This is a genomic window from Streptomyces sp. NPDC007901 (assembly GCF_042959465.1).
GTDB lineage: Bacteria > Actinomycetota > Actinomycetes > Streptomycetales > Streptomycetaceae > Streptomyces.
Map to the genome: position 1 here is coordinate 166,149 of NZ_JBIBKW010000001.1, position 112,863 is coordinate 279,011.

Consider the following 112,863-nt stretch of genomic DNA (forward strand, 5'->3'; position numbering starts at 1 on the left):
CGCGATCGCGCGGATCTTCATGGACAACATCGCCCACATCCAGGGCTCCTGGCTGACGACGGGCAAGGAGGTCGGCCAGCTCTCGCTCCACTACGGCGCGGACGACCTCGGCTCGATCATGCTGGAGGAGAACGTCGTCTCCTCGGCCGGCGCCAAGCACCGCTCCAACCGCCTGGAGATCATCGACCTGATCCGCAAGGCGGACCGGGTCCCGGCGCAGCGCGCCACGACCTACGAGCACCTCGTCGTCCACGACGACCCGGCGAACGACCCGGTCGACGAGCGCGTGATGTCCCACATCTCCTCGACGGCGATCGAGGGCGGCACGGCCCACCCGGAGTTGAAGCTCCTCGCCTCCAACTGACCCGACCGTGGAGACGATTCACACGGCGGACCGGGTCCTCGTCACCTGGGCCGCCGAGCCGATCGAGAACGGTGCCGTGGTGGTCGTACGGGACCGGATCGGCGCCGTCGGGACGTACGACGACCTCCGCGCCCGCTTCCCCCAGGCGCGCGTCCGCACCTGGCCGGGCACCCTGGGCTCCGCCCACTTCCACGACGGCCCCCTCCCGCTCGCCCCCAGCCCGCGCGAACGCGTCCACGCCGTACTGAAACTGGGGGCGACGGCGATCCTGGACCAGCACGCCGGCTCGCCCGAGCTACGGGCGGCGGCGGAACGCAACGATGTCGTGGTCCTGCCGGGCGCGCCCCGCCGCCCGGCGATCACCGAGTCCGGCCGCGCCGACCTGGCCGTCTTCGACGATACGGGGCAGTGCATCGCGACGATCTGCGCCGGCCGCCTCGTCCACAGACGTAAGTAGCGAGCGCCCCGTCAGGGGCGAGGGCTGTGACATTTGCGGCTCCGCCGCGTGGGCGCGCTCAACCCCCACCGGCCCGCAGACAGGACTCAGCCCGCGAACGCCTCCCCAAACGCCCCCGAACTCTGACTCACCCCACTGCAGTTGGTCGAGGCGTCGTCATCCTCCGAACCGCTCTCACACTGCACATCCCGGAACGTCGACCACATAGACACCCACGCGACCCCCTTCTCCTCCGCGAACGCCCGTACATCGGCCGCGTCCGACAGCGAGAACGTCTCCCCGTCCACGTCGTTCACCCCGATCATCGAGGTCAGCGCCATCCCGCCCCACGCCCCCGCGTCGGACAGCCCGAACACCTTCTTCAGCTGCTTCTGCGTGGCCTTGGCCGCGGTGACCGCGTAGTCGCCCATGTCCCCGTCGTACGACTCGCCGTAGTTCATGGTCATGATGTTGACCGTCGAGACCTGCACGTCGTACTTGTTCGCGGACTCCAGCAGCGCCAGGCTGTCGGAGTCGAGCCCGGACGGCATCACGGGCAGGGTGAAGGAGACCTCCAGGTCCGGCCGTTCCTTCTGGAGCTGCGCGATCGCCTCCGACCGCAGGGCGACCGAGTCGGAGTCGGTCAGGGTGTCGCCCTCGATGTCGAAGTCGGCCTGGGTGGAGCCCGCGGCGTCCAGCGCGGCCCCGTACGCGGCCGCCAGCTTCGACGCGCCGGAACAGGTCGTCGCCAGCTCCTTCCCGGAGGCCCCGCCGAAGGACACCCGGACCGTCGCGCCGTCCTGCTTCAGCGCGGAGATCCGCGACTTCACGGCCGGACTGCCGATCGCCGTCGTCCCGTTCCACTTCGGCGTGCAGCTGCTGCCGCTGGAGATCACGAAGGCCAGGTTGTACGCCGACGGCGATCCCGCGTCGTCCGTGCCGGCCGCCTCCGTCGCGCTGACGTAGGGCGCGTAGGCGGAGGCCCGCTTCGGCGGCGCGGGCGCCGCGTCCGACGTGCCGTCGGAGTCCGAGGAGCACCCTGTCACTGCCATGGCAAACAGGCAGGTAAGCCCAGCAGCCGGCCTCAGGAAACCCCGCATTAAGATGCACCCGCTCTCGTGATTTGTGTCTCAGGCTCGAAACAAAGCCTGATTCCAAAGGAAAACGTCTCACACGTACGTGGTGTTCAAATATTCGGCGGATACATGGAAAACTCATGGAACGAAGCCATCGAAACAGATGAATCGGTCATCGCAAAAGGGGTGTTGCGGTAGTTTCCCCACCTCTATCGCTCCCGCAGGTGTTCACAGAATCTCTCAGCGAAAAGACAGGTTAAGGGGTTTCTCATGGTCGCCTCACAAGAACTCCGAAGGCGGTCACATAAAGACTCCCTAATATCCGAGGAATGCAATCCGAGCCTGCCATCGAAAGCCGCGCCACCATGCGCGGTCGCCGCCGCAAACAAGGCAACGGGTCTGCCGAGGGGCCCGTCTTCGTCGACTCGTCCGGCCGCCGGTCCAAGGTCCTGCGCCGCGTCGGCCTCCTCCTCGGCGTCGTCTGCCTCGCCTACACGGGAGTGCTCGGCGCCGCCTTCATGGGCTGGGGGACCTCGCTCACCCCGGACTCGCTGATCCCCGACTTCGCACGCGGCGGCAGCGCCCCCGGCGGCGAGCGCCCGCAGGGCGGCATCGGCCGTCAGGCCGGTCTGCCCAGCGGCCTCCCGTCGGCACCGCCCTCGGCCGCCTCCGCCGACTCGGCCACCGCCACCCCGTCCGCCTCCGCATCCGCCTCCGCCGACTGACCGGAAACGCAGGCCTCTCCCCATGACTACACCGACGTCCTCGCGCGGCCGCAGGCGCGCCCCCTCCCGTATCGAACGGGCGGCGGGCCGGGCCGCGGCGCTGCAGAAACCACGTGTCATCCTCGCCCTGCTGCTCCTGCTGGCGCTGACCTGCGTGATGCTGCTCGACGGCTATCTGCGCGCGGAGGTCGGCGGCGACAACCGGGTCCGCAGCGGCGCCAGTTCCAGCAAGGTGCCGGACAAGATCCTCGACGGCGGCCCGATCCTCACCTTCCGGGGCGGCCAGGCGACCACTGTCTCCGTCCCCTCCAAGACCATCGCGCTCACCTTCGACGACGGCCCCAACCCGACCTGGACCCCGCAGGTCCTCAAGATCCTTCAGGAGAACGACATACCGGGCACGTTCTTCCTGGTCGGCTCGATGGTGTCGCGCTACCCGAGCATCGTGAAGTCGATGGTCGAGCAGGGCAACGAGGTGGGCATCCACACCTTCACGCACGTCGACCTGTCGTACCAGAGCGACGCCCGGGTCAACCGCGAGATGCAGCAGACCCAGCTCGCGCTCGCCGGCGCGGCCGGCATCACGACGACCCTCTTCCGCGCGCCGTACTCCTCCGAGACCGACGCCATCGACAACTACAGCTGGCCCGTCTACCAGAAGCTCGGCAAGGAGGGCTACACCAGCGTCTTCGTCGACACCGACAGCGACGACTGGAAGAAGCCGGGCGTCTCGAAGATCATCAAGTGGGCCACGCCGAAGAAGAACAAGGGCGCCGCGGTGCTCTTCCACGACGCCGGTGGCGAGCGCTCGCAGACGATCAAGGCGCTGCCGACGTACATCAAGAAGATGAAGGCGAAGGGCTACACCTTCACCACCGTCAGCGGGGTCATCCAGAAGCGGAACGCCGCGAACCGGGAAGCCGCCGCCGCGGGCAACGGCACGAGCGGCACGAGCGGCACCGGCGGTCAGACCGCCACCGGGGTCACCGAGGCCGGCTCACTCGCCGGAACCGGCACCGCACCGACCGGCGAGGGCGGCACCGCCCCGAACGGCGAGAGCGGGGGCACCGGCACCGCGCCGAACGGCCAGAACGGCCAGAACGGTTCCACCTCCACCACCGCCCGCCTCCAGGCGGCCCACCGCACCGCCACCGGCATGACCCTCTACGAGGGCAAGGCGCTCATCGTGGCGGTCACGATCGCCGAATGGGCCCTGCCGGTCCTCTCCTACCTGCTGCTCGTCGTCGGCATCGCGGTCATGGGCCGCTTCGGGATGATGCTGCTCATCGCCCGCCGCCACTACAGACAGCGCAACAAACGCCGCTTCAGCTGGGGCCCGACGGTGACCGGCCCGGTGAGCGTGATCGTCCCGGCGTACAACGAGAAGGAGTGCATCGCCAACACCCTGGAGTCGCTGGCGCAGAGCACCCACCCGATCGAGATCATCGTCGTCGACGACGGTTCCACGGACGGCACCTCCGAGATCGCCCGCGCCGCCGCCGACAAGCTCGGGATGACCAACGTCCGGGTCGTCCGGCAGAAGAACGCGGGCAAGCCGGCCGCCCTCAACAACGGTGTCCGCAACGCCACGTACGACATCGTCATCATGATGGACGGCGACACCGTCTTCGAGCCGGACGCGGTGCACCAGCTGGTGCAGCCCTTCGCCGACCCCGAGGTCGGGGCGGTCGCCGGCAACGCCAAGGTCGGCAACCGCAACACGATCATCGGCGCCTGGCAGCACATCGAGTACGTGATGGGCTTCAACCTGGACCGCCGGATGTACGACCTGCTGCGCTGCATGCCGACCATCCCCGGCGCGATCGGCGCCTTCCGCCGCGACGCGGTCCTCCAGGTCGGCGGGATGAGCGAGGACACCCTCGCCGAGGACACCGACATCACCATCGCCATGCACCGCGCAGGCTGGCGGGTCGTCTACCAGGAGCACGCCAAGGCCTGGACGGAGGCGCCCGGTTCGCTCAAGCAGCTGTGGTCCCAGCGCTACCGCTGGTCCTACGGCACCATGCAGGCGCTGTGGAAGCACCGCAAGTCCCTGACGGACAAGGGCCCTTCGGGCCGCTTCGGCCGGGTCGGCATGCCCCTGGTGGTCCTCTTCCAGATCGTCACGCCGGTCTTCGCCCCGCTCATCGACGTCTTCACGGTCTACTCCATGATCTTCGTCGACTTCGAGGCGGCGCTGCTGGCCTGGTTCGCGGTCCTCGGCATCCAACTGGCGTGCGCCGCCTACGCGTTCCGCCTCGACAAGGAGCAGTACCGCTACCTGCTGATGATGCCGCTCCAGCAGCTGGCCTACCGCCAGATGATGTACCTGGTCCTCATCCACTCCTGCATCACCGCCCTCACCGGCGGCCGCCTGCGCTGGCAGAAGCTCAAGCGCACCGGCGAGGTCGGCACCCCGGCGGGGGTGAGCGGCTGATGAGCTGGGACCAGCAGCAGAACCCGTACCAGCAGGGCTACGGCTACGACTACCACCCGTACGGCGGCCAGCAGCAGTACGCGCAGCAGCCGTACCCGCAGCAACAGCAGTACGTCGACTACGGCTACACCCCGGCGCCGGACCAGACGGCTCCGCTCCCGCCGGTGGTGGAGCCGGAGCCTGTGCCCGAGCAGGAACCGGCGCCCGTCGTCGAGGAGCCGCAGCCCGAGTCCGCCCCCGACCCGAAGCCCAAGCCCGCCGGGCGCGACCGCTACTTCGACACACTCCGCGCGGTCGCCCTGATCCGGGTCGTCACCTATCACACCTTCGGGTGGGCCTGGTGCGGGATGATCTTCCCCTCCATGGGCATCATGTTCGGCCTGGCCGGCACGCTGATGGCGAAGTCCCTGGAGCGCCCCGCGCTCAAGGTCGTGAAGAGCCGTCTTCGCCGTCTCCTGCCCCCCTTCTGGTTCTGGGGCTTCTTCGTCGTCCTGGCGATGCTGATCCACGACTGGATGCCCGGCTGGCAGATCGTCTACTGGGTCGTGCCGCTCGGCGACCCGCCGGGCAACGCGTGGGGCGAGCAGGCCTGGGAGATCCTCTGGTACCTGCGGACGTACCTGTGGTTCGTCCTGCTCTCCCCGGCCCTGCTGTGGCTCTTCCGCAAGGCCCCGATCCCGGTGCTGCTGGGATCGCTGGCCCCGATCCTCGTCCTGAACTTCGTCTGGTCGGGTCCGGACAACCGCTTCGGCAGCGCCCTGTGGGACCTGTCGACGTACCTCTTCTGCTGGATCCTCGGCTTCGCGCACCGCGACGGCGTGCTCCGGCGGATGAAACCCGCCCTCGTGGCCGTCGCCTCGCTCGGCGCGGTGGCGTACGGCGGCTGGTACGCCTTCGCGCACCAGGCCGACTTCGGGACGTACGACCTGGACGAGAACCCCCTCGCCCAGGCCTTCTGGTCGGCCGGGTTCGTGACGCTGCTGATGTGGGCCAAGGCCTACTTCACGATCGACTTCGCCTGGCTGGCCCGCTTCCGGCGGCTCGACCGGACGGTCACGGTCTTCAACGCCCGCGCGGTGACGATCTACCTCTGGCACGAGATCGCGCTGATCCTGGCGGTCCCGCTGATCGACCAGATGTGGAACGTGCCCGCGTTCGAGAAATGGCTCCCGCTGGACAGCCAGTGGTTCATGTTCGGTGTCGGCTGGATCCTGATCGCGGTGTTCATCGTGCTGTGCGGCTGGGTGGAGGACGTGGCCGCGAAGAAGAAGCCCCGGCTTCTTCCGTGACGGCGTGCTGCAAGAATGGCGAGGTGACCCGCGCCTCCCTGAACAAGCAGCCGCACGAAGTCGCCTCGATGTTCGACGACGTGGCGGAACGGTACGACCTGACCAACGACGTGCTGTCGCTCGGCCAGGACCGGCAGTGGCGCAAGGAGGTCGCCAAGGCCGTCGACGCGCGCCCCGCGCAGAAGATCCTGGACCTGGCGGCCGGCACGGGCACCTCCTCCCAGCCGTTCGCCCGGGCCGGCGCCTATGTCGTGCCCTGCGACTTCTCCCAGGGGATGCTCCAGGTCGGCAAGCGGCGCAATCCCTGGATGCCCTTCACCGCCGGGGACGCCACGAAGCTGCCGTTCAAGGACGACACCTTCGACGCCGTGACGATCTCCTTCGGGTTGCGCAACGTCCAGGACACCGACGCGGCCCTGCGCGAGATGTACCGGGTGACCCGGCCGGGCGGACGGGTGGTGATCTGCGAGTTCTCGCACCCCACCTGGGCGCCCTTCCGGACCGTCTACACCGAGTACCTGATGCGCGCGCTGCCGCCGGTCGCCCGCGCGGTCTCCTCCAACCCGGAGGCCTACGTCTACCTCGCCGAGTCCATCCGTGCCTGGCCCGACCAGCCCGCGCTGGCCGGACGGCTGCGCGAGGCGGGCTGGTCGAAGACGGCCTGGCGCAACCTCAGCGGCGGGATCGTCGCCCTGCACCGGGGCTTCAAGGCGGCCTGAGACCCGACCTGGGACCCGGCCGGGGACTCGACCACCGACTCACAGGCTGCTCACCTCGAAGGCGTCCCCGGGCCGGTCCAGCTCGCGTTGCAGCCCGCCCGACGGGGGCCGTGGGACGCGTGGCTCGCGCACGCCCCCGCCGCCCTCGCCCTCACCGAAGTCGAACCACACGTACACCATCGAGTCCCGCGGCACCTCGGCACCGGGCTGCGGGAACTGGCGCACGACATAGTCGACGACCGTGAGATGGAAGTCCGGCCGGTCCGGCGCGTTGAGGAACAGACCCCGCGCCTGGGCGGTCTCGCGCGCGTCCACGGCCATCAGACCGACCAGCCGTGGCACACGCACTTCGGGTGTTTTGGGTGTTATGTGCACAGATGTCACCCCCAGCGGTACTGGAAGGGTAACCCCCGGCATATGGCGGCCGGAAGCACTAAGTGTCTTTCTGTAGCAGATCGTTACTCTGAGTAATCGGCCAATCGGTCAATTCGGTCTACAGGTCGAGCCGGAAACAGAGCGCCTCCTCCGCGAACCGCGGGTGCGGGAAGGTCTCCGCCAGCTCCATCCCGAGGCGCCGGGCGACCGCGACCGACCGCTCGTTCCCGGGCCGGACCATCGCCACCACCTTCGGCACGCCCGCCGCCCGCAGCCGCTCCAGCGTCATCAGCGCCGCCGCCGTCGCGTACCCCTTGCCCCAGTACTCCCGCGCGAGCCGCCAGCCGATCTCGATCTCGCCCCTGGGTCCCCACTCCCGCGGCCACGGCTGGCCGCCGGTGAAGCCGATGACCCGCCCGGCCTCGTCGGTCATCGTCCACAGGCAGAAGCCGAGCTCCGCGTCGTGCCGGCGCTGGCGGGCGGTGAGCTCCTCGTAGACGGACAGCTCCGCGGACCGGCCGCCGTGGAACTCCATCACATCCGGGTCGTCGAAGACCCGGTGCCAGGCGAACGCGTCCTCGTGCGTGGGCACACGCAGCCGTACCGCGGGGAGAGCTCGGTTCACAGGGGCAGCCCTTCAGCCGGGTGATCAGTACCGCTGAATAGACTGCCCATGTCCAGTGCCGGTCGGCACGCAGATTTCGAGCCTTGGGGAGCCCCCGCCGTGACCGAGCCCCTCTCCGAAAACACCGCCGATGTCATCGTCGTCGGCGCGGGGCCAGCCGGCTCCACGACGGCGTACCACCTCGCCAAGTCCGGCCTCGACGTCCTCCTGCTGGAGAAGACCGAGTTCCCGCGCGAGAAGGTGTGCGGCGACGGACTCACCCCGCGCGCGGTGAAACAGCTGGTCGCCATGGGCATCGACATCTCCGAGGAGGCCGGCTGGCTGCGCAACAAGGGCCTGCGCATCATCGGCGGCGGCACCCGCCTCCAGCTGGACTGGCCGGATCTCGCCTCCTTCCCCGACTACGGCCTCGTCCGCAAGCGCGACGACTTCGACGAACAGCTCGCCCGCCAGGCCCAGAAGGCGGGTGCGCGGTTGTACGAGCGGTGCAACGTCGGCGCCCCGATCATCGACGACCGCACCGGCCGGATCACCGGTGTGCACGCCAAGCTCGGCGAGGAGAAGCGCGAAGTCACCTTCCACGCGCCCCTCGTCGTGGCCGCCGACGGCAACTCCACCCGCCTCTCCCTCGCGATGGGCCTGCACCGCCGCGAGGACCGCCCGATGGGCGTGGCCGTCCGGACCTACTTCACCTCCCCCCGGCACGAGGACGACTACCTGGAGTCCTGGCTGGAACTCTGGGACCGCCGCGGCCCCCAGGACCGCCTCCTTCCCGGCTACGGCTGGATCTTCGGCATGGGCGACGGCACCTCCAACGTGGGCCTCGGCGTCCTGAACACCTCCGACTCCTTCAAGGAACTGGACTGGCGCGAGGTCCTCAAGGCCTGGTGTGCCTCCATGCCCGAGGACTGGGGCTACACCCCCGAGAACATGACCGGCCCGATCCGCGGCGCCGCCCTCCCCATGGCCTTCAACCGCCAGCCCCACTACACGCGCGGCCTGCTCCTCGTCGGCGACGCCGGCGGCCTGGTGAACCCCTTCAACGGCGAGGGCATCGCCTACGCCATGGAGTCCGGCCAGATCGCCGCCGACGTCATCGTCCAGGCCCACGCGCGGGCCACGCCCAGCGGCCGCGAACTGGCCCTGCAGCGCTACCCGCGCGTCCTCAAGGACACCTACGGCGGCTACTACACGCTGGGCCGCGCCTTCGTGAAGCTCATCGGCAACCCGAAGGTCATGCAGATCGCCGCCCAGCGCGGCCTGACCCACCCGCTGCTGATGAAGTTCACCCTCAAGCTCCTGGCGAACCTCACCGACCCGACCGGAGGCGACGCGATGGACCGCATCATCAACGGCCTGAGCAAGGTGGCCCCGAAGGCCTGAGCGCCGTCATGGGCGCCGTCACGAGGTGAGCGCCTCGATGTTGGCGGCCCGGCGGGCGTAGACGTCCTCCCGCCGGTCCGCCACCTGCCGCAGTGCTTCCTTCCGCTCCCGCTTGGAGAGCCGGTCGAGATACACGCGCCCGTTCACATGGTCCGTCTCGTGCGCGAGGCAGCGGGCGAAATACCCCGTTCCCTCAAGGGTGAGCGGATTGCCTTCCTTGTCCTGTCCGTGGACGACCGCCCGGTCCGGTCGCGGTACGTCCATCGTGGCACCCGGCACCGACAGGCACCCCTCGCTGTCGTCCAGCAGCCGTCGCGCGGCCGGGTCCAGTGCCTCCAGTACGGGGTTGACGATGTGTCCGACATGTCGGATACCGTCATCGTCGGGGCAGTCGTACACGAACAGGCGCAGATCGACCCCCACTTGGTTGGCGGCGAGGCCGGCTCCGTCGGCGATGTACATCGTGAGGAACATGTCGTCGATCAGCGCGGCGAGGTCGGGTCCGAACTCGGTGACGTCCCGGCACGGCTTGTGCAGGACCTCCTCGCCGGTCTCGGTGATCCGGCGCACCGAACCGTGCCGGGCCTCGGGGGCGTGCCGGGGGTAGTGGTCCATGGGGTTCCCCTGGACGAAGACGCGTGGCATCGCGGTGTCTCCTTCTCGGTTCTCGGGCCGCCGCTCCGTGCGAGCGGCCTGCGTCGAGGATCCCAGGAGACACCGGGTTCGCGGGGGGCCTGTGGAAAACGTCCGCGGGCAGCCGGAAGGGCCGCTGCCCCCGAGCGGCTGCGGCCCTTCCGTGCTGGTGTGTTGCCCTGGTTGTCGCTGTTGCCCTGATTCTCAGAGCACGCGGACCGCGCCGGTCGGCGGGTCGTACGACAGGGGGTGCTCTCCGACGCCGCTGGACGGGTTCTGCGCGCCGACGAACATGCCGTCGCCCACGTACACCGCCACGTGGTACGCGCTGCCCGCGCTGCCCCAGTAGAGGATGTCGCCGGGCTGGAGGTTGCTCAGCGAGACCTGGGTGCCCTGCGTGGACTGGTCCTGCGAGACGCGCGGCAGGCTGACGCCGACCGACTTGAAGGCGGCCTGCACGAGACCCGAGCAGTCCCACGAGTTGGGGCCCGTGCCACCGGAGACGTAGGCGTCGCCGATCTGCGCCTTCACGAAGGCCACCACCGCGGCCGCCGAACCGGTCGCCGTGGACGTGCTCGTGGAGGTGCTGGAGCTGGACGCGGTGGCGCTGAGGGTGGTGCGCTCGGCGCTGCGCGAGGCGGCCTGCTCCGCGGCGGCCTTGCGGGCCGCCTCGGCCTTCTTCTTGGCCTCGGCCTTCTTCTTCGCCTCAGCGAGGTCCGACTTGGCCTGCTTCGCGGCCTTTGTGGCGGCAGCGTCACGCTCGGCCTGCAGCGAGTAGTTCGCCGCGGCCTGCTGCGTGGCGTCGGCGGACTGGGCCACCTGGGTGGCCACATCGGCCGTCAGGATGGGCAGTTCGAGCGTCTGCGTCACGGGTTCGGCGGCACTCGCCGAGGCCGCGCCCGCCGCTGCCATGCCGAGGACGCCACTGGCAACTCCGGCGCGCACGGCGATGTTTGTCGTCGCGCTGCGGCGGGGCTTCCGGTGGCTGCGTATGTGAGCGGTGTGGGACATGGGAACAACCGGTATCAGGGGCTCCTTCATATCTTCAAGAAACGTGTGCTGCGCCACAGTTGCTCAATGGATCCCGTAAATCCCGTGCGTGTCGTTCTTTATTGACGCCGTAACGGACATTGTGGACGCCCGTGATCACGCCCGTGATCACGCCCTTTCACCATTACGCCCGGATTGCCCCCCGCCTACCATCGGTTGAGATGATTGGCCAAGCCCGGTTCTCAGACGTCTCTCATCGATGTGGCGGAGGTCACGGAACGGTTACCGGGAGGGGCGCGTCTCGCGTGGGACCTCCGTGTGATCCGTGCGTGATCCGAGCGAGATCCACTCGGTGATCGAGTCCGCCCGAGTTCGTGAACGCGTGCACGCGTCCACATCGCGCCCCGCGCCTCCCTCTGATGTGTGAATGCGGCCCACTATCAGCGCGCCCTGTCCATCGCCAATTTGCATGCAGGGGAACTCTCTTGATATAGAGACGCCCGCTCAGGATCCCCTCCCGCCTGCGGCGACGATCGAAAATGTCACTTCTGGTGATCAGCTGGACGCTTCGCGTGCGAAGATCACCACTCATCCGACTTCATGATCGATCGTCAGGTGGTGGAGATCACAAAGCTTGTGTAATACCCCGTGTCGCAGATCACAGAGCGGCGGGCATAAGATGCGAGGCAGTTGGGCTTGTGACCTGCTTCACATGTTCGCGATCTTCGCCCGGGACGCGCGAGGTTCGCGTGGCGGATGAGGCAGGTGGGGAGCCCGATCCGAACCGCCACCAGTCAGTGCCGACTGAGAGGAGCGAGGAGCGGTGAACGCCTATGCGCCCATCCTCGTACTGGGAGCCCTCGGGGCAGGCTTTGCGATCTTCTCCGTGGTCATGGCCACGCTGATCGGTCCGAAGCGGTACAACCGCGCCAAGCTCGAAGCCTACGAGTGCGGTATCGAGCCGACCCCCACGCCGGCCGGCGGCGGGCGTTTCCCGATCAAGTACTACCTGACGGCGATGCTCTTCATCGTCTTCGACATCGAGATCGTCTTCCTCTACCCCTGGGCCGTCACCTTCGACGCCCTGGGTGTTTTCGGGCTCGTGGAGATGCTGCTCTTCGTGCTCACCGTCTTCGTCGCCTACGCGTACGTCTGGCGGCGCGGCGGCCTGGAATGGGACTGAGGGGCCTTTAGACATGGGACTCGAAGAAAAGCTGCCGAGCGGATTCCTGCTGACCACCGTCGAGCAGGCCGCGGGCTGGGTGCGCAAGGCGTCCGTCTTCCCCGCCACCTTCGGCCTCGCCTGCTGTGCCATCGAGATGATGACCACCGGCGCCGGCCGCTACGACCTGGCCCGCTTCGGCATGGAGGTCTTCCGCGGCTCACCCCGCCAGGCCGACCTCATGATCGTCGCCGGCCGGGTCAGCCAGAAGATGGCGCCGGTGCTGAGGCAGGTCTACGACCAGATGCCCAACCCCAAGTGGGTGATCTCCATGGGCGTCTGCGCCTCCTCGGGCGGCATGTTCAACAACTACGCGATCGTCCAGGGCGTCGACCACGTCGTCCCCGTCGACATCTATCTGCCCGGCTGCCCGCCGCGCCCCGAGATGCTGATGGACGCGATCCTCAAGCTCCACCAGAAGATCCAGTCCTCCAAGCTCGGCGTCAACGCCGAGGAGGCCGCCCGTGAGGCGGAGGAGGCGGCGCTCAAGGCCCTGCCCACGATCGAGATGAAGGGGCTGCTGCGGTGAGCGACGCGAACGGCCACAACGGGGTCAACCCCGAGAAGGACCTGGCCGCCGACAACCTCCCGGGCCAGCGCGGCGAGGGCGGTGAGGAGATCCGCGTCCAGCGCGGCATGTTCGGCGCCAACAACGGCGGCGACACCTCCGGCTACGGCGGTCTGGTCCGCTCGGTCCGGCTCCCGGGACCGACCGCCCGCCCCTACGGCGGCTGGTTCGACGAGGTCGCCGACGAGCTGGAGGGCGCCCTGGAGGAACAGGGACTCCTGCCCGCCAACGCGATCGAGAAGACGGTCGTCGACCGCGGCGAGGTCACCTTCCACATCGAACGCGAGCACCTGCCGCGCGTCGCCCGCACCCTGCGCGACGACCCGGCGCTCCGCTTCGAACTGTGCACCGGGGTCAGCGGCGTCCACTACCTCCACGACAAGGGTCGCGAGCTGCACGCCGTCTACCACCTGCGCTCGATCACCCACAACCGGCTGATCCGCTTGGAGGTCAGTGCCCCGGACGCCGACCCGCACATCCCGTCCCTGGTCTCGGTCTATCCGACCAACGACTGGCACGAGCGCGAGACCTACGACTTCTTCGGGATCGTCTTCGACGGTCACCCGGCCCTCACGCGGATCATGATGCCGGACGACTGGCAGGGCCATCCGCAGCGCAAGGACTACCCCCTCGGCGGCATCCCCGTCGAGTACAAGGGCGCCCAGATCCCGGCTCCGGACCAGCGGAGGTCGTACTCATGAGCACGCAGCACGCAACTCCGCGGGAGACCACCGAGGGCACCGTGTACACGGTCACCGGCGGCGACTGGGACGAGATCGTCCAGTCCGCGGCCCGCGCCGACGACGAACGCATCGTCGTCAACATGGGTCCCCAGCATCCGTCCACCCACGGAGTGCTCCGCCTCATCCTGGAGATCGACGGCGAGACCGTCACCGAGGCCCGCTGCGGCATCGGCTACCTCCACACCGGGATCGAGAAGAACCTCGAGTTCCGCACCTGGACGCAGGGCACCACGTTCGTGACGCGCATGGACTACCTGACGTCCTTCTTCAACGAGACCGCCTACTGTCTCGCCGTCGAGAAGCTCCTCGGCATCGAGGACGAGATCACCGAGCGCGCCAAGATCATCCGGGTGCTCCTGATGGAGCTGAACCGACTCTCCTCCCACCTGGTGTGCATCGCCACCGGCGGCATGGAACTCGGCGCCACCACGATCATGATCTACGGCTTCCGTGATCGTGAAATGATTCTCGATCTCTACGAGCTCATCACCGGCCTGCGCATGAACCACGCGTACATCCGCCCCGGCGGACTCGCGCAGGACCTGCCGCCCGGCGCCGTGGACCAGATCCGCGAGTTCGTGAAGAAGATGCGGAAGAACCTCCCGGAGTACGACAAGCTCGCCACCGGGAACCCCATCTTCAAGGCCCGCATGCAGGACGTCGGCTACCTGGACCTGGCCGGCTGCATGGCCCTCGGCGCGACGGGTCCGATCCTGCGCTCCACCGGCCTCCCGCACGACCTGCGCAAGGCCCAGCCGTACTGCGGCTACGAGACCTACGACTTCGAGGTCCCGACCGCCGACACCTGCGACTCCTACGGCCGCTTCCTGATCCGTCTGGAGGAGATGCGCCAGTCGCTCGGGATCGTCGAGCAGTGCCTGGACCGGCTCCAGCCCGGACCGGTCATGGTCGCCGACAAGAAGATCGCCTGGCCCGCCCAGCTCGCCCTCGGGCCGGACGGACTCGGCAACTCCCTCGACCACATCAAGAAGATCATGGGCACCTCCATGGAGGCCCTGATCCACCACTTCAAGCTGGTCACCGAGGGCTTCCGGGTCCCGCCCGGCCAGGCCTACGCGGCCGTCGAGTCACCCAAGGGCGAACTCGGCGTGCACGCCGTGTCCGACGGCGGCACCCGCCCCTTCCGGGTCCACTTCCGCGACCCGTCCTTCACCAACCTGCAGGCCATGGCGGCGATGTGCGAGGGCGGCCAGGTCGCCGACGTCATCGTCGCCGTCGCGTCCATCGACCCCGTGATGGGAGGCGTCGACCGGTGACCACCTCTTCCTCGGAGCGCGGTATCAGCCTGGGCATGCCCGAGCTGCCCGCGCCCGCGTACCCCGACGACGTCCGGGCCCGGCTGGAGGCGGACGCGCGCGAGATCATCGCCCGCTACCCCGACTCCCGGTCCGCCCTGCTGCCGCTGCTGCACCTCGTGCAGTCGGAGGAGGGACACGTCACCCGCACCGGGATGCGGTTCTGCGCGGACGTGCTGGAACTGACCACGGCCGAGGTCACCGCCGTCGCCACCTTCTACACCATGTACCGGCGCCGGCCCTCCGGCGACTACCAGGTGGGCGTCTGCACCAACACGCTGTGCGCGGTGATGGGCGGCGACGCGATCTTCGAGACCCTCCAGGAGCACCTGGGCGTCGGCAACGGCGAGACCACCGCCGACGGCAAGGTCACCCTGGAGCACATCGAGTGCAACGCGGCCTGCGACTACGCCCCGGTCGTGATGGTCAACTGGGAGTTCTTCGACAACCAGACCCCCGCCAGCGCCAAACGCCTGGTCGACGACCTGCGCATGGGCCGGGACGTCGAGCCCACGCGCGGCGCCCGCGTCTGCACCTTCAAGGAGACCGCCCGCATCCTGGCCGGCTTCCCCGACGAACGCCCCGGCGCCGTCGAGGAGAGCGGCAGCGCCGGACCCGCCTCGCTGGTGGGCCTGCGCCTGGCCAAGGGCGTGACCGCACCCGCGCGCGTGGTCCACCCGCGCGCCCAGGAATCCCACGAAGCACCGTCCGCAGAGGAGGGGGAGTGATGACGGTGGCACCCGACCTGAAGGACACCAGCCCCGAGAAGCTGCTCGCACCCGTGCTGTCGGCCTTCTGGGACGAGGACCGGTCCTGGACGCTCGACGTCTACCGCAGGCACGAAGGATACGAGGGGCTCCGCAAGGCGCTCGCGATGTCCCCGGACGACCTGATCGCCTATGTGAAGGAGTCCGGACTGCGCGGCCGCGGCGGCGCGGGATTCCCCACCGGGATGAAGTGGCAGTTCATCCCTCAGGGAGACGGCAAACCCCACTATCTGGTTGTCAACGCCGACGAATCGGAGCCCGGGACCTGCAAGGACATCCCGCTCCTCTTCGCGAACCCGCACAGCCTCATCGAGGGCATCGTGATCGCGTGCTACGCCATCCGGTCGTCGCATGCCTTCATCTATCTGCGGGGTGAAGTCGTCCCCGTCCTGCGGCGGTTGCACGAGGCCGTACGCGAGGCCTACGAGGCCGGCTTCCTCGGCGAGAACATCCTCGGCAGCGGACTCGATCTCCAGCTCACCGTGCACGCCGGCGCCGGCGCGTACATCTGCGGTGAGGAGACCGCCCTGCTCGACTCGCTCGAAGGCCGCCGCGGCCAACCGCGACTGCGTCCTCCCTTCCCGGCTGTCGAAGGGCTCTATGCCTGCCCGACTGTTGTGAACAACGTCGAGTCCATCGCCTCGGTTCCCGCCATCCTGCACAAGGGCAAGGACTGGTTCAGGTCGATGGGGAGCGAGAAGTCCCCGGGCTTCACGCTCTACTCCCTCAGCGGCCATGTCGCCAGCCCCGGCCAGTACGAGGCCCCGCTCGGCATCACCCTGCGCCAGCTCCTCGACATGAGCGGCGGGATGCGCGCCGGCCACCGCCTGAAGTTCTGGACACCGGGCGGCTCCTCGACGCCCATGTTCACCGACGAGCACCTCGACGTCCCCCTGGACTACGAGGGAGTGGGCGCCGCCGGTTCCATGCTCGGCACCAAAGCACTCCAGTGCTTCGACGAGACCACCTGCGTGGTGCGCGCCGTCACCCGCTGGACCGAGTTCTACGCCCACGAGTCCTGCGGCAAGTGCACTCCCTGCCGCGAAGGCACCTACTGGCTCGTGCAGTTGCTGCGCGACATCGAGGCCGGCAAGGGCGTCATGTCCGACCTCGACAAGCTGGGCGACATCGCCGACAACATCAACGGCAAGTCCTTCTGCGCCCTCGGCGACGGCGCAGCGTCCCCGATCTTCTCCTCGCTGAAGTACTTCCGCGAGGAGTACGAGCAGCACATCACGGGCCGGGGCTGCCCCTTCGACCCGGCCAAGTCGACGGCCTGGGCGGACCGCCCGGAGGTGAACGCATGACCGTGACCACGAGTTCCCCCTCCTCGGGGGGAACGGCGGCGGTCCCGCCGGAGGACCTCGTCACGCTGACGATCGACGGCGTCGAGATCAGCGTGCCCAAGGGCACCCTGGTCATCCGCGCCGCCGAACAGCTCGGCATCGAGATCCCGCGCTTCTGCGACCACCCCCTGCTGGACCCGGCCGGCGCCTGCCGCCAGTGCATCGTCGAGGTCGAGGGCCAGCGCAAGCCCATGGCCTCCTGCACGATCACCTGTACGGACGGCATGGTGGTGAAGACTCACCTCACCTCCCCGGTCGCCGAAAAGGCCCAGCACGGCGTGATGGAGCTGCTGCTCATCAACCACCCGCTGGACTGCCCGGTCTGCGACAAGGGCGGCGAGTGCCCGCTGCAGAACCAGGCGATGTCGCACGGCAACGCCGAGTCCCGGTTCGACGGCAAGAAGCGCACCTTCGAGAAGCCCGTCCCGATCTCCACCCAGGTGCTCCTGGACCGCGAACGGTGCGTGCTCTGCGCCCGCTGCACCCGGTTCTCCAACCAGGTCGCCGGCGACCCGATGATCGAACTCCTGGAACGCGGCGCGCTCCAGCAGGTCGGCACCGGCGAGGGCGACCCGTTCGAGTCGTACTTCTCCGGGAACACCATCCAGATCTGCCCGGTGGGCGCGCTGACCTCGGCGGCGTATCGCTTCCGCTCCCGCCCCTTCGACCTGATCTCCTCGCCCTCGGTGTGCGAGCACTGCTCGGGCGGCTGCGCCACCCGCACCGACCACCGGCGCGGCAAGGTCATGAGGCGGCTCGCCGCCAACGACCCCGAGGTCAACGAGGAGTGGATCTGCGACAAGGGACGCTTCGGGTTCCGGTACGCGCAGCAGAAGGACCGCCTGGAGACCCCGCTCGTACGCGGCGCCAACGGCCGGCTGGAGCCCGCCTCCTGGCCCGAGGCCCTGGACGCGGCCGCCCAGGGACTGGCCGCCGCCCGCTCCCGGGCCGGCGTCCTGACCGGCGGCCGGCTCACCGTCGAGGACGCCTACGCGTACAGCAAGTTCGCGCGCGTGGCGCTCGACACCAACGACATCGACTTCCGCGCGCGCGTGCACAGCGGCGAGGAGGCCGACTTCCTGGCCGCCCGGGTCGCCGGCCGAGGCCGTGACCTCGACGGCACGGGCGTCACCTACACCTCCCTGGAGCAGGCGCCCGCCGTCCTGCTGGTCGGGTTCGAGTCGGAGGAGGAGGCCCCCGGCGTCTTCCTGCGGCTGCGCAAGGCCTGGCGCAAGCACAAGCAGCAGGTGTTCTCCGTCGCCACGTACGCCACGCGCGGGCTGGAGAAGGCGGGCGGCACCCTGCTGCCGGCCGCGCCCGGCACCGAGACCGAGTGGCTGGACGCGCTCGCGAGCGGCGTCGGCCTCGAGGAGTCCGGCACCCGGGCCGCCGAGGCGCTGCGCACCGAGGGCGCGGTGATCGTCGTAGGAGAGCGGCTGGCGTCGGTCGCCGGCGGCCTCACCGCCGCCGTACGGGCCGCCACCGCCACCGGCGCCCAGCTGGTGTGGATCCCGCGCCGGGCCGGGGAGCGCGGCGCGATCGAGGCGGGCGCGCTGCCGTCGCTGCTGCCGGGCGGCCGCCCGGCCACCGACCCGCGCGCGCGTGAGGAGGTTGCCGCCGTCTGGGGCCTGTCCGAACTCCCGCTCCGCTACGGCCGTGACACCGGCCAGATCGTCGAGGCCGCCGCCCGCGGCGAACTGTCCGCCCTGGTGGTCGCCGGCGTCGAGGTCGCCGACCTGCCCGACCCGGCACGCGCGCGTGCGGCTCTGGAGGCCGTCGGCTTCCTGGTCTCCCTGGAGCTGCGGCCCAGCGAGGTCACCGAGCACGCCGACGTCGTCCTGCCGGTCGCCGCGGTCGCCGAGAAGGCCGGCACGTTCCTCGACTGGGAAGGCCGGGCCCGCTTCTTCGAGGCCGCCCTCAAGCCCGACCAGTTGACCCGCAGGCTCCCGCCGACCGACGCGCGCGTGCTGCAGATGCTCGCCGACGCCATGGACGTCCATCTCGGCCTGCCCGATCTGCGCACCGCGCGGGCGGAACTGGACCGGCTCGGCGCCTGGGACGGACCGCGAGCCTCCGAACCGATGGAGACCGGGGCCTCGCTGCCCAGGCCCGCGGCCGGGGAGGCCGTGCTCGCCGGACACCGGCTCCTCCTCGACCACGGCGTCCTCCAGGAGGGCGACGAGGCGCTCGCCGGCACCCGGCACGCCGCCCACGCGCGCGTGTCCGCCGCGACCGCCGCCGAGGCCGGCGTCGGCAACGGCGGCCTCATCGCCGTCACCGGAACCTCCGGCACCGTCGAACTCCCGCTCCACATCACCGAGATGCCCGACCGCGTGGTCTGGCTCCCGCTGAACTCGATCGCCGGCGGCGTCGCCTCCGGCACCGGAGCACGGCCCGGCTCCCTCGTCCGCATCGGCCCGGCGGCCACCGCCGGTGAGGCCCCCAAGGAGGTGGAGGCATGAGCCCGTACCTCGCCGCTGAAGACCTCTCCATGTTCGGCCGCGACCCCTGGTGGCTGGTCGTCATCAAGGCGGTGTTCTGCTTCGCCTTCCTGATGGTGACCGTGCTGTTCTCCATCGTCTGGGAACGCAAGGTCGTCGCCTGGATGCAGCTGCGCATCGGCCCCAACCGGCACGGCCCCTGGGGCATGCTCCAGTCGCTCGCCGACGGCATCAAGCTGATGCTCAAGGAAGACGTCATCGTCAAACGCGCGGACAAGGCCGTCTACGTCCTCGCACCGATCGTCGCGGCCATCCCGGCCTTCATGGCGATCGCGGTGATCCCCTTCGGCCCCGCCGACAACGAGATCTCCATCTTCGGCACCCGCACGGCGATGCAGCTCACCGACCTGCCGATCGCGATGCTCTACATCCTCGCGGTCGCCTCCGTCGGCATCTACGGCATCGTGCTCGCCGGCTGGAGCTCCGGGTCGACGTACCCGCTCCTGGGCGGCCTGCGCTCCTGCGCACAGATGATCTCCTACGAGATCGCCATGGGCGCCGCGTTCGCCTCCGTGTTCCTCTACTCGGGCTCCATGTCGACGTCGACGATCGTCGAACAGCAGCAGGGCCGCTGGTACATCCTGCTGCTGCCGGTCTCGTTCATCATCTACGTCGTCACCATGGTCGGCGAGACCAACCGCGCCCCCTTCGACATGCCCGAGTCCGAGGGCGACCTCGTCGGCGGTTTCAACACCGAGTACTCCTCGATCAAGTTCGCGATGTTCATGCTCGCCGAGTACGTCAACATGGTCACCGTCTCCGCCGTGTCGACCACCCTCTTCCTCGGCGGCTGGCGCGCCCCCTGGCCGATCAGCGCCTTCTGGGAGGGCGCAAACCACGGCTGGTGGCCGCTGCTCTGGTTCGTCATCAAGGTCCAGCTGCTGCTGTTCTTCTTCATCTGGCTGCGCGGCACGCTCCCGCGCGTGCGCTACGACCAGCTGATGAAGCTCGGCTGGAAGGTCCTCATCCCGGTCTCGGTCGTCTGGCTGATGCTCGTCGCGACCGTACGGACCCTGCGCAACCAGAACTACGACTTCGCCGACATCGCCCTGTACGTCGGCGGCGGAGTCCTCGCCCTGCTGCTCCTGTCCTTCGTCGCCGACATCTTCCGCGACAAGGGCAAGGAGGCGACCGCGCAGCCCGCCGCCGAGCCGGCCGCGTTCGACCCGATGGCGGGCGGATTCCCCGTACCGCCGCTTCCCGGACAGGAGCTGCCCCCGGTGCCCCGGCGCAGCCCGCGCCGGGAGCGGGAGCTGATTGTCAGTGGCGGGTCGGACACTGTGAGTGACGGATCTACGGATGGAAAGGAGGCGTCCGATGACTGAGGAACCCAAGGAGACCAAACCCGGTTTCCAGAACCCGGTGGCCGGCTTCGGCGTGACTTTCAAGGCCATGTTCAAGAAGCGGCTGACCGAGCAGTACCCGGAGCAGAAGAAGACCACGGCTCCGCGGTTCCACGGACGGCACCAGCTCAACCGCCATCCGGACGGCCTGGAGAAGTGCGTCGGCTGCGAGCTGTGCGCCTGGGCCTGCCCCGCCGACGCCATCTATGTGGAAGGCGCCGACAACACCGACGAGGAGCGCTACTCGCCGGGCGAGCGTTACGGCCGCGTCTACCAGATCAACTACGCCCGCTGCATCCTGTGCGGGCTGTGCATCGAGGCGTGCCCCACGCGCGCGCTCACGATGACCAACGAGTTCGAACTGGCCGACAGCAGCCGCGCCAACCTCATCTACACCAAGGAACAGCTGCTCGCCGGCCTCGACGAGGGCATGGTCGACACCCCGCACGCGATCTTCCCGGGGACCGACGAACAGGACTACTACCGGGGTCTGGTGACCGAGGCCGCGCCGGGGACCGTGCAGCAGGTGGCCGTCTCCAAGGGCGAGAAGCCGCAAGAAGAGGAGGTGGAGGCATGAGCCCGCAGCTCGCCGCCTACGCCACCTCCACCGGCGAGGCCTTCCAGTTCTGGGTCCTCGGCAGCGTCGCCGTGATCGGCGCCCTGTCCACCGTCTTCATGAAGAAGGCCGTGCACAGCGCGCTCTCGCTCGCCGGGACCATGATCATCCTGGCGGTGTTCTACCTCGCCAACGGCGCCTACTTCCTGGGCATCGTGCAGATCGTCGTCTACACCGGCGCGATCATGATGCTGTTCCTCTTCGTGGTGATGCTGGTCGGCGTGACCGCCGCCGACTCCCTGAAGGAGACCATCAAGGGCCAGCGCTGGCTGGCCCTTCTCTGCGGTGTCGGCTTCGGCGTCCTGCTCTTCGCGGGCATCGCCCACGCCTCCCTGAAGCAGTTCAACGGCACCGGTCAGGCCAACGCCAACGGCAACATCGAGGGCCTCGCCGCCCTCATCTTCACCAAGTACGTGTTCGCCTTCGAAATCACCGGCGCCCTGCTCATCACGGCCGCCGTGGGCGCCATGGTGCTCACCCACCGGGAGCGCACCGAGCGCCCCAAGACCCAGCGCGAGCTGTCCGAGCAGCGCGTGCGCGACGGCAAGCACGTACCGCCGCTGCCCGCCCCCGGCGTCTACGCCCGGCACAACGCCGTGGACATCGCCGGTCTGCTGCCCGACGGCACCTCCTCCGAGCTCACGGTCAGCAAGACGCTGCGCGACCGCGGCCAGATCCGTGACGTGTCGGCGGAGGCCCTCAACGACCTGCGAGCGCTGGAACAGCGCGCCGAGGAACGGCTGGAGCGCACCCCGATCGAGCCGACGAACCTCAAGCGGAGCGAGGAGGCGTCGAAGTGAACCCGGTCTACTACCTCTATCTCGCCGCCCTGCTGTTCACGATCGGCGCCACCGGGGTGCTGATCAGACGAAACGCGATCGTCGTCTTCATGTGCATCGAACTGATGCTGAACGCCTGCAACCTCGCGTTCGTCGTCTTCTCCCGGATGCACGGCAATCTCGACGGCCAGATCATCGCCTTCTTCACGATGGTCGTCGCCGCCGCGGAGGTCGTGGTCGGGCTCGCGATCATCGTGTCGCTGTTCCGTACCCGCCACTCGGCCTCGGTCGACGACGCCAGCCTGATGAAGCTGTAAGGGGTCGCTGAATCGTGGAGAACCTGATCGCGCTGCTGATCGCGGCGCCCCTGCTCGGAGCGGCCGTCCTCCTGGTCGGCGGCCGCCGCCTGGACGCGGTGGGCCACTGGGTCGGCACGCTCCTTTCGGCGACGTCCTTCGTGTTCGGCGTGATCCTCTTCGCCGACCTGCTGGGCAAGAACCCCGAACACCGCACCCTGATGCAGCACCTGTACACCTGGGTGCCGGTGGAGGGCTTCCAGGCGGACGTCACCTTCCGCCTCGACCAGCTGTCCATGACGTTCGTCCTGCTGATCACCGGCGTCGGCTCGCTCATCCACGTGTACTCGATCGGGTACATGGAGCACGACGAGCGCCGCCGCCGCTTCTTCGGCTACCTCAACCTGTTCCTCGCGGCGATGCTGCTGCTCGTCCTCGCCGACAACTACCTGCTGCTGTACGTCGGCTGGGAGGGCGTCGGTCTCGCCTCGTACCTGCTGATCGGCTTCTGGCAGCACAAGCCCAGCGCGGCCACGGCGGCCAAGAAGGCCTTCCTGGTCAACCGGGTCGGCGACATGGGCCTGTCGATCGCGATCATGCTGATGTTCACGACGTTCGGCACGTTCGCCTTCGGCCCGGTCCTCGACCACGCCACCGACGCCTCCGAGGGCAAGCTCACCGCGATCGGCCTGATGCTCCTGCTCGCCGCCTGCGGCAAGTCCGCCCAGGTACCGCTGCAGTCCTGGCTCGGGGACGCCATGGAAGGCCCGACCCCGGTCTCGGCCCTCATCCACGCGGCGACCATGGTGACCGCGGGCGTGTACCTCATCGTCCGCTCCGGAGCGATCTTCAACGCGGCCCCGGACGCCCAACTGGTCGTCACCGTCGTCGGCGCGGTCACCCTCCTGTTCGGGGCGATCGTCGGTTGCGCCAAGGACGACATCAAGAAGGCGCTCGCCGGTTCGACCATGTCGCAGATCGGCTACATGGTGCTTGCCGCCGGCCTCGGCCCGATCGGCTACGTCTTCGCGATCATGCACCTGGTGACGCACGGCTTCTTCAAGGCCGGGCTGTTCCTCGGCGCCGGTTCCGTCATGCACGGCATGAACGACGAGGTCGACATGCGCAGGTACGGCGGCCTCCGCACGTACATGCCGGTCACCTTCATCACCTTCGGCCTCGGCTACCTCGCGATCATCGGCTTCCCCGGCCTGTCCGGCTTCTTCTCCAAGGACAAGATCATCGAGGCGGCGTTCGCCAAGGGCGGCACCGAGGGCTGGATCCTCGGCACCTGCGCCCTGGTCGGTGCGGCCATCACCGCCTTCTACATGACGCGCGTGATGCTGATGACGTTCTTCGGCGAGAAGCGCTGGCAGCCCGACGAGCACGGCCACGAGCCGCACCCGCACGAGTCCCCGAAGGTCATGACCATCCCGATGATCGTCCTGGCGGTCGGTTCGGTCCTCGCCGGCGGCTTCTTCAGCATCGGCGACCGCTTCCTGCACTGGCTGGAGCCGATCACCGGCCACAGCGAGGGCGACTCCCCGCTCAGCGCCGCCACCGTCACCGGCGCCACCATGGTCTGCCTGGTCATCGGCGTCGGCATCGCCTACCTCCAGTACGGCCGCCGTCCCGTCCCGGCCGCCGCCCCGCGCGGTTCGCTGCTCACCCGCGCGGCCCGCCGCGACCTCCTCCAGGACGACTTCAACCACGTCGTCCTCGTCCGCGGCGGCGAACACCTCACCCGCTCCCTGGTGTACGTCGACCACACCCTGGTCGACGGCGTCGTCAACGGCACCGCGGCGGGCGTCGGCGGACTCTCCGGCCGGCTGCGCAAGCTCCAGAACGGCTACGCGCGCTCGTACGCGGTCTCGATGTTCGGCGGCGCTGCCCTCCTGGTCGCCGCGACCCTGCTGATGAGGGCGGTCTGATACCGATGTCCTTTCCTCTGCTGACAGCGACAGCGGCGCTCCCGGCCGTCGGCGCGGTCGCCACGGCCGCCGTACCGGCCGCGCGGCGCACCGCCGCCAAATGGCTCGCGCTGCTGGTCTCGCTCGCCACCCTGGTCCTCGCGATCGTCGTCCTGGTCCGCTTCGACCCGGACGGCGCCCGCTACCAGCTCACCGAATCACACGCCTGGATCGCGGACTTCGGCGTCAGGTACGAACTGGGCGTCGACGGCATCGCCGTCGCGCTCCTCGCCCTCACGGCCCTGCTGATCCCGTTCATCATCCTGGCGGGCTGGCACGACGCCGACCCGCTGGAGACCGGCAGCAAGCGGTGGCGGCCGACCCAGGGCTTCTTCGCCCTGATCCTGGCCGTCGAGGCGATGGTGATCATCTCCTTCGAGGCCACCGACGTCTTCCTCTTCTACATCTTCTTCGAAGCCATGCTCATCCCGATGTACTTCCTCATCGGCGGCTTCGGCGACCGCGCCCACGAGCACGGCGAGGAGACGGCGTCCACCCAGCGGTCGTACGCCGCCGTGAAGTTCCTCCTCTACAACCTGGTCGGCGGCCTGATCATGCTGGCCGCGGTGATCGGCCTCTACGTGGTCGCCGGGAACTTCTCCCTCGCGGAGATCGCGCAGGCCCGCGCGAACGGCACACTGCACATGGCCACCAGCACCGAGCGCTGGCTGTTCCTCGGCTTCTTCTTCGCCTTCGCGGTGAAGGCGCCGCTGTGGCCGCTGCACACCTGGCTGCCCAACGCGATGCAGGAGTCCACCGCCCCGGTCGCCGTCCTCATCACCGCGGTCGTCGACAAGGTCGGCACCTTCGCGATGCTCCGCTTCTGCCTCCAGCTCTTCCCGGAGGCCAGCAAGTGGGCGACGCCGGTCATCCTCGTCCTCGCCCTGATCAGCATCATCTACGGCGCGCTGCTCGCCGTCGGCCAGCGCGACATCAAGCGCCTGGTCGCCTACGCGTCGATCTCGCACTTCGGCTTCATCATCCTGGGCATCTTCGCGATGACCAGCCAGGGCCAGTCCGGCGCCACCCTCTACATGGTCAACCACGGCATCTCCACGGCCGCGCTGATGCTCGTCGCCGGCTTCCTGATCTCCCGGCGCGGCTCGCGGCTCATCGCCGACTACGGCGGTGTGCAGAAGGTCGCCCCGGTGCTCGCCGGCACCTTCCTGATCGGCGGCCTGGCCACGCTCTCCCTGCCCGGCCTCGCCCCGTTCGTCAGTGAGTTCCTGGTCCTGGTCGGCACGTTCACGCGCTACCCGGCCATCGGGATCATCGCCACCTTCGGCATCGTCCTCGCCGCGCTCTACACCCTCGTCCTCTACCAGCGGACGATGACGGGCCCGGTGAAACCGGAGGTCTCCGCGATGCCCGACCTGAAGGCACGCGAACTCGTCGTGGTCGCCCCGCTGATCGTTCTGCTGATCTTCCTGGGCGTCTACCCGAAGCCCGTCACGGACATCGTCAACCCGGCGGTCAAACAGACCATGTCGGACGTACACAAGACCGACCCCAAGCCCGAGGTGGAGGCGGCCAAGTGAGCGCAACAGCCGTCCACAGCCTGTGGACAACCGCGGCCGAACCGATCTCGAAGATCCCCACGCCGAAGATCGAATACGGGCAACTGTCGCCCACCCTGATCGTCGTCGGCGCGGCGATCGTCGGAGTGCTGGTCGAGGCGTTCGTCCCGCGCAAGAACCGCTACTACGCACAGGTCTTCGTCTCCGCGGTAGCCCTCTGCGCGGCCTTCGCGGCGGTCGTCGCGCTCGCCGCGGACGGCTACGGCACGACGAAGGCACACATCGCCGCCATGGGCGCCATCGCCGTCGACGGACCCTCCCTGTTCCTCCAGGGAACGATCCTGCTGTCCGGCCTCGTCGCCCTGTTCACCTTCGCCGAACGCCGCCTCGACCCGGCAGCCCACGGCAACCGCGTCGACTCCTTCGCCGCCCAGGCCGCCTCCGTCCCCGGCAGCGACAGCGAGAAGGCCGCGGTGAAGGCGGGCTTCACCACCACCGAGGTCTTCCCGCTCCTGCTCTTCGCCGTCGCGGGCATGCTGGTGTTCCCCTCGGCCAACGACCTGCTGACGCTCTTCGTGGCCCTGGAGGTCTTCTCCCTCCCGCTCTACCTGATGTGCGCGCTCGCCCGCCGCAAGCGCCTCATGTCCCAGGAAGCCGCCGTCAAGTACTTCCTGCTCGGCGCCTTCGCCTCCGCGTTCACCCTGTTCGGCATCGCCCTGCTGTACGGCTACGCCGGCTCCGTGTCGTACTCCACGATCGCCCAGGTCGTCGACGGCACCGTCACCAACATCGACCCGGCCCTCGCCGACACCATGGGCAACGACGCGCTGCTCCTGGTCGGCACCGCGCTCGTCGTCATGGGCCTGCTCTTCAAGGTCGGCGCGGTCCCCTTCCACATGTGGACACCCGACGTCTACCAGGGCGCGCCCACCCCGGTCACCGGCTTCATGGCCGCCGCGACCAAGGTGGCCGCCTTCGGCGCGCTGCTGCGCCTCCTGTACGTCGTCCTGCCCGGCCTGCGCTGGGACTGGCGGCCCGTCATGTGGGGCGTCGCGATCATCACCATGCTGGGCGGCGCGATCGTCGCGATCACCCAGACCGACATCAAGCGACTGCTGGCGTACTCGTCGATCGCGCACGCCGGATTCATCCTCGCGGGTGTCATCGCGACCTCGAAGGACGGCGTGTCCTCCGTCCTCTTCTACCTCGCCGCGTACTCCTTCGTGACCATCGGCGCCTTCGCCGTGGTCACCCTGGTGCGCGACGCGGGCGGCGAGGCGACCCACCTGTCCAAGTGGGCGGGGCTCGGCCGCCGGTCCCCGCTGGTGGCCGCCGTCTTCGCCGTCTTCCTGCTGGCCTTCGCCGGTATCCCGCTCACCTCCGGTTTCGCCGGGAAGTTCGCCGTGTTCAAGGCGGCGGCCGAGGGCGGAGCGGCCCCGCTGGTCGTCATCGGTGTGATCTCGTCGGCGATCGCCGCGTTCTTCTACATCCGTGTGATCGTCCTGATGTTCTTCAGCGAGCCGAGGCCCGAGGGCCCCACGGTCGCCGTGCCGTCACCGCTGACCATGGCGGCGATCGGCCTGGGCGTCGCGGTCACGCTCGTCCTCGGCGTGGCACCGCAGTACTTCCTGGACCTGGCGAGCCAGGCCGGAGTGTTCGTGCGCTGAGTCGTCCGCCCACAGCCGTGGGCCCCGGTTCCCCGCACGGGAACCGGGGCCCACGCGCGCGTGCGGCTCGGGCCTACGGGCACGTCACCGTCGGATTCCACGGCGCGAACAGGCCGCTCGGATTGTCCTTCCAGATCCAGGCCCGCAGCGTGTACACGGCCCCGTCGACACCGGGAACCGTCCCCGGCCCCTGGAACGTCTGCCCGAACAACGTCGGCGCGGTCGATCCGGTCCCGGCCGGCACGATCCACTCCACCGCCACCAACGCCCGGCCACCGTCGGTGTCGGTCTCGTAGAGGAGACCCGCGGGCTCCGCCGGATCGAGACCGCCCACGTTGGCCTTCTTGACGTAGTGGTAGCCCGCCCCGCCCAGGGCGGTCCGGTCGCAGGTGCCGGCGCGGGTGTACCCGTCCGTGATCGCGAACGGCTCGTACTGGTAGTCCGCCGTCGCCGTGTACGTCGGGGTCAGATCCGCCCACACGAACGGATCGGGATCGGGATCGGGGACGGGAGCCGCGCCGGCAGGCACCGCGGCCAGAGCGAACGGCACGGCCAGCGCCAGAACGGCGCCGGCAGTGCGGGACCTGAGAGACATCGTGAAGCTCCTTGGGGCGGACGAGGCACGCGAACGCGACGCCTCCGTACAGCACGGGCCTCCCCGGTCCCGCCCGTGCAGCATGGCCCCCGCCGCTTCCCGGCCGCCACGCGGAGACCGCCAAAGGGCTGAGGGCACCTCTGACGGTGGACACCTTGGTACGGAGGACACCTCCGGACGAGGGACACCGCGCAAGAACCCGCACCCACGCCCCCCTCCCGGACGGGCAGCCTGTGGATAACTCGGGCGCTGTCGGTCCGGACCCCTATCGTGGAGGCAGTGGTCGAGGGACGACGTACGGGGGACACGACGATGGGCGGGACGGGCGGGACCGACGAGATGCCAGGTACGACCGAGACGCCGGGGGCGCCACAGGCGCACGGACCGGCGGACAGCGAGGCACTGGCCACGCTGCACCGGGTCTTCGGATACGACGCCTTCCGAGGCGAGCAGGAAGCGATCATCGAGCATGTGGTGGCGGGCGGCGATGCCGTCGTCCTCATGCCGACCGGCGGCGGAAAATCACTGTGCTACCAGATTCCCGCCCTGGTCAGACCGGGTACGGGCATCGTGATCTCACCGCTCATCGCCCTCATGCAGGACCAGGTGGACGCCCTGCGCGCCCTCGGCGTGAACGCCGGCTTCATCAACTCCACCCAGGACTTCGACGAGCGACGCGTGGTCGAGGCCCAGTTCCTGGCCGGCGAGCTCGACCTGCTCTACCTGGCCCCGGAACGGCTCCGCCTGGACTCCACGCTGGACCTGCTCACCCGCGGCAAGATCGCTGTCTTCGCCATCGACGAGGCACACTGCGTCTCCCAGTGGGGTCACGACTTCCGCCCCGACTACCTCGCCCTCTCCCTGCTCGGCGAGCGCTGGCCGGACGTCCCGCGCATCGCGCTCACGGCCACCGCCACCCGCGCGACCCACCAGGAGATCACCCAGCGACTCCACATGCCGGCCGCCCGGCACTTCGAAGCCAGCTTCGACCGGCCCAACATCCAGTACCGGATCGTCCCCAAGGCCGACCCGAAGAAGCAGCTCCTCGCCTTCCTCCGCCAGGAACACGAGGGCGACGCGGGCATCGTCTACTGCCTCTCCCGCAAGTCCGTCGAGTCGACGGCGGAATTCCTCAGCCGCAACGGCATCGAGGCCGTGCCCTACCACGCCGGCCTCGACGCAGGCACCCGCGCGGCCCACCAGTCCCGCTTCCTGCGCGAGGACGGCCTGGTCGTGGTCGCCACCATCGCCTTCGGCATGGGCATCGACAAACCCGACGTCCGTTTCGTCGCCCACCTGGACCTGCCCAAGTCCGTCGAGGGCTACTACCAGGAGACCGGCCGCGCCGGCCGTGACGGACTGTCCTCCACCGCCTGGATGGCCTACGGCCTCAACGACGTCATACAGCAGCGCAAGCTCATCCAGTCCGGCGAGGGCGACGAGGCCTTCCGGCGCCGCGCCCAGGCTCACCTCGACTCGATGCTCGCTCTGTGCGAGACCGCCCAGTGCCGCCGCGGGCAGCTGCTGAACTACTTCGGCCAGGACCCCGACCCCGCGGGCTGCGGCAACTGCGACACCTGCCTCACCCCGCCCGAGACCTGGGACGGCACCGTCGCCGCCCAGAAGGTCCTCTCCACAGTGGTACGACTCCAGCGCGAACGCGGGCAGAAGTTCGGCGCCGTCCAGATCGTCGACATCCTGCTCGGCAAGCGCACCGGCAAGGTCATCCAGTTCGACCACGACCAGCTGTCCGTCTTCGGCATCGGCACCGACCTCGAAGAAGGCGAATGGCGGGGCGTCGTCCGGCAACTCCTCGCCCAGGGCCTGCTCGCGGTCGAGGGCGAGTACGGCACCCTCGTGCTGACCGAGGCCAGCGGGGCCGTACTGCGGCGCGAACGGGACGTCCCGCTGCGGAAGGAACCCAAGAAGCCGGTGGTCTCCCGGTCCTCCGGGACGTCCGGGTCCTCCGGGTCCGGCAAGGGCAAGGCGAAGGCGGCCGTGGCAGAGCTGCCCGAGGACCTGCTCCCCGCGTTCGAGGCACTGCGCGCCTGGCGGGCCGAGCAGGCCCGCGAGCAGGGCGTACCGGCATACGTGATCTTCCACGACGCCACCCTGCGGGAGATCGTCAGCCGCCGCCCCGAGTCGATCGCCGAACTGGCCACCGTCGGCGGCGTCGGCGAGAAGAAGCTGATGACCTACGGCGAGGGCGTGCTCGGCGTCCTGGCCTCCCTGAACACCCCGCCCGCCCCGGCCCCCGCGCCCACAGCAGCAGCCGGGGACGAGGACCACTGGCCCGAGATGGACGCGGAGCCGGAACCGGAGGACTGGATATAAGGAGCGGGGCGGTCGCCCGGCAGCCGACAGCCGGCTACAGCCCCCTCGCCGCATACGCCCTGACGTCCGCGTCCGAGTCCGCTGTCGCCGTGGCCAGGGCCGCGCGGGCCTCCTCGACACCGGCGTGCCGGGTCAGAGCGAGGACGGCAGCCTTACGGACGTCGGCGTTCGGGTCGGCGAGGACCTTGGCGAGGGCGGGCACCGCCACGGCGGCACCGGCGGCGCCCAACGCCCTCGCGGCACCGACGCGCACCTGCCAGGCGGGGTCCGCCGACGCGGCCACGGCCGCCTCGGCCAGCGGCGGTGGGCAGCCGACGCCCGCGAGAGCCTCGTACGCCGCACCCCGGACCAGCACGTCCACATCGCCGGTGAGCGTGGTGAGGGCATCCACAACGCCGTCCCTCTCCGGGGCGGCCCCGGAGCCGGCGGACCCCACCGTGCCGAGAGCCTTCGCCACCATCACCCGCACCTCCCGTGACGGGTCGGCGACGGCGCGGGCCAGAGCAGCGGCCGCGTCCACCGAGACCAGCGCCCGCACCGCCTCGATCCGGACCGCCGGATCGACGTCGGACAGGGAAGCGGCGAACAAGCCGGGGTCGCCGAGGCGCAGCGCCCGCAGCACGTCGAGCGCGGCCGCCCGGACGACGGGGTCGGCCACCGCGAGCGCGGCGGCCAGGGCATCGCGCAGCGCCGGCTCGGGAGGCAGCGTCTCCACCAGCTCACGCAGCGAGGAGGCGGCGGCCGAACGCACCCCGGCGTCGGCGTCGGCGAGCGCACCCGCCAGCGCCTGGCCGGTACCCGGCGGAGCCGTCTCCGTCAGGACCGACACGGTGGTACGACGCACCGAGGCGTCACGGTCCGCCAAATAGGGCTCAAGGGCGGCGAGTTCGGGCTCCTCCTCGGCGAGGGCGAGGAGCTCCAGCAGACGCGGCGAAGCCGGCTCGGCCCGGTCGGACTCGACGGGCCGCGCGGCAGCGGAGGCCGCCACCGGCCCGGTGGCGACCGGCGGCACGTCACGCGCACCCGCCGTCGCCATATCCAGCGCACGCACCTCGCCGATGTACCGGGACGGACCGCCGACCGGGGTGAACTCCTCGACCGGCACCAGATACGGAGCCACGGGACGAGCCGTGAACTCCATCGCACCAGAGGGGGACTTGTGCAGATCGAGATGGTGGAACCAGGAGGCGTCATCACGCTCGGGGTGATCGAGCCGGTCGTGGTAGAGACCCCAGCGGGACTCCGTACGGGCCAGGGAGGCACGAGCGGCCATCTCCGCGCAGTCACGGATGAAGCCGACCTCGGCGCACCGCATCAGCTCGTGCGGAGTCCGGGCACCCATGGCGGCGATGTCCTCCCGCATCCGCTCGAAGGACTCCAGAGCGAGGGAGAGCCGGGCCCCGGACTTCGGCGGAGCCACGTAGTCGTTCACGAAGCGGCGCAGCTTGTACTCGACCTGGGGCTGCGGCGGGCCGTCCGGGTTGCGCAGCGGACGGTAGATCGACTCGTGCGCCTCACGCACCTGGCCGGCCGGCAACTCCCCTTCGTACGCCGAGTACTGGGCGGCGTCCGCACCGGCCAGATCACCGAAGACGAACGCGCCGATCATGTAGTTGTGCGGGACGCAGGCCAGGTCACCGGCGGCGTACAACCGGGGGACGGTCGTACGGGCGTGGTCGTCGACCCGGACCCCGGAAGCGGAGTGGCCGCCGCACAGACCGATCTCGGAGATGTGCATCTCGACGTCATGGGTCCGGTAGTCGTGCCCCCGCCCGGAGTGGAAAGTGCCACGGGTGGGCCGCTCGGTGGAGTGCAGGATGGACTCCAGAGCGGAGACCGACTCCTCGGGAAGGTGGCTCAGCTTCAGGTAGACCGGGCCCCGGTCGGAGGCGACCTCGGCGGCGAACTCGGCCATCATCTGCCCCGACCAGTAGTCGGAGTCGACGAACCGCTCACCGTGCCGGTTGACCTGGTAACCCCCGAACGGATTGGCGACGTACGCGCACGCCGGCCCGTTGTAGTCCTTGATCAGGGGATTGATCTGGAAGCACTCGATCCCCGTCAGCTCGGCGCCCGCGTGGTAGGCCATGGCGTAACCGTCACCGGCGTTGGTCGGATTCTCGTACGTCCCGTACAGGTACCCGGAGGCGGGCAACCCGAGCCGTCCGGCCGCACCGGTCGCGAGAATCACCGCTCCCGCGCGGACGACGACGAACGCTCCCGTACGGGTGTTGAACCCCGCCGCCCCCACCGCGCGCCCCGCCGCCGTCAGCACCCGCACCGGCATCACCCGGTTCTCGATACGGATCCGCTCCCGCATCTCACGACGCCGCAACTGCCGGTACAGGACCTTCTTGACATCCTTTCCTTCCGGCATCGGCAGTACGTACGAACCGGAGCGATGCACCTGGCGGACCGCGTACGCGCCATGCTCGTCCTTCTCGAACTTGACCCCGTACGACTCCAGGCGCTGGACCATGGCGAAACCACGCGTCGCCGTCTGCCGGACCGTGGACTGGTCGACGATCCCGTCGTTCGCGCGGGTGATCTCGGCGACGTAGTCGTCGGGCTCGGCGCGGCCCGGGACGACCGCGTTGTTGACACCGTCCATGCCCATGGCGAGCGCCCCGGAGTGCCGGACGTGGGCCTTCTCCAGGAGCAGCACGTTCGCACCGCGCTCGGCGGCGGTCAGCGCGGCCATGGTGCCGGCGGTACCGCCCCCGACGACAAGGACGTCACAGGTCAGTTCCTCGGCGTCGGCGACGTCAGGAATGGCCAGGGGAGTGGGCGAGGGGGCGTTCGCGGGGGTGGTCACCGGGATGCCTTTCAGATGCCGAGCGAGGAGAGGACAGCGCGGCGCAGGGCCGCGCGAGCCGGGTCGTCGAGGGCGCCGCGTTCACGCGGACGCGGAACGTCCCGCACGGACGCGACCCGGCCGGAGGCGAGCAGGGCGACCCGGTCGCCGAGGAAAAGCGCCTCGTCCACGTCATGGGTGACGAAGACAACGGTCGCGCCCGTACCGCGCAACACCTCCACCAGCAGGTCCTGCATGCCGGAACGGGTCTGGGCGTCCAGCGCCCCGAACGGCTCGTCCATCAGCACGACCCGAGGCGAACCGGCCAGGGCCCGGGCCAACTGCGCCCGCTGGCGCTGCCCGCCCGACACCCGGTGCGGCAACTGCCCGGCCTGCGCGGCCAGTCCGACCCGGGCCAGCCAGGACTCAGACTGCGACCGGCGCTCGGAACGCGCGACTCCCTTGATGGCGAGCGGCAGTTCGACATTGCCGCGCAGCGAGCGCCAGGGCAGCAGCGCGTCCTCCTGGAAGACCAGCGCCCGGTCGGCCGACGGCCCGGTCACCGCGGCACCGTCCTGGAACACCGCCCCGGCCAGCGGAGCCAGCAACCCGGCGAACGTCCGCAACAACGTCGACTTCCCGCACCCGGACGGACCGACGACCGTGAGGATCTCGCCCGGCCGGACATCCAACGCGACATCGTGCAGCACCGGGGCGTCCGGACGGCCGAGCACCGCCCCGTCGAACGTGAGCCGGGCGCCCCGCGCGGCCTCCGGCGCCGCGACCACCGCCGGTACAGCCACCTCAGACGAAGTGCTCATCGCGCGCCTCCTGATCGGTGTCGCCGCGGCCCTGCTGCTGGGCATCGGCCTGCTTCTGGGAATCACCGTCGGCCTGCACTGCGACCGGGACGGCGGGGACGCCGGACACCGGAGTGCGGGCCCGGCCGCCGGGCACGTACGACGTCCGGGGCAGCCAACGGGTCAGACGCCGGCCGAGAAGCTCGACCGCCGTGGACGTCACCCAGCCGAGCACCCCGATCGTGACCATCCCTACGAACACTCCGGGGTAGTTGACGATCGTGTAGTCCTGCCAGGTGCGGTAACCGACCCCGTACTGACCGGAGATCATCTCGGCGGAGATCACACAGATCCACGACACACCGATACCGACCGACAGACCCCCGAAGATGCCGGGAAGCGCCCCCGGCAGCACCACCGAACCCAGGATCCGCCACCGGCCGCCGCCCATGGTCCGCACCGCCTCCTCCCACACCGGGGTGAGGGCCCGCACCGAGTGCCGGGTGGAGACCATGACCGGGAAGAAGGCGGCGGTGCAGGTGATGAAGACGATGCCCTGCTCATCGGAGGGGAACAGGAGGATCGCGACGGGCACGAGAGCGATCGCCGGGATCGGCCGGATCACCTCCAGGACCGGGCCGAGCAGATCCTCGGCGAGGCGCGAGCGGGCCACGAGAACGCCCGTCGCGACACCCAGGACGGCTGCCAGCACGAAACCGGTGAGGATGCGGGTGAGGCTGTCGCTGAGGTCGGTCCAGTAGTCGCCGCCGGAGACCCGGTCCGCGAAAGCGCGAGCGACGTCGGCGACGGTCGGGAACTGCGAGAAACGTAGCCACAGATCGACGTTCAGACTGGTCAGGAACTGCCACACCCCGAGGGCGGCGGCCAGCGACACCACCCGCAGGACGTACCGGCTCACGACGCCCGCCGCAACGCGTCGGCGTAACCGACGACCTGCGTGCCACCGTGCGCTTCCACGTACGCCTTCGCGGTCGTTTGTGTCACGAAGGGCAACAGTTGCTCGCCGTCGGCCACCCACACCGCCTTGTCCGCGAACCAGAGGGTGCCGGTCGTGGCGTCGGGGACGTAGGCGGCGCGGATGTCCCCGCTGTGCTTGGCGACGTAGGCGAGCAGTTCCTCGGGGGAGCCGAAGCTCGTCGTCTTCTCGCTCCCCTTGGGCCACACCTCGCTCGCGGCCGCCGACGGTGCGGCGGCGAGCCGCTTGGCGTAGTCGGAGCTGCCCAGGGCCTTCTTCACGTACTGGTCGTCGACGAACGCGTCCACATCCACGTCACCCGTCAACTTGGCGGCCTTGAGGACCGACACGTCCTGCTTCAGGGCGGAAACCAGCTCGGGCTTGACGGCGGGATCGAAGGTGGCGATGCCATGGGCGCCGTTGTAGAGGTAGACGACCTCGGCGGGCAGCCCTGTGGCCTTGGCGACCTTCTCCGCGGCGGTCACCGGGTGCGCGTCGAGGTAGTCGGTGGCCTCGGCCTGCGCCTTGAGGAAGGCCTCCAGGACGGCAGGCCGCTGCTTGGCGAAGCCCTCACGGGCGGTGACGCCGTGAAAGGTGGGGAGGTCCAGCTGGGCGCCGTCGTACAGGGCTTTCGCCTTGCCCTGGTACGCGAGCAGGCCCGGCCAGGCCACGAACTGGGACAGCGCGTCCACGCTGCCCGCCGACAGGGCCGAAGCGCCCACCGCGGGCTGCTGGTTGAGTTTGGAGATGCCCTTGTCCGGGTCGATACCGGCACGCTGGAGGGCGCGGACGAGGGTGCCGTCGGCGGCGGAGCCGATGCTCGTCGAGACCTTCTTGCCCTTCAGGTCCGTCAGCGAGGTGAGCTTGGAGTCGGGCGCGGTGACGACGGTGTTGAGGCCGCCGCGCAGGTTGTAGCCGGTGACCGAGACCAGGTGGGTCGGCTGGCCGAGCTGTTTGCCGCGGGCCGCGTTCAGCAGCAGCGGGAAGTCGCCCATCGAGCCGATGTCGATCTTCCCGGCGGTCATCTGCGCGGTGATCGGGGCTCCCGTGGCGTAGTCCTGCCAGTCGACCTTGTACGTGTGGCCGTCGTGCAGGGCGTTGAGCTGCTGCTCGAAATAGCCGAGGGCGCGGAGCAGGGTGCCCGCCGTGACGGTGTTGATGGTCTTGGACTGGTAGCCGACGGTGACGGTGACCGTCTTGCCGTCGCCTGCCGCGGCGCTGCCGCCGCAGGCGGAAAGGGGCAGCAGGAGGAGGGCCGCCGAGGCGGCGATCGCGGTGCGTTTCATGGAAGTTCTGGGCCTCTCACCGGAGCAGATAGGGCATGTTGACCGTCACGGCTCCGGTGGGACAGCGGGCCGCGCACGGGCCGCAGTACCAGCACTCGTCGACGTGCATGTAGGCCTTGCCGTTGCTCTCGTCGATGGCGAGGGAGTCCAGCGGGCACATGTCCACGCAGAGGGTGCAGCCGTCGATGCACTTCGACTCGTCGATGGTCACGGGCACGTCGGCCCGCTGGGGCGCCAAGGGCATGGCTGTCTCCAGGAAACGGGTCAGGCGGAGGGGCGGGAGGGTCAGAGGGAGCGGTGCAGGAGGCCGCTCATGGTGATGCGGTCGCCGCGGAAGCGGATGAACTCCAGGTCGACGGGGCGGCCGTCGGCGAGGTGGGTGAGCCGTTCCAGCATGAGGACGGCCGCGCCGCGCGGAGCTTGGAGTACGGCGGCGGAGTGGGCGTCCGCGTTCACCGCCTCCAGGGTGATCTCGGCATGGCCCAGGGGCCGGCCGGTGATCGACTCGAGGAGCCTGAAGACGTCGTTGTTCTCCAGGTCGGCGCCGAGCAGGGCGGTGCCGATGTCGAGGGGGATGTAGGTGAGGTCGAGGGAGAGGGGGAGGCCGTTCAGGCGGCGCAGGCGTTCGATGTAGAGGACGTCGGCGCCGGGTGGGACGCGGAGGCGTTCGGCGACGGGGGTGGGTGCCGGGGCGGGGCCCATGGTGCGGACCTCGTTGGTGACCTGGCCGTGTTCGCGGAGGGTTTCCGCGAGGCCCATCAGGCGGTCGAGCCCGTGCGGGTATTTCCGGGCGACGACCACGGTGCCCACGCCGGGCAGCCGGTCCACCAGCCCTTCCGCCCGCAGCAGGTCCAGGGCCTGGCGGACGGTGTTGCGGGAGACGCGGTAGTCGGTGGCGAGGGTGGTCTCGTGAGGAAGGGGGCCGTCCGGGAACGCGTCGGTGAGGATCTGGTGGCGCAGGAGGTCGGCGAGCTGCCGGGCCTGGTCCGCACGCAGCCGGCGACGCGTCCGGTGGGCGGCGACCGTGGTGGCGGCGCCCTGACCGGGGTGGTCTCGGATGCGGTCGGTGGCTGGCATGGCTCGAACCATACCTATGTGGTAGGGAACGGGGTGTTGCGGGATTGTTGCGCCACCTGAGGCCCTGTCGGACACGTCATTGAGCTGCGGTTTTCGGCTTGTGCGAGGAAGATCTGCCACCAGGGCGCCGGTTTGCGTCCCGGGTCCTAGCCGAGCGCCGTCAGCCCTGGCGCGAACGTGATCAGCAGCGGCAGCAGGGGCACCAGTGCCGCCACCGTCGTCGTCAGGGCGCGCTGGTGGCGCAGCAGCCGCGGCGGCGGTTCCAGCAGCCGGTCGACCCGCTCGCCGAGCAGCCGGCGGCTCGACGCGCAGGACAGGACGCCGCGGTGCTGGTTCAGTTCGATCAGGGCCAGCGCGGTCGTGAGGTGGCCGCAGCGGCGGGACGCCGTGTCGTCCGCGGCGAGTTCGACGAGCCGGTGGGTCTGGTCGCAGAAGTGGGAGAAGAGCGGCACGCGCGGGAAGCCCGTGGCCAGTGCGCTGGACAGGTGGAGCAGCCAGTCGTGGTGGGCGCGGGCGTGACCTCGCTCGTGGGTGAGTACGGCGTCGAGCTGGTGGTCGGTGAGGCGGTGCAGCGCCCCCGTCGTCACCACCAGTTGCGGTGGATGGCCCGGCATCCACCAGGCGTCCGGGTACTCGTCCTCCAGCACCAGCATCGGCCCGCGCGCCGCGGGCAGCCCCGCCGGCAGTTCCGGTGCCCGCTCGCGCAGGTGGGCGCGGGTCCGGTCGCGTCGCCGCCGGGCCTCGACCCACTCGCGGGCGAGCATCGCCGTGGTCCACGCCGCCCCGCACGCCAGCAGCACGGTGAGAGCGACCGCCCACAGGGGCGCGACGGAGAGGTCGTACGCGGCGGTGACCGCCGGTGGCGCCGGCGCGAACACCCGGTCGCGCACGGTGTGGAAGACGGCCGCCGCGCCCAGGACGAGCGCGGCCAGGCAGCACATCAGCACGGTGGCGACCAGGCACTGCCACACCCACAGCGCGACCACCGGTTCCCGTTCCGGCCACGGAGCCCGCACCAGCGCGCGCGGCACCGGCACCGCGGCCGTCAGAGCGACAGCGCTCAGCAGGAGCAGGCAGACGGTCATGCCGGGGCTCCGTTTTCTGATCGGAGAGACGTGCGGGTGAAGGGGCGGTACGGGGGTGATGCGCCGTTGCGCGACAGAGTGCGTGCGCCGGCGCGTCACGTCCCGTGTACGCCGCCGCTTCGCATGGTGCGCGTGCGGGCGCATCGCATGGTGCGTGTCCCGTCAGTATGACGGTGCGGGGCGCCCCGAGTCAGGTGTCGACGACGATCCGGGCGCCCTCCTCGCCGCACCCCGGGGCTCCCAGGTCACCGCTCCCGCGACACCGGCCGTACCGCCTCCGGGTCCGCCTCGCCCGCGGATGCCTCCCACCCGTCTCCGCCGCAGCGCATCGCGCCGCAGCCGTCTCTCACCCCGCCACGATCCGCCCGCCGACCTCCCCGAGTCCCACCCGGGCGCCGCCCGGCCCCGGTGCCCACGCCGACAGCGTCACCACGTCGCCGTCCTCCAGGTACGTCCGCTTCCCTTCCAGGAGTTCGAGTGGGTCGCGCCCGTTCCAGGTGAGTTCCAGCAGCGACCCGAGCTGCCCGGGTTCCGCACCGCTCACCGTGCCGGAGCCGTAGAGGTCGCCGGTGCGCAGCGAGGCGCCGTTGACGGTCAGATGGGCGAGTTGCTGGGCGGCGGTCCAGTACATGGTGGAGAACGGCGGCTCGGACACCACCTGCCCGTTGATCGCTACCGACATCCGCAGGTCGTAACCGGCGGGCTCCTCCATGGAGTCGTCGAGGTACGGCAGCAGTGGATGCGTGCGTCGCGGCGGGTCGATCCGCGCGTCCTCCAGCGCCTCCAGCGGGGTGATCCACGCCGCGACGGAGGTGGCGAACGACTTGCCGAGGAACGGGCCGAGCGGGACGTACTCCCACGCCTGGAGGTCGCGTGCGGACCAGTCGTTCAGCAGGCACAGGCCGAACACGTGCTCCCGGAAGTCGCCCAGCACCACCGGCTTCCCCTGCTCCGACGGCGTGCCGACGACGAAGCCGACCTCGGCCTCGATGTCCAGCCGCACCGACGGGCCGAACACGGGTGCGGGGTCCGATGGCGCCTTGCGCTGGCCCGACGGCCGTACGACGTCCGTGCCCGACACCACGACCGTGCCCGCGCGGCCGTGGTAACCGATCGGCAGGTGCTTCCAGTTGGGGGTGAGCGGTTCGGGGGCGTCGGGGCGGAAGATGCGGCCGGCGTTGCGGGCGTGGTTCTCGGAGGCGTAGAAGTCCACGTAGTCGGCGACCTCGAAGGGGAGGTGCAGGGTCACCGACGACAGCGGGTGGAAGAGGGGTTCGAGCACCTCGCGGTGGGCGGGCACCGTCACCCAGGCGGTCAGGGCGCGCCGCACGTCCGACCAGGTGGTGCGGCCCGTGGCGAGCAGCGGGTTGAGGGTCGGGCGGGCGAGCAGGGAGGCGTACGGGGAACCGAGGGCGAGGGCCGCGGCGCCGGCGTCGAGGACGTGGTCGCCGAGGCGGACGCCAACCCTCCGTTCGGTGCTCTCGGGGGTCGAGAACACGCCATACGGAAGGTTGTGCGAGCCGAAGGGGTCACCCTCGGGGACCTCGAAGGGGGGCAAGGGGGGCATGGGGTGGCTGCCTCGCTCTCATCCGTGCCGCGCGGGGCCGACCATGTGGCGACGTCACTATGGCGTTGCGCGGCATTCCATGTGGTCGCGCCACACGTTACGGGTGAGTTGGCCGTCTTGGCAGTGTCTAAAGAGTTCGCAATGTCCGGATAAGCCTTGTCGGAGGGGTCAATTCCGGCTTAGCGTCCTTTGGGGGACACGGACGGGGTGGGTCCGGTCCGTAGGGGGGACACGTGGGGGGACCCGTGGCCAGGAATGCCGTCAGCGTGCCGTTCGAGGCGGACCGTGACGTGCCCGGCCTGATCGTCAAATTCGGCGACTATCCGCTGCATCACGGCGGGGTCGGCGCGATCCGCAGCCTGGGCCGCCTGGGCGTTCCCATGTACGCGATAACGGAGGACCCGTACACACCGGCGGCCTCCTCCCGTTATCTCAAACGGGCTTTCGTATGGCCGACAACAGGCGCCGAGGAACCGGAGCACCTCGTCGAGGGACTGCTGCGCATCGGCCGCCGTATCGGCCGTCCGACCGTGCTGATCCCCACCGACGAGGAGGCCGCCGTCCTGATCGCCGAGCACCAGGACGCGCTCGGCGACCGTTTCCTCTTCCCGCGCGTGGATCGCGCACTGCCCCGTCGGCTAGCCAGCAAGCAGGGCCTGCACGAACTCTGCGTGGAACACGGCATCCCCAGTCCGACGGCCGCCTTCCCGCAGTCGTACGAGGAGATCGTCGACTTCGCGGAGAAGGCCCGCTTCCCGATCGTCGCCAAGAACCGTGAGGCGTTCGTCCGGCGGAAACAGCCCGCTGTCAACGGCACGACGCGGATTCCCACCCGCGAGGGACTGCTCACGCTCGCCCGTGACTGGGGCACCCATCCGGGTGTCATCCTCCAGGAGTACCTGCCGAGGGAGGAGGCCGAGGACTGGATCGTGCACGCCTACTTCGACGCCGATTCCACCCCGCGCGCGTTGTTCACCGGCGTCAAGGTCCGCTCCTGGCCGCCGCACGCGGGCATGACCGCGAACGCGTACGTCGTCGACAACCCGGAACTCGCCGACCTCGCCGCGCGTTTCATCAAACAGATCGGCTTCACCGGCGTCATCGACCTCGACCTGCGCTTCGACCGGCGCGACGGGCAGTACAAACTGCTCGACTTCAACCCGCGCATGGGCGCCCAGTTCCGGCTCTTCGAGAGCGAGTCGGGGGTGGACGTGGTCCGCGCGATGCACCTGGACCTGACCGGACGCCGCGTTCCGGAGGGGGAACAGCGCGCCGGCCACCGGTACGTCGTGGAGAACATCGACCTGCCCGCCCTCCTCGCCTACCGCCGCAGCGGCTATACGACGCCGCACGCGCCCGAGAAGCCGAGCGGGACCGAGCTGGCCTGGCTCGCGGGTGACGACCCGCTGCCGTTCGTCACGATGCTCGCCCGCTTCGTCCGCCCGGGCGCGAAGCACCTCTATCAGCTGTGGCGCACCAACCGCCGCGGCTCCAGCACCTCCACGAAGTAGGCACCACGTTCCTGGGGAGGGACTTCGTGATCCAGCCGGTAGCAGTCATAGGTGCCGGGCCCTTCGGCCTGTCCACCGCCGCCCATCTGCGGGCGCGCGGCATCCCCGTCCGGGTCTTCGGCGACCCCATGGTCAGCTGGCGCGACCACATGCCCGAGGGCATGCTCCTGAAGTCGACGCCCGCCGCCTCCAACCTCGACTGCCCGCAGCGCGGCCACACCCTCGCCGACTACTGCGACGCGGCCGGTATCCGCAGGCTGGTGACCGACGAGGACATCATCCCGGTGGAGACCTTCATCGGCTACGGCGAGTGGTTCCAGCAGAAGCTGGTGCCCGAGCTGGAGCGGGTGCGAGTGGTCTCCGTGGACCGACACCGGTCGGACGGCTTCGAACTGAAGCTGGACTCGGGAGAGTTGTTCACGGCCCGGGCGGTCGTCGTCGCCACCGGGCTGTCCGGGCTCGCCCGTGTCCCGGCGGAGCTCGCGAAAGCGGCGGCGGACGGACCGGCGGGACCGGTCTCGCACAGCTCACGGCACCACGACCTGACCCGCTTCTCCGGCAAGGAGCTGATCGTCGTCGGCGCCGGGCAGTCCGCGCTGGAGACGGCCGCCCTGGCGGCCGAGGCGGGCGCCCAGGTCCGGGTGGTCTCCCGCGGGCACGGCAGGGTCGCCTTCGGCGCGCCGCCCTGGGACCAGCCGAAGCTGCGCCCGGAGTCCCCGTTCGGCCGGGCCTGGTCCCTGTGGGCGCTCAGCTACTACCCGCACCCCTACCGCTACCTCCCGGCGCAGGTCCGCCACTACCTGGTCCGCCGGGTCCTCGGCCCGCTCGGCGCCTGGTGGCTGCGCGACCGCTTCGAGGGGAAGGTCCAGGTCCGCGAGGTCGCCGCGGTCACCGGCGCCGACATCTCCGACGGCGCCCCGGTCCTCACCGTCCGCACCCACGACGGCCGTACCGACCGCCTCGCCGCCGACCACGTCATCGCCGCCACCGGCTACCGCGTGGACGTCGCCGCGCTGGACTTCCTCGGCCCCGAACTGCGCACCCGCGTCGCGGTCAGCCGCGGCGCCCCGAGACTCGGCGCCGGATACGTCTCCTCGGTGCGCGGCCTGTACTTCACCGGCCTGCCCGCGGCGGCGTCGTACGGCCCGGTGATGCGGTTCGTGTGCGGCACGGAGTTCGCCTCGCCGCGCCTGGCCAAGCACCTCGCGGCAGCCCACGCCTGACCTGCGGCGGCGCCAACAGACATGTCCCGGCGTCCAGTTCGGCGCCACCGCCGTCCCCGTCGAACCGGAGTCCGAGCCGCCGGGCGTCTTTCACCACACCCGTCCCCGTCCGACCGGTGCGGTCACCTCACCACAAACGTAACGGGCCCCACTGACAACGACCCCATCACGGAGGCGGCGGCCGCCACTTGAGGCCGAAACGCACAGTGAGTCTCAGGGCCGTGCTGTCCGTATTCTCTGATCATGGTCGCACCCCTCCCGTACTCACTGATCGCCACCGACCTGGACGGCACGCTGCTGCGCGCCGACGACACCCTCTCGGACCGGTCGCTCGCCGCGCTCGCGCGGACCGGCCGGGCCGGCGCCCGGCACCTCGTGGTGACCGGCCGCCCCGCGCCGAGAGTGCGCCCGCTCCTCGACGACCTCGGCAGCACGGGACTCGCGGTCTGCGGTCAGGGCGCGCAGGTGTACGACGCCGGTGCGCAGCGTCTGCTGTGGTCGGTCACCCTGGACCGGGAGCTGGCGGAGACCGCGCTCGGCAAGATCGAGGCCGAGGTCGGCCAGGTGTACGCGGCGGTCGACCAGGACGGCGTGGACGGGCTCACGCTCATCGAACCGGGCTATCTGATGCCCCACCCCACGCTGCCGGCGCTGCGCGTGGGCCGGCGCGACGACCTGTGGTGCGCGCCCATCAGCAAGGTGCTGCTGCGCCACCACACCCTGTCCGACGACGAGCTGGCGGCGACCGCCCGCGCGGTGGTCGGGTCGCTCGCCACGGTCACCATGTCGGGGCCGGGAACCGTCGAACTCCAGCCGTGCGGGGTGACCAAGGCGACCGGGCTGGCGCTGGCCGCCGACCATCTGGGGCTGCGCCCCGAACAGGCCATCGCCTTCGGGGACATGCCCAACGACATCCCCATGTTCGACTGGGCGGCCTACGGGGTGGCGATGGCCAACGCCCACCCCGAACTCAAGGCGGTGGCCGACGAGATCACCTTGTCGAACGAGGACGACGGCATCGCCGTCGCCCTCGAAAGACTGTTCCCGTAAGGCCGTTGTGCGCCATTGAGCGACTCGGGCCGTCCCAAACGTCGGTGATCAGTAGGCGCCGTGGACGTTGTCGATCGAGCCGTACCGCGCGGCGGCGTAGTTGCAGGCGGCGGTGATGTTCGCGACCGGGTCGTAGATGTCGAACGACGTGCCGTCCACGTGGTAGGTCTTGAACGTCGGGTCGATCACCTGGAGCAGGCCCTTGGAGGGAATGCCCTTGGCCGCGTTGGAGTCCCAGAGGTTGATGGCCTGCGGGTTGCCGGAGGACTCGCGGATCACGTTGCGGTAGATGCCGTTGTAGGTGCCCGGGATGTGCTTCTCCGCCATGATCGCGAGCGACTCCCGGATCCAGCCGTCGAGGTTGTTCGGGTACCCGGCGAGGGTCGTCGAGGGCGTCGTGGCGGTGGTGGTGGAGGCGACGGCAGCCGAGGCGGTGGTCGCCCCGATGAGCGGGAGGGCGAGTACGGCGGCGCCGGTGCCGACGACGGCGAGCGTGCGGACGATGCGGTTGCGGCGGGGGCGGCGGTTCTGGGCGGCAGCAGACATGGCGAAGTTCCTCTCCGTCGCCTGCGAGGTGAGCTGTCGGGTTCGGGCCCGGGGAGTGCCCGGCCGCACCGCCCTAAGGCGAGGCGACTTCACCCCTAGCCGTTCCGGTACGACGTCCGTCGATCACATCGATCACGTCGGTCGCCCGGTCCGGCGGCTTACCTGGTTCCCCCGCTCCTGCCGTGCGAATGGACTCGTCAATGGGTCACGACGGGCGGCGGCAGGATTCGGCGTCCGCCCGGCGAGCGGGAACGTATGCGAGAGCACATGTCCGGAACAAGTGTCAGATTCACATAAAGAACTGATTGACCTTGATCTGTGACGTATGTGCTGCTTGATCCTTTGCGGTTGCCAAGCCTCAACTCGCCCGCAGGGAACGGGAAGGAAGGGTCGCCTTACGGGGTATGCGGCATTCGGACCCGCGTGACCTACTTCACGAAACCGCAATCGAGTCAAATCGGACATGAGGGATTTCCTGGAATCCGCTCCTCTCTGGGTCGGGCGGAAAGTGCACCCATTGCCATTCGCGCACAATGCCCCTTTAGGGGCGGGGAAAGTGACCCACGTCACGGGTGATTTCGCATGTAGTCCGACTTTTTATATTGCCGATTATTTCGGACTTTAAGTGCGAATGGTGATAGAAGGGTCATCGATCGCGTGCGCCTCCACCGCACGTGCCACTCCGGGCGCATGGCCGAGCGGTTGGCGCCGACGACTCCCACTGCCCCCGATCCGCCCCTGTTGCTCGCGACTGATGGCAGGAGGGGCTGCTGTCGACGGGTGCGTGATCCTGGTCACGTCATCCCGGATGGCGGGCCGGTCCCCTTCGGTGCGTGCGTGTCCGTCGTGAGGCGGAACCCCCGCCGCGTGGCCGGTCGTTGTCATGGTGAATTGTCCGCGGTGCTGGGAGGTGCCGAAGATGGCGTCGGTGTCGTCCGTGCGGGGGTGTCCGCTCGTTGCGGTCGGCGGGTGCCACGCGCGCGTGGGGGCGATGGTCCGCGGGTCCGGGAGGGCGGAGGTCCTCGCGGGTGATCTTGTGGACGCGCGAGGGTGTCCAGGCGGGCATGATGTGCCCCCGTCGGCTTCGGCCGGTGGCGGAAGGGGTACCCCCGGGCAGGTGATGTCGACCGGAGAAGGCGCGGTGGTTCCCCGGCGGGGCTCTGTCGCCGGACCCGGACCCGGCGGTGCCGGCCAGGGACACGGCCTATGCCGCGGTTCGGGACAACTGTCGGCACTTCCTGTTAAGTCAGTGGATGTCAGATCGTATCGGCTGATCAAAAACATACCGGTCGTGATCCGATAGCGCCCGGGGTGTAACGGTGGGCGCCCTCGGTGATCGAAACCTGACCGGATACGCTGACTTGAGTGATGGCAGCGACCTATCGACAAACCGTGTAATCGCCAGTGGACACCAGCAGACAGGAGACCCCTCGTGACCGTCGGGCCGTTCGGGCTGAGCGTGCGGGACCAGGCTCTGGAAGCCGATGTCCAGGCCGGATTGACGGCTGTCGAGGAGGGCTTGCTAGAGGCCACCAAAAGTGAGGTCCCCTTCATCACGGAGGCCGCGCAGCACCTCGTGCGCGCGGGCGGAAAGCGGTTCCGCCCGCTGCTGGTGATGCTCGCCGCGCAGTTCGGCGACCCGTACGCGCCGGGTGTCGTGCCGTCGGCCGTGGTCGTCGAGCTGACCCACCTGGCCACCCTGTACCACGACGACGTCATGGACGAGGCGTCCGTGCGGCGCGGTGTCGACAGCGCCAACACCCGCTGGGGCAACTCGCTCGCCGTTCTCACCGGTGACTTCCTCTTCGCGCGCGCCTCCCAGATCCTCGCCGATCTCGGTCCCGAGGCGGTGCGCGTCCAGGCCCTCGCGTTCGAGCGGCTGGTGACCGGCCAGATCCTCGAGACGGCAGGCCCGACGGACGGCCGCGACCCGGTCGACCACTACCTCGACGTGCTCAGCGGCAAGACCGGCTCGCTGGTCGCGGTCTCCTGCCGCTTCGGCGCGATGCTGTCCGGCGCCGACGAGACGGTCGTGGACGTCCTCACCCAGTACGGCGAACGGCTCGGCGTCGCCTTCCAGCTCGCCGACGACGTCCTGGACATCGCCTCCGACTCCCACGAGTCCGGCAAGACCCCGGGGACCGACCTCCGCGAGGGCGTCCCCACTCTGCCGGTGCTTCGGCTGCGGGAGCGGGCGGCACGCCTGGCGCTCGCCGAGGACGTCGCGCTGTGCGAGCTGCTGGACTCCGACCTCACGGACGACGTGCGGCTCGCGGAGGCCCTGGCGGCGCTGCGGGTGCATCCGGCGCTGGAGCAGGCGCGCCGGGACACGGTCCGGTACGCGGAGGAGGCGCGGGCCGCGCTGGCCCCGCTGCCGGAGTGCGACGCGAAGGCGGCCCTCCTGGAGCTGTGCGACGCGGTGGTGCACCGGGCCGGCTGACACCGCGGGCCGGCCTGGTGCCGGTCCGGCTGGTACCGGTCCACTGCCCGCCCGACCCGTGAGGGCCCGGACTCGGCGGATATGTCTGTGACGCACGTCACATAGCTGGACTGAGTCCAATACCAGATCGGTTCCGTACCCCTCCCCAGAAGCCGACGCAGGGGGCGTCGGCTGACACAGGGGGAGAAAACGGAATCATGGTCATCAACGCAACGCGTCGCAGGACTCTCGCCGCCGCCGCCGTCACCGTGACCGCTTTGGGTGGTGCCGCCGTCCCGGCAGCCGCCACCAGCCACCACACCACCGACTCCGTCGTCCTCGTCGCCAGTCTGCGCGGCGCCAGCGAGGTACCCGTCGCCGGTGGGCCCGCCGTCGGGGACAAGGACGGTGCAGCCTTGGAGTTCATCCAGGTCAAGGGGGACAAGGTGACCGTCGCCGTGACCTGGCGCGGCACCGGCAGGCCGACCGACCTGCACATCCACCAGGGCGCCAAGGGCACCAACGGCGGCGTGAAGATCGACTTCGGGAAGCTGCTGAAGAAGACCAGGGGCCACAGCGTCACCGGAAGCGTCAAGGTCACCGACAAGGCGCTGCTCAAGCAGCTCACCACCGACCCCGGCGCCTTCTACGCCAACCTGCACACCGCCCGGTTCCCCGGCGGGGCCGTCCGTGGCCAGCTGCACGCCGTCAGCACCGTCTCCCACCTCAGGAGCGGCGGCTTCCAGGCCTCCGTCGTCACCGGCAAGCAGATCTACGAGTGCAAGCCGGCCGCCGACGGCAGCTACGCCTTCGCCCAGCGCGACGTCAGCGCCAAGCTCGGCGGCGGCATCCGGCACTCCTTCGTCGCACCCGACTCCGGCACCCCGCAGTGGGTCGCGCCCGACGGCAGCGCGGTCACCGGGGCCGTCGTGACCAAGACACCCAACGGCGACGGCAACGTCCCCGAGCTCGACCTCAAGGCCACCCGGTCCGGCAAGAAGCACGGACTGCTCGCGCACACCGGCGAGATCCTGCGCCTGAACACCGTCGGCGGCGTCGCCCCGGTCGGCACCTGCGCCCCGGGCGCCGTCGTCGGCGTCCCCTACCAGGCGGACTACGTGTTCGTGCAGCACCACTGAGCACACGGCCGAACAGGCCCCTGAACACACCCCGAGCGCACGACTGAGCGCACCGCGCAAGCGGAACCGGAGGCGCCTTCGCCACACGACCCCTACGGGTCGGCGCAGGCGCCTCCACCCTTGTGTCATACCGCAGGAGTACGCGGAGTTGGCTCCCGGGTCTGACGCTTCCCGGCCCCCGATTTGGTGAGATGGAAACCACGGAAATCACCACCACTCACCGATTCGGGTGAGAATGGCGGCTCAGGGTGGGACACGTGCGAGGACGGCCGCCGCCGACGACGGAGGTAAGGCACACATGGCACCGTACGAATCCGACGACAGCACGGGGACCGCGCAGGACGACGACGAGCTGCGCGCCGAGCGCCGGCGCAAGGCCGCACGGTACGTCGTCCCGGTTGCGGTGATGGGCGTGGCCGCGGCCACGATCGGCCTGGTCCCGGCACTCGCCGACTCCGGTGACCCGAATCTGCCGAAGATCACCGCACAGGAACTCATCAACAAGATCGCCAAGTCGGACGTGCAGCAGCTGTCCGGCACCGTGAAGATCAGCACCGACCTCGGCCTGCCCGACCTCGGCGGTCTCGAGAGCAGCCTGCTGTCCGGGGCGACGCAGGGCAGCGGCGACGGCTCGTCCGCCGACCCGACCACCAAGCTCACCGAGCTGGCCTCCGGCACGCACACGCTGCGCGTCGCCGCCGACGGCCCCGAGAAGCAGAAGGTGTCGCTGCTGGAGAGCGGCGCCGAGTACAGCCTCATCCACAACGGCACGGACGTGTGGGGCTACGACAGCAAGTCCAACGAGGTCTACCACTCCACCGCCGCCGACTCCGGCAAGGCCGAGCAGCACGAAACCCCGGCCACGCCCAAGGACTTCGCCGACGAGGTCCTCAAGTCGGTCGACGACACCACGTCGGTCACGGTCGACGGCACCGCCCAGGTGGCCGGCCGCGACGCCTACCGCCTGGTCGTCAAGCCCAAGCAGTCCGGTACGACGGTCGGCGCGATCAGCATCGCGGTGGACGCCAAGACCGGCACCCCGCTCAAGTTCACGCTCACCCCGTCGAGCGGCGGCGCGGCCGTCGTCGACGCCGGCTACACCCAGGTCAGCTTCGCGAAGCCGGCCGCCTCGACGTTCGACTTCACCCCGCCCAAGGGGGCGAAGGTCACCGAGGGCGACGAGACAGGCAAGGGCGGCAAGGCCGACGGACGGGACCAGGGCGGCACGGCCTCCGAGGCGCCCGACCACGGCTCCGCGAAGGGCCTGGAGAAGGAGGGCTTCGACGTCCTCGGCAAGGGCTGGAACTCCATAGCCGTCCTCGACACCGGCAGCAAGGGCGGCCTGCCCACCGGCTCCGCCTCCGGCAGCGGTGACCTGAGCGGCTTCCTCGGCTCGCTCGGCGACCCGGTCTCCGGCAAGTTCGGCAAGGGCACGGTCTTCTCCACCCGCCTGATCAACGCCCTGATCACGGACGACGGCAAGGTCTACGTCGGCGCCGTGGACAAGGCGGCCCTGGTGAAGGCGGCCGACGCGGGGTAGTACAGGCGGCGCGGGTACCGTGCGTACCCGTCGCCGCAGGACGAATCGAGGGAGCCGATGGACCAACCGTCCGCCACGGAGCGGGAGTCGGAGAACTCGGGGAGCCCGGGGGAATCGGATGACCCGGGAGACCCGGGGGACTCGGGAGACGCGGGGGACGGCGTCCCGGCGAGCGAAAGCGTCATCGACACCCGTGGTCTCACCAAGCGCTACGGCGGCGGACAGCTCGCCGTGGACGGTCTCGACCTGACCGTCCCGGCGGGCAGCGTCTTCGGCTTCCTCGGTCCGAACGGCTCCGGCAAGACCACCACCATCCGCATGCTGATGGGCCTGATCGCGCCCACCTCGGGTACGGCCCGCGTCCTGGGCCACCCGATGCCCCGGGCCTCCCGCGCCGTCCTGCCGCACGTCGGCGCCCTCATCGAGGGCCCGGCGCTGTACGGCTTCCTCTCAGGCCGCGACAACCTGCTCCGGTACGACTCCGCCGACCCGACCGCCGACCCGCGCACCCGGCGCGCCCGCGTCGAGGCCGCACTGGACCGGGTGGGCCTGACGGCCGCCGCCGCCAAGAAGGCCAAGGCCTACTCCCTCGGCATGAAGCAGCGCCTCGGTCTGGCCGCCGCGCTGCTGCAGCCCCGCAGACTGCTCGTCCTGGACGAGCCCACCAACGGCCTCGATCCGCAGGGCATGCGGGAGATCCGCTCCCTGGTGCGGGAGCTGGCCGGGGACGGCACGACCGTCTTCCTCTCCTCCCACCTCCTCGACGAGATCGAGCAGGTCTGCACCCACGCGGCCGTCATGGCCCAGGGCCGGCTGATCACCCAGGGCGCGGTCGCCGACCTGGCGGCCGGGGCACGCGGCCGGCTGGCGGTGACCACCCCGGACACCGGGGAGGCGGCCCGGGTGCTCAAGGAACAGGGCGTCGCGGACGTCGTCGTCGCCGAGGACCGGGTGACCGGCGAACCGCCCGAGCGCGATCTCGCCGAGGTGAACGCGGCACTGGTCGCGGCGGGCGTCCGCGTGCGCGGCTTCACCCTCGAACGGGCCTCGCTGGAGGACGCGTTCGTGGCGCTGACCGGGGAGGGCTTCGATGTCGCGGGCTGACGCGGTGGTCGTGGAAGAGGCGGAGGGAACGGTCGTACGGCCCCGCCCGCTGTGGACCCTCGGTCTGCTGCGCAGCGAGCTGGTCACCACCCTCCGGCGCTGGCGCACCCTCGCGCTGCTGGGCGTGCTGGCGGCGGTGCCGGTGCTGGTCGGCATCTCCGTGAAGATCGAGACGAGCGGCGACGGGCAGGTCGGCCGGGGCGGCGGCGAGGGCCCGGCGTTCATCTCGCAGATCACCAACAACGGACTGTTCCTGGTGTTCACGGCCCTGGCCGCGACCCTCCCGTTCTTCCTGCCGATGGCCGTCGGCGTGGTGGCCGGCGACGCGATCGCCGGCGAGGCCAACGCGGGCACCCTGCGTTATCTGCTGGTCGCTCCGGCCGGCCGCACCCGTCTCCTGCTCACCAAGTACGCGACGACGATGGCCTTCTGCCTGCTGGCCACCCTGGTGGTGGCCACCTCGGCCCTCGCCGTCGGCGCGCTCCTCTTCCCGCTCGGCGACCTGACGACCATCTCGGGCACCCAGATCTCCTTCACCGAGGGCCTGGGCCGCGCCCTGCTGATCGCCCTGGTGGTGGCGGCCTCCCTGACCGGCATAGCCGCTCTCGGCCTGTTCGTGTCCACGCTGACCAACAGCGGCATCGCGGCGATGGCGACCACCGTCGGTCTGCTGATCACCGTCCAGATCCTCGACCAGATACCCCAGCTGCACGCGCTCCAGCCGTACTTCTTCTCCCACTACTGGCTGTCCTTCGCCGACCTGATGCGCGACCCCGTCTACTGGGACGACCTGGTCAAGAACCTGGAGCTGCAGGCCCTGTACGCGGCGGTGTTCGGTTCGGCGGCCTGGGCGCGGTTCTCGACGAAGGACATCACCGCGTAGCGGGGCGCAGGGCCTCACCCGACCCCTGGCGTGCTCACACGGACTCGTGGGGGAAGCGGGCCAGGGGTGCCTCCCCGGCGAAGAACTCCTTGGCCCGCGCCAGCGCCTCGGTGTCCTTGAGGACGTCGCCGCGCCCGCTGCCGTTGCCGAGCAGCACCCCGCCGAAGCGCATGCCGAGGTAGGCGGCCGAGTTGTGGAGCAGCCCGGCGTACGGATCGGCGACCGACGGCTCGCGGTCCGCCAGCACGGCCACCCCCCACAGGGTGCGCCCCGCCAGGGTCGCCTTGAAGTCGACACCGGGAGTGCGCAGCCAGCCCGACCAGTAGTCCAGGTAGCGCTTGGTGAGGCCGGACACCGAGTACCAGTAGACCGGCGAGGCGATCACGATGTCCGTCGCCGCGAGGGTGGCGTCGAGCAGCAGACCGGCGTTGGTGTGGAGCGGGGCGCGCACATGGTCGCTGTCGCGCCGCAGGTCCACGAAGTCCGGCAGCGGATGGTCGGCCAGGCTGATCCACTGCTGTTCGACGTCGTCGGGCAGTTGTTCGGCCGCGCGGCGCGCCAGGAGTTCCGTGTTGCCATCGAGGCGCGAGCTGCCCAGCACGAACAGGAAACGGCGAGTCATGAGGTCCCCCGGGAAAGTGGCGTACAGCAAATAGAGGCGTGTGCATCTTATGTGTGCGCATTCAAGTTGGCCAGGGTCTCCGCCTGGGGGCCGAGTGGCCAGGGGCCGGACACCCGGCGACCCCCTTCCTGATGCGAGGCTGTGACGTCGTGGTGACGCGCGAGCGGAGGCGAGCGGCCAGACTTGACCGTACGCACGGGTACGACCGGACGGTGACGCCGGGGGAATGAGGGCCGATGTCCCGACTCAGCCGCGAGACGAACGAGACGAAGCGGGAAGCTCAGCAGACCGGCGAGCCGGCGGAACCGGTCGAGGTCCGTGTGACGGGCGGCGCCGCGACCGTGGACGGCGTACCGCTGTTCCCGGCGCCGGGCGAGGAGCCCCAGCAGGCGGTCCTCAACCACCTCCAGCGCCTTGCCCGAGCCACCGGCCGTCCCGTCCTCGCCACCGTCCACGACACCCGCATCGGATACGTCGTCCGCCTCCAGGTGAACCTGGACGGCGCCAGCAGCTTCGCCGGCGAGCCGGTACGCATGGCCCCGTCCGCGGAACCGCACATGGCTCCGCCCGCGGAACCGCGCACGGCCCCGCCCGTGGCGCCGCCGGAGCAGCCCCGCCGTGACAGGCCGACCCATCTCCTGCGACCCGTCGACGAGCCGGCGGCCGCGCAGGCGACACCGGCGCCGGCCTTCCCGCCCCAGGCGGTGCCGCAACCGCCGGCGCCGGGCACGGTCCTGCCACCGACCGGGGTGTTCGGCCCACCGCCCGCCATGGGCGGGACTCCCGCCCAGCCGGCCGTCGTACCCGCACAAGCCGTCCCCGGACCCCCCACGGCACCCTGGACCGCCCCCCGGAACGCCCCGGCCCCGCGCACGGAAGCACGTACCGAACAGCGCACGGAAGCACGCATCGAACCGCGCACCGCATCACGCACGGAACCACTCACCGACCCGCACACAGCTCCGGAATCCTTCCGCGTCCTCGACCCCGACCCCGGGCCGACCCCCGCCCGCGGGTTCGACGCCGTCGCCGAGGAGGTGCTCGGGGACGAGCCCGTGACCGTGACGGTGGAGGGGGCCGCGCTGCTCACCGAGCCGATGGCGCGGATCAACGAGGCGGTCCGGGCGGGCCGTATCGAAGTGGCGGCCGAACTGGCGGAGCGCACCGTCGCCGAGGCCTCCGCGGCCCTCGGCGGCAGCCACACCGAGGTGCTGCACCTGGGCGAACTGACCGCGTACATCGCCTACCTGGCGGGCGACCCGCTGCGCGCCTTCCACCTCTCCCTCGACCTGGCCCGGCAGCGCCGGCAGGCGCGGGACGGGGAGGGGGCGTACGGGAACGTGCGGAGCGCGGCCACCGCCTGGCGCGCGGTGCGCGACCCGGAGCACGGGCTGCGCCTCGGCCACGACCTGATCGCCCTGTGGACACAGCTCACCACCGAGGACGGCCCGGCCGCCGGCGACCTGGACGAACTCGAATCGGCCCGGGCCCGGATGACCCGCCTCACGGATCGCGCCCGCCGCGCGGCCGAGAACGCCTGAGCGGCGTCACCGCACGCCACACACCCCCGTCGCCGCAGGACCTCACTGCACGCAGAACTCGTTGCCCTCCGGGTCGGCCATCACCGTCCACGCGCCGGCCGGCTCGGACACATGCCGCAGCACCGTCGCGCCCAGCGCCTCCAGTCGCGCCACCTCTTCCGCCCGCTTCCCTTCCCCGGCGTGCAGGTCGACGTGGAGCCGGTTCTTGCCGGACTTCGTCTCCGGCACCCGCTGGAACAGCAGCCGCCGTCCCAGCCCGGTCCCGCGCTCCTCGTCGTAGGGATCGTCCGGGTGCCGTACGGCGATCAGGTCACGGAAGGCGGCACGGCCGTGGTACTCCACGGTGGCCGCGCCGGGCAGGGCGCCCAGCTCCAGCAGGTGTTCGACGAACGCGCTGTTGTCCTCGGCCTCGTAGTGCAGCGCGGCGGCCCAGAAGTCGGCCTGGGCGTGCGGGTCGCGGGCGTCGATGACGAGCTTCCAGTGCAGGGGTGCGGGCGTCTGCGTCATGTCGCCCACTTATAGCCGACGCCCGCAGGCCTCACACCGGAGTTGCGGGAGTCTCGGCGGCCGGCGCCGCGGGTCGTGGTACGGGGGCCGCGGCGAGCGCCCGCGCGGCCCGGTGGGCGGTGCGCAGCGCGTCCCAGGTGAGCAGGGCGAGGGCGAGCCAGACGAGGGCGAAGCCGGCCCAGCGCTCGGCGGGCATGGCCTCGTGGAAATAGACGATGCCGAGCAGGAACTGGAAGACCGGCGCGAGGTACTGCAGCAGGCCGAGCGTGGAGAGCGGGACGCGGATCGCGGCGGCGCCGAAGCAGACCAGGGGGACGGCGGTGACGATGCCGGTGGAGGCGAGCAGGGCCGCGTGCCCGGCGCCGTCGTCGACGAAGCTGGACTCGCCGTGGGCGACCAGCCACAGCAGATAGCCGAGCGCGGGCAGGAACTGGATCGCGGTCTCCGCCGCGAGTGACTCGACGCCGCCGAGGTTGACCTTCTTCTTGACGAGTCCGTAGGTGGCGAAGGAGAAGGCGAGGACGAGGGAGATCCACGGCGGCCGCCCGTAGCCGACGGTCAGCACGACCACGGCGGTGAAGCCGACGCCCACCGCCGCCCACTGCGCGGGGCGCAGCCGCTCCTTCAGCAGCAGCACGCCCATGGCGATGGTCACCAGGGGGTTGATGAAGTAGCCGAGCGAGGCCTCGACCACGTGACCGGCGTTCACGGCCCAGATGTAGACGCCCCAGTTGACGGTGATCACGGCGGCGGCGACCGTCACCAGTGCCAGCCGGCGCGGCTGCCGCAGCAGCTCACCGGCCCAGGCCCAGCGTCGTACGAAGGCCAGCGCGACGGCGACGAAGGCCAGGGACCACACCATCCGGTGGGCCAGGATCTCCACCGACCCGGCGGGCTTCAGCAGCGGCCAGAACAGGGGGACCAGACCCCACATCCCGTAGGCGGCGATGCCGTTCAGCAGCCCTGCCCGCTGCTCGCCCTTCGATATCTCGGCCACCGGCCCTCCTCGTCCCCGGAATCAGTACATCTGGACGAAGGTAGCGTCGGAAACCCCGGTCTGTCATGGCCGTATCGGTATACGGTCATGACAGGCCGGGGTGAGGGCGTGCGTGGGGGCGTCCGCCCAGGTCAGCCCTTGAGCGCGAGGGCGATGGCCTCCGAGATCGGGGAGGTCGGGCGGCCGGCCAGGCGGGAGAGGTCGCCGGAGTCGACGACCAGTTCGCCCTTGGCGATCGACACGTCGACGCCGACCAGGATCCCGGCGAACGGCTCCTGCATGCCGGAGCCGGTCAGGATGCCCTTGAGCGTCTCGGCGGGCACGGAGTTGTAGGCGATGTCCTTGCCGGTCTGCTTCGCGATCTCGGCCGCGTACTCGGCGAAGCTCCAGGCGGTGTCGCCGCCCAGCTCGTACGTCTGGTTCTCGTGGCCCTCACCGGTCAGCACGGCGACCGCGGCGGCCGCGTAGTCGGCACGGGAGGCCGAGGAGACCCGGCCCTCGCCGGCGGCCGCGACGACGGCGTTGTGCTCCAGGACCGGCGCGAGGTTCTCGGTGTAGTTCTCGTGGTACCAGCCGTTGCGCAGCAGGGTGTACGGCAGGCCGGAGGCGAGCAGCACCTTCTCGGTGGCGCGGTGGTCGTCCACCAGCGAGGCCGTCAGGCTGCCCGGGGCGCTGGTGTACGCCAGCAGGGCCACGCCGGCCGCCTTGGCGGCGTCGATGACGACCTGGTGCTGGGCGGGGCGGCCCTTGTCGAACTCGTTGCCGGAGATCAGCAGCACCTTGTCGCCGGCGGCGAAGACGCCGTCGAAGGTCTCGGGGGCGTTGTAGTTCGCGACGGCGATCTTCACGCCCTTGGCGGCGAAGTCGGCGGCCTTGGCCTCGTCGCGCACGACGGCGGTGATCTGCTCGGCGGGGACCTTCTCCAGCAGCTGTGTCACGACGTGACGGCCGAGGTGTCCGGTGGCTCCGGTGACAACGATGCTCATGGTCTGCGATCTCCTTGTGGGGTTCCGTTGCCACTAACCCTAGGAGGTGCGCTAACCAGAAGAAAGTACCCACTTTGAAGTAAGGTACTTGCATGCCAGTAAGTACCCATGAGGTCGAGGAGTACCCCGACACGCCCGCGATCTCGGCCGAGCAGCGCGCCAAGTACGACAAGTACGTCGTCGGCGAGGCGATGTGCCCGTACCGCCTGGTCCTGGAGCACGTCACCAGCCGCTGGGGCGTCCTGGTCCTGATCCAGCTGCTCGACCGCCCCTACCGCTTCAGCGAACTGCGCCGCGCGATCGGCCGGGTCAGCGAGAAGATGCTGACCCAGACCCTCCAGACCCTCGAACGCGACGGACTCGTCCACCGCGACGCCCAGCCGGTCATCCCGCCCCGCGTCGACTACTCCCTCACCGACCTGGGCCGAGAGGCCGCCCGGCAGGTACGGGAGTTGGCGCTGTGGACCGAGCGGCGGATGCCGGACGTGGAACGGGCCCGGGAGGCGTACGACGAGGCGAAGCGCGCCTGAAGGCGAGAAGGGCCCCAGGAACGTGAAGCGGGGCCCGGACGTGGTGTCCGGGCCCCGCTCGCCGCTGCCGGGCCGGGGTCAGCCCACGACCGACCAGGTGTCCCCGCCGGCCAGTAGTGCCGCGAGGTCGCCCTTGCCGTGCTGTTCGACGGCCGTGTCCAGCTGTTCGGACATCTGGGTGTCGTAGACCGGCCGTTCCACCGCGCGGAAGACGCCGATGGGCGTGTTGTGCAGGGTGTCGGGGTCGGCCAGCCGGGACAGGGCGAACGCCGTGGTCGGGGAGGGGGAGTGGGCGTCGTGGACGAGAAGCTCGGACTCGTTGTCCGCGGTCACGTCGACCACCGTCAGATCACCGGTCGCCCGGTCGCGTACGACGCCGCGCGCGCCGTCCGTGCCGAAGCGGACGGGCTGCCCGTGCTCCAGGCGGATCACCGCCTCCTGGGCCGACTGCCGGTCCTTGAGGGTGTCGAAGGCGCCGTCGTTGAAGATGTTGCAGTTCTGGTAGATCTCGATCAGGGCCGTGCCCGGGTGGGCGGCGGCCGCGCGCAGCACCTCGGTCAGGTGCTTGCGGTCGGAGTCGATGGTGCGGGCGACGAAGGACGCCTCGGCGCCGATCGCCAGGGACACCGGGTTGAACGGGGCGTCCAGCGAACCCATCGGTGTCGACTTGGTGATTTTCCCGACTTCGGAGGTCGGTGAGTACTGGCCTTTCGTCAACCCGTAGATGCGGTTGTTGAAGAGGAGGATCTTCAGGTTGACGTTGCGGCGCAGGGCGTGGATCAGATGGTTGCCGCCGATGGACAGCGCGTCGCCGTCACCGGTGACGACCCACACCGACAGGTCGCGCCGGCTGGTGGCCAGCCCGGTGGCGATGGCGGGGGCGCGGCCGTGGATGGAGTGCATCCCGTAGGTGTTCATGTAGTACGGGAAACGGGACGAGCAGCCGATCCCGGAGACGAAGACGATGTTCTCCTTCGCCAGCCCGAGTTCCGGCATGAACCCCTGTACGGCGGCCAGGATCGCGTAGTCGCCGCAGCCGGGGCACCAGCGGACTTCCTGGTCGGTCTTGAAGTCCTTCATGGACTGTTTGGCCTCGGCCTTGGGCACGAGCTGGAGCAGTCCGTCGGCGGTGTCAGTCATGGATGGCCTCCTTGAGCGCCGTGGCGAGCTGCTCGGCCTTGAACGGCATTCCGTTGACCTGGTTGTACGAATGCGCGTCCACCAGGTACTTCGCCCGGATGAGGGTGGCGAGCTGACCGAGGTTCATCTCGGGGATCACGACCTTGTCGTACCCGGCCAGGACGGTGCCGAGGTTCCTCGGGAAGGGGTTGAGGTGGCGCAGATGCGCCTGCGCGATCGCCTCGCCGTCCCGGCGCAGCCGCCGTACCGCCGCAGTGATCGGCCCGTACGTAGACCCCCAGCCCAGCACCAGGGTGTGCGCGCCGTCCGGGTCGTCGACCTCGATGTCGGGGACGTCGATGCCGTCGATCTTGGCCTGCCGGGTGCGGACCATGAAGTCGTGGTTGGCGGGGTCGTAGGAGATGTTGCCCGAGCCGTCCTGCTTCTCGATGCCGCCGATGCGGTGCTCGAGGCCGGGCGTGCCGGGGATGGCCCACGGCCGGGCGAGGGTCTGCGGGTCGCGTTTGTACGGCCAGAAGACCTCGCTGCCGTCCGGAAGGGTGTGGTTCGGCCCCTGGGCGAACTGCACCCGCAGGTCGGGCAGCTCCTCCAGCTCCGGGATCCGCCAGGGTTCGCTGCCGTTGGCCAGGTAGCCGTCCGACAGCAGCATCACGGGGGTCCGGTACGTCAGGGCGATCCGGGCCGCCTCCAGGGCGGCGTCGAAGCAGTCGGCCGGGGTACGCGGGGCGATCACCGGGACGGGGGCCTCGCCGTTGCGGCCGTACATCGCCTGCAGCAGGTCCGCCTGCTCGGTCTTGGTCGGCAGACCCGTGGACGGCCCGCCCCGCTGGATGTCGACGACCAGCAGCGGCAGCTCCAGCGAGACGGCCAGCCCGACCGTCTCACTCTTGAGGGCGACACCCGGACCCGACGTCGTCGTCACCGCGAGCGAACCGCCGAAGGCCGCGCCCAGTGCCGCGCCGATGCCCGCGATCTCGTCCTCGGCCTGGAAGGTCCGCACGCCGAAGTTCTTGTGCTTGGACAGTTCGTGCAGGATGTCGGAGGCCGGGGTGATCGGGTACGAGCCCAGGAACAGCGGCAGATCGGCCTGCCGGGACGCGGTGACCAGGCCGTAGGCCAGGGCCAGGTTCCCGGAGATGTTGCGGTAGGTGCCCACCGGGAACGCGGTGGTCGCCGGCGCGATCTCGTAGGAGACCGCGAAGTCCTCGGTCGTCTCGCCGAAATTCCAGCCCGCGCGGAAGGCCGCCAGGTTGGCGTTCATGACCTCGGGCTTCCGGGCGAACTTCTGCTTCAGGAAGCGTTCCGTGCCCTCCGTCGGCCGGTGGTACATCCACGACAAGAGGCCGAGCGCGAACATGTTCTTGCTGCGCTCGGCCTCCTTGCGGGTGAGGTCGAATTCCTTCAGGGCCTCCACGGTCAGGGTGGTCAGCGGCACCGGGTGCAGGCTGTACCCGTCGAGCGACCCGTCCTCCAGGGGCGAGGTGTCGTAGCCGACCTTCTGCATCGCCCGTTTGGTGAACTCGTCCGTGTTGACGATGATCTCCGCGCCGCGCGGGAGATCCCCGATGTTGGCTTTGAACGCCGCCGGGTTCATCGCGACCAGGACGTTCGGCGCGTCGCCCGGGGTGAGGATGTCGTGGTCGGCGAAATGCAGCTGAAAAGACGAAACCCCCGGCAGAGTGCCTGCGGGGGCCCGGATCTCGGCCGGGAAATTCGGAAGAGTCGAAAGATCGTTGCCGAAGGATGCGGTCTCCGACGTGAACCGGTCGCCGGTGAGCTGCATACCGTCACCCGAGTCCCCCGCGAACCGGATGATCACCCGATTCAGGCGCCGGACGTCTTTCACCCCGCCCGGCTTGCGCTGCTCTCCCACGACGGTTCCATCGGCCTGTTCCGTTGTCCTGCTGACCTGGCTGGTCACTGAACTGGACCTCCTTCGAGGCGGCTGTCCGGGCCTGGTCGTCCCACGGACCATCCCACGTTCAACCCTACGTCGGTTAGGGTCGCCTTCCCGCGCCTGCTCGCATGTTGGACGGCGTTTTGAGACGACCTGTCGCCCTGACTTGTCACGATTTTCCCTCCCCCTGGCCGCCTTCCGGTGCCGACACGGTGCCGTCGGCCCGTCAGGAGTTCAGATAGGTCAGAACGGCCAGAACGCGCCGGTGATCCCCGTCGCTCTGGGACAGCCCGAGTTTGAGGAAGATGTTGCTGACGTGCTTCTCGACGGCTCCGTCGCTCACGACCAGCTGCCGCGCGATCGCCGAGTTCGTCCGCCCCTCGGCCATCAGCCCCAGCACCTCCCGCTCCCGCGGGGTCAGCCCGGCCAGCACGTCCTGCTTGCGGCTGCGCCCGAGCAGCTGTGCGACCACCTCGGGATCGAGCGCCGTACCGCCCTCGGCGACCCGCACGACGGCGTCCACGAACTCCCGCACCTCGGCGACCCGGTCCTTCAGCAGATAGCCCACACCACGGCTGGAACCGGCCAGCAGTTCGGTGGCGTAGCGCTCCTCCACGTACTGCGACAGGACCAGCACCCCGAGCTGCGGATGCGCCTTCCGCAGCCGTACGGCCGCCCGCACGCCCTCGTCGGTGTGCGTCGGCGGCATCCGTACGTCCGCCACCACCACGTCCGGCATCGCGCCCTGCGCGTCCAGATCGGCGATGGTCTTGACCAGCGCGTCCGCGTCGCCGACGCCCGCGACGACGTCAAGTCCCCGGTCGGTCAGCAGCCGGGTCAGCCCCTCTCGGAGCAGCACGGAATCCTCGGCGATGACCACCCGCACCCTGTCCTCCACGATCTTGCGGCCCCCCACACCCCGTCCGGCGTACATGCCTGCCCTGTCCGGAAGTCCAGCATTCCAGCATTCGGATCGGCGTGCGTCGGAGTAAGGCGAGCCGGCGAGTCAAAACAGGCCGTCCGGCGTCCGAGAACGAGGCGTCCGGGCCCGAAGGGGGGCCAGAGGCGGCAGCCCCCCGAACAGGGGAGGACAGCCTCCGGATGACGGGACGCAGGACGGGACCGAGCACGACGGGAAGACCGAGTACGACGGGAAGGAGGAGCGGGACAGAGGCTCGGACGGATGGCGGCCCGCCCCTCCCGGCCTCAGCGCCGCCAGGGCAGCTCCGCCGTCACCCGCGTCGGCCCGCCCACCGGCGAGTCCACCACGAGGATCCCGTCGACCGCGTCCAGCCGCTCGGCCAGTCCCGCGAGCCCCGACCCCTTGGTCGTGTCCGCACCGCCCACGCCGTCGTCCGTGACCTGCAACATCAGCCGGTCCTCGCTGCGCCACACGTCCACCGCCGCGGCACTCGCCCGCGCGTGCTTGCTGATGTTCTGCAGCAGCTCGGACACCGTGAAGTACGCGATTCCCTCGATCGCCGCCGCCGGCCGCTCCACCAGGTCGACATCCACCTGCACCGGCACCGTGCAGCGCGAGGCCACCGAGGACAGCGCCGCGTCCAGCCCCCGGTCGGTCAGCACGGCGGGATGGATACCGCGGGCCAGGTCCCGCAGCTCCTGCAGCGCGGTCTTCACCTCGCCGTGCGCCTCGTCCACCATCCGCGCCGCGGCCCGCGGATCCTCCTGCAGCTTCTCCTTCGCCAGACCGAGCCCCATCGCCAGGTTGACGAGACGGGCCTGCGCGCCGTCGTGCAGATCCCGCTCGATCCGGCGCAGATCGGCGGCCGCCGTGTCGACGACGACCCCCCGGTCCGACTCCAGCTCCACCACCCGCGACGCCAGCTTCGACGGCCCGAGCAGCCCCTGCACCATCACCCGGTCCACCAGCGTCAGCGCCCGTACGATCCACGGCGTGGCCAGCGTGAACAGCAGCCCCACCAGCGCGGTCACGGTGATCTCGAAGGGGTTGTCGAGGTAGACGCTGTGGTGGGCGTCGCCGTACAGCTGGATCCCGCCCTGGCCGGCCCACATCGGGAAGACCCAGAACCACAGCGGGTACGTCAGCAGGGCCCAGCCGTACGCCCAGAAGTTCAGCGCGACCACGAAGGAGAACGTCGACCAGGGGAACTGCAGGACCGCGTAGAGCAGATGCCGCCAGGACGTGCCGCTTTTCAGCACCGCGCCCATCCAGGCGAAGAAACCCGGCTTGCGCATCCGCAGCGGCTCCGGGTCGGCCACCTCCAGCTTCAGCAGCCCACGCGCGCGTGCCCGCTCCAGCGCCCCGAAGCCCCGGCACCCGGCCAGGGCCACCGCCAGCAGCGGGATCCCGATGAAGGTCACCAACAGACCGACACCGAGGGACAGCATCGTCACCGTCCACACGAACAGCGTGACGCCGATCGGAAAGCCCAGCAGCACATAGCCGAACTCACGCCAGCTGCGCGCCTCGAACGGCGCCCGCAGCGCGGCGGGCACCCGGTGCCGACGCCCGCCGTACGGCTCGTACAGCCCGTGGTCGTACCCGTGGTCCTGCCCGTACCCGTGTCCGTACTCCGTGGCCATCGGCGTCGTCCCGTCCTGTCCTGTCCCGGCTCGCCCCATCGGCGGCGCTGTCCTGCCGTACCTCCACCCTGCTGTGCCGCAGGTCCACGGACCATGGAGGCCGTCGGCGTCTTGGAAGGGGGGTTTTCCCCACCCCTCCCCTGCCCTCCGTCCTGCGAGTCCGCGCTGCGAGTCCGTTCTAAGAGCGGTCGCGCCAGGGCAGCTCGGCGGTGACCGTCGTAGGACCGCCGGCCGGCGAGTCGACGACGAACAGGCCGTCCACCGCGCCCAGCCGGTCCGCGAGTCCGCGCATCCCGCTGCCGCCGTCCAGGTTCGCGCCGCCCTGCCCGTCGTCCCGTACCTGGATCAGCAGCCGGTCCTCGGTCCGCCAGACCTCGACCGAGGCGCTGCGCGCCCCGCTGTGCTTGCTGATGTTCTGCAGCAGCTCGGAGACGGTGAAGTAGGCGATGCCCTCGATCGCGGGCGCCGGTCTGGATGGCAGGTCGGCGGTCACCTGCACCGGCACCGTGCAGCGCGAGGCCACCGAGGACAGCGCCGCGTCCAGCCCCCGGTCGGTCAGCACCGCCGGATGGATGCCCCGGGCGAGGTCCCTGAGCTCCTGGAGGGCGAGCTTCACCTCGCCGTGCGCCTCCTCGACCATCGCGGCGGCCGAGTCGGGATCCTCCAGCAGCTTCTCCTTCGCCAGACCGAGCCCCATCGCCAGGTTGACGAGACGGGCCTGCGCGCCGTCGTGCAGATCCCGCTCGATCCGGCGCAGATCGGCGGCCGCCGTGTCGACGACGACCCCCCGGTCCGACTCCAGCTCCGCGATCCGGCGCTCCAGCTCGTCGGAGGGCGACAGCAGCCCGCGGACCATGGCCCGGTCCGCGTTCGACAGCCCGCGCGCGATGAACGGCAGCACCGGCCACAGCACGAACAACGAGGTCAACGTGATGCAGAAGGTGAGGATGCCCCACGGCAGCCGGATGAAGTCGTACAGCAGCGTCCGCCAGGCCACCGGATCCTTCAGCGTCATCCACAGCCGCTGCGTGCCCGCGCCGCGCTTGGCCAACGGCAGCGGAGTCGGCTCCTCCACCCGCACCCCGAGCAGCGCACGCGCGCGTGCCCGCTCCAGCTTCCCCAGCTGCCGGGCCCCCAGCAGGGTCGCGGCGAGCAGGGGTATACCGATCACCGTCAGCGTCAGTACACCACTCACCCACAGCGTCGTGCTGACGTAGACGAAGCCGAACAGCGCCATCGGCAGGTTCAGCAGAAGGTGCGCGACCTCCTTCCAGGTGTGGCCGTCGAGGGCGAAGCGCACGGGCGGCAGCCGCTCGCGGTCTTCTCTGCCGTCGACGGAGGCGGGGGATCGGGGTGCTGGTGCGGTCATATGCGCCAGCGTGCCGTGTGCCGTGGCGCCGCGCCATGGAGTTCGCCGCCCGGGTCGGACTGGGGAAAACCCCACCACCGGCTCCGGTGTCGCGTCCCACCGTGTGACGGCCTGCTTACCGTGTCTTTATCAGGGCCTAGACTCCCGTGCGTACAGATCGTCGAATCAAGAGTTGACTGAGGTCACGACAGCGGACCGGGTCAGGTCTGTTGTCTGTCGAGGGAGCGAGGGACGGGCAATGCGGGAGACGGTGGGTGGTGAGCCGACCGTGGTCGTCGCGGCGGGCTACTTCGCGTCCTACTCGGTCGTGGGACTGCTGGCACTCGTCGGCGTGCTCTTCGTCGCCGTCGCCTTCGGGGCCGGCCGGCTGCTGCGCCCGGTGGTCCCCACGCCCGAGAAACTCCTCACCTACGAGTGCGGAGTCGACCCCGTCGGCGAGGGCTGGGCCCACACCCAGGTCCGCTACTACGTCTACGCCTTCCTCTACGTCATCTTCGCCGTCGACTCGATCTTCCTGTTCCCCTGGGCGACCGTCTTCGCCGCCCCCGGCTACGGCGCCACCACGCTCGTGGAGATGTTCGTCTTCCTCGGCTTCCTCGCCGTCGGCCTGCTGTACGCATACAAGAAGGGCGTCCTGACATGGACGTGACGCCGGAGCCAGTTCCGCTGCCGGAGCCGAAGAGGCTGGGCACGCTCGCCCGCCTCGCCCCCGAGCCGATGAAGGTCGTCCTCAACTGGGGCCGCCGCTACTCGCTCTGGGTCTTCAACTTCGGCCTCGCCTGCTGCGCGATCGAGTTCATCGCCGCGTCGATGGCCCGCCATGACTTCATCCGCCTCGGCGTGATCCCCTTCGCGCCGGGCCCTCGCCAGGCCGACCTGATGGTGGTCTCGGGCACGGTCACCGACAAGATGGCCCCGGCGGTCAAGCGCCTGTACGAGCAGATGCCCGAGCCGAAGTACGTCATCTCCTTCGGCGCCTGCTCGAACTGCGGCGGCCCCTACTGGGACTCCTACTCGGTCACCAAGGGCGTCGACCAGATCATCCCCGTCGACGTCTACGTCCCCGGCTGCCCGCCCCGCCCCGAGGCCCTCCTCCAGGGCATCCTCAAACTCCAGGAGAAGATCGCCGCCGAATCCCTGGGCGAGCGCTACGGCACCTCCCGCCCCTCCACCGCGGCCCTCCAGAGCGGCCTGGTCCTGCCGCCCGCCCCCGCCGGGGAAGCACCGCAGGGGGACACCCGATGACGGCCCCGACCGGCTGGCTGCCGGCCCCCGTCGAGGAACTCTTCGGCACGGACGCCACGGCCGACGAGTCCTACGACGTCCTGACCGTCGACGTCCCTCCCGCCTCCTGGCTCACTGCCCTGGACACCGCCCGTACGACCCTCGCCTGCACCTACTTCGACTGGCTGAGCGCCGTCGACGAACCCGGCACCGGCTTCCGTGTCTCCGTCCATGTCGTCGCCCTCGCCCCGGTCCGCCGACTGCTCCTGCGTACCACGGTGCCGCACGCCGCCCCTGAACTCCCTTCCGCCGTCGGCGTCTACGCGGGCGCCCGTTGGCATGAACGCGAGACCCACGAGATGTTCGGCGTCCGCTTCACCGGCCACCCCGGCCTCGACCACCTCCTTCTCCCGGAAACCTTCGAAGGCCACCCCCTCCGCAAGGACTTCGTCCTCGCCGCCCGCGTCGCCAAGGCCTGGCCCGGCGCCAAGGAACCGGGCGAGTCCGACCACGGCGGCCCCAGGCGCCGCCAGATGCTCCCCCCGGGCGTCCCCGACCCCAACGAATGGGGACCCCTGAAGGGCCAACTCCCCCCTGCCCCCGCCCGCCCGGCACGAGCCGCGGCAGGACGTGCTGTCGGCGAACGCCCGGCCCGCGCGGCCGGTGACCGTCCGGTACGGCGTACGCGCACGGCCGCGGAAGGCTCGGTCGGCCAGGCGCCCGCCACGGAGGTAGCGGCTGCCGACGCACCGCCGACGGCGGCACCGGCGGGCCGGGCCCGCAGCGCGAGCGAGGGATCCGCGACACAACGGACCGCTCCTGGGGACCAGCCACCGTCGGCTCCGCGCCGGGCGCGCAGTGCCGGTGAGGGGTCCGCTTCGCAGCGGGAGGCATCCCCGGCCGAGGAGACCGCCACGCAGGAGGAGCCGCCTACCGCCCCCCGGGGTCCGCGCCGGGCACGCACCGCCTCGGGCGGCTCCGCTTCCCAGCGCGCGCAGGAGACGGCGCAGACGGCACCACCGACGGAACCGGCCGCCCCCCAGGGCACCCCGGCCGGCTCGGTCGGCCCCTCGGCCTCGCGCAGTTCGGACGCGCCGTGGCACCACGCCCGCCCTGCCTTCGACGAACCGGAGGCGGCAGAGCGGCCGGCGGATGCCACCCCCGAGCCGACGGAGACGCCCGAGGTCGGGCCCACCTCCGAGGAACCGCGGCCGGCATCGGGTGAACCGACGCCCGAGGCAGCCGTACCGGAGCCGGGCGATGCGAAGCCTGCCGAGCCAGAGGTGCCTGAGGCTTCCGAGGCGTCTGAGACTGTCGAGGCGCCTGAGGTGCCTGAGACTGCCGAGGTTCCCGAGGCGGCCGCCGCGCCCGAGGGCAACGGGCCGGACAGTTCGACCCCCGAGACCCCTGCCCCCGATGCCCCGGATGCCTCCGCTCCCGAGGCTCCGGTCTCCGAGGCGCCCACCTCCGACGCTCCCCACAGTCCTGAAGCCCCGGCTCCCAACAACGCCGACGCTGACGCCGACCCCGGACGACCTTCCGGTCCCCGCGACGACCACCGCCCAGGAGGCCCGCAGTGAACGACGCCCTGGACGTCGCCCTGCGACTTCTCGTCGTGTTCGTCGTCTTCCTCACCTTCCCCCTGATCGTCGGTCAGACCGAGCACAAGGTGATGGCCCACATGCAGGGCCGCCTCGGCCCGATGTACGCCGGTGGCTTCCACGGCTGGGCCCAGCTCATCGCCGACGGCGTGAAGTTCGCGCAGAAGGAGGACGTGGTCCCGGCGGGTGCGGACCGGCGCATCTTCCAGCTGGCCCCCGCCGTGGCGCTCCTCCCGTATCTGCTCGTGCTGCTCGCCATTCCGATCGGCCCGGGCGAGGGCGCCGTCGGTCAGGTCCTGGACGCCGGTGTCTTCTTCGTACTGGCCGTGATGGGCGTCGGCGTCCTCGGCTCGCTCATGGCCGGCTGGGCCAGTGCCAACAAGTTCTCCCTCCTCGGCGGTCTGCGTACCGCCGCCCAGCTCCTCGCCTACGAACTCCCGATGCTGCTCGCCGCCGCCTCCGTGGCGATGGCGGCCGGCACGGTCTCCCTGCCCGGCATCGTCGCCGCCTTCCACTGGTGGTGGCTGCCCTGGCAGATCACCGGCGGACTGGTCTTCTTCATCGCCGGCCTCGCGGAGCTCCAGCGGCCCCCGTTCGACATGCCCGTCGCCGACTCGGAGATCATCTTCGGCGCGTACACCGAGTACACCGGCCTCCGCTTCGCGCTGTTCCTGCTCGCCGAGTACGCCGGGATCGTCGTCCTGTGCGGACTGACCACCGTCCTCTTCCTGGGCGGCTGGCACGGCCCGTGGGGCGCCGACGGCCTCGGCTGGCTGTGGACCCTGCTGAAGACGGCGATCCTCGCCTTCGTCGTGATCTGGCTCCGCGTGACCTACCCCCGGCTGCGCGAGGACCAGTTGCAGAAGTTCTCCTGGACGCTCCTCGTCCCCCTTTCTCTCGCCCAGATCGCCCTCACCGGCATCGTCAAGGTGGTGATCTCCTAACCATGGCTCCCCTTCCCGGCAGCGGCCTCGCCAAGGGCCTGGCCGTCACCCTGCGCACGATGACCCGGAAGTCGGTCACCGAGCAGTACCCGGACGTCCTCCCCGACCTCCCGCCCCGCTCCCGGGGCGTCATCGGCCTGTTCGAGGAGAACTGCACGGTCTGCATGCTCTGCGCCCGTGAGTGCCCCGACTGGTGCATCTACATCGACTCCCACAAGGAGACCGTCCCGGCGGCGACCCCGGGCGGCCGTGAACGCAGCCGCAACGTCCTGGACCGCTTCGCCATCGACTTCTCCCTGTGCATGTACTGCGGTATCTGCATCGAGGTCTGTCCTTTCGACGCGCTGTTCTGGTCGCCAGAGTTCGAGTACGCCGAGACCGACATCCACGAACTCACCCACGAGCGGGACAAGCTCCGCGAGTGGATGTGGACGGTCCCGGCCCCGCCCGCCCTCGACCCCGGCGCGGAGGAACCGAAGGAGATCGCCGCCGCCCGCAAGACCGCCGAGAAGCTCGCGACCGCGCAGGCCGAACAGAGTGCGCAGGCCGAGCGGGGCGCCCAGGCCGAACAAGCCGCGCAGGCCGCACCGGCCGATTCGGCCGCCGACCGTGCCGAGCCGGGGGAGGGGGAGTCGTGAGCCTCCTCGCCCAAGCGCCGCACGGCTTCCTGTCGCCGACCGGTGTGGAGGTCGCCTTCCTTCTCGTCGGGCTGGTCACCTTCGGCGCCGCGCTGATCACGGTCACCACCCGCCAGCTGGTGCACGCCGCCCTGTGGCTGGTGGTCGCCCTCGGCGGACTCGCCGTCGAGTACCTGCTGCTCACCGCCGAGTTCATCGCCTGGGTGCAGGTCCTCATCTACGTGGGTTCCGTCGTCGTCCTCCTTCTCTTCGGTCTGATGCTCACCAGGGCCCCGATCGGCCGCTCCCCGGACGCCGACTCCGAGAACCGCTGGGTCGCCCTCGCCGTGGCCGTGTCCGCCGCGGCCGCCCTGGTCTGGGTGGTCGTGGACGCCTTCCGCGCCACCTGGATCGACCTGGGCGGTGCCGCCGCCGGCTCGACGAAGGTCACCGGCGCGAGCCTCTTCCAGAACTGGGTCCTGCCCTTCGAGGCCCTCTCCGTCCTCCTCCTCGCGGCCCTGGTCGGCGCGATCGTCCTGTCCCGGAAGGCGAAGGCGGAGTCGGCCCCGCCCCCTGTGAACGACCGGTCCGTCACGCAGAGTTCCCCCTCCGTCACGGATTCCGGGATTCACCCGATCGAGCAGGAAGGCGCCCGCTGATGCACCTCGCCTATCCCGCCGTCCTCTCCGCTCTCCTCTTCTGCACCGGCCTGTACGGCGTCCTCGCCCGCCGCAACGCGATCCTGGTCCTGATGTCGGTCGAGCTGATGCTCAACGCCGTCAACCTCAACCTGGTCGCCTTCGACGTGTGGCTGAGCAAGGCGGCCCGGGACACCCTGCACTCCGGCCAGGCGCTGACCCTCTTCACCATCGCCATCGCCGCCGCCGAGATCGGCATCGGCCTGGCGATCGTCCTCGCCGTCTACCGCAACCGCGGCACCTCCGACATCGACCGGCTCCGCGACACCGCCGAGGGCCACGAGCACGGCTCGCCCACGGACGGGACGGCCGACGAGAAGGCTGAGGCCACCGCGTGACCACGACCACCCTCGCCGTCCTCGTCCCCCTCCTTCCCTTCCTGGCCGCCGTCGCCGGCCTGCTCCTGGGCCGGACGGCTCCCGGGTTCGTCCGCCCGCTCGCGGTCCTGCCGACGCTCGCCGCGCTCGCACTGGCCGTCGCGGTCGCCGTCGACCAGGGCGGCGGCCGGGCCGTCCAGGGCCACACCGAACTCACCCCGACCGGCTCGGTGCCGATCGAACTCGCCCTGTACATCGACGGCTTCGCCGCCCTGGTCGCCGTCCTGGTCGCCTTCGTCGCCACCTGTGTGCAGATCTACTCGACCGGCTATCTCCGCGACGACCCGCGCTACCCCTCGTACGCCGCCCTCATCTCCCTCTTCACCTCCGCGATGCTGCTGGTCGTCTACTCCGGCGACCTGATCGTGCTGCTGGTCGGCTGGGAAGTCATGGGCATCTGCTCCTACTTCCTCGTCGGCCACTACTGGGAGACCCCCGAGGCGCGCGCCGCCTCCCTCAAGGCCTTCCTGGTCACCAAGCTCGGCGACGTGCCGTTCCTGATCGGCCTGTTCGCGCTGGCCACCGACGCCGGGTCGTTCCGCATCACCACGGTCCTCGCGACCGTCGCGAACGGCGGACTGCACCACCCGGCTCTGGTCGGCCTGCTGCTCCTGTGCGGTGTGGCGGGCAAGTCGGCGCAGTTCCCGCTGCACACCTGGCTCCCCGACGCGATGGCCGGCCCGACCCCTGTCTCCGCGCTGATCCACGCGGCGACGATGGTCGCCGCCGGTGTCTACTTCGTCGCCCGGCTCCTCCCGGTCTTCGAGGCCTGCGCGGCCGTGATGGTCGTCCTCGCCGCCATGGGCGCCGTCACGATGGTCGGTTCGGGCCTCGCCGCGCTCGCCCAGGACGACATCAAACGCGTCCTCGCCTACTCGACGATCGGCCAGCTCGGCTACATGACCGGCGCCCTCGCCGTCGGCGACCGCGGTGCCGCCGTCTTCCACCTCCTGTCGCACGGCGCCTTCAAGGCGCTGCTGTTCCTCGCGGCCGGCGTCGTCATCCACGCAGCCGGCACCAACTCGCTGGCCGTCATGTCCCGCACCTCCGGCCTGCGCGACCGCGTCCCGGACGCCTACTGGACGATGACTGTGGCGCTGCTCGCACTCGCCGCGATCCCTCCCTTCAGCGGCTTCTTCTCCAAGGAGTCCGTCCTCGGCGCCGCCGAACACGCCGCCACCGGCCACACCGAGCACGCCCCCGGCGCCGCCGGCTGGATCGTCCTCGTCGCGGGCCTGGCAACCGCCCTGCTCACCGCCGCGTACGCGACCCGGCTGTGGCTTCTGGCCTTCCGGGGCCGGGGAGCCGAAGCCCCGGACCACGGCCGGCAGCCGCTGTCGATGACCGTGGTGCTGTGGGTCCTGGCCGTCCCCTCCCTGGCCTTCGGCGGGCTGGCCTACCGCTCGCTGCCCGGCTGGTTCGACGGCCGTGCCCTCGCCCCGACCCTCACCACCTCGATCCTCGGCACCGGCCTCGCGCTGGTCGGCGGACTCGCCACCTACGGCGCCTGGCAGCGCACCAGCGCCCTGGCCGCCCGCACCCCGCTGGGTGCCGTGGCCGCCCACTCGGAGGGCGACGCCGGACTCGTCGAGGCCGAGGCCATCGCCGCCCACAAACCGGCGTTCGGTGACGTGGCCTACGCACCCGACCCGGCGGACCCCGGGCGGCTGCTGCTCGGCCCGCTGCACCGGCACGCCGCCGAGGGCTTCCACCTGGACGCCGTCTACGACGCGCTGTTCGTCCGCCCGCTCCTGGCCGCGGCGAGCCTCGTCCAGTTCCTCGACCGCGAGGTCGTCGACACCTATGTGCGCGGGGCGGGCGCCCTGCCCCGCCTGCTGGGCGCCGCCGTACGGCGTGCCCAGACCGGCAACGTCCAGACCTATGTGAGCGCGCTGCTCGCCGGCACCGTCGTCCTGGCGGTCGCCGTCCTCCTCGTCGCCACGGGAGCGTGAGCAGGCGTGATCGATATCAGCGAGTCCGTGATGCAAGTCCTTCTGGCATTGATCGTCGTCGGCCCGCTCCTCGGCGCCGTCGCCGCCCTACTCCCCGCCCCGCCCGGGCTGAAGGGGAAGTCACCCGAGCAGGCCGTGCTCCGCCACGGCGTGACCGTGACCGGCGCGATCCTCATCGCCGCGATCGTCCTCGCGCTCGGCTTCGACCACGACCATCCGTCGAGGATGCAGGCCACGACCGACATCAGCTGGATCCCCGCACTCGACGTGCGCATCCACCTCGGCATCGACGGCATCTCCCTCCCCCTGGTGGTCCTGACCGCGCTGCTGAGCTTCCTCTGCGCGCTCTACTCGTACTTCAACATGCCCGCGGGCCCGTCCCCGAAGGCCTTCGTCGCCCTGCTGCTCGTCCTGGAGTCCGGTACCCTCGCGAGCTTCGCCGTCCTCGACCTGCTGCTGTTCTTCCTCGCGTTCGAGACGGTGCTCATCCCGATGTACTTCCTCATCGCCCGCTGGGGCGGCGAGGGCCGGACCCGGGCCGCCTGGAAATTCATCCTCTTCACGCTGCTCGGGTCCGTCGTGATGCTGCTGGGCCTGCTCCTGATCGGAATCAAGGCGGGCACCTTCGACATGGTGGCACTCGCCACTGACAACGGCCGGTCGCTGACCACATCCGTGCAGGTCGTCGCCGTTCTGGCGATCGGGATCGGGCTCGCGGTCAAGACCCCGATGTGGCCCCTGCACAGCTGGCTGCCGGACGCCCACACCGCCGCGCCGACCGTCGGCTCGGTGCTGCTGGCGGGCGTCCTGCTGAAGATGGGCACGTACGGGTTCGTCCGGATCCTGCTGCCGGTCGCACCGGACGGATTCCGTACCTTCGCGCCGTACCTCGCCGCGTTCGCCGTCGTCGGGATCATCTACGGATCCCTGGCCTGCCTGAACCTGGCGAAGCGCGGCGTGCGGGGCGACCTCAAACGCCTGATCGCCTACTCCTCCGTCGGTCACATGGGCTTCGTCCTGCTCGGCATCGCCACCATGACCCCGACCGGCGTCAACGGCGCCCTGTTCGCCAACATCGCCCACGGCCTCATCACCGGCCTGCTGTTCTTCCTGGTCGGCGGCCTGAAGGACCGCACCGGCACCACCGACCTCGACACCCTCGCCGAGGAGACCGGCGCCGCGCTCTACGGCAGGGCGCCGCACCTCGGCGGCCTGCTCGCGTTCGCCGCCGTCGCCTCGCTCGGGCTGCCCGGCCTCGCCGGGTTCTGGGGCGAGATGCTGGCCCTGTTCGGCGCGTTCGAGCCGGCCGCCGCCCTGAGCCGCCCGGCCTTCCTGACCTTCATGGCGATCGCGGCCTTCGGAACCCTGCTGACGGCGGCCTACATGCTGGCCGTGGTCCGCCGCGTCTGCATGGGCGCCGCATCGCAGGAGGTACCGAAGCTCGCCGACGTCCGTACGTACGAGTTCGCGGCCTGGACCCCGCTCGTCGTCCTCACCGTCGTCGCCGGACTGTGGCCCAGGGCCCTGCTCGGCCTGACCGACCCGGCCGTGCAGCAGCTCCTCTCAGGAGGCACCCGATGAGCGCCCTGGCCCAGCCGCTGGCCGCCAACCTCGTCCAGTCCGTCGACTGGCTCGCCGTCGCGCCGCCCACCCTCACCGCGGTCGTCGCACTCGCCGTCCTGGTCGCCGACCTCTTCGTGCCCGAGGCCAGAAAGCCGCTGCTCGGCTGGGTCTCGGTCGCCGGACTCACCGCCTCCGCCCTCCTGTTGCTGCCGCTCCTCGACCACGACCGCAGCACCTTCTGCCTGCCGGGCGCCACGCGCGCGTGCAGCTACACGGCCGACCGGTTCACCCTGGTCGTGCAGCTCCTCGTGCTCGGCGGTGCCCTGCTCACGGCCCTGCTGTCCGTCACCACCCTCAAGGACGGCAACCGCCGCTACCCCCAGGGCGAGTTCTGGTTCCTGCTGCTCTCCTCGGCCGCCGGCGCCGCCCTGCTGCCCGCCTCCCGCGACCTCGCCACCCTGATCGTCGCCCTGGAGGTCGCCTCCCTGCCCGCCTTCGCCCTCGTCGGCATCCGGCACGGCGACGCGAAGTCCTCCGAAGCGGCCCTGAAGTTCTTCCTGTCCTCGGTGACCGCGACCGCCGTCAGCCTCCTGGGCGTCAGCTTCGTGTACGCCACCACCGGCAGCCTTTACCTCACCCAGATCGCCGACCGCATCCAGCACGTCGACGGACAACTGCACACCCTCGCCCAGACCGGCGTCGTCCTCACCCTCGTGGGTTTCGCGTTCAAGACGGCCGCCGTCCCCTTCCACTTCTGGGTGCCCGACACCTACGTCGGCGCCCCGCTCCCCATCGCCGCCTACCTGTCGGTCGTCGGCAAGGCCGTCGGCTTCTCCGGCCTGATCCTGGTCACCGTCGTCGCCTTCCCGTCCTACGCCGACGTCTGGGGCCCCGCACTCGCCGCCCTGGCCGCCCTCACCATGACCATCGGCAACGTCGCCGCCCTGCGCCAGCAGGCCACGCGCGCGTACAGCTCGGTACGGCTGCTCGCCTGGTCGTCGGTCGGGCAGGCCGGCTATCTGCTGGTACCGATCGCCGCCGCCGCGTACACCAAGGACGCTGAGCAGGCCATCGGCTCCACCGTCGCCTACGCCCTCATGTACGCGGCCGTGAACCTCGGCGCCTTCGCGGTGGCCGCCCTGGTGGGCCGTACGAGGGAACTCAACCGGATCACCGACTACCGCGGCCTGTACGCCAGGAACCCGCTCACCGCGCTGCTCCTGGCCTTCTTCCTGCTCTGCCTGGCCGGACTCCCACCCGGCATCATCGGCGTGTTCGCGAAGGTCACCGTCTTCTCGGCCGCCGTCGACGCGGGCCTCGGCTGGCTCGCCGTCGTCATGGCCGTCAACGTCGTGATCGCCCTCTTCTACTACCTCCAGTGGGCAGCCCTGCTGTTCCGCACCCCCGAGGGCGAGCCCGCGCGGCACCACCTCCCGGCGCCGCTCACGGCCGCGCTCGCCCTCACCGGCGCCCTGGGCGTCGCCCTCTCCGGGGCACCGCAGCTGGTACTCCGCTTTGCCGCCACCGGCCTGTTCTGACCCCCGTCCACGCGCATGTGAAGCCCTTCACGCGCGCGTGCGACCAACCCGCACCCGCCCTCACCCGGACGGCTCACGCGGCGCACAGCGGACACAAGGGAACTAGCGGCCGCCGCCTGGCGTTGACCAGTGCGGGAGGGTCCACTGGACGTGACACCACGGCACACCGGTGGCATCACCGATCGGAAGGCAGCAGCGCAGGCAAAGGGTTCCCCTGCCGCACGACTTGGAGGGCGTACCGTGCACCGCCGGCACAACGGGCTCAGGACCGCAGTTCTCCTCGGGGGACTGTCGGCACTCATCATCGTCATCGGCAGCTTCTTCGGCCGGACGGGTCTGATCGTCGCGGTCCTCGTCGCCCTCGGCACGAACGCGTACGCGTACTGGAACAGCGACAAACTCGCGCTACGCGCGATGCGCGCGCGCCCGGTGAGCGAGTTTGAGGCCCCGGCCCTGTACCGGATGGTCCGCGAGCTCTCCACCCAGGCCCGCCAGCCCATGCCCCGCCTCTACATCTCCCCGACGGAGGCGCCGAACGCCTTCGCGACGGGCCGCAACCCGCGCAACGCCGCCGTGTGCTGCACGGAGGGCATCCTGCGGATCCTGGACGAGCGGGAACTGCGCGGCGTCATCGGCCACGAGCTCAGCCACGTCTACAACCGCGACATCCTCATCTCGTCGGTCGCCGGCGCCCTCGCCTCGGTGATCATGTTCCTGGTCAACTTCGCCTGGCTGATCCCGGTCGGCCGTTCGGACGACGACGACGGCCCCGGTTTCCTCGGCCTGCTGCTGATCATGATCCTGGGCCCGCTCGCCGCCACCGTCATCCAGCTGGCCATCAGCCGTTCCCGGGAGTACGAGGCGGACGCCTCCGGCGCCCAGCTCACCGGCGATCCGCTCGCCCTCGCCGGCGCCCTGCGCAAGCTGGACGCCGGCACCAAGCAGCTCCCGCTGCCCCCCGAGCCCCGGATCGAGACCGCGAGCCACATGATGATCGCGAACCCCTTCCGCCCGGGCCAGGGACTGTCCAAGATGTTCTCGACGCATCCGCCCATGGCGGAACGGATCGCCCGGCTAGAGAAGATGGCAGGTCGCCCGCAGTGAAGACCATCCTGAACATCATTTGGCTCGTCCTGAGCGGCTTCTGGCTGTTCCTCGGCTACCTGCTGGCGGGCGTGATCCTCTGCATCACGATCATCGGCATTCCCTTCGGCATAGCAGCCTTTCGTATCGGCGTGTACGCCCTGTGGCCCTTCGGGTACACGACTGTCGAGCGGCGCGACGCGGGCGCACCCTCCTGCATCGGGAACGTCCTGTGGCTGGTCCTCGCCGGCTGGTGGCTGGCGCTCGCCCACATCGTCACCAGCGTCGCCATGTGCCTCACGATCATCGGAATCCCGTTCGGCATCGCCAACTTCAAGCTGATCCCGGTTTCCCTGCTCCCGCTGGGACGCGAGATCGTGCCCACGGACCAGCCGTTCGCCACCCGCTGACCGCACCTCATCCGGCGCTCCTGGCACCCGAGTTGTCCACAGCCCGAGAGCGCCGGCGAAGGTTGTCCACAGGCCGCCCCGATTGTCGGTGGTGGCCTGCATCATGAAGCCATGACCGAGATCGAGCAGTTGCTGGCACGGGTGACCGCACAGGCCCACGACTCACGTCCGTGGGGCTGGCCCACGCTTCCCGCGCCCGTCGACGCGGCCACGCTCGACCGTGCCCGGGAGGCCCTGGGCTTCCCTCTGCCGCCCCTGCTCGCGGCGCTCTACGCGCGGGTGGGCGACGGCGGCTTCGGCCCGTCGTACGGCCTGCTGCCCCTGCTCGACGCCGCTCCCTCCGGTGAACCGGCCGCCGTCGTCCAGTACCTCACCAACCGCGAGTACGGCCGCAAGAACCCGGAGTGGCCCTGGCCCGAGGGTGTCCTGCCGATATCCCACTGGGGCTGCGGCATGTACGCGTGCGTGGACTGCAGCACCCCGGAGGCCACGGTCCTGCTCTACGAGCCGAACGCCGACGAGGCGGACGGCGCCTGGTTCGTGGACGCGCCCGCTCTCACCGACTGGCTGCGCGTCTGGCTGGACGGCACGGGCTGGTACGAGGAGACCGACGAGGGCACGGATCTGGCCCCCTGGGCCGACTTCCGGGTACGCACCGCCGCGGAACAGGCCTCCTGAGAGACCGGGTCTCCACAGGACGCGGCTCCTCCGAGGCCGAGAACACCGTCTACCGAGCCGCGGCCCACCGCCGTACGGCATACGCCGCCGCGCCCACCACCAGGACGGCCGCCCCGGCGGCCACCGACGTCAGCGGCAGCGCGAACGCGAGAACCGCGCAGCCCAGCAGCCCCACCAGCGGAACCACGCGCGCACGCGGCGCCGGATCGAGCGTCCACGCCGAGGCGTTGGCCACCGCGTAGTACGCCAGCACACCGAAAGAGGAGAAACCGATGGCACCGCGGAGGTCCGCGGTAGCCGCCGCCACGGCGACCACCGCGCCCACGGCCAGCTCCGCGCGGTGCGGGACCTGGAAACGCGGGTGCACGGCGGCCAGCGTGGGAGGCAGATGGCCGTCGCGGGCCATGGCGAGCGTGGTCCGCGACACCCCGAGGATCAGCGCCAGCAAAGAGCCGAGCGCGGCGACCGCGGCCCCCACCCGCACCACGGGAACCAGCCCCGGCACCCCGGCCGCCCGCACCGCGTCGGCCAGCGGCGCGGCTGCCCGCCCGAGCCCGTCCGCGCCCAGCACCGAGAGCACGGCCACCGCCACGCACGCGTACACCACCAGGGTGATACCGAGGGCCAGCGGAATCGCGCGCGGGATGGTGCGCGCCGGATCCCGCACCTCCTCGCCGAGGGTCGCGATCCGCGCGTAGCCGGCGAACGCGAAGAACAGCAGGCCGGCCGCCTGAAGCAGCCCGCCGATCCCCGCCGACAGCCCGACGTCCAGCCGCCCGGCGTCCGCCCGCCCGGACGTCAGGCAGACGACCACCACGGCAGCGAGGACCGCCAGCACCACGGCCACGATCAGCCGGGTCAGCCACGCCGACTTCTGGATGCCGCCGTAGTTCACGGCGGTCAGCGCCACCACGGCCGCGACCGCCACCGCGTGCGCCTGCCCCGGCCAGACGTAGGCGCCCACGGTCAGGGCCATCGCAGCGCAGGACGCCGTCTTCCCGACGACGAACGCCCAGCCCGCGAGGTACCCCCAGAAGGCGCCGAGCCGCTCCCGCCCGTACACATAGGTGCCGCCCGACTGCGGATAGCGGGCGGCGAGGCGGGCCGAGGACATGGCGTTGCAGTAGGCGACCAGGGCGGCGACGGCCAGCCCGGGCAGCAGCGCCGACCCGGCCGCGCGGGCCGCCGGGCCCAGGGCGGAGAACACGCCGGCACCGACCATCGAGCCGAGGCCGACGAGCACGGCGTCCCGCACCCCGAGCGTGCGTCGCAGAACGGGTGGGGAGGCAGTCATGCGGCGAACCCTACTGATCCACGCAACCGTGCGGCATCGCCCGGTCGTCCTCCTCATCGACACGAGACGAACAGACGCGCGACGCCCCTGTGCGGACGGCTAGGGCTGCCTGTCCGGCACAGCCGGACCAGACCGAAATCACAGGGCCGGAACAGTGCGAACACAGCGCGGAAGGGCAGGTTCAGGACATGGGCATCATCAGCTGGATCATCCTGGGACTGTTGGCCGGCGCCATCGCCAAATTCCTGCTGCCGGGACGTGACCCCGGCGGCTTCATCGGCACGACCCTCATCGGCATCGTGGGTGCGTTCCTCGGCGGCTGGATATCGGCCCGCTGGCTGGACCACCCGATCACCAAGAACTTCTACGACGGCGCGACCTGGGTGGCGGCGATCGGCGGCTCGCTGGTCCTGCTGATCGCCTACCGCCTGCTGTTCGGCAACTCGCGCGACTGAGCGCGCCACGACCACCGGCCGGCGATGACTACCGGTAGTTCACGAACTGGAGGGCGAAGTCGAAGTCCTGGCCCTTCAGGAGGGTGATCACGGCCTGGAGGTCGTCGCGGCTCTTGGAACTGACCCGCAGTTCGTCGCCCTGGACCTGGGCCTTCACGCCCTTGGGGCCCTCGTCACGGATGATCTTCGCGACCTTCTTCGCGTTCTCCTGGGAGATGCCCTCCTCGATCGACGCGAAGAGCTTGTACTCCTTGCCGGAGAGCTGCGGCTCACCGGCGTCCAGCGCCTTCAGCGAGATGCCGCGCTTGATCAGCTTCGACTGGAAGACGTCGAGGATCGCCTTGACCCGCTCCTCGGAGTTCGCCTGCATCAGGATCTTCTCGCCGGACCAGGCGATCGAGGCGCCCACGCCCTTGAAGTCGTAGCGCTGCGAGACCTCCTTCGCGGCCTGGTTGAGGGCGTTGTCGACCTCCTGCCGCTCGACCTTCGAGACGATGTCGAAACTGGAGTCGGCCATGTCCTGTGGCTCCTTGTATCGGGGGGCGTAACGGGATGCGTTCCGGCACGGGGCGGCGGCCGCCGCGCCCGGTGTGGGGACCGGGCCGCATCCGCACCAGCCTAGCCACCCCGCGTCCCTCGGGCGGCGATCAATCGGGTGGCGAAGCACCCCATGGGATCGGGTATTGTTTACGTCGTTGCCAGGGAGCACCGCCGAAAAGCGGTTCGACTTGGTGGCAAACCCCCGGCGGTGTGCCCGAGCGGCCAAAGGGAGCAGACTGTAAATCTGCCGGCTTCGCCTTCCCAGGTTCGAATCCTGGCGCCGCCACTTTGGGGAAGACCCCCTCCGGACTGTGGAAACACAGACCGGAGGGGGTCTCTTCGTTGTGCCGTGGGTTGTGCCCAGTGGCTGCGTGAGGTGCCCCACACCGCAGACGCCAGGACCGACCGCACGGCCCTGGACCCCCACGGTCCCAGGTACGTGCGCCCCGCCCCGGGGCACACTGAACGCATGCCCTCCCGACGCAGAACCTGTCCGGTGTGCCACCGCGAAATCGCCGTCGTGGCGGGCCGCTTCGCGCGGCACGACCCGCCCGGGGCGCGGGAGACCGCCGACCTGGTCTCCTGCGCCGGCTCGCGACGGCAGGCCCAACTCGGGGCGGTCCAGCCGTCGTTGGACGGCTACGCGGTGCCGGACTTCCCCGGGCAGCTGCCGCTGTTCTGAGCACGCCCACTGGCGGCTGCCGGCCACTGTCACTGTCAGCTGCTGTCACAAGACCCAACGGCCGGGCGTCGGGTTCAGTTCCCGGCCACCGACTTCACGGCCACCGTGACCGGCGTCGAACCCCCGATCAGCTCCAGGGTCAGACCGGCCGTCGCCGGGGTGTCCACCAACTCCGCCAGCACGGCGGCCACGTCGTCACGGGTGACCGGCCCCCGGCCCGTGTGCGCCTCCAGCCGCACCAGGCCGGTGCCCGGCTCGTCCGTCAGCGAACCGGGGCGCAGGATCGTCCAGTCGAGGGTGCCCTGCCGGGTGACATAGGTGTCGGCCTCGCCCTTGGCCCGCAGATACACGTCGAAGACGTCGTCGCCCTGGTGCGCCGGATCCGCGCCCATCGAGGAGACGACCACGAAACGGCGTACGCCCGCGCGTACGGCCGCGTCCGCGAACAACACCGCCGCGCCCTTGTCCACCGTCTCCTTGCGGGCCGTACCGCTGCCCGGGCCCGCGCCCGCCGCGAACACCGCCGCGTCCGCTCCCCGCAGCTGCTCCGCGACCTCCTCGACCGAGGCCGACTCCAGGTCGAGCAGCACCGGTTCGGCACCTGCCGACCGCAGGTCGTCGCCCTGCTCGGCCCTCCGGATGATCCCCGCGACCTCGTCCCCACGCGCGGAGAGCAGCCGCTCCAACCGCAACGCGATCTGACCATGACCACCAGCGATGACAATGCGCATGTTTACGACCGTACGCCCGAAGCCCCGCGTACGCCGTACGACTTCATGCGCCCCACCCACCCGTGTGGTCCCGCCGAGGCGTCCCGCCGGGCTCGGCCCTTCCGCGGGCCCGCACCCTGCGCGACGTGCGCTCCCCATGCCCTCGCCCGCACATCGGCGCCCACGTGCTTGTCACACGCCCCGGCGCACCGCCAGGCTCAGGACAACTCTCCCCGCCCCTGGCGCGGCAGCCCCAGTTCCGCCGCCACCGCCGAGTTGCAGTACTCGCGGACCGCGCTGGTGCGTGCCACCACGCGCCCCCGGTGCACCACGATCCGGCTGTAGGCGAGGGAGAGGGCGCCGGCCAGATGGTCGCCGCGTACCGCGAGGAGTTCGGCGGGGAAACCGGCCTCCACACGGACCTCGGGGAGGCCGAGGGCGGCGCGGGAGGACGCGCTCACGGTGTCGTAGGCGTCCTCGGCGCGCAGACCGTGGCGGGAGGCCAGGAGATAGGCCGCCTCCAGGGGGTCGCCGCGGCCGACGGGGTTCGACAGGTCGCGCAGGGCACCGCTGCCGGCGGCGACCCGCACCCCGGCCGCGCGCAGCAGCCGTACCGGAGCCGTGCCGCGGCGGTCGACGGAGCCGCAGCCGCCCTGGGGCAGGCACACCACCGTGACGCCGGCCGCGGCGAGCTGGTCCGCGACCCGGGCGGCCGCCTCGGCAGGCAGGCGCGAGAGCCCGGCGCACGGGCCGAGCGTCACGCCGGGGCGCAAGCCGCCCGCCATCGCGGCGAGCCTGGCCAGCCGGGCCGGATCGACGGCGTCCGTGTGCAGATCGACCGGGCAGCCGTGCTCGGAGGCCACCTCCAGGACCGCCTCCGCGTACCCCGTGGGATCGGGATCCAGGTCGGGGCAGCCGCCCACCACGGACGCGCCCATCTTCGCGGCGTCCCGCAGCATGGCGAGCCCGTCGGCGCCCGCGATCCCGGTCAGCACGCGCGGCATCGCGACCGCCGTCAGCTCCGCGAGCCCGCGCAGCGAGCGGCGCGCCTGGAGGACGGCGGCGAGGGCGCCCAGCCCCTGGACGTCGCCCACGCGCACGTGCGCGCGGACGGCCGTCGAGCCGTGCCCGAGCTGCAGCAGGGCCGCCTCGGTGGCGCGGCGCTGGACGTCCTTCGGGTCGTACGGTACGGGGCCGCCGCGATCGGCGGAGAGCGCGGTGTCGCCGTGGGCGTGCGGTTCGGCCGGGGCCGGCAGGAGCAGGTAGCCGTTCAGGTCCACGCGCGCGCCGCCCGCGCGGGCCGGGCCCGGCGCCAGGCTGCCGGCCGTACCGACCGCCTCGATGCGCCCGCCGCCCAGCCGTACGTCCACGGTCCTGCCGTCGGTGAGCCGTGCCCCGCACAGCAGGAGCACGGAGTGGTCGGACTGGCCCGAGGAACCCGAGGAGCCCGAGGAGTTGGACGACGACGAGGGCGGCTGCGGCTGGCTGTCGGGCATCGCGCTCCAGGTAGGTCGGTCCAGGCAATGGACTCAAGATCACGCAGAGTGAGTCGAGCCTAAAGTGGCGAGCCGCGCGGGGCGGGGAGGAGCGCAATAGTCGTACCGGAGCCGTCGGACCTGCGGGGAACGGGTTCGAGGCGTGCGCGTGGGGAGCGTCGGAAGGGGTCCGAGAGGCTGCCGTGAGCCGTGCGGAAGGGGCCGGGAAGGGCGGCGGGAAACGGATTTGGGTGAACGGCGGCCGAGCGTGTAATGTCTTCATCGCTCGCCCCAATAGCTCAGTCGGCAGAGCGTCTCCATGGTAAGGAGAAGGTCTACGGTTCGATTCCGTATTGGGGCTCTGGTGTGAGAGGTCCCGTCGCGAGGCGGGACTGATCTCATCAAAGCGGTGTAGCTCAGTCGGTAGAGCAAGCGGCTCATAATCGCTGTGTCACCGGTTCAAGTCCGGTCACCGCTACTGACAGTAGCCGATTGCGGGGTCGGTCCTTCGATCGGCTACTCTTTTGTGCGTTGAATCAGTCCATCCGTTCGTCTTAGGAGCACTCACGTGGCTGCCACCGACGTCCGCCCGAAGATCACGCTGGCCTGCGTGGAGTGCAAGGAGCGGAACTACATCACCAAGAAGAACCGGCGTAACAACCCGGACCGTCTTGAGATGAAGAAGCACTGCCCGCGTTGCAACGCGCACACCGCGCACCGCGAAACGCGATAACAAACAGGCTCGTCCGTGAGGCCGTCCCCGCTCGGGGGCGGCCTCACGGCGTTTCGGCAGACGGCTTTCCCGCTACCTTGTGGGGCATCACAGCAGACATCAGGAGGTACCGGGCCAATGGCGCTCGACCAGTCCTTCGTGGGACGGACCTACCCACCCACCGAGCCCTACGAGGTGGGCCGGGAGAAGATCCGTGAGTTCGCCGAGGCGGTGGGCGACGCCAACCCGGTGTACACGGACCCGGAGGCCGCCAAGGCGCTCGGCTATTCCGATGTGATCGCCCCGCCGACTTTTGTCTTCTCGATCACTTTCCGCGCGGCCGGACAGGTCGTCGAGGACCCGCAGCTCGGCCTGGACTACAGCAGGGTGGTGCACGGCGACCAGAAGTTCGCCTACAAGCGCCCGGTCCGTGCCGGTGACCGGCTGAGCGTCACCTCGACCATCGAGGCCATCAAGTCCCTCGCGGGCAACGACGTCATCGACATCCGCGGCGACGTCCGCGACGAGGCGGGCGAACTCGTGGTGAGCGCGCTGACCAAGCTGGTGGCCCGCGCGGCGGACGCGGAAGAGGGGGCGTGAGGATCCGATGACGTCGAAGATCGCGTACACGGACGTCGAGGTCGGCACCGAACTGCCGGCGCAGACCTTCCCCGTGACCCGCGCCACGCTCGTGCAGTACGCGGGCGCCTCCGGGGACTTCAACCCCATCCACTGGAACGAGAAGTTCGCCAAGGAGGTGGGCCTGCCGGACGTTATCGCGCACGGCATGTTCACCATGGCCGAGGCGGTCCGGGTGGTCACCGACTGGATCGGCGACCCGGGCGCGGTCGTCGAGTACGGCGTCCGCTTCACCAAGCCCGTCGTCGTCCCGAACGACGACCAGGGCGCCCTGATCGAGGTCAGCGGCAAGGTCGCCGCCAAGCTCGACGACAACACCGTGCGCGTCGACCTGACGGCGATGAGCGCCGGGCAGAAGGTACTGGGCATGTCGCGGGCGGTCGTACGACTGGGCTGAGCGACAGCCGAAGGACCGCGCGGGCCTGCCGGTGGGGCGGGTTCGCGCGTGCTCGCGGTAAGGGGCGTTCTCCCTGTGGGACGCCCCTTACTCGTTGTGGCTCCTGGAAGAGTCCGCAGGATGCCCCTTGACTTAGTTAGTGATTGAGTACTAACTTCGTTGCATGGTCAGGATGAGTGCTGAGGAGCGGCGCGAGAGCGTCATCCGCGCGGCGGTCGCCGAGTTCTCGCAGAGGGGCTACTACGGCACCTCCACCGAGGCGATCGCCAAGCGGGTCGGGGTCTCGCAGCCGTATCTCTTCCGGCTCTTCCCGGGCAAGAAGGCGATGTTCGCCGCCGCCTCGCAGCGCTGCATCGACGAGATGCGCGAGGTCTTCGAGGAGGCGGCCCAGGGGTTGCGGGGTGCGGAAGCCCTGCGGGCCATAGGGGAGGCGTATGTGCGGCTGATCCAGGAGCGGCCGGAGCGGCTCCAGATGCAGATGCAGACGTACATCACCGTCGCCGCCGCGGAGGCGGAGGGCGAGCACGAGTTCGGCGAGCTGGTGCGGGCCGGCTGGCTGCGGCTGTGGGACGCCGTGCACCTGCTCTCGGGTGCAGACGTCGAGGCCACCACGGCGTTCCTGGCCAAAGGGATGCTCATCAACACCTATGCGGCCATGGGGTTCCCGCCCGAGAGCCGGGTCTGGCGAGGGGTGTACGCCGACGCCGAGGCCGCCGGGCGGCTGGAGAAGTAGCGCGACGGCTTCATGTGTGTGAGGGAGGGGCGGTTTGCCGTCCTCGGCCCTGACTTTGTCATGGGGTCGAAAGTTAGTGACTCATAACTAATCAACTGGCGAAACCACGCTCAGGGGGAGCGATGTCAGAACAGACCGCACAAGCGACCGCAGAACCGAACGCACAGCAGTCCGCACGTCGCGGGAGCGTCGCATGGGCGCTCGTCATCACCGGTGCCGCCGGATTCATGGCGTCTCTCGACAACCTCGTCGTCACCACCGCCCTGCCCTCCATCCGCAGGGACCTCGGCGGTGCGCTGGACGACCTCGAATGGACCGTGAGCGCCTACACGCTCACCTTCGCCGTGCTGCTGATGTTCGGCGCCGCCCTCGGCGACCGCTTCGGCCGCCGCCGGCTCTTCCTGGCCGGACTCGCCGTCTTCACCGGCGCCTCCGCCGCCGCGGCCATGGCACCCGGCATCGACTCCCTGATCGCCGCCCGCGCGGTCCAGGGCGTCGGCGCGGCCATCATGATGCCGCTCACCCTCACCCTGCTGACGGCCGCGGTGCCGGAGGCCAAGCGGGGGATGGCGTACGGCATCTGGGGTGCCGTCAACGGGCTCGCGGTCGCCTCCGGGCCGCTCATCGGCGGCAGCCTCACCGAACACGTGTCCTGGCATTGGATCTTCTGGCTGAACGTGCCGCTCGGCATAGCCCTGCTGCCGCTCGCCCGGCTCCGTCTCGCCGAGTCGCACGGTACCGGCGCCCCGCTCGACGTCCCCGGCACCCTGCTCGCCAGCGGCGGCCTCTTCGGGATCGTCTACGGCCTGGTGCGCGGCCCTGCCGACGGCTGGACCAGCCCCCTCGTGCTCACCGGGCTGTTCGCGGGCGCCGCCCTGCTCGCCGGGTTCGTCGTGCACGGCAGCCGCGCCAAGAACCCCATGCTGCCGATGCGGCTCTTCCGCTCCCGCGCCTTCTCGGGGATCAACGCCGCGAGCCTGCTGATGTTCCTCGGGATGTTCGGCTCGATCTTCCTGCTCAGCCAGTACATGCAGGGCGTCCTCGGCTACTCGCCCACCGAGGCCGGCCTCAGGATGCTGCCCTGGACGGGCATGCCGATGCTCGTCGCGCCGATCGCCGGAATCCTCTCCGACCGGATCGGCGGCCGTCCCGTCGTCGCCGCCGGACTCTTCCTGCAGGCCGCCGGGCTCGCCTACCTGGCCTCGGTCGTCACCGCGGACGCCTCCTACGGCGCACAGCTGCCCGGGCTGATCGTCAGCGGCATCGGCATGGCCCTGTACTTCGCCCCGGCCGCCAACCTGGTGATGTCCGCCGTACGTCCGCAGGAACAGGGCATCGCCTCCGGCGCCAACAACGCGCTGCGCGAGGTCGGCGGCGCGCTCGGCGTCGCCGTCATGTCGTCGATCTTCTCCGCGCAGGGCGGCTACGAGAGCGCCCAGAACTTCGTGGACGGCCTGCGGCCCGCCCTGGTCACCGGGGCCGCCGTGGTCGCCCTGGCCGGTATCGCCGCGCTGCTGATCCCCGGCCGGCGCCGCGCCGCGCGGATCGTCGCCGAAGGGGAGCTCACCCCTGAGCCGGCCACCGTCGGCGGCTGAAGGCGACTGAAGGTGGCCAAAGGCGGCTGACCGCGATTGACGGCACGCGCGCGTGGGGCCCCGTTCCGACCGGACGGGGCCCCACGCGCGCGTGCCGCTCGTGGCGGCGGGAGCGGCGGTGGCGTCTCGTAGTCTTGGGCGCGTGCAGGAACTCCACGACGCCCCCCTCGCCCCCCTCACCACCTTCCGGCTCGGCGGCCCCGCCGCCCGGCTGGTCACCGCGACCACCGACGCCGAGGTGATCGCCGCCGTCCGGGAGGCCGACGACAGCCGGACCCCGCTGCTGGTCATCGGCGGCGGCTCCAACCTGGTCATCGGCGACAAGGGCTTCGACGGCACCGCCCTGCGCATCGCCACCACCGGCTGTGAACTGCGCGGCACGACGCTGGAGCTCGCGGCAGGCGAGGTGTGGACCGACGCCGTCGCCCGCACCGTCGAGGCGGGCCTCGCGGGCGTCGAGTGCCTCGCCGGCATCCCGGGGTCCGCGGGGGCCACGCCCATCCAGAACGTGGGGGCGTACGGGCAGGAGGTCTCCGCCACCATCACCGAGGTCATCGCCTACGACCGGCGGGCCGGTGAGACGGTGACGCTGACCAACGAGGAGTGTGCGTTCTCGTACCGGCACAGCCGCTTCAAGGCCGACCCCGAGCGGTATGTCGTCCTGCGCGTGCGCTTCGAGCTGGAGGACGCGGACGGGCTGTCGGCGCCGGTGCGGTACGCCGAGGCCGCGCGGGCGCTCGGGGTCGAGCCGGGGGAGCGGGTGCCGCTGGCCGCCGCCCGCGAGACCGTGCTCAAACTGCGCGCCGGGAAGGGGATGGTGCTCGACCCGGAGGACCACGACACCTGGTCGGCGGGGTCCTTCTTCACCAACCCGATCCTCACGGACGAGCAGTTCGCCGCCTTCCACGCGCGCGTGCGGGAGCGGCTGGGCGACGTGGCCGAGCCGCCCGCCTACCCGGCGGGGGAGGGCCGTACCAAGACCTCGGCGGCCTGGCTGATCGACAAGGCCGGGTTCGGCAAGGGGTACGGCAGCGGGCCGGCCCGGATCTCCACGAAGCACACGCTGGCGCTGACCAACCGGGGCGGGGCGACGACCGAGGATCTGCTGGAGCTGGCGCGGGAGGTCGTCGCCGGGGTGCGGGAGGCCTTCGGCGTGACCCTGGTCAACGAGCCGGTGACCGTCGGCGTGAGCCTCTAGAGGCTTCTGGAAGCCCTCCCGCGACCCCGCAACCCGCGGGATCTCGGGGGTGTTCAGTACGCCACCCCCACCCCCTGCTTCACCGTCCCCTCGTCCGTGACCATCGCCAGCATCGCGTGGGCCACGTCCGCGCGTCCGATGAAGCGGCCCTTCGGCGGGAAGCCGCCGATCACCGTCCGGTAGGTGCCGGTCAGGGGCTTGTTCTGGAGGCGGGGCGGGCGGACCGACGTCCAGTCCGTGCCGCTGCGCGACAGCTCCGCCTCCATTTCGCCCAGATCGATGTAGATGTCCTTGAGGATCGCGCTGACCACGCCGAGCGCCGCGCGGTCCAGCAGGCCTGCCTGCGACTGCGGGCCCACCGGCGCGGCGCTGACCACCAGCAGCCGGCGCACCTGCTCGGCCTCCATCGCGGCCAGGACGGTACGGGTCAGGCGGGTCGCCACCCCGGCGTCCTTGCGGACGCGCGCGCCGAGGCCGGACAGGACCGCGTCGCGGCCGGCCACCGCCGGGCGGATCGTCTCGGGGTCGGTGAGGTCGGCGCGGACGACCTGAAGGCCGGAGCCGGTCACGGTCAGGCCGGCCGGGTCCCGTACGACCGCGGTGACCTGGTGCCCCGACGCCAGCGCCTGGCGGACGATCTCCCGGCCGATTCCGCCGGTCGCGCCGAACACGGTGAGATGCATGACTTCTCCTGTGGGTTTCCGAATTCCGTTGTCGGTTGCCGCAACGAGAGGTGGGTGAGTGTTCACTCACCACCTTCTGCGTCCTAGAGTGGGTAAGTACTCACCCACCCGTCAAGGCTCCACGGGAAGTCCGTCGGAATCGCTGGAACAGGAGGCATGTGATCCTTGGGTGCCATGCAGCAGAAACCGGCCCGCGTCCGCATCCTCGACGCCGCTCACGAACTGATGGGCACCGTGGGGCTCGCCCGTGTCACGACCAAGGAGATCGCCAGGGCGGCCGGTTGTTCCGAGGCGGCGCTCTACAAGTACTTCCCCAGCAAGGAAGAGCTGTTCGTGCACGTCCTCACGGAACGGCTGCCGCGGCTCCTCCCGCTGCTGGGCCAGCTCACCGTCGAACCCGGCCGGGGCACCCTGGAGGAGAACCTGACCCGGATCGCCCGCCAGGCCGCCCTCTTCTTCGAGGAGAGCTTCCCGATCGCCGCCTCCCTCTACGCCGAGAAGCAGCTCAAGCAGAAGCTCGACGACCGGCTCCGCACCATCGGCGCGGGACCGCATCTGCCGATGAGAGCCCTCGACGGCTATCTGCGCGCCGAGCAGGCGATCGGCCGGATCAGCCCCGACGCCGACACCTCCGCGGCCGCCGCCCTGCTGCTCGGCGCCTGTGTCCAGCGCGTCTTCGCCTACGAGGCGACCGCGACCGGCGAGCGCCCGCCGGTGGACGCGTTCGCCGCCCGTATCGCCCGCACCCTGCTGGGCGGAATCTCCGTTGCCGAGGACCCGGCCCGGCCGTCAGCCTGATGCCATGAGGCATCCCGCATGCGGCTGAGACTGCGCGAGTTCCGGCCCCGCACCGGTCCGTACGAACACCGGGTCGTCCAGCCCCGGCAGCCGCTGCGCCACACCTCCCTGCGCCCGCCCGCGCCCGTCGGCACGCTCATGGGCGATCACGACGGGCTCAGCCGGCTCGCCGGGCTGTTCTCGTTCGCCGCGTACTCGCGGCACACGATCGTCCATGTGCCGCTGCGCGAGGGCGTGCCGACGGACGAGGGGCAGGGCCCCCTCGTCGACCTGGTCCTGGTCCATCACTCGCTCGGGCTGCGCGCCGCGCGGTGGCCCGAGCTGCGCCGCCGGCTGCGGCAGGGCACCTCGCTCACCGCCGGCACCGACGAGGCGCGCACCGCGCGGGACGCGACCGCCTGGCGCGCCCGCACCGAGCACGGTGACCGCCGGGAGTACTTCCGGCACAGCACCCACGCGAGCACGCTGTTCCTCTTCGGCAGCCGGTACGTCTTCGCCGAGGCCGCCATGTCCCTGGCCTACGCGGCCGGATGGGGGCCGCGGCAGAAGGGCGTGACCAGGGGACACGCGGCACTCGTGTCGGGACTGTGGGGGCTGAAGCAGCCGCCGGGCGGCGGCCACCCCGTCGAGGTGCTGGTCTGCTTCAAGGCGTACCCGCCGTACGCCCACTTCCGAAGGCCCTGATGGAGCCCCTTGGACGAACCCGGTCAGGACACCGGCGCGACCAGCCAGTCGTCGATGCCCGCCAGGAGCTTCGCCTTCATGTCCTCCGGCGCCGCCGAACCCCGTACCGACTGCCGGGCCAGCTCCGCCAGTTCGGCGTCCGTGAAGGCGTGGTGGCGGCGCGCGATGTCGTACTGGGCGGCCAGCCGGGAGCCGAACAGCAGCGGGTCGTCGGCGCCCAGGGCCATCGGGACGCCCGCCTCGAAGAGGGTGCGCAGCGGGACGTCCTCAGGCTTCTCGTAGACGCCCAGGGCCACGTTGGAGGCCGGGCACACCTCGCAGGTGATCTCCCGGTCCGCCAGGCGCTTGAGCAGCCGCGGGTCCTCCGCCGCCCGCACGCCGTGGCCGATCCGGGAGGCGTGCAGGTCGTCCAGGCAGTCCCGGACCGACGCCGGACCGGTCAGCTCGCCGCCGTGCGGGGCCGCCAGCAGGCCGCCCTCGCGCGCGATGTGGAACGCCCGGTCGAAGTCCCGGGCCATGCCCCGCCGCTCGTCGTTCGACAGTCCGAAGCCGACCACGCCCCGGTCCGCGTACCGGACGGCGAGCCGGGCCAGCGTGCGCGCGTCCAGGGGGTGCTTCATCCGGTTCGCGGCCACCAGGACGCGCATGCCGAGGCCGGTCTCCCGGGAGGTCGTCTGCACCGCGTCCAGGATGATCTCAAGCGCCGGGATCAGACCGCCCAGCCTCGGGGCGTACGACGTCGGGTCCACCTGGATCTCCAGCCAGCCCGAGCCGTCCCTGACGTCCTCCTCCGCGGCCTCCCGGACCAGCCGCTGGATGTCCTCGGGCTCTCTGAGGCAGGAGCGCGCAGCGTCGTACAGCCGCTGGAAACGGAACCAGCCCCGTTCGTCGGTGGCCCGTAGTCTCGGTGGTTCCCCGCTGGTCAGGGCGTCGGTCAGCGCCTCGGGGAGGCGTACGCCGTACTTGTCGGCCAGTTCCAGGACGGTTGCCGGCCGCATCGAACCGGTGAAATGCAGATGCAGATGAGCTTTCGGCAGCTCAGAGACATCACGTACGTGCTCCATTCCAGGATCCTGCCGTACGTGGCTGTCGTACCGGTAGCGGATTCCCCTTTAGTGGCCTTGCTCGCACACGAGAACGGGCCGCCTCCCCGAAGGGAGACGGCCCGCCACGCGCGCGTGCGGCGCGGATCGCCTGAAGGACGACGTCAGTCCTCGGCCTCCGCCAGCAGCTTCTGGATCCGGCTCACGCCCTCGACCAGGTCCTCGTCGCCGAGCGCGTACGACAGGCGCAGGTAGCCGGGCGTACCGAAGGCCTCACCGGGGACGACCGCGACCTCGGCCTCCTCCAGGATCAGCTCGGCCAGCTCCACCGAGGAGGCCGGGCGCTTGCCGCGGATCTCCTTGCCGAGCAGCGCCTTGACCGACGGGTACGCGTAGAAGGCGCCCTCGGGCTCCGGGCAGAGCACGCCGTCGATCTCGTTGAGCATGCGGACGATGGTCTTGCGGCGGCGGTCGAAGGCCTCGCGCATCTTCGCCACGGCCTCCAGGTCGCCGGAGACGGCGGCCAGGGCGGCGACCTGCGCCACGTTGGAGACGTTCGACGTGGCGTGCGACTGGAGGTTGGTGGCCGCCTTGACGACGTCCTTGGGGCCGATGACCCAGCCCACCCGCCAGCCGGTCATGGCGTACGTCTTGGCGACACCGTTGACGACGATGCACTTGTCGCGCAGCTCGGGCAGGACCGCAGGCAGCGAGGTGAACTTCGCGTCGCCGTAGACGAGGTGCTCGTAGATCTCGTCGGTGAGGACCCACAGGCCGTGCTCGACGGCCCAGCGGCCGATCGCCTCGGTGTCGGCCTCGCTGTAGACCGCGCCGGTCGGGTTGGACGGGGAGACGAAGAGCACGACCTTCGTCTTCTCGGTGCGCGCCGCCTCCAGCTGCTCGACGGAGACCCGGTAGCCGGTGGTCTCGTCGGCGACGACCTCCACCGGGACACCGCCGGCCAGGCGGATGGACTCCGGGTACGTCGTCCAGTACGGGGCGGGCACGATGACCTCGTCGCCCGGGTCGAGGATCGCGGCGAAGGCCTCGTAGATGGCCTGCTTGCCGCCGTTGGTGACGAGGACCTGGGAGGCGTCGACCTCGTAGCCGGAGTCGCGCAGCGTCTTGGCGGCGATCGCGTTCTTCAGCTCGGGCAGACCGCCGGCCGGGGTGTAGCGGTGGTACTTCGGGTTCTTGCAGGCCTCGATGGCGGCCTCGACGATGTAGTCCGGCGTCGGGAAGTCGGGCTCACCGGCGCCGAAGCCGATCACCGGGCGCCCGGCGGCCTTGAGGGCCTTGGCCTTGGCGTCCACGGCGAGGGTGGCGGACTCGGAGATCGCGCCGACTCGGGCGGAGACCCGGCGCTCGGTGGGAGGGGTTGCAGCGCTCATGGGGCCCATCGTTTCAGACCGGAAACCTGCCCGGCACGCCGGTTTCACAGACTGAACAGCTACGGACCGAACCGTGAACAAGCGTGCGGATCCGGCCCCCGGCCAGGACGATCTTCCGTACGGTCCCCCCGGACTGCCGCTTTCTGTTCGACGCGGCGCCGCGGACCACGTACACTCTCACCTCGTTGGCCTTCGGCAGCCGTGCCTGAGCCGGTGCACACCGAGCACCCGGGCGGATGCGGTACGTTGGGGGACACACAAAGGGTCGTAGCTCAATTGGTAGAGCACCGGTCTCCAAAACCGGCGGTTGGGGGTTCAAGTCCCTCCGGCCCTGCTACACACACCGCCAGGATGTGTGCGCATGTACGTACATATAAGCATTGCACCGCCGTGCGGCTCTGGAACCGGGCGCGGCACGGCCACGACCCGGGATCAGGTGAGGATGAATGACGGACGCCGTGGGCTCCATCGACACGCCTGATGCCGATGAGGTGCAGGAGTCCAAGAAGAAGGGCCGCAAGGGCGGCAAGCGTGCCAAGAAGGGCCCGCTGAAGCGCCTTGCCACCTTCTACCGCCAGATCATCGCGGAGCTCCGCAAGGTAGTCTGGCCGACTCGTAACCAGCTGACGTCGTACACCACCGTGGTGATCTTCTTCGTCGCCGTCATGATCGCTCTGGTGACCGTGATTGACTATGGAATCAACCACGCGGCCAAGTACGTCTTCGGCTGAGCACAGAGCGAAGGGCGCCGTGGTACCGGCGCCCGTTTTCGCATGTTCCACCCCTATGTATCCAGGAAGAAGCAGCCATCGTGTCTGACCCGAACCTGAACGACGCCGTCGAGCCCGAAGAGGCCGTCGCAGACGAGCTGGACATCGTCGAGGGCACGGACGAGCAGGACGAGTTCGAGGCTGCCGAGGCCGCACTGGGGGAGTCGGCCGAGGAGACCGCGGTCCACGTCGAGGACGCGACCGACGAGGACGAGACCGACGAGGACGCGACCGACGAGGTCGAGGAGTCCGCCGAGGAAGAGCCCGCCGAGCCGGTCGACCCCGTCCAGGCCCTGCGCGAGGAGCTGCGTGTGCTCCCCGGCGAGTGGTACGTCATCCACACCTACGCCGGCTACGAGAACCGCGTGAAGACCAACCTGGAGCAGCGCGCCGTCTCGCTGAACGTCGAGGACTACATCTTCCAGGCCGAGGTGCCGCAGGAAGAGGTCGTCCAGATCAAGAACGGCGACCGCAAGACGATCAAGCAGAACAAGCTGCCCGGTTACGTGCTCGTCCGTATGGACCTGACCAACGAGTCCTGGGGTGTCGTCCGCAACACTCCCGGTGTCACCGGTTTCGTCGGCAACGCCTACGACCCGTACCCGCTGACCCTGGACGAGATCGTCAAGATGCTCGCCCCGGAGGCCGAGGAGAAGGCGGCCCGCGAGGCCGCCGAGGCCGAGGGCAAGCCGGCGCCACAGCGCAAGGTCGAGGTGCAGGTGCTGGACTTCGAGGTGGGCGACTCGGTCACCGTCACCGACGGCCCGTTCGCCACGCTGCAGGCCACGATCAACGAGATCAACCCCGACTCCAAGAAGGTCAAGGGTCTGGTGGAGATCTTCGGTCGTGAGACGCCGGTGGAGCTGTCGTTCGACCAGATCCAGAAGAACTAGCTCTTCTGGACGTACCGCTTCCGAGCAGGTCAGGCGAGCGCCTGACCTGCTCGGTTTTTGGCCGCGCATCCATACCCGTTATCGTTGTGCGGTATGCCTGCGTCCAGGAGATCAACCTGGACACGGGTAGGACCCGAAGGAAAGGACCCGGAGAGTAATGCCTCCCAAGAAGAAGAAGGTCACGGGGCTCATCAAGCTCCAGATCAACGCCGGTGCGGCGAACCCGGCCCCGCCGGTCGGCCCCGCGCTCGGTCAGCACGGCGTCAACATCATGGAGTTCTGCAAGGCCTACAACGCCGCGACCGAGTCGCAGCGTGGCTGGGTGATCCCGGTGGAGATCACGGTCTACGAGGACCGCTCCTTCACCTTCGTCACCAAGACTCCGCCGGCCGCGAAGATGATCCTCAAGGCCGCTGGTGTCGAGAAGGGCTCCGGCGAGCCGCACAAGACCAAGGTCGCCAAGATCACCGAGGCGCAGGTCCGTGAGATCGCCACGACCAAGCTTCCCGACCTGAACGCCAACGACCTGGACGCCGCGGCGAAGATCATCGCCGGTACCGCCCGTTCCATGGGCATCACGGTCGAGGGCTGAACACCCCTTTCGCAGAACCACCGTGGTAGGGCCTGCTCGGCCCGTACACCACGACTCCTCACCAAGAACACACAGGAGCAGTTGTGAGCAAGCGCAGCAAGGCTCTCCGCGCTGCGGACGAGAAGATCGACCGGGAGAAGCTGTACGCCCCGCTCGAGGCCGTCCGTCTCGCCAAGGAGACCTCCACGACCAAGTTCGACGGCACCGTCGAGGTCGCCTTCCGCCTGGGTGTCGACCCGCGCAAGGCCGACCAGATGGTCCGTGGCACCGTGAACCTCCCGCACGGCACCGGCAAGACCGCCCGGGTCCTGGTCTTCGCGACCGGTGACCGTGCCGAGGCCGCGCGTGCCGCGGGCGCCGACATCGTCGGCGCCGACGAACTGATCGACGAGGTGTCGAAGGGGCGTCTGGACTTCGACGCCGTCGTCGCCACCCCGGACCTCATGGGCAAGGTCGGCCGCCTCGGCCGCGTCCTCGGCCCGCGTGGTCTGATGCCGAACCCGAAGACCGGCACCGTGACCCCGGACACCGCCAAGGCTGTGACCGAGATCAAGGGCGGCAAGATCGAGTTCCGCGTCGACAAGCACTCGAACCTGCACTTCATCATCGGCAAGACGTCCTTCGAGGACGACAAGCTGGTGGAGAACTACGGCGCCGCGCTGGAGGAGATCCTCCGTCTGAAGCCGTCCGCCGCCAAGGGCCGCTACATCAAGAAGGCCGCGGTCAGCACCACCATGGGCCCCGGCATCCCGGTCGACCCGAACCGCACCCGCAACCTCCTCGTCGAGGAGGACCCGGCCGCCGTCTGAGCCCCGCGCTCGGTCCGGTAGCCGCGTCAGGGACGCGTCAGCAACAGGACGGGCCCCGCAACCCTCTCGGGTTGCGGGGCCCGTCGCGTTGTCCGGCCGGCCGCCGGCCCGCCCGCCACCGCCGACTGCCCGCACGATGCCGGTGGCCTGGGTTAGCGTCGGGGTGCGGGACTCGTATGGGGGGTGGGTCTGGATGACGAGGTCGAGTGTGCGCCGGGTGGCCCTGGCACTCGCGGCGGTGACCGCGCTGGCCGGGGCGGCCGCGTGCACCTCCTCGGGAGGAGGGCCGGAGGACCCGGACGGGAAGGGCACCACGGTCCACCGGAACCGCTCCCTGGCCGCCCTGCGCTCCGCCGAGCACGCCACCCACCGGGCCCGGTCGGCCCGGATCCGCTCCAGCACCACCCTGGGCTCCGTGATGTCCACGACGTCCGAGGGCGCCCTCGGCTGGAAGGACGGCCTCACCGGCACGCTCGCCATCACCTACACCGGCGGCAGCACCGCCGAGATGATGCGCACGCTCGACTCGACCTCCCTGGAGACCCGCTACCTCCAGGACGCCTACTACGCCAAGGTCGGCGAGAGATTCGCCCTGCAACTGGGCGGCAGACACTGGATCAAGTACACCTACGACTACCTCGCCACCCTCGGCGGCGGCTCGGGCGCGATGATGACGGACCTCATGCGCAACACCACGCCCAACCAGTCGGTACGGCTGCTGCTCGCCTCCGAGGACGTCAGGAAGGTCGGTGAGGAGAAGGTCACCGGCGCACCCGCCACCCACTACTCGGGCACGGTCGACGTCGCCGACCTGGCCGCCGGCAGCGCCCTGCGCAAGCAGCTCACCCAGGCCGGCGTCACCACCGAGACCGTCGACATCTGGGTCGACGCCAAGGACCTGCTGGTCAAGAAGGCGGAGAAGGCCGACACGGCGAACGGCGCGCTGACCCAGACCGCCTACTACAGCGACTACGGCGTCAAGGTCAGCGCACACCGGCCCCCGGCCGCCGACACCGAGGACTTCAGGACCCTGCTGAAGAAGCAGGGCGGCGGCGGACCGACCTCGTGAGAGCGGCCGTACCGGACCGATTTGCTTGACAGTGCACCGGTCCCGTACCCTCCTGATGAAGCCAAAGACCGCTGGTCGTTGCCACACACTCGTAAGAGTGTGCGGTGGCCGAAGGATCCGCTGAACCGCGGACGACCCGCGCAGGTGACTGTGGAAGTGCTCCCGGAACACATGCTCAGCGTGTGTGTGCCGGTCGAGCTACGCCCCGTGCGCCTGCGCCGGGGCGTTTCGTTTTCCCCAGCCCCTTCCGAGCGGTCCTCATCACCCGGAAGGAGGCCGACGCTCTATGGCAAGGCCCGACAAGGCTGCCGCGGTAGCCGAGCTGACGGAGCAGTTCCGCAGCTCGAACGCCGCCGTGCTGACCGAGTACCGGGGTCTCACCGTGGCGCAGCTCAAGACGCTGCGTCGTTCGCTCGGTGACGACGCCCAGTACGCCGTGGTGAAGAACACGCTGACCAAGATCGCGGCCAACGAGGCCGGGATCTCGACGCTCGACGACCTGTTCAACGGTCCGACGGCGGTTGCCTTCATCACCGGTGACCCGGTGACGTCGGCGAAGGGTCTTCGTGACTTCGCCAAGGACAACCCGAACCTCGTCATCAAGGGCGGTGTCCTTGACGGCAAGGCGCTGTCCGCCGACGAGATCAAGAAGCTTGCGGACCTCGAGTCCCGCGAGGTTCTGCTCTCCAAGCTGGCGGGTGCCTTCAAGGGCAAGCAGTCCCAGGCTGCTCAGCTCTTCCAGGCGCTTCCCTCGAAGCTCGTCCGCACCGTGGACGCCCTTCGCGCCAAGCAAGAAGAGCAGGGCGGTGCCGAGTAACTCGGCTCGCGAAATGACCGCCGCCTGAGGCCTCGCGCCCCGAGGAAGCGGTCGTAGCGGGCCGAACGTACGCCCGCCAGACATGTACATCCGGCACCAGCCGAATTAGTGGAAGGAAAGCCATCGTGGCTCTCACCCAGGACGAACTGCTCGCCGAGTTCGAGACGATGACCCTGATCCAGCTCTCCGAGTTCGTGAAGGCGTTCGAGGAGAAGTTCGACGTCACCGCCGCCGCGGCCGTCGCCGTCGCGGGCCCCGCCGTCCCCGGCGCCCCGGTCGAGGCCGCTGAGGAGAAGGACGAGTTCGACGTCATCCTCACCGGCGCCGGCGACAAGAAGATCCAGGTCATCAAGGTCGTGCGTGAGCTCACCTCGCTCGGTCTGAAGGAGGCCAAGGACCTCGTGGACGGCGCCCCGAAGCCCGTCCTCGAGAAGGTCGCCAAGGACGCCGCCGAGAAGGCCGCCGAGTCCCTCAAGGGCGCCGGCGCCTCCGTCGAGGTCAAGTAACACCTCCGAGGTCGTCCAGACCTCTGTGCGCTGAAACACGTCCCTCGGGGCTGTAACGCGCAGACCGCGAAGAGCGATCATCCATCCGGGTGGTCGCTCTTCGGCGTTCCCGGGAGGCCGACCACGGTTGCCTTGCACCCGTGACGGCGGGGGGTATGGTGATCTTCGTCGTGTCCCTGGCGCACCGGGTTTGCGCAGGGGGGCCTTGACGAACCGCACGCAGCGCGCAATTCTCAGGACGCGTCGCCAGAACGGTCCGAATCCGAGGCATGGATCGGCGACGAAGAGGGCAGTATCAACGTGCGTTGAGGGCAGGCATGAGCAGGCGTTGACGATGAAGAGGGTCTCAGAAAATGGAGACTGGACATCAGTGTGCCAAGTGGCTACACTGACCCTTTGCGCTGCCTGTTAGCCTTCCCCTGCCCGTCACCAGGGGTCTGCCCTCACCCGAACGCCGACGATCGAACCTCCTCTGAACTGGGGTTTCTGTCTCTGTGTCCGGGAAGGGACCGGGGAGCGCGTAGTGAGTCCGAGCCCTCGGAAGGACCCCCTCTTGGCCGCCTCGCGCACTGCCTCGAACGCGAATATGAACAACGGCGCCAGCACCGCCCCGCTGCGCATCTCCTTTGCAAAGATCAAGGAGCCTCTCGAGGTTCCCAACCTGCTCGCGCTGCAGACCGAGAGCTTTGACTGGCTGCTCGGCAACACCGCCTGGCAGAGTCGGGTCGAGGAGGCTCTGGAGTCCGGTCAGGACGTCCCCACCAAGTCCGGTCTGGAGGAGATCTTCGAGGAGATCTCCCCGATCGAGGACTTCTCCGGGTCGATGTCGCTGACCTTCCGCGACCACCGCTTCGAGCCGCCGAAGAACAGCATCGACGAGTGCAAGGAGCGCGACTTCACGTACGCCGCCCCGCTCTTCGTCACGGCCGAGTTCACCAACAACGAGACCGGCGAGATCAAGTCCCAGACGGTCTTCATGGGCGACTTCCCGCTCATGACGCACAAGGGCACCTTCGTCATCAACGGCACCGAGCGTGTCGTGGTGTCGCAGCTCGTCCGTTCGCCCGGTGTCTACTTCGACTCCTCGATCGACAAGACATCCGACAAGGACATCTTCTCGGCCAAGATCATCCCGTCCCGGGGTGCCTGGCTGGAGATGGAGATCGACAAGCGCGACATGGTCGGTGTCCGTATCGACCGCAAGCGCAAGCAGTCCGTGACCGTCCTCCTGAAGGCGCTCGGCTGGACCACCGAGCAGATCCTCGAGGAGTTCGGCGAGTACGAGTCCATGCGCGCCACCCTGGAGAAGGACCACACCCAGGGCCAGGACGACGCGCTGCTCGACATCTACCGCAAGCTGCGTCCGGGCGAGCCCCCCACGCGTGAGGCCGCGCAGACACTGCTCGAGAACCTGTACTTCAACCCGAAGCGCTACGACCTCGCCAAGGTCGGCCGCTACAAGGTCAACAAGAAGCTGGGTGCGGAGGCTCCGCTGGACGCGGGCGTCCTGACCGTCGAGGACGTCATCTCGACGATCAAGTACCTGGTGAAGCTGCACGCCGGCGAGACCGAGACGGTCGGTGACAGCGGTGTGAGCATCGTCGTCGAGACCGACGACATCGACCACTTCGGCAACCGTCGTCTGCGCAGCGTCGGCGAGCTCATCCAGAACCAGGTCCGTACCGGTCTGGCCCGTATGGAGCGCGTCGTCCGCGAGCGGATGACCACCCAGGACGTCGAGGCGATCACGCCGCAGACCCTGATCAACATCCGGCCGGTCGTCGCCTCCATCAAGGAGTTCTTCGGCACCAGCCAGCTGTCGCAGTTCATGGACCAGAACAACCCGCTGTCGGGTCTCACCCACAAGCGCCGCCTGTCGGCCCTTGGCCCGGGTGGTCTCTCCCGTGAGCGGGCCGGCTTCGAGGTCCGTGACGTGCACCCGTCGCACTACGGCCGTATGTGCCCGATCGAGACGCCCGAAGGCCCGAACATCGGTCTGATCGGCTCGCTCGCCTCCTACGGTCGCGTCAACGCGTTCGGTTTCGTCGAGACCCCGTACCGCAAGGTCGTCGACGGCCAGGTCACCGACGAGGTCGACTACCTGACCGCCGACGAGGAGGACCGCTTCGTCATCGCGCAGGCCAACGCCGGCCTCAACGACGACATGCGCTTCTCCGAGGCCCGCGTCCTGGTCCGCCGCCGTGGCGGCGAGGTCGACTACGTCGCCGGTGACGACGTGGACTACATGGACGTCTCGCCGCGCCAGATGGTGTCGGTCGCGACCGCCATGATCCCGTTCCTCGAGCACGACGACGCCAACCGTGCCCTCATGGGCGCGAACATGATGCGTCAGGCCGTGCCGCTGATCAAGAGCGAGGCCCCGCTCGTCGGCACCGGCATGGAGTACCGCTCCGCCGTCGACGCCGGTGACGTGGTCAAGGCCGAGAAGGCGGGTGTGGTCCAGGAGGTCTCCGCGGACTACGTCACCACCGCCAACGACGACGGCACGTACATCACGTACCGCCTGGCCAAGTTCTCCCGGTCCAACCAGGGCACCTCGGTCAACCAGAAGGTCATCGTCGACGAGGGCGACCGGATCATCGAGGGCCAGGTCCTCGCCGACGGTCCGGCCACCGAGAACGGCGAGATGGCCCTCGGCAAGAACCTGCTCGTGGCGTTCATGCCGTGGGAGGGTCACAACTACGAGGACGCGATCATCCTGTCGCAGCGCCTCGTGCAGGACGACGTCCTCTCCTCGATCCACATCGAGGAGCACGAGGTCGACGCCCGTGACACCAAGCTCGGCCCCGAGGAGATCACCCGGGACATCCCGAACGTCTCCGAGGAGGTCCTCGCGGACCTCGACGAGCGCGGCATCATCCGGATCGGTGCCGAGGTCGTCGCCGGCGACATCCTCGTCGGCAAGGTCACGCCCAAGGGTGAGACCGAGCTGACCCCCGAGGAGCGGCTGCTGCGCGCGATCTTCGGTGAGAAGGCCCGTGAGGTCCGTGACACCTCGCTGAAGGTGCCGCACGGCGAGATCGGCAAGATCATCGGTGTGCGCGTCTTCGACCGCGAGGAGGGTGACGAGCTTCCCCCCGGTGTGAACCAGCTGGTGCGCGTCTACGTCGCGCAGAAGCGCAAGATCACCGACGGTGACAAGCTCGCCGGCCGGCACGGCAACAAGGGTGTCATCTCCAAGATCCTTCCCATCGAGGACATGCCGTTCCTCGAGGACGGAACCCCGGTCGACATCATCCTCAACCCGCTCGGTGTCCCGTCCCGAATGAACCCGGGACAGGTCCTGGAGATCCATCTCGGCTGGCTCGCCAGCCGCGGCTGGGACGTCTCCGGTCTCGCCGACGACTGGGCCCAGCGGCTCCAGGTCATCGGCGCCGACCAGGTCGCCCCGCGCACCAACGTCGCCACCCCGGTCTTCGACGGTGCCCGCGAGGACGAGCTGGCGGGTCTGCTGCAGCACACCATCCCGAACCGCGACGGCGACCGCCTGGTGCAGCCGACCGGCAAGGCGCGGCTGTTCGACGGCCGCTCGGGTGAGCCGTTCCCGGACCCGATCTCCATCGGCTACATGTACATCCTCAAGCTGCACCACCTGGTCGACGACAAGCTGCACGCCCGGTCGACCGGCCCGTACTCGATGATCACCCAGCAGCCGCTGGGTGGTAAGGCGCAGTTCGGTGGCCAGCGCTTCGGCGAGATGGAGGTGTGGGCCCTCGAGGCCTACGGCGCCGCCTACGCGCTCCAGGAGCTGCTCACCATCAAGTCCGACGACGTCACCGGCCGCGTGAAGGTCTACGAGGCCATCGTCAAGGGCGAGAACATCCCCGAGCCCGGCATCCCCGAGTCCTTCAAGGTGCTCATCAAGGAGATGCAGTCGCTCTGCCTGAACGTGGAGGTGCTGTCCAGCGACGGTATGTCCATCGAGATGCGTGACACCGACGAGGACGTCTTCCGCGCTGCGGAGGAGCTCGGCATCGACCTGTCCCGGCGCGAGCCGAGCAGCGTCGAAGAGGTCTGACGGGAGTCCGGCGGGCCCTGAGCGATCAGGGCCCCGCCGACCCCCAGGCCCCCGTATCAGACCAAAGACTTACAACCCTGAGAGGGATTGACGCATAGTGCTCGACGTCAACTTCTTCGACGAGCTCCGGATCGGCCTGGCCACGGCGGACGATATCCGTCAGTGGAGCCACGGCGAGGTCAAGAAGCCCGAGACCATCAACTACCGCACCCTCAAGCCGGAAAAGGACGGGCTCTTCTGCGAGAAGATCTTCGGCCCCACCCGGGACTGGGAGTGCTACTGCGGCAAGTACAAGCGCGTCCGCTTCAAGGGCATCATCTGTGAGCGCTGCGGCGTCGAGGTGACCCGCGCCAAGGTGCGCCGTGAGCGGATGGGCCACATCGAGCTGGCCGCGCCCGTCACTCACATCTGGTACTTCAAGGGTGTTCCCTCGCGCCTCGGCTACCTGCTGGACCTGGCGCCGAAGGACCTCGAGAAGGTCATCTACTTCGCGGCGTACATGATCACGTTCGTCGACGAGGAGCGCCGTACCCGCGACCTGCCCTCCCTGGAGGCGCATGTCTCCGTGGAGCGCCAGCAGGTCGAGAACCGCCGGGACGCCGACCTGGAGGCCCGCGCCAAGAAGCTCGAGACCGACCTGGCCGAGCTGGAGGCCGAGGGCGCCAAGGCCGACGTGCGCCGCAAGGTGCGCGAGGGCGCCGAGCGTGAGATGAAGCAGCTGCGCGACCGTTCGCAGCGCGAGATCGACCGCCTCGACGAGGTGTGGACCCGCTTCAAGAACCTCAAGGTCCAGGACCTGGAGGGCGACGAGCTCCTCTACCGCGAGCTGCGTGACCGCTTCGGTACGTACTTCGACGGTTCGATGGGTGCCGCGGCGCTGCAGAAGCGCCTGGAGTCCTTCGACCTCGACGAGGAGGCCGAGAAGCTCCGCGAGATCATCCGTACCGGCAAGGGCCAGAAGAAGACCCGTGCGCTCAAGCGCCTGAAGGTCGTCTCCGCGTTCCTGCAGACCAGCAACAGCCCCAAGGGCATGGTGCTCGACTGCGTGCCGGTCATCCCGCCGGACCTCCGCCCGATGGTGCAGCTGGACGGTGGCCGCTTCGCGACCTCCGACCTGAACGACCTGTACCGCCGTGTGATCAACCGGAACAACCGACTGAAGCGCCTTCTCGACCTCGGTGCGCCCGAGATCATCGTGAACAACGAGAAGCGCATGCTCCAGGAGGCCGTGGACGCCCTCTTCGACAACGGCCGTCGTGGTCGCCCGGTCACCGGTCCCGGTAACCGCCCGCTGAAGTCCCTCAGCGACATGCTGAAGGGCAAGCAGGGTCGTTTCCGTCAGAACCTGCTCGGCAAGCGTGTGGACTACTCCGCGCGTTCCGTGATCGTCGTCGGTCCGCAGCTGAAGCTGCACCAGTGCGGTCTGCCGAAGGCCATGGCGCTGGAGCTCTTCAAGCCGTTCGTCATGAAGCGGCTCGTGGACCTCAACCACGCGCAGAACATCAAGAGCGCCAAGCGCATGGTGGAGCGCGGCCGCACCGTCGTGTACGACGTCCTCGAAGAGGTCATCGCCGAGCACCCGGTGCTGCTGAACCGTGCGCCCACCCTGCACCGCCTCGGCATCCAGGCCTTCGAGCCGCAGCTGGTCGAGGGCAAGGCCATCCAGATCCACCCGCTCGTCTGCACCGCGTTCAACGCGGACTTCGACGGTGACCAGATGGCCGTGCACCTGCCGCTGTCCGCGGAGGCGCAGGCCGAGGCCCGCATCCTGATGCTGTCCTCGAACAACATCCTCAAGCCCGCCGACGGCCGTCCGGTGACGATGCCGACCCAGGACATGGTCCTCGGTCTGTTCTTCCTCACCACCGACGGCGAACTGCGTGACACCAAGGGCGAGGGCCGGTCCTTCGGCTCCACGGCCGAGGCGATCATGGCGTTCGACGCCGGCGAGCTGGCGCTGCAGTCGGCGATCGACATCCGCTTCCCGGTGGGCACCATCCCGCCGCGCGGCTGGACCCCGCCGGCCGTCGAGGAGGGCGAGCCGGAGTACCAGACCGGTGACACCTTCCGGCTGCGCACCACCCTGGGCCGCGCGCTCTTCAACGAGCTGCTGCCCGAGGACTACCCGTTCGTCGACTACTCGGTGGGCAAGAAGCAGCTCTCCGAGATCGTCAACGACCTGGCCGAGCGCTACCCCAAGGTCATCGTGGCGGCGACGCTCGACAACCTGAAGGCGGCCGGCTTCTACTGGGCGACCCGTTCCGGTGTCACCGTGGCCATCTCCGACGTCGTCGTTCCCGAGGCGAAGAAGGAGATCGTCCGCGGCTACGAGGCGCAGGACGAGAAGGTCCAGAAGCAGTACGAGCGCGGTCTGATCACCAAGGAAGAGCGCACGCAGGAGCTCATCGCGATCTGGACCAAGGCGACCAACGAGGTCGCCGAGGCGATGAACGCGAACTTCCCCAAGACCAACCCCATCTTCATGATGGTTGACTCGGGTGCCCGAGGAAACATGATGCAGATGCGGCAGATCGCCGGTATGCGTGGTCTGGTGTCGAACGCGAAGAACGAGACCATCCCGCGTCCGATCAAGGCCTCGTTCCGCGAGGGCCTGTCCGTGCTCGAGTACTTCATCTCCACGCACGGTGCCCGTAAGGGTCTCGCCGACACCGCCCTGCGTACCGCCGACTCGGGTTACCTGACCCGTCGTCTGGTGGACGTCTCGCAGGACGTCATCATCCGCGAGGAGGACTGCGGCACCGAGCGCGGCCTCAAGCTGCACATCGCGGAGGTCGGCGCGGACGGCGTGCTGCGCAAGGCCGACAACGTCGAGACCAGCGTGTACGCCCGTGCGCTGGCCGAGGACATCGTCGTCGACGGCGTGGTGCTGGCCCCGGCCAACACCGACCTCGGTGACGTCCTCATCGACGAGCTGGTCGCCCGTGGCGTCTCCGAGGTCAAGACCCGCTCGGTCCTGACCTGTGAGTCCGCCGTCGGCACCTGCGCCATGTGCTACGGCCGCTCGCTGGCCACCGGCAAGCTGGTCGACATCGGTGAGGCGGTCGGCATCATCGCCGCCCAGTCCATCGGTGAGCCCGGTACCCAGCTGACGATGCGTACCTTCCACACCGGTGGTGTGGCCGGTGACGACATCACCCAGGGTCTGCCGCGTGTCGTCGAGCTCTTCGAGGCCCGTACCCCGAAGGGTGTCGCCCCGATCTCCGAGGCCCAGGGCCGCGTGCGGATCGAGGAGACCGAGAAGACCAAGAAGATCGTCATCACGCCGGACGACGGCAGCGACGAGACGGCGTTCCCGATCTCGAAGCGTGCCCGACTCCTGGTCAGCGAGGGCGAGCACGTCGAGGTGGGCCAGAAGCTCACCGTGGGTGCCACCAACCCGCACGACGTGCTGCGCATCCTGGGCCAGCGTGCCGTCCAGGTCCACCTGGTCGGCGAGGTCCAGAAGGTCTACAACTCGCAGGGTGTGTCGATCCACGACAAGCACATCGAGATCATCATCCGGCAGATGCTGCGCCGTGTGACGATCATCGAGTCCGGCGACGCCGAGCTGCTGCCCGGCGAGCTGGTCGAGCGCTCGAAGTTCGAGCACGAGAACCGTCGTGTGGTGCAGGAGGGCGGTCACCCGGCCTCCGGTCGTCCGCAGCTCATGGGTATCACCAAGGCCTCGCTGGCCACGGAGTCCTGGCTGTCGGCGGCGTCCTTCCAGGAGACGACGCGAGTCCTCACCGACGCGGCGATCAACGCCAAGTCCGACTCGCTCATCGGCCTCAAGGAGAACGTCATCATCGGTAAGCTCATCCCGGCCGGTACGGGTCTGTCCCGCTACCGCAACATCCGGGTCGAGCCGACCGAGGAGGCGAAGGCCGCGATGTACTCGGCCGTCGGCTACGACGACATCGACTACTCGCCGTTCGGCACGGGCTCCGGCCAGGCCGTTCCGCTGGAGGACTACGACTACGGTCCGTACAACCAGTAGTAGTGGGTTCTGAAGGGCGGTCACCCCGTTGGGTACGGGGTGACCGCCCTTCGGCGTTTCACCGTGCGGCCAGCTCCAGCGCCGTGACGACGACGGCTGCCACGGCGGCCAGCGCGCCGATGCTCGCCAGCGGCCAGCGCGTCCGTTCCAGGGCGTCGAGCCGGTGCTCGTGGTCGGCGAGCTGCTTGTCGGTCTGGTCGCTGCGCTGGACCAGCAGCGCCAGCGAGCCGTCGACCCGGGCGAACCCGGCCTCCAGCGTGCCGCGCAGCCGCTCCAGTTCCAGGGCGACGGTGATCGGGTCGTTCGGATCAGGGTCGATCATCGGCGCCCCCTGTGCGGAGCCACGCGGGCAGCAGCGCCTGTACGGCGGGCACGGCCATCACCCTCGTGACGGCGGCGGCGACGGCCAGCGCGCCGGCGGCCCAGGGCAGGGTGTCCGGGATGCCGGCGGCGTCGACGACCGCCGGCAGCAGGACGCACAGGCCGACGGCTGTCTGCACGACGGTGCGCAGCGTGCGCCTGGTCGGTTCCGTCACGGGTCAGACCTCCTTGACGAAGGGGACCTTCAGGGCCGCCCAGGACTTCGCCCCCGGCCAGCCGTCGGCGGAGGAACCGGTGTAGCCGAGCCTGCGCTGCCACTTGGCGTACGACGCCCGGTCGGTCTGCGTCCACTGCGGGCCGGGCCCGGCGGAGTACGCCGAACAGCCGTTGGCCACCAGCCGCTTGCCCATCGCGGTGACGATCGCCGACTTCGGGTTCTTCCGGAACCACGCGGCGCCTGGGAAGGGCTGGTAGGCGGGGGTGGTGGGTGAGGAGGGGGAAGAGGGGGAAGACACCTTCGTTCCGAGGCGGGCCGTGACCCGGCCGCGGAAGTCCGCCATCGTGAAACCCCGCGGGTCGATCTTCGTGTTCGTCCACTCCTTGTGGCCGATGACCGACCGCGCGCTCCAGCCGTGCGCCCGGCACAGAGCGGCCGACGCCCGGACCATGGCGTCCAGCTGGACGTCGGGCCACGGGTCCTTGCCGTCGCCGAGGTTGACGCACTCGAAGCCGTAGAAGTGGACGTTGCCGTCGGTGTTGTTCTGGTTCGGCGCCGGGAGCGTGGCGCTCTCGGCGGCGACGGCGGCCAGGACGTCGCCGTCGCCGCTGCCGGCGTGGTTGGCGCGGCCGTTGCCGACGAGGTGGACCGTGCCGTCCTTGGCGATGACGCCGTGGCAGAGGGGGCCGGGGAGGTCGGAGCGGCCGTTGAAGCACATGCTGACGGAGGTGGTGGTGCCGGAGGTGACGGTGTGGTGGATGATCACGCCGTTCACCGGGCCCCAGGCGCCGTGGCCGGCGCGGTTGTGGGTGCGCCATCCGTCGTGTTCGACGACGGTGACGCCTTCGGCTCTGAGGGCGGACAGGAGGGCGTCCGCGGAGAGGGGTGTGGCCATGGGCGGGTCCTTCTGAGGGGAGGTACGGGCATGAAAAAACCCGGGCCGGGGGAGGGCGGCTCGGGTGGTGTGCGGGGTGCGGGTCGTGGGGGTTGATCGCGCAGTTCCCCGCGCCCCTACGGGGTGCTGATCGGGATACCTGAGTCGTCCGTACCGGAATCCCCCGAACCGTCGTCCGTGGACGTCCACTTCGTGCACAGGGCCGTGTAAGCGGCCGTGTTGTCGGCGAAGTTGGTGAGGGCCGCGGCCACCGCGCGCTGGATCGCGGTCTGGTCGGGGACCACCGGGTCCGTGCCGACGGGCAGGACGGTGACCCGGCCGTAGCCGCGCAGCACGGTGTTGTTGGTGCCGGGCTCGGTGAACTGGGCGGTGATGCTGACGGGCGAGTACGTACCGGTGATCGAGTCCGGGCCGATGATGTCGCTCAGGCTGGTGTCGGTCACGTTGACGTGGATGGTGTGACCGGCCTCGGTGAGGGTGGCCCGGCCGGCGAAGTCGACGGCGAGGCCCCAGGGCTGGGTGGTGTCGATGTCCATGTGTTCCTCGTGTTCCTCTCTCAGGTCTGGCGGCCGTGCATCAGCACGGGGTTGGCGTAGACGGTGCCGCCACTGGCGCTGACGGCGGCCTGGACCTCGACCTTGAACCGGGTGCCGAAGATCGCGTCGAAGTCGGAGGCGATCACGTCCGTGTAGTCGAAGCCGACGGAGGCGTCGACGGTGCTGCCCCACTGGACGCCGTTGACGAGCACCTGGACGGAGCCGGTGTAGCCGGAGGTGACGCGGGTGTTCATCATGAGCCGCATCTTCGGCTGCCAGGCGATGTTGTAGGACATCGCGATCGTCGTCATGCTGGTCGCCGAGGTGTGCGGCCAGTTGGTGTACGTCGAGTCCTGCGGCGGCAGCATGGCCAGCCAGGGCCGGGCGAGGCCGCCGTTGCCGACGTCGTCCGAGACGATCTCGTTGGCCTGGGCGTCGTAGAGGCGCAGCGGCTGCAGCCCGGTCGCGGTGCTGTCGCCGTTGAACAGGCTCAGGGCCAGCTGGCCGGTCTGGCGGCGCATCGCCAGGCCGTACTCCTCGCCGGTCCACTTGCCGACCGCGAAGATGGCGGGACCGCCGGACGGCGGCCGGACGGCCAGCGAGCCGCCGCCGGTGATCTCCACGCTGCCGCCCGTGACGGTGTTCTGGGCGGGCCGGGTGTTGACGGCCGTGGACAGCTGCTGGATCCGGCGTTCCATCTGGGTGAGCCGGTCGATGATGTCTTCGGGGAGCTGGGGCATCAGGCGGCCTCCTCCAGGTAGAGCTCGGCGGTGTCGGGGCGGCCGCGCTGGGCCGGGCTGACCTTGACGCCGATGATCCGGTAGCGGGCGTCCAGGCCCTCGGTGAACCACTCGTCGGTGATCCGGATGCGCGTGGTCCGGCCGAGCAGCGCGGTCGGCACCAGGTCGTCGAGGCGGATGCTGATCTCGGGGATCACCACCGCGCCGGTCGCCGCGCCCAGTTCGGTCTTGGCGAGGGCGTCCAGGATCTTCTTGTCGGTGATGTCGTTGTGGTCGGAGGTCAGGTCGATGCGCGGATGGCCGGCGTGCCCCTCCCCGGTGCCGATCAGCTGGTCGGCAGCCGCCACGTCGGAGGCCAGCGGCCGGGACTCGGTGGCCTGGTCGGTGTTGGTGGAGGCGCCGCGGGCCCGGGCGGTGGTGCCGCCGCGGGTGGCGTCGCGCGGGAAGGAGTACGACAGGATCGTGCCGGGCCGGTCCAGCACCAGGTCGGTGGAGCCGGTCTCGATCCTCGGATGGCCCAGCACCAGCCGGCGCACCCGGCTCCCGGAGTTCGGGTCGGTGTAGACGGTGATGTGGTACTCGAAGCCGTCCGTCAGGGCCGCCAGCGAGTCCAGCGCGTCCTGGTAGGTGGTCTCGTCGCCGTCCCGGTAGGTGACCGTGCGGTACACCCCGGAGGTCTCGGTGCCGGGGACGACCAGGATGTTCCCGCCGTCCAGCCCGGTCTGCAGGTCGTTCCACAGGTTCCGGGCGATCTGCAGCTGGTCCAGGTCGGCCCAGGAGAGCGTGTAGTCAGGGTCGTACGCGGACTGCGGCGCCCGGATCACGCGCCGGCCCGCGTACGACTCGAAGGTCGCCGCCTGGATGCCGAGGGTGAGGATGCCCTGGTCGTCGCTCTGCAGGGTGCTGGTCCAGATGATCCCGCCCCACCACAGGTCGTTGCCGCGCTGGAGGTAGACCGAGGTGCGGCCCTCCTCGATGCGGCGGACCCGGGCGGCCACCTCCGCGTTCGGGACCGGGACGGTGCCGGAGAGCGAGCCTGCCTTGCCGATGTAGTCGTCGACGGTGACATCGCGCAGCGGCAGGATGTCGATGGGGTTGTCGGTGAGCAGGTCGCAGAAGATCGCCCGGTAGGGCGTGTTGACGGTGGTGCTCATGAGGCCGCCTCGTAGGTCGCGCCGCCCTTGATGACGTTTCCGCCGGCCCAGGTCCAGGGCGTGAGGGCGTCCACGGCACCCGAGTTGGTGACGGCCGTCGCGTTGGGCTGACCCGAGATGACGAGCAGTTCGAAGGTGCCGGTGGTGCCGCAGTACAGGCGGGCGGTGGCCCGGACGCTGTTGGAGACGCCCAACTCGGCGTAGCCGATGTGCGGTTGCACGGACGCGGCGGTGACCGGCAGCGAGAACCGCCAGTTGTCGCTGGTGGTGGCGCCGGTGCCGTAGGTGGTGGTGGTGCCGAACGCGATCGAGAACGTCATGTGCACGGTGGTGCCGAACTTGACGTACCGGCCGCTGACCGTGGCGTTGCCGAAGGCGGGCAGGGCGCTGCCGCTGCTCGTCGTCCAGGCCGGCGTCCAGTCCTGCCAGGTGGGCAGGACCGGGTAGTTGGTCCAGGCGGTGCCGCTCCAGCGCTGCAGCTGGCCGTCGGAGTCCCGGTACTGGCCCGGGTAGGAGCCGATGCTGGAGTCGGTGCTGACCGGAAGGATGCCGCCCACCCCGACGGTGGCGGTACGCCGGCCGGTCAGGGCGGTGGACCAGGCGATGGCGTTGGTGCCCGCGCTCGCGTTGGCCTGGACGGCGACCTCGTACAACGGCAGGGTCAGATCCGGGGCGATGGGCGCGGCCGGGGTGGCGGCCGGGGTGCCCTTGATGATCTCGACGACGGCCTCCGTGCGGCCGGAGCCGTCGTAGGCGTCGTCGTAGACCCGGAGCACGACCAGGTCGATCCGGCCGTACTGGGCGTCGCCGGCGTCGAAGGCGATCGTCACGGACTCGGTGAGCGCGATCGGGTAGGCGCCCCGGGAGCTGACCACGCCCTGGGCGTCGGGCGCCTGGATGACGGCCCGGCCCGGGCTGACCGTGGCCGTCATGGTGTTGGTGATGCCGGTCAGGGTGAAGGCGGCCAGGCGGTACAGGCCGGTGTACGAGCCCGGCAGGATGCCGGAGCGGGTGCCCACGGGCGAGGTCGGGGTGAGGGCGCCGAGCGAGACGAGCCGGGTGTCCTCGCGGGACTGGCCGTCCGGGGACAGCCAGCCGGAGCGTACGGGCATGATGGAATCCTTTGTGTGAAAGTCAGTTGGCCGGGTCGGCGCGAAGGAAGAAGTTGTCGAACCAGCAGGTGACCGCCGCGTCGCTGGAGCGGTGCATGGCCGTCACCGTGTAGGTCGTGCCGGCGGTCGTCGTTCGCGGTCAGGAAGACCGTGCTGCCCTGGGTGATCTGCACACCCATGTAGGCGGTCGCGCTGCTGCTGCTCAGCGTCACCATGCGCGCGCCGAAGTGCAGCAGGACGGCGCCGGTGGTCGGGGCGACGAAGTTCAGGGCAGCGCAGTGACGGCGGTGTCCGTCAGCGCGGCCGTGTACGTCGTCGACGTGGTGTAGCCGGCGTCCAGCGACGAGGTGAACGCCGGCGGCGCGACGGCCGGCAGCCACACCGAGCCGTTCCACCGCTGGAGCACGCCCGTCGACGAGTCCCGGTACTGTCCGCCGTAGCTCGCCGTGGTGACCGCCCCGGCCGGGGCGATGCCGCCGATGCCTGGGGATACGGCACCCAGGCGGTGCCGTCCCAGCGCTGCAGTGTGCTGTTGATGTCCCGGTAGTGGCCGGGGTAGCCGCCGGCCGCCGTGTCGTCGGTGGCCCAGGTCAGGCCGCTCGCGTTCGCCGGGACGGCCACGGTGAACAGCACGAGCGAGACGTCGGGGGCGGTGGGCGCGGCCGGGGTGGCGGCCGGGGTGCCCTGGACGATCTCGACGGCGGCCTCGGTGCGGCCGGAGCCGTCGTAGGTGTCGTCGTAGACCCGGAGGACGACCAGGTCGATCCGGCCGTACCGGGCGTCGCCGTCGGCGAAGGTGAGGTCGACCTGCTCGGTGACGGCCACCGGGTAGGCGCCCCGGTCGAGGGTCGACTGGATGACGGCCCGGCCCGCGGTGACATGGGCGTTCATGGTGCCGTCGGTGCCGGCCGGCGACAACCCGGTCACCCGGTAGAGGCCGCCCGCGGAGCCCGGCAGGACTCCGGAGCGGCCCTTGCTGTCGGTGACCGGGGTGAGCGCGCCGACCTGGTTGGTCCGGGTGTCCTCCCGGCTCTGTCCGTCGGGGGACAGCCATGCGGAACGTACGGTCATGGAAGCGGACCCCCGACGTCAGGAAGCGGATTCGTAGGTGCCGTAGATGGACAGCACGTCACCGGTGGCCCAGGTGAAGGGCGCCGACTTGTCCCAGAGGGCGGTGGTGGAGGCGAAGCCGTCGCGCAGCGAGCGGACGACGCCGCCGTTGGCCGTCGCCAGCAGGCCGGTGCCCTGGTAGAACAGCGTGGCCGACAGGTCGTAGGCGCTCGTGGTCAGCACCCGCCCGTCCAGCTTCCACGCGACGGAGGTCGGTGCGACCGGCAGCGAGAACGTCCAGTTGGCGTTGGCGTCCTGCGCGGAGAGATTGGTCGTCGACCCGATCAGCAGATAGATCCGGACGTGCACGACGGTGCCCGTCTTCACGTACGAGCCGGCCAGCGTCCCGTTGCCGATCGTCGGCGCGGTACCGGTCTCCGCGCGCCAGACCGGCGTGTAGTCGGTCCAGGCCGGAAGCGGCTGGTACGTCACCCACGCCGTGCCGTTCCAGCGCTGCAGCCCCGCCGAGGAGTCCCGGTACTGCCCGGTGTAACTGGCGGTGGTCACCGAGCCGTTCGGGGCGACACCGCCCAGTGCGCTCGGGTACGACACCCACGCCGAACCGTCCCAGCGCTGCAGCGCGCCCCCGGAGTCCCGGTACTGGCCCGGGTAGGCGCCGTTGCCCGTCTCCCCGTACACCGGCAGGATGCCGCCGACCGCCACGGTGGGGGTGCGCAGGTCGGTGAGGACGGTGGTCCAGTCCAGGCCGCCCTTGCCGGCGCCGGCCCCGGCGGGGACCTTGACCTGGTAGATCGGCAGCGCGGCGGCCGGGGTGGCGGGCGCGACCGGGGTGGCCGCCGGGGTGCCCTGGACGATCTCCAGGGCGGGCTTGGTCTGCCCGGAGTTGTCGTACAGCGAGTCGTAGATCCGCAGCACGACCAGGTCTATGCGCGGGTTGGTGGCGTCGCCGTCGGCGAAGGTCACGGCTGCGGGCTCCGGCAGGGTGACCGGGTAGGCGCCCCGGGAGGCGCCGGCCGCGATGACGGCCCGGCCCTCGTGCACGGTGGCCCTCATGCTGCCGCCGGTGCCCTCCATCCAGAAGCCGGACATCCGGTACAGGCCGTCGTAGGACCCCGGCAGGATGCCGGAACGTACTTCGAGCGGGTTGGCCGGGGTGGTCGCGCCCAGCTGGGTCAGTCGGGTGTCCTCGCGGGTCTGGCCGGTCTCGGCCACCCATGAGCTGCGCAGGTTCATCTGCGGGTCTCCTGTCTGCTTGCGGGAGGGGGTCAGGAACGGAGCCATTCGGCCGTGAGGTTGGTGGCGTAGCCGGAGCCGCCGAGGGTGGTGACGGTGGAGCCCGAGTTCTGGAACCCGTACAGCGCGAGCTTGTCGCCGGCGGCGCACTTGACCAGCGCGCCGCCGCCGACGGTGGTCGCGCCCGGACCGGCGCCGACCAGCCAGGTGGCACGCGGGACACCGGAGCCGTTCTGGTAGATCCGGGCGCCGCGCGATCCGGTGGTGGAGTCGCCGGCCCAGGTGACGGCGCCGTCGACCCGCCACCACCCGGCCCGGGGCACGGTGTACGTGTTCGACCCGGACCAGCCGGTCACGTCGTCCACGTCGGTGGTGGACATGGTGATCTGGGTCCAGGTGCCGGTGGGCACGGACTGGGAGGTGCCCTGCTCGACACCGAGCAGGATCTTCGAACGCCCCTCGGCGTACTGCCACGCGCCGCCGTCCCAGCGCTGCAGCAGCCCGCTCGCGTTCTCCTGGTACTGGCCGGCATAGCTGCCGGTGCTCAGCGCGCCGATCGGGGCGATCCCGCCGACCGCCTTCGGGTACGACA

Annotated in this window: 106 protein-coding genes, 4 tRNA genes and 1 riboswitch (2 of these 111 running past the window's edge); of the genes, 69 read left to right on the forward strand and 41 right to left on the reverse strand. The window is 70.1% G+C overall.

Annotated features, from left to right (window positions below; translation table 11 throughout):
* Positions 1-364, forward strand: partial view of a cyclic dehypoxanthinyl futalosine synthase gene (mqnC, locus tag ACFZDK_RS00880; RefSeq protein WP_359210281.1) — the final stretch only. 836 nt of this gene lie to the left of the window's left edge; 364 of the gene's 1,200 nt are visible here — the last part of the coding sequence; its start codon lies beyond the left edge, outside the window; the stop codon is at positions 362-364.
* 7 nt (positions 365-371) lie between these two features.
* The gene (locus ACFZDK_RS00885; RefSeq protein WP_390968494.1) at positions 372-821 is read left to right on the forward strand and encodes a hypothetical protein; all 450 of its coding nucleotides are present in this window, start codon (positions 372-374) and stop codon (positions 819-821) included.
* Positions 822-907: 86 nt separating this feature from the next.
* Here ACFZDK_RS00885 and ACFZDK_RS00890 read toward each other — a convergent pair whose 3' ends face one another.
* Positions 908-1,900: a chitinase gene (locus ACFZDK_RS00890; protein ID WP_390968496.1), complete on the reverse strand. Its 993-nt coding sequence runs from the start codon at positions 1,898-1,900 to the stop codon at positions 908-910.
* A 305-nt stretch (positions 1,901-2,205) separates the two neighbouring features.
* Between ACFZDK_RS00890 and ACFZDK_RS00895 the strand changes: the two genes are divergently transcribed.
* The 4 genes from ACFZDK_RS00895 to ACFZDK_RS00910 are packed head-to-tail and all read left to right on the forward strand — an operon-like array spanning position 2,206 to position 7,046.
* Complete coding sequence (locus ACFZDK_RS00895; RefSeq protein WP_390968498.1) at positions 2,206-2,601, forward strand: hypothetical protein; 396 nt, start codon at positions 2,206-2,208, stop codon at positions 2,599-2,601.
* Between the two features lie 22 nt (positions 2,602-2,623).
* Entirely contained in the window at positions 2,624-5,038 is a 2,415-nt protein-coding gene (locus tag ACFZDK_RS00900; RefSeq protein ID WP_390968500.1) for a glycosyltransferase, read from the forward strand.
* Positions 5,038-6,327 carry an acyltransferase family protein gene (locus tag ACFZDK_RS00905; RefSeq protein ID WP_390968502.1) on the forward strand — a complete coding sequence of 430 codons (1,290 nt, stop codon included), beginning with the start codon at positions 5,038-5,040 and terminating at the stop codon, positions 6,325-6,327. Before ACFZDK_RS00900 ends, ACFZDK_RS00905 begins: the two co-directional genes overlap by 1 nt.
* Before the next feature lie 23 nt (positions 6,328-6,350).
* The gene (locus tag ACFZDK_RS00910; RefSeq protein WP_359210295.1) at positions 6,351-7,046 is read left to right on the forward strand and encodes a demethylmenaquinone methyltransferase; all 696 of its coding nucleotides are present in this window, start codon (positions 6,351-6,353) and stop codon (positions 7,044-7,046) included.
* Between the two features lie 39 nt (positions 7,047-7,085).
* Here the strand turns inward: ACFZDK_RS00910 and ACFZDK_RS00915 are convergent, their stop codons facing one another.
* Entirely contained in the window at positions 7,086-7,394 is a 309-nt protein-coding gene (locus ACFZDK_RS00915) for a PASTA domain-containing protein (protein ID WP_355709634.1), read from the reverse strand.
* A 145-nt stretch (positions 7,395-7,539) separates the two neighbouring features.
* Positions 7,540-8,046, reverse strand: coding sequence for a GNAT family N-acetyltransferase (locus ACFZDK_RS00920; protein ID WP_390968504.1), 507 nt, complete (start codon positions 8,044-8,046; stop codon positions 7,540-7,542).
* A 48-nt stretch (positions 8,047-8,094) separates the two neighbouring features.
* Here ACFZDK_RS00920 and ACFZDK_RS00925 point away from each other — a divergent pair, with 48 nt between their 5' ends.
* The gene (locus ACFZDK_RS00925) at positions 8,095-9,429 is read left to right on the forward strand and encodes a geranylgeranyl reductase family protein (protein WP_390968506.1); all 1,335 of its coding nucleotides are present in this window, start codon (positions 8,095-8,097) and stop codon (positions 9,427-9,429) included.
* A gap of 18 nt (positions 9,430-9,447) precedes the next feature.
* Here ACFZDK_RS00925 and def read toward each other — a convergent pair whose 3' ends face one another.
* On the reverse strand, positions 9,448-10,074 hold the full coding sequence (gene def / locus ACFZDK_RS00930; RefSeq protein ID WP_390968508.1) for a peptide deformylase: 627 nt from the start codon (positions 10,072-10,074) through the stop codon (positions 9,448-9,450).
* 192 nt (positions 10,075-10,266) lie between these two features.
* Positions 10,267-11,073 (reverse strand): NlpC/P60 family protein, encoded by an 807-nt coding sequence (locus ACFZDK_RS00935; RefSeq protein ID WP_390968510.1) that lies wholly within the window; start codon positions 11,071-11,073, stop codon positions 10,267-10,269.
* An 802-nt stretch (positions 11,074-11,875) separates the two neighbouring features.
* Between ACFZDK_RS00935 and ACFZDK_RS00940 the strand changes: the two genes are divergently transcribed.
* The 14 genes from ACFZDK_RS00940 to nuoN are packed head-to-tail and all read left to right on the forward strand — an operon-like array spanning position 11,876 to position 27,703.
* Entirely contained in the window at positions 11,876-12,235 is a 360-nt protein-coding gene (locus ACFZDK_RS00940) for an NADH-quinone oxidoreductase subunit A (RefSeq protein ID WP_007383963.1), read from the forward strand.
* A 13-nt stretch (positions 12,236-12,248) separates the two neighbouring features.
* Positions 12,249-12,803: an NADH-quinone oxidoreductase subunit B family protein gene (locus ACFZDK_RS00945; RefSeq protein WP_030174336.1), complete on the forward strand. Its 555-nt coding sequence runs from the start codon at positions 12,249-12,251 to the stop codon at positions 12,801-12,803.
* Positions 12,800-13,543: an NADH-quinone oxidoreductase subunit C gene (locus ACFZDK_RS00950; protein WP_390968512.1), complete on the forward strand. Its 744-nt coding sequence runs from the start codon at positions 12,800-12,802 to the stop codon at positions 13,541-13,543. Before ACFZDK_RS00945 ends, ACFZDK_RS00950 begins: the two co-directional genes overlap by 4 nt.
* Positions 13,540-14,862, forward strand: a complete 1,323-nt coding sequence (locus ACFZDK_RS00955) for an NADH-quinone oxidoreductase subunit D (protein WP_359210311.1) — start codon at positions 13,540-13,542, stop codon at positions 14,860-14,862. The genes ACFZDK_RS00950 and ACFZDK_RS00955 overlap by 4 nt, the downstream gene beginning before the upstream one ends.
* On the forward strand, positions 14,859-15,629 hold the full coding sequence (nuoE, locus tag ACFZDK_RS00960) for an NADH-quinone oxidoreductase subunit NuoE (RefSeq protein ID WP_390968515.1): 771 nt from the start codon (positions 14,859-14,861) through the stop codon (positions 15,627-15,629). Before ACFZDK_RS00955 ends, nuoE begins: the two co-directional genes overlap by 4 nt.
* Complete coding sequence (nuoF, locus tag ACFZDK_RS00965; RefSeq protein WP_390968517.1) at positions 15,629-16,975, forward strand: NADH-quinone oxidoreductase subunit NuoF; 1,347 nt, start codon at positions 15,629-15,631, stop codon at positions 16,973-16,975. The genes nuoE and nuoF overlap by 1 nt, the downstream gene beginning before the upstream one ends.
* Entirely contained in the window at positions 16,972-19,476 is a 2,505-nt protein-coding gene (locus ACFZDK_RS00970) for an NADH-quinone oxidoreductase subunit G (RefSeq protein WP_390968519.1), read from the forward strand. The genes nuoF and ACFZDK_RS00970 overlap by 4 nt, the downstream gene beginning before the upstream one ends.
* The gene (gene nuoH / locus ACFZDK_RS00975; RefSeq protein ID WP_390968521.1) at positions 19,473-20,840 is read left to right on the forward strand and encodes an NADH-quinone oxidoreductase subunit NuoH; all 1,368 of its coding nucleotides are present in this window, start codon (positions 19,473-19,475) and stop codon (positions 20,838-20,840) included. Before ACFZDK_RS00970 ends, nuoH begins: the two co-directional genes overlap by 4 nt.
* Positions 20,833-21,435 carry an NADH-quinone oxidoreductase subunit NuoI gene (nuoI, locus tag ACFZDK_RS00980; RefSeq protein WP_390968523.1) on the forward strand — a complete coding sequence of 201 codons (603 nt, stop codon included), beginning with the start codon at positions 20,833-20,835 and terminating at the stop codon, positions 21,433-21,435. The genes nuoH and nuoI overlap by 8 nt, the downstream gene beginning before the upstream one ends.
* Positions 21,432-22,274, forward strand: a complete 843-nt coding sequence (locus ACFZDK_RS00985; RefSeq protein ID WP_390968524.1) for an NADH-quinone oxidoreductase subunit J — start codon at positions 21,432-21,434, stop codon at positions 22,272-22,274. The genes nuoI and ACFZDK_RS00985 overlap by 4 nt, the downstream gene beginning before the upstream one ends.
* On the forward strand, positions 22,271-22,570 hold the full coding sequence (gene nuoK / locus ACFZDK_RS00990; RefSeq protein WP_046726439.1) for an NADH-quinone oxidoreductase subunit NuoK: 300 nt from the start codon (positions 22,271-22,273) through the stop codon (positions 22,568-22,570). The genes ACFZDK_RS00985 and nuoK (ACFZDK_RS00990) overlap by 4 nt, the downstream gene beginning before the upstream one ends.
* Positions 22,571-22,584: 14 nt before the next feature.
* Positions 22,585-24,480, forward strand: a complete 1,896-nt coding sequence (gene nuoL / locus ACFZDK_RS00995; protein ID WP_390968526.1) for an NADH-quinone oxidoreductase subunit L — start codon at positions 22,585-22,587, stop codon at positions 24,478-24,480.
* 5 nt (positions 24,481-24,485) lie between these two features.
* On the forward strand, positions 24,486-26,057 hold the full coding sequence (locus ACFZDK_RS01000; RefSeq protein WP_359210333.1) for an NADH-quinone oxidoreductase subunit M: 1,572 nt from the start codon (positions 24,486-24,488) through the stop codon (positions 26,055-26,057).
* Positions 26,054-27,703, forward strand: coding sequence for an NADH-quinone oxidoreductase subunit NuoN (nuoN, locus tag ACFZDK_RS01005; RefSeq protein WP_390968529.1), 1,650 nt, complete (start codon positions 26,054-26,056; stop codon positions 27,701-27,703). The genes ACFZDK_RS01000 and nuoN overlap by 4 nt, the downstream gene beginning before the upstream one ends.
* Before the next feature lie 73 nt (positions 27,704-27,776).
* Here the strand turns inward: nuoN and ACFZDK_RS01010 are convergent, their stop codons facing one another.
* A complete protein-coding gene (locus ACFZDK_RS01010) occupies positions 27,777-28,298 on the reverse strand; it encodes a hypothetical protein (RefSeq protein ID WP_390968531.1) in 522 nt (173 codons plus the stop codon).
* 312 nt (positions 28,299-28,610) lie between these two features.
* Between ACFZDK_RS01010 and recQ the strand changes: the two genes are divergently transcribed.
* Positions 28,611-30,632 (forward strand): DNA helicase RecQ, encoded by a 2,022-nt coding sequence (recQ, locus tag ACFZDK_RS01015; protein ID WP_390970030.1) that lies wholly within the window; start codon positions 28,611-28,613, stop codon positions 30,630-30,632.
* 34 nt (positions 30,633-30,666) lie between these two features.
* Here the strand turns inward: recQ and ACFZDK_RS01020 are convergent, their stop codons facing one another.
* The 8 genes from ACFZDK_RS01020 to fahA all read right to left on the reverse strand — a co-directional run bounded on the left by ACFZDK_RS01020 (position 30,667) and on the right by fahA (position 40,208).
* Positions 30,667-33,447, reverse strand: coding sequence for a fumarate reductase/succinate dehydrogenase flavoprotein subunit (locus ACFZDK_RS01020; RefSeq protein WP_390968533.1), 2,781 nt, complete (start codon positions 33,445-33,447; stop codon positions 30,667-30,669).
* 11 nt (positions 33,448-33,458) lie between these two features.
* Positions 33,459-34,247 (reverse strand): ATP-binding cassette domain-containing protein, encoded by a 789-nt coding sequence (locus ACFZDK_RS01025; protein ID WP_390968535.1) that lies wholly within the window; start codon positions 34,245-34,247, stop codon positions 33,459-33,461.
* Positions 34,231-35,145 (reverse strand): ABC transporter permease subunit, encoded by a 915-nt coding sequence (locus ACFZDK_RS01030; protein ID WP_390968537.1) that lies wholly within the window; start codon positions 35,143-35,145, stop codon positions 34,231-34,233. Before ACFZDK_RS01030 ends, ACFZDK_RS01025 begins: the two co-directional genes overlap by 17 nt.
* Entirely contained in the window at positions 35,142-36,488 is a 1,347-nt protein-coding gene (locus tag ACFZDK_RS01035; RefSeq protein WP_390968539.1) for an ABC transporter substrate-binding protein, read from the reverse strand. The genes ACFZDK_RS01030 and ACFZDK_RS01035 overlap by 4 nt, the downstream gene beginning before the upstream one ends.
* A 16-nt stretch (positions 36,489-36,504) precedes the next feature.
* Positions 36,505-36,732 (reverse strand): ferredoxin family protein, encoded by a 228-nt coding sequence (locus tag ACFZDK_RS01040; RefSeq protein ID WP_010986276.1) that lies wholly within the window; start codon positions 36,730-36,732, stop codon positions 36,505-36,507.
* A 41-nt stretch (positions 36,733-36,773) separates the two neighbouring features.
* Positions 36,774-37,565 (reverse strand): UTRA domain-containing protein, encoded by a 792-nt coding sequence (locus tag ACFZDK_RS01045; RefSeq protein WP_390968541.1) that lies wholly within the window; start codon positions 37,563-37,565, stop codon positions 36,774-36,776.
* 146 nt (positions 37,566-37,711) lie between these two features.
* The gene (locus ACFZDK_RS01050; RefSeq protein WP_390968543.1) at positions 37,712-38,650 is read right to left on the reverse strand and encodes a M48 family metalloprotease; all 939 of its coding nucleotides are present in this window, start codon (positions 38,648-38,650) and stop codon (positions 37,712-37,714) included.
* A 346-nt stretch (positions 38,651-38,996) separates the two neighbouring features.
* On the reverse strand, positions 38,997-40,208 hold the full coding sequence (gene fahA, locus ACFZDK_RS01055) for a fumarylacetoacetase (RefSeq protein ID WP_390970032.1): 1,212 nt from the start codon (positions 40,206-40,208) through the stop codon (positions 38,997-38,999).
* Between the two features lie 275 nt (positions 40,209-40,483).
* Between fahA and ACFZDK_RS01060 the strand changes: the two genes are divergently transcribed.
* From ACFZDK_RS01060 to ACFZDK_RS01070, 3 genes are all read left to right on the forward strand, one after another.
* Positions 40,484-41,728: an ATP-grasp domain-containing protein gene (locus ACFZDK_RS01060; RefSeq protein ID WP_390970033.1), complete on the forward strand. Its 1,245-nt coding sequence runs from the start codon at positions 40,484-40,486 to the stop codon at positions 41,726-41,728.
* A 26-nt stretch (positions 41,729-41,754) separates the two neighbouring features.
* Complete coding sequence (locus ACFZDK_RS01065) at positions 41,755-42,951, forward strand: FAD-dependent oxidoreductase (RefSeq protein ID WP_390968545.1); 1,197 nt, start codon at positions 41,755-41,757, stop codon at positions 42,949-42,951.
* 243 nt (positions 42,952-43,194) lie between these two features.
* Positions 43,195-44,001, forward strand: coding sequence for a Cof-type HAD-IIB family hydrolase (locus ACFZDK_RS01070; protein WP_390968547.1), 807 nt, complete (start codon positions 43,195-43,197; stop codon positions 43,999-44,001).
* A 48-nt stretch (positions 44,002-44,049) separates the two neighbouring features.
* Here ACFZDK_RS01070 and ACFZDK_RS01075 read toward each other — a convergent pair whose 3' ends face one another.
* On the reverse strand, positions 44,050-44,547 hold the full coding sequence (locus ACFZDK_RS01075; RefSeq protein WP_390968549.1) for a transglycosylase SLT domain-containing protein: 498 nt from the start codon (positions 44,545-44,547) through the stop codon (positions 44,050-44,052).
* Positions 44,548-44,552: 5 nt separating this feature from the next.
* A riboswitch (cyclic di-AMP (ydaO/yuaA leader) is annotated at positions 44,553-44,757 on the reverse strand.
* A gap of 1,222 nt (positions 44,758-45,979) precedes the next feature.
* On the opposite strand from ACFZDK_RS01075, the gene ACFZDK_RS01080 reads away from it, so the two are divergent.
* The 5 genes from ACFZDK_RS01080 (at position 45,980) to ACFZDK_RS01100 (ending at position 51,632) form a co-directional block, all read left to right on the forward strand.
* A complete protein-coding gene (locus tag ACFZDK_RS01080; protein ID WP_390968551.1) occupies positions 45,980-46,987 on the forward strand; it encodes a polyprenyl synthetase family protein in 1,008 nt (335 codons plus the stop codon).
* A 197-nt stretch (positions 46,988-47,184) separates the two neighbouring features.
* Entirely contained in the window at positions 47,185-48,105 is a 921-nt protein-coding gene (locus ACFZDK_RS01085) for a CHRD domain-containing protein (RefSeq protein WP_390968553.1), read from the forward strand.
* A gap of 298 nt (positions 48,106-48,403) precedes the next feature.
* Complete coding sequence (locus tag ACFZDK_RS01090; protein ID WP_390968555.1) at positions 48,404-49,645, forward strand: outer membrane lipoprotein carrier protein LolA; 1,242 nt, start codon at positions 48,404-48,406, stop codon at positions 49,643-49,645.
* A gap of 57 nt (positions 49,646-49,702) precedes the next feature.
* Complete coding sequence (locus tag ACFZDK_RS01095) at positions 49,703-50,749, forward strand: ATP-binding cassette domain-containing protein (RefSeq protein ID WP_390968556.1); 1,047 nt, start codon at positions 49,703-49,705, stop codon at positions 50,747-50,749.
* Positions 50,736-51,632 (forward strand): ABC transporter permease subunit, encoded by an 897-nt coding sequence (locus ACFZDK_RS01100; RefSeq protein ID WP_390968558.1) that lies wholly within the window; start codon positions 50,736-50,738, stop codon positions 51,630-51,632. The genes ACFZDK_RS01095 and ACFZDK_RS01100 overlap by 14 nt, the downstream gene beginning before the upstream one ends.
* 34 nt (positions 51,633-51,666) lie before the next feature.
* Here ACFZDK_RS01100 and ACFZDK_RS01105 read toward each other — a convergent pair whose 3' ends face one another.
* Positions 51,667-52,254: an NAD(P)H-dependent oxidoreductase gene (locus tag ACFZDK_RS01105; protein ID WP_390968560.1), complete on the reverse strand. Its 588-nt coding sequence runs from the start codon at positions 52,252-52,254 to the stop codon at positions 51,667-51,669.
* Between the two features lie 236 nt (positions 52,255-52,490).
* Here ACFZDK_RS01105 and ACFZDK_RS01110 point away from each other — a divergent pair, with 236 nt between their 5' ends.
* A complete protein-coding gene (locus ACFZDK_RS01110) occupies positions 52,491-53,795 on the forward strand; it encodes a tetratricopeptide repeat protein (RefSeq protein WP_390968562.1) in 1,305 nt (434 codons plus the stop codon).
* Between the two features lie 42 nt (positions 53,796-53,837).
* Here ACFZDK_RS01110 and ACFZDK_RS01115 read toward each other — a convergent pair whose 3' ends face one another.
* The 3 genes from ACFZDK_RS01115 to ACFZDK_RS01125 all read right to left on the reverse strand — a co-directional run bounded on the left by ACFZDK_RS01115 (position 53,838) and on the right by ACFZDK_RS01125 (position 56,285).
* A complete protein-coding gene (locus ACFZDK_RS01115) occupies positions 53,838-54,302 on the reverse strand; it encodes a VOC family protein (protein WP_390968564.1) in 465 nt (154 codons plus the stop codon).
* Between the two features lie 31 nt (positions 54,303-54,333).
* Positions 54,334-55,299 (reverse strand): EamA family transporter RarD, encoded by a 966-nt coding sequence (gene rarD, locus ACFZDK_RS01120; RefSeq protein WP_390968566.1) that lies wholly within the window; start codon positions 55,297-55,299, stop codon positions 54,334-54,336.
* A 131-nt stretch (positions 55,300-55,430) separates the two neighbouring features.
* Positions 55,431-56,285 carry an NAD(P)H-binding protein gene (locus tag ACFZDK_RS01125; protein ID WP_390968568.1) on the reverse strand — a complete coding sequence of 285 codons (855 nt, stop codon included), beginning with the start codon at positions 56,283-56,285 and terminating at the stop codon, positions 55,431-55,433.
* 191 nt (positions 56,286-56,476) lie between these two features.
* On the opposite strand from ACFZDK_RS01125, the gene ACFZDK_RS01130 reads away from it, so the two are divergent.
* A complete protein-coding gene (locus ACFZDK_RS01130) occupies positions 56,477-56,815 on the forward strand; it encodes a winged helix-turn-helix transcriptional regulator (protein WP_390970035.1) in 339 nt (112 codons plus the stop codon).
* Positions 56,816-56,893: 78 nt separating this feature from the next.
* Here ACFZDK_RS01130 and ACFZDK_RS01135 read toward each other — a convergent pair whose 3' ends face one another.
* The 5 genes from ACFZDK_RS01135 to ACFZDK_RS01155 all read right to left on the reverse strand — a co-directional run bounded on the left by ACFZDK_RS01135 (position 56,894) and on the right by ACFZDK_RS01155 (position 63,786).
* The gene (locus ACFZDK_RS01135) at positions 56,894-57,955 is read right to left on the reverse strand and encodes a thiamine pyrophosphate-dependent enzyme (protein WP_390968570.1); all 1,062 of its coding nucleotides are present in this window, start codon (positions 57,953-57,955) and stop codon (positions 56,894-56,896) included.
* Entirely contained in the window at positions 57,948-59,876 is a 1,929-nt protein-coding gene (locus ACFZDK_RS01140; protein WP_390968572.1) for a 2-oxoacid:acceptor oxidoreductase subunit alpha, read from the reverse strand. The genes ACFZDK_RS01135 and ACFZDK_RS01140 overlap by 8 nt, the downstream gene beginning before the upstream one ends.
* Positions 59,877-60,078: 202 nt before the next feature.
* Positions 60,079-60,786 carry a LuxR C-terminal-related transcriptional regulator gene (locus ACFZDK_RS01145; protein WP_390968574.1) on the reverse strand — a complete coding sequence of 236 codons (708 nt, stop codon included), beginning with the start codon at positions 60,784-60,786 and terminating at the stop codon, positions 60,079-60,081.
* Positions 60,787-61,058: 272 nt separating this feature from the next.
* Positions 61,059-62,417, reverse strand: coding sequence for a sensor domain-containing protein (locus ACFZDK_RS01150; protein ID WP_390968576.1), 1,359 nt, complete (start codon positions 62,415-62,417; stop codon positions 61,059-61,061).
* 178 nt (positions 62,418-62,595) lie between these two features.
* Complete coding sequence (locus tag ACFZDK_RS01155; RefSeq protein ID WP_390968578.1) at positions 62,596-63,786, reverse strand: sensor domain-containing protein; 1,191 nt, start codon at positions 63,784-63,786, stop codon at positions 62,596-62,598.
* Positions 63,787-64,024: 238 nt separating this feature from the next.
* Between ACFZDK_RS01155 and ACFZDK_RS01160 the strand changes: the two genes are divergently transcribed.
* The 13 genes from ACFZDK_RS01160 (at position 64,025) to ACFZDK_RS01220 (ending at position 76,471) form a co-directional block, all read left to right on the forward strand.
* Positions 64,025-64,435: an NADH-quinone oxidoreductase subunit A gene (locus ACFZDK_RS01160; RefSeq protein WP_355709555.1), complete on the forward strand. Its 411-nt coding sequence runs from the start codon at positions 64,025-64,027 to the stop codon at positions 64,433-64,435.
* Positions 64,426-65,031, forward strand: a complete 606-nt coding sequence (locus tag ACFZDK_RS01165) for an NADH-quinone oxidoreductase subunit NuoB (protein WP_390968580.1) — start codon at positions 64,426-64,428, stop codon at positions 65,029-65,031. The genes ACFZDK_RS01160 and ACFZDK_RS01165 overlap by 10 nt, the downstream gene beginning before the upstream one ends.
* Positions 65,028-66,590, forward strand: coding sequence for an NADH-quinone oxidoreductase subunit C (locus tag ACFZDK_RS01170; RefSeq protein ID WP_390968582.1), 1,563 nt, complete (start codon positions 65,028-65,030; stop codon positions 66,588-66,590). The genes ACFZDK_RS01165 and ACFZDK_RS01170 overlap by 4 nt, the downstream gene beginning before the upstream one ends.
* The gene (locus tag ACFZDK_RS01175) at positions 66,587-67,555 is read left to right on the forward strand and encodes a complex I subunit 1 family protein (protein ID WP_355709549.1); all 969 of its coding nucleotides are present in this window, start codon (positions 66,587-66,589) and stop codon (positions 67,553-67,555) included. Before ACFZDK_RS01170 ends, ACFZDK_RS01175 begins: the two co-directional genes overlap by 4 nt.
* Positions 67,556-67,557: 2 nt before the next feature.
* Positions 67,558-68,193 (forward strand): 4Fe-4S binding protein, encoded by a 636-nt coding sequence (locus ACFZDK_RS01180; RefSeq protein ID WP_390968584.1) that lies wholly within the window; start codon positions 67,558-67,560, stop codon positions 68,191-68,193.
* The gene (locus ACFZDK_RS01185) at positions 68,190-68,831 is read left to right on the forward strand and encodes an NADH-quinone oxidoreductase subunit J (RefSeq protein ID WP_390968586.1); all 642 of its coding nucleotides are present in this window, start codon (positions 68,190-68,192) and stop codon (positions 68,829-68,831) included. The genes ACFZDK_RS01180 and ACFZDK_RS01185 overlap by 4 nt, the downstream gene beginning before the upstream one ends.
* On the forward strand, positions 68,831-69,208 hold the full coding sequence (gene nuoK / locus ACFZDK_RS01190; protein ID WP_359210432.1) for an NADH-quinone oxidoreductase subunit NuoK: 378 nt from the start codon (positions 68,831-68,833) through the stop codon (positions 69,206-69,208). Before ACFZDK_RS01185 ends, nuoK (ACFZDK_RS01190) begins: the two co-directional genes overlap by 1 nt.
* On the forward strand, positions 69,205-71,199 hold the full coding sequence (locus ACFZDK_RS01195; protein ID WP_390968588.1) for an NADH-quinone oxidoreductase subunit L: 1,995 nt from the start codon (positions 69,205-69,207) through the stop codon (positions 71,197-71,199). The genes nuoK (ACFZDK_RS01190) and ACFZDK_RS01195 overlap by 4 nt, the downstream gene beginning before the upstream one ends.
* Before the next feature lie 6 nt (positions 71,200-71,205).
* Entirely contained in the window at positions 71,206-72,780 is a 1,575-nt protein-coding gene (locus ACFZDK_RS01200; RefSeq protein ID WP_390968590.1) for an NADH-quinone oxidoreductase subunit M, read from the forward strand.
* Positions 72,777-74,300 carry a proton-conducting transporter membrane subunit gene (locus ACFZDK_RS01205; RefSeq protein WP_390968592.1) on the forward strand — a complete coding sequence of 508 codons (1,524 nt, stop codon included), beginning with the start codon at positions 72,777-72,779 and terminating at the stop codon, positions 74,298-74,300. The genes ACFZDK_RS01200 and ACFZDK_RS01205 overlap by 4 nt, the downstream gene beginning before the upstream one ends.
* 240 nt (positions 74,301-74,540) lie before the next feature.
* Positions 74,541-75,404 (forward strand): zinc metalloprotease HtpX, encoded by an 864-nt coding sequence (gene htpX / locus ACFZDK_RS01210; protein WP_355709537.1) that lies wholly within the window; start codon positions 74,541-74,543, stop codon positions 75,402-75,404.
* Entirely contained in the window at positions 75,401-75,793 is a 393-nt protein-coding gene (locus tag ACFZDK_RS01215; protein ID WP_390968594.1) for a YccF domain-containing protein, read from the forward strand. Before htpX ends, ACFZDK_RS01215 begins: the two co-directional genes overlap by 4 nt.
* 111 nt (positions 75,794-75,904) lie before the next feature.
* Positions 75,905-76,471, forward strand: a complete 567-nt coding sequence (locus tag ACFZDK_RS01220) for an SMI1/KNR4 family protein (protein WP_390968596.1) — start codon at positions 75,905-75,907, stop codon at positions 76,469-76,471.
* Between the two features lie 49 nt (positions 76,472-76,520).
* Here the strand turns inward: ACFZDK_RS01220 and ACFZDK_RS01225 are convergent, their stop codons facing one another.
* Complete coding sequence (locus ACFZDK_RS01225; protein ID WP_390968598.1) at positions 76,521-77,765, reverse strand: amino acid permease; 1,245 nt, start codon at positions 77,763-77,765, stop codon at positions 76,521-76,523.
* A gap of 188 nt (positions 77,766-77,953) precedes the next feature.
* Between ACFZDK_RS01225 and ACFZDK_RS01230 the strand changes: the two genes are divergently transcribed.
* Positions 77,954-78,220, forward strand: coding sequence for a GlsB/YeaQ/YmgE family stress response membrane protein (locus tag ACFZDK_RS01230; RefSeq protein ID WP_355709529.1), 267 nt, complete (start codon positions 77,954-77,956; stop codon positions 78,218-78,220).
* A gap of 28 nt (positions 78,221-78,248) precedes the next feature.
* On the opposite strand, the gene ACFZDK_RS01235 is transcribed toward ACFZDK_RS01230, so the two are convergent.
* Entirely contained in the window at positions 78,249-78,737 is a 489-nt protein-coding gene (locus ACFZDK_RS01235) for a YajQ family cyclic di-GMP-binding protein (RefSeq protein WP_390968601.1), read from the reverse strand.
* 227 nt (positions 78,738-78,964) lie between these two features.
* Between ACFZDK_RS01235 and ACFZDK_RS01240 the strand changes: the two genes are divergently transcribed.
* Together ACFZDK_RS01240 and ACFZDK_RS01245 are read left to right on the forward strand one after the other, a co-directional pair.
* Positions 78,965-79,046, forward strand: a tRNA-Tyr gene (locus tag ACFZDK_RS01240).
* A 183-nt stretch (positions 79,047-79,229) separates the two neighbouring features.
* Positions 79,230-79,442: a hypothetical protein gene (locus tag ACFZDK_RS01245; RefSeq protein WP_390968603.1), complete on the forward strand. Its 213-nt coding sequence runs from the start codon at positions 79,230-79,232 to the stop codon at positions 79,440-79,442.
* 74 nt (positions 79,443-79,516) lie between these two features.
* Here ACFZDK_RS01245 and ACFZDK_RS01250 read toward each other — a convergent pair whose 3' ends face one another.
* Positions 79,517-80,173, reverse strand: a complete 657-nt coding sequence (locus ACFZDK_RS01250) for an NAD(P)H-binding protein (RefSeq protein ID WP_390968605.1) — start codon at positions 80,171-80,173, stop codon at positions 79,517-79,519.
* Between the two features lie 197 nt (positions 80,174-80,370).
* Positions 80,371-81,648: an amidohydrolase family protein gene (locus ACFZDK_RS01255; protein WP_390968607.1), complete on the reverse strand. Its 1,278-nt coding sequence runs from the start codon at positions 81,646-81,648 to the stop codon at positions 80,371-80,373.
* 267 nt (positions 81,649-81,915) lie between these two features.
* Between ACFZDK_RS01255 and ACFZDK_RS01260 the strand changes: the two genes are divergently transcribed.
* The 8 genes from ACFZDK_RS01260 (at position 81,916) to ACFZDK_RS01295 (ending at position 86,901) form a co-directional block, all read left to right on the forward strand.
* Positions 81,916-81,988, forward strand: a tRNA-Thr gene (locus ACFZDK_RS01260).
* A gap of 44 nt (positions 81,989-82,032) precedes the next feature.
* Positions 82,033-82,105: transfer RNA gene (locus ACFZDK_RS01265), tRNA-Met, on the forward strand.
* Positions 82,106-82,195: 90 nt separating this feature from the next.
* Entirely contained in the window at positions 82,196-82,360 is a 165-nt protein-coding gene (gene rpmG, locus ACFZDK_RS01270; RefSeq protein ID WP_003948671.1) for a 50S ribosomal protein L33, read from the forward strand.
* A 117-nt stretch (positions 82,361-82,477) separates the two neighbouring features.
* A complete protein-coding gene (locus tag ACFZDK_RS01275) occupies positions 82,478-82,939 on the forward strand; it encodes a MaoC family dehydratase N-terminal domain-containing protein (protein ID WP_390968609.1) in 462 nt (153 codons plus the stop codon).
* A 7-nt stretch (positions 82,940-82,946) separates the two neighbouring features.
* Positions 82,947-83,375: a MaoC family dehydratase gene (locus tag ACFZDK_RS01280; protein WP_359210485.1), complete on the forward strand. Its 429-nt coding sequence runs from the start codon at positions 82,947-82,949 to the stop codon at positions 83,373-83,375.
* A 163-nt stretch (positions 83,376-83,538) separates the two neighbouring features.
* On the forward strand, positions 83,539-84,108 hold the full coding sequence (locus ACFZDK_RS01285) for a TetR family transcriptional regulator (RefSeq protein WP_390968611.1): 570 nt from the start codon (positions 83,539-83,541) through the stop codon (positions 84,106-84,108).
* A 122-nt stretch (positions 84,109-84,230) separates the two neighbouring features.
* Positions 84,231-85,703 (forward strand): DHA2 family efflux MFS transporter permease subunit, encoded by a 1,473-nt coding sequence (locus ACFZDK_RS01290; RefSeq protein ID WP_390968612.1) that lies wholly within the window; start codon positions 84,231-84,233, stop codon positions 85,701-85,703.
* A 142-nt stretch (positions 85,704-85,845) separates the two neighbouring features.
* Positions 85,846-86,901 carry a UDP-N-acetylmuramate dehydrogenase gene (locus tag ACFZDK_RS01295; protein WP_390968614.1) on the forward strand — a complete coding sequence of 352 codons (1,056 nt, stop codon included), beginning with the start codon at positions 85,846-85,848 and terminating at the stop codon, positions 86,899-86,901.
* Between the two features lie 53 nt (positions 86,902-86,954).
* On the opposite strand, the gene ACFZDK_RS01300 is transcribed toward ACFZDK_RS01295, so the two are convergent.
* Positions 86,955-87,584 (reverse strand): NAD(P)H-binding protein, encoded by a 630-nt coding sequence (locus ACFZDK_RS01300; protein WP_390968616.1) that lies wholly within the window; start codon positions 87,582-87,584, stop codon positions 86,955-86,957.
* A 174-nt stretch (positions 87,585-87,758) separates the two neighbouring features.
* Here ACFZDK_RS01300 and ACFZDK_RS01305 point away from each other — a divergent pair, with 174 nt between their 5' ends.
* Complete coding sequence (locus tag ACFZDK_RS01305; protein WP_390968618.1) at positions 87,759-88,382, forward strand: TetR family transcriptional regulator; 624 nt, start codon at positions 87,759-87,761, stop codon at positions 88,380-88,382.
* 18 nt (positions 88,383-88,400) lie between these two features.
* Complete coding sequence (locus ACFZDK_RS01310) at positions 88,401-89,066, forward strand: hypothetical protein (RefSeq protein WP_390968619.1); 666 nt, start codon at positions 88,401-88,403, stop codon at positions 89,064-89,066.
* 23 nt (positions 89,067-89,089) lie between these two features.
* On the opposite strand, the gene ACFZDK_RS01315 is transcribed toward ACFZDK_RS01310, so the two are convergent.
* Both ACFZDK_RS01315 and ACFZDK_RS01320 read right to left on the reverse strand, forming a co-directional pair.
* Positions 89,090-90,130, reverse strand: a complete 1,041-nt coding sequence (locus ACFZDK_RS01315; protein ID WP_390968621.1) for an adenosine deaminase — start codon at positions 90,128-90,130, stop codon at positions 89,090-89,092.
* A 143-nt stretch (positions 90,131-90,273) separates the two neighbouring features.
* Positions 90,274-91,500: an aminotransferase class I/II-fold pyridoxal phosphate-dependent enzyme gene (locus ACFZDK_RS01320; protein ID WP_390968623.1), complete on the reverse strand. Its 1,227-nt coding sequence runs from the start codon at positions 91,498-91,500 to the stop codon at positions 90,274-90,276.
* A gap of 261 nt (positions 91,501-91,761) precedes the next feature.
* Here ACFZDK_RS01320 and ACFZDK_RS01325 point away from each other — a divergent pair.
* From ACFZDK_RS01325 to ACFZDK_RS01370, 10 genes are all read left to right on the forward strand, one after another.
* A tRNA-Trp gene (locus tag ACFZDK_RS01325) sits at positions 91,762-91,834 on the forward strand.
* A 112-nt stretch (positions 91,835-91,946) separates the two neighbouring features.
* The gene (gene secE, locus ACFZDK_RS01330) at positions 91,947-92,231 is read left to right on the forward strand and encodes a preprotein translocase subunit SecE (RefSeq protein ID WP_390968625.1); all 285 of its coding nucleotides are present in this window, start codon (positions 91,947-91,949) and stop codon (positions 92,229-92,231) included.
* An 80-nt stretch (positions 92,232-92,311) separates the two neighbouring features.
* Entirely contained in the window at positions 92,312-93,163 is an 852-nt protein-coding gene (nusG, locus tag ACFZDK_RS01335; protein ID WP_390968627.1) for a transcription termination/antitermination protein NusG, read from the forward strand.
* Between the two features lie 157 nt (positions 93,164-93,320).
* On the forward strand, positions 93,321-93,755 hold the full coding sequence (gene rplK, locus ACFZDK_RS01340; protein WP_055631380.1) for a 50S ribosomal protein L11: 435 nt from the start codon (positions 93,321-93,323) through the stop codon (positions 93,753-93,755).
* 83 nt (positions 93,756-93,838) lie between these two features.
* Entirely contained in the window at positions 93,839-94,564 is a 726-nt protein-coding gene (rplA, locus tag ACFZDK_RS01345) for a 50S ribosomal protein L1 (protein ID WP_390968629.1), read from the forward strand.
* Positions 94,565-94,757: 193 nt separating this feature from the next.
* Complete coding sequence (locus ACFZDK_RS01350; RefSeq protein WP_390968631.1) at positions 94,758-95,633, forward strand: hypothetical protein; 876 nt, start codon at positions 94,758-94,760, stop codon at positions 95,631-95,633.
* A gap of 286 nt (positions 95,634-95,919) precedes the next feature.
* On the forward strand, positions 95,920-96,450 hold the full coding sequence (gene rplJ / locus ACFZDK_RS01355) for a 50S ribosomal protein L10 (protein ID WP_355719932.1): 531 nt from the start codon (positions 95,920-95,922) through the stop codon (positions 96,448-96,450).
* Between the two features lie 122 nt (positions 96,451-96,572).
* Positions 96,573-96,956 (forward strand): 50S ribosomal protein L7/L12, encoded by a 384-nt coding sequence (rplL, locus tag ACFZDK_RS01360; protein WP_390970038.1) that lies wholly within the window; start codon positions 96,573-96,575, stop codon positions 96,954-96,956.
* A gap of 553 nt (positions 96,957-97,509) precedes the next feature.
* Positions 97,510-100,995 (forward strand): DNA-directed RNA polymerase subunit beta, encoded by a 3,486-nt coding sequence (gene rpoB, locus ACFZDK_RS01365; RefSeq protein ID WP_365695560.1) that lies wholly within the window; start codon positions 97,510-97,512, stop codon positions 100,993-100,995.
* A gap of 97 nt (positions 100,996-101,092) precedes the next feature.
* Positions 101,093-104,992: a DNA-directed RNA polymerase subunit beta' gene (locus ACFZDK_RS01370; protein ID WP_359210514.1), complete on the forward strand. Its 3,900-nt coding sequence runs from the start codon at positions 101,093-101,095 to the stop codon at positions 104,990-104,992.
* A gap of 58 nt (positions 104,993-105,050) precedes the next feature.
* Here the strand turns inward: ACFZDK_RS01370 and ACFZDK_RS01375 are convergent, their stop codons facing one another.
* The 7 genes from ACFZDK_RS01375 to ACFZDK_RS01405 form a co-directional block, all read right to left on the reverse strand.
* On the reverse strand, positions 105,051-105,314 hold the full coding sequence (locus tag ACFZDK_RS01375; RefSeq protein ID WP_390968634.1) for a hypothetical protein: 264 nt from the start codon (positions 105,312-105,314) through the stop codon (positions 105,051-105,053).
* Positions 105,301-105,528 (reverse strand): hypothetical protein, encoded by a 228-nt coding sequence (locus ACFZDK_RS01380; protein WP_390968636.1) that lies wholly within the window; start codon positions 105,526-105,528, stop codon positions 105,301-105,303. The genes ACFZDK_RS01375 and ACFZDK_RS01380 overlap by 14 nt, the downstream gene beginning before the upstream one ends.
* A gap of 3 nt (positions 105,529-105,531) precedes the next feature.
* Positions 105,532-106,425, reverse strand: a complete 894-nt coding sequence (locus ACFZDK_RS01385; protein WP_390968638.1) for a peptidoglycan-binding protein — start codon at positions 106,423-106,425, stop codon at positions 105,532-105,534.
* A gap of 116 nt (positions 106,426-106,541) precedes the next feature.
* Positions 106,542-106,961 carry an ATP-binding protein gene (locus ACFZDK_RS01390; protein WP_390968640.1) on the reverse strand — a complete coding sequence of 140 codons (420 nt, stop codon included), beginning with the start codon at positions 106,959-106,961 and terminating at the stop codon, positions 106,542-106,544.
* A gap of 20 nt (positions 106,962-106,981) precedes the next feature.
* Positions 106,982-107,701 (reverse strand): hypothetical protein, encoded by a 720-nt coding sequence (locus ACFZDK_RS01395; RefSeq protein WP_390968642.1) that lies wholly within the window; start codon positions 107,699-107,701, stop codon positions 106,982-106,984.
* On the reverse strand, positions 107,701-108,855 hold the full coding sequence (locus ACFZDK_RS01400; protein ID WP_390968644.1) for a hypothetical protein: 1,155 nt from the start codon (positions 108,853-108,855) through the stop codon (positions 107,701-107,703). The genes ACFZDK_RS01395 and ACFZDK_RS01400 overlap by 1 nt, the downstream gene beginning before the upstream one ends.
* Positions 108,852-109,967: a hypothetical protein gene (locus tag ACFZDK_RS01405; protein WP_390968646.1), complete on the reverse strand. Its 1,116-nt coding sequence runs from the start codon at positions 109,965-109,967 to the stop codon at positions 108,852-108,854. The genes ACFZDK_RS01400 and ACFZDK_RS01405 overlap by 4 nt, the downstream gene beginning before the upstream one ends.
* Before the next feature lie 116 nt (positions 109,968-110,083).
* On the opposite strand from ACFZDK_RS01405, the gene ACFZDK_RS01410 reads away from it, so the two are divergent.
* Entirely contained in the window at positions 110,084-110,296 is a 213-nt protein-coding gene (locus ACFZDK_RS01410) for a hypothetical protein (protein ID WP_390968648.1), read from the forward strand.
* On the opposite strand, the gene ACFZDK_RS01415 is transcribed toward ACFZDK_RS01410, so the two are convergent.
* The 3 genes in view from ACFZDK_RS01415 to ACFZDK_RS01425 are tightly spaced (at most 32 nt apart) and all read right to left on the reverse strand, a layout consistent with a single transcriptional unit that may run on beyond the window.
* The gene (locus ACFZDK_RS01415) at positions 110,262-111,038 is read right to left on the reverse strand and encodes a hypothetical protein (RefSeq protein WP_390968650.1); all 777 of its coding nucleotides are present in this window, start codon (positions 111,036-111,038) and stop codon (positions 110,262-110,264) included. The genes ACFZDK_RS01410 and ACFZDK_RS01415 overlap by 35 nt on opposite strands.
* 18 nt (positions 111,039-111,056) lie before the next feature.
* The gene (locus tag ACFZDK_RS01420; protein WP_390968652.1) at positions 111,057-112,271 is read right to left on the reverse strand and encodes a hypothetical protein; all 1,215 of its coding nucleotides are present in this window, start codon (positions 112,269-112,271) and stop codon (positions 111,057-111,059) included.
* 32 nt (positions 112,272-112,303) lie between these two features.
* Positions 112,304-112,863, reverse strand: the end of a protein-coding gene (locus ACFZDK_RS01425; protein WP_390968654.1) for a hypothetical protein. The gene runs 634 nt beyond the window's last position; only the last 560 of its 1,194 coding nucleotides appear in the window; its start codon lies beyond the right edge, outside the window; it ends in the stop codon at positions 112,304-112,306.

Excerpts from the sequence above, each read along its gene's own strand:
- ACFZDK_RS01350 (WP_390968631.1), top strand. The coding sequence starts at position 94,758 with ATGACGAGGTCGAGTGTGCGCCGGGTGGCCCTGGCACTCGCGGCGGTG.
- ACFZDK_RS00955 (WP_359210311.1), top strand. The coding sequence starts at position 13,540 with ATGAGCACGCAGCACGCAACTCCGCGGGAGACCACCGAGGGCACCGTG.
- ACFZDK_RS01085 (WP_390968553.1), top strand. The coding sequence starts at position 47,185 with ATGGTCATCAACGCAACGCGTCGCAGGACTCTCGCCGCCGCCGCCGTC.
- ACFZDK_RS01285 (WP_390968611.1), top strand. The coding sequence starts at position 83,539 with ATGGTCAGGATGAGTGCTGAGGAGCGGCGCGAGAGCGTCATCCGCGCG.
- ACFZDK_RS01075 (WP_390968549.1), bottom strand. The coding sequence starts at position 44,547 with ATGTCTGCTGCCGCCCAGAACCGCCGCCCCCGCCGCAACCGCATCGTC.
- ACFZDK_RS01115 (WP_390968564.1), bottom strand. The coding sequence starts at position 54,302 with ATGACGCAGACGCCCGCACCCCTGCACTGGAAGCTCGTCATCGACGCC.
- ACFZDK_RS01290 (WP_390968612.1), top strand. The coding sequence starts at position 84,231 with ATGTCAGAACAGACCGCACAAGCGACCGCAGAACCGAACGCACAGCAG.
- ACFZDK_RS01090 (WP_390968555.1), top strand. The coding sequence starts at position 48,404 with ATGGCACCGTACGAATCCGACGACAGCACGGGGACCGCGCAGGACGAC.
- ACFZDK_RS01375 (WP_390968634.1), bottom strand. The coding sequence starts at position 105,314 with ATGATCGACCCTGATCCGAACGACCCGATCACCGTCGCCCTGGAACTG.
- ACFZDK_RS00925 (WP_390968506.1), top strand. The coding sequence starts at position 8,095 with ATGTCCAGTGCCGGTCGGCACGCAGATTTCGAGCCTTGGGGAGCCCCC.
- ACFZDK_RS01040 (WP_010986276.1), bottom strand. The coding sequence starts at position 36,732 with ATGCCCTTGGCGCCCCAGCGGGCCGACGTGCCCGTGACCATCGACGAG.
- secE (WP_390968625.1), top strand. The coding sequence starts at position 91,947 with ATGACGGACGCCGTGGGCTCCATCGACACGCCTGATGCCGATGAGGTG.
- ACFZDK_RS00985 (WP_390968524.1), top strand. The coding sequence starts at position 21,432 with ATGAGCCCGCAGCTCGCCGCCTACGCCACCTCCACCGGCGAGGCCTTC.
- nuoI (WP_390968523.1), top strand. The coding sequence starts at position 20,833 with ATGACTGAGGAACCCAAGGAGACCAAACCCGGTTTCCAGAACCCGGTG.
- ACFZDK_RS01000 (WP_359210333.1), top strand. The coding sequence starts at position 24,486 with ATGTCCTTTCCTCTGCTGACAGCGACAGCGGCGCTCCCGGCCGTCGGC.
- ACFZDK_RS01230 (WP_355709529.1), top strand. The coding sequence starts at position 77,954 with ATGGGCATCATCAGCTGGATCATCCTGGGACTGTTGGCCGGCGCCATC.
- ACFZDK_RS01405 (WP_390968646.1), bottom strand. The coding sequence starts at position 109,967 with ATGCCCGTACGCTCCGGCTGGCTGTCCCCGGACGGCCAGTCCCGCGAG.
- ACFZDK_RS01250 (WP_390968605.1), bottom strand. The coding sequence starts at position 80,173 with ATGCGCATTGTCATCGCTGGTGGTCATGGTCAGATCGCGTTGCGGTTG.
- ACFZDK_RS01155 (WP_390968578.1), bottom strand. The coding sequence starts at position 63,786 with ATGACCGCACCAGCACCCCGATCCCCCGCCTCCGTCGACGGCAGAGAA.
- ACFZDK_RS01135 (WP_390968570.1), bottom strand. The coding sequence starts at position 57,955 with ATGACTGACACCGCCGACGGACTGCTCCAGCTCGTGCCCAAGGCCGAG.
- ACFZDK_RS01145 (WP_390968574.1), bottom strand. The coding sequence starts at position 60,786 with ATGTACGCCGGACGGGGTGTGGGGGGCCGCAAGATCGTGGAGGACAGG.
- ACFZDK_RS01150 (WP_390968576.1), bottom strand. The coding sequence starts at position 62,417 with ATGGCCACGGAGTACGGACACGGGTACGGGCAGGACCACGGGTACGAC.
- ACFZDK_RS01415 (WP_390968650.1), bottom strand. The coding sequence starts at position 111,038 with ATGACCGTACGTTCCGCATGGCTGTCCCCCGACGGACAGAGCCGGGAG.
- ACFZDK_RS00895 (WP_390968498.1), top strand. The coding sequence starts at position 2,206 with ATGCAATCCGAGCCTGCCATCGAAAGCCGCGCCACCATGCGCGGTCGC.
- ACFZDK_RS01220 (WP_390968596.1), top strand. The coding sequence starts at position 75,905 with ATGACCGAGATCGAGCAGTTGCTGGCACGGGTGACCGCACAGGCCCAC.
- ACFZDK_RS01130 (WP_390970035.1), top strand. The coding sequence starts at position 56,477 with ATGTGCCCGTACCGCCTGGTCCTGGAGCACGTCACCAGCCGCTGGGGC.
- ACFZDK_RS01010 (WP_390968531.1), bottom strand. The coding sequence starts at position 28,298 with ATGTCTCTCAGGTCCCGCACTGCCGGCGCCGTTCTGGCGCTGGCCGTG.
- ACFZDK_RS01105 (WP_390968560.1), bottom strand. The coding sequence starts at position 52,254 with ATGACTCGCCGTTTCCTGTTCGTGCTGGGCAGCTCGCGCCTCGATGGC.
- ACFZDK_RS01275 (WP_390968609.1), top strand. The coding sequence starts at position 82,478 with ATGGCGCTCGACCAGTCCTTCGTGGGACGGACCTACCCACCCACCGAG.
- rplK (WP_055631380.1), top strand. The coding sequence starts at position 93,321 with ATGCCTCCCAAGAAGAAGAAGGTCACGGGGCTCATCAAGCTCCAGATC.
- ACFZDK_RS01255 (WP_390968607.1), bottom strand. The coding sequence starts at position 81,648 with ATGCCCGACAGCCAGCCGCAGCCGCCCTCGTCGTCGTCCAACTCCTCG.
- ACFZDK_RS01050 (WP_390968543.1), bottom strand. The coding sequence starts at position 38,650 with ATGACCGTCTGCCTGCTCCTGCTGAGCGCTGTCGCTCTGACGGCCGCG.
- nuoF (WP_390968517.1), top strand. The coding sequence starts at position 15,629 with ATGACGGTGGCACCCGACCTGAAGGACACCAGCCCCGAGAAGCTGCTC.
- nuoH (WP_390968521.1), top strand. The coding sequence starts at position 19,473 with ATGAGCCCGTACCTCGCCGCTGAAGACCTCTCCATGTTCGGCCGCGAC.
- ACFZDK_RS01180 (WP_390968584.1), top strand. The coding sequence starts at position 67,558 with ATGGCTCCCCTTCCCGGCAGCGGCCTCGCCAAGGGCCTGGCCGTCACC.
- ACFZDK_RS01045 (WP_390968541.1), bottom strand. The coding sequence starts at position 37,565 with ATGCCAGCCACCGACCGCATCCGAGACCACCCCGGTCAGGGCGCCGCC.
- ACFZDK_RS01170 (WP_390968582.1), top strand. The coding sequence starts at position 65,028 with ATGACGGCCCCGACCGGCTGGCTGCCGGCCCCCGTCGAGGAACTCTTC.
- ACFZDK_RS01070 (WP_390968547.1), top strand. The coding sequence starts at position 43,195 with ATGGTCGCACCCCTCCCGTACTCACTGATCGCCACCGACCTGGACGGC.
- ACFZDK_RS00945 (WP_030174336.1), top strand. The coding sequence starts at position 12,249 with ATGGGACTCGAAGAAAAGCTGCCGAGCGGATTCCTGCTGACCACCGTC.
- ACFZDK_RS01420 (WP_390968652.1), bottom strand. The coding sequence starts at position 112,271 with ATGAACCTGCGCAGCTCATGGGTGGCCGAGACCGGCCAGACCCGCGAG.
- ACFZDK_RS01305 (WP_390968618.1), top strand. The coding sequence starts at position 87,759 with ATGCAGCAGAAACCGGCCCGCGTCCGCATCCTCGACGCCGCTCACGAA.
- ACFZDK_RS01165 (WP_390968580.1), top strand. The coding sequence starts at position 64,426 with ATGGACGTGACGCCGGAGCCAGTTCCGCTGCCGGAGCCGAAGAGGCTG.
- ACFZDK_RS01245 (WP_390968603.1), top strand. The coding sequence starts at position 79,230 with ATGCCCTCCCGACGCAGAACCTGTCCGGTGTGCCACCGCGAAATCGCC.
- ACFZDK_RS01025 (WP_390968535.1), bottom strand. The coding sequence starts at position 34,247 with ATGAGCACTTCGTCTGAGGTGGCTGTACCGGCGGTGGTCGCGGCGCCG.
- ACFZDK_RS01125 (WP_390968568.1), bottom strand. The coding sequence starts at position 56,285 with ATGAGCATCGTTGTCACCGGAGCCACCGGACACCTCGGCCGTCACGTC.
- ACFZDK_RS00900 (WP_390968500.1), top strand. The coding sequence starts at position 2,624 with ATGACTACACCGACGTCCTCGCGCGGCCGCAGGCGCGCCCCCTCCCGT.
- ACFZDK_RS00890 (WP_390968496.1), bottom strand. The coding sequence starts at position 1,900 with ATGCGGGGTTTCCTGAGGCCGGCTGCTGGGCTTACCTGCCTGTTTGCC.
- ACFZDK_RS01110 (WP_390968562.1), top strand. The coding sequence starts at position 52,491 with ATGTCCCGACTCAGCCGCGAGACGAACGAGACGAAGCGGGAAGCTCAG.
- ACFZDK_RS00935 (WP_390968510.1), bottom strand. The coding sequence starts at position 11,073 with ATGTCCCACACCGCTCACATACGCAGCCACCGGAAGCCCCGCCGCAGC.
- ACFZDK_RS01385 (WP_390968638.1), bottom strand. The coding sequence starts at position 106,425 with ATGGCCACACCCCTCTCCGCGGACGCCCTCCTGTCCGCCCTCAGAGCC.
- ACFZDK_RS01095 (WP_390968556.1), top strand. The coding sequence starts at position 49,703 with ATGGACCAACCGTCCGCCACGGAGCGGGAGTCGGAGAACTCGGGGAGC.
- ACFZDK_RS01225 (WP_390968598.1), bottom strand. The coding sequence starts at position 77,765 with ATGACTGCCTCCCCACCCGTTCTGCGACGCACGCTCGGGGTGCGGGAC.
- recQ (WP_390970030.1), top strand. The coding sequence starts at position 28,611 with ATGGGCGGGACGGGCGGGACCGACGAGATGCCAGGTACGACCGAGACG.
- ACFZDK_RS01300 (WP_390968616.1), bottom strand. The coding sequence starts at position 87,584 with ATGCATCTCACCGTGTTCGGCGCGACCGGCGGAATCGGCCGGGAGATC.
- ACFZDK_RS01310 (WP_390968619.1), top strand. The coding sequence starts at position 88,401 with ATGCGGCTGAGACTGCGCGAGTTCCGGCCCCGCACCGGTCCGTACGAA.
- ACFZDK_RS01395 (WP_390968642.1), bottom strand. The coding sequence starts at position 107,701 with ATGCCCCAGCTCCCCGAAGACATCATCGACCGGCTCACCCAGATGGAA.
- ACFZDK_RS01400 (WP_390968644.1), bottom strand. The coding sequence starts at position 108,855 with ATGAGCACCACCGTCAACACGCCCTACCGGGCGATCTTCTGCGACCTG.
- ACFZDK_RS01280 (WP_359210485.1), top strand. The coding sequence starts at position 82,947 with ATGACGTCGAAGATCGCGTACACGGACGTCGAGGTCGGCACCGAACTG.
- ACFZDK_RS01100 (WP_390968558.1), top strand. The coding sequence starts at position 50,736 with ATGTCGCGGGCTGACGCGGTGGTCGTGGAAGAGGCGGAGGGAACGGTC.
- ACFZDK_RS01205 (WP_390968592.1), top strand. The coding sequence starts at position 72,777 with ATGAGCGCCCTGGCCCAGCCGCTGGCCGCCAACCTCGTCCAGTCCGTC.
- ACFZDK_RS01315 (WP_390968621.1), bottom strand. The coding sequence starts at position 90,130 with ATGGAGCACGTACGTGATGTCTCTGAGCTGCCGAAAGCTCATCTGCAT.
- ACFZDK_RS01035 (WP_390968539.1), bottom strand. The coding sequence starts at position 36,488 with ATGAAACGCACCGCGATCGCCGCCTCGGCGGCCCTCCTCCTGCTGCCC.
- ACFZDK_RS01235 (WP_390968601.1), bottom strand. The coding sequence starts at position 78,737 with ATGGCCGACTCCAGTTTCGACATCGTCTCGAAGGTCGAGCGGCAGGAG.
- nuoK (WP_359210432.1), top strand. The coding sequence starts at position 68,831 with ATGCACCTCGCCTATCCCGCCGTCCTCTCCGCTCTCCTCTTCTGCACC.
- ACFZDK_RS00970 (WP_390968519.1), top strand. The coding sequence starts at position 16,972 with ATGACCGTGACCACGAGTTCCCCCTCCTCGGGGGGAACGGCGGCGGTC.
- def (WP_390968508.1), bottom strand. The coding sequence starts at position 10,074 with ATGCCACGCGTCTTCGTCCAGGGGAACCCCATGGACCACTACCCCCGG.
- ACFZDK_RS00905 (WP_390968502.1), top strand. The coding sequence starts at position 5,038 with ATGAGCTGGGACCAGCAGCAGAACCCGTACCAGCAGGGCTACGGCTAC.
- ACFZDK_RS01320 (WP_390968623.1), bottom strand. The coding sequence starts at position 91,500 with ATGAGCGCTGCAACCCCTCCCACCGAGCGCCGGGTCTCCGCCCGAGTC.
- ACFZDK_RS01160 (WP_355709555.1), top strand. The coding sequence starts at position 64,025 with ATGCGGGAGACGGTGGGTGGTGAGCCGACCGTGGTCGTCGCGGCGGGC.
- ACFZDK_RS01390 (WP_390968640.1), bottom strand. The coding sequence starts at position 106,961 with ATGGACATCGACACCACCCAGCCCTGGGGCCTCGCCGTCGACTTCGCC.
- rplJ (WP_355719932.1), top strand. The coding sequence starts at position 95,920 with ATGGCAAGGCCCGACAAGGCTGCCGCGGTAGCCGAGCTGACGGAGCAG.